The organism is Methylomonas sp. Uni0009 (genome assembly GCF_054188105.3).
The window spans coordinates 4477803-4593145 of sequence record NZ_JBTAFN010000001.1; the positions used below are offsets into that span (position 1 = coordinate 4477803).

A 115343-nucleotide genomic window follows, 5' to 3' on the forward strand; every position below is an offset into this window, starting at 1 on the left:
AAGCCAGCAAAAATTCGGCGCTTATTGCTCGGCAGTTTCGATTAGGCACGAAGTAATGGTAAGCCAGCAGCCATTGCTGCAAGCGGCGGCCGGTCACCTGGCTGTTCACGAACCCTTCCGGCACTTGATTGATCCAGGAACCGACCAACGCCACCCATTTATCGGCATAACCTTCGTCGCCGCTGTAGTCGTAGGCCAAGGCTAGATCGCGAGCGTAGTAAAACTTGTGCAGCAGAATCAACCATTCCAGATCGACGCTGGGGTTATGCAGCCAGTCAAATCCGCTGTCTAAACGGTGGGTTTCGTTGTTCAGAGTAAATTGGTTGTCGAGAATAGGTGCCGCGCTGGCGACATGTTTGGCTTTTCCGAGTTTGAGCGGAAAATAGTTATCCACGGCGCGTTGGCGAAAATGAACCAGCACCTCAGTAGGTGACCACGCAGCGAACGCCGGCAGCAATAACGCAGCTATACCGGCGCCTGGGTTGCCTGACAAGATTGATCTATCCATCCCGCGAAATTCGGGTTTCATCATTTATTCCCTTACCGCCGCAGCCGATTCGGTATGCCATGCCATCACCCGGCCCTGACTATCCTGACGGCGGAATACGAACGCGCTATCGGTGTATAGATCGGCAAGCGCGTAGCTGCCGCCCTCGCGATGCGCCAGGAATAGCGTGTCGAGATAGGCCCCGTGCGTCTGTTGGCTGTGAATCCGCAGGGCACTGGCGATGCTATTGTCGACCGCTTGGCCGAGTTGGCTGACTGGCAGCTGTTCCAGTGTCAGCCGCGGCGGCGTCGATTGATAAGGAAACAGCACGGTCAAAAAGCAATAGTCGGTGGCATGCGCAGTAAACTTGACGACCGGTGCCGGGTGTTTGCTGCCGTAGCTCGGTGAGACAAAGCCGGGCTCCAGCGTTAATTGGGTATCCGGTTGCGCGGCTTGCAGCATGAGCAGGTTCGGCGAATCGACGCGCAAGCCGGCGGCATCGACTTGGTTTGTCGTGCGTTGCTGAGCGAGTGGATCCAGATGAAACCGCAGTTCGTAGTCGTGGTTTTGCTCGGCGCGTAGTACATCGCAAATCAGCCAATATTCGCCAGCGATAAACAAGATTTTGCGCTCGTGAATCACCGGGTATTCATGGCTGGCGGCTATGCCGTGCAGATAGTCAAATCCCGGCCGGTGCAGCGCGCATTTAAATTCGCGCGCCGGTTCCGGGCCTTGAATCTTGTATTTGCGGATATGCGGCGCGTAAAGCGTCTGGTTTTTGCCGTCCACCTGCACGGTGTTGTGGTAGCCGGTCCCGCGAAACAGCACTCGCCAATTGGTGTCGCCGGATTCGTCGTAGGTGTAACGGCCCGGATCGACAATCAACGAGCGGCCGTAAGCCGCCATTTCGATATTCAGTAAATCCAGATGACCGTGGTTGCCGGCCCCGAGCGGCGCGCAATCGAAAAACAAATAGCGTTCGTCCTGATACGCGTCGCCCTGATCGCCCCAGCCGCTGCGCAAGATGCTATAGCCGCTGGCGGTAAAGGTTTTCGAAGGTTCCGCCGGTGCTTGGCCTTGTTGGCCGGCAGTGGCGACATACAGCATCGCCTCATCTTGATACAGCGCATGGCCTTGGCACAGCAAGTCCAGAAAATTGGCGCTGTCACCGTCGCTGATGGCCGGGATAAAACCGTCGGGTTTATGCGCATGCAGGCAAAAGTTCAGGGCTTTTTTGATGGCAGCGTCCATGTCGGCCGGCAGCGCGATGTCGTTCAGCATCGCCAACCTACGAATCCCCAGAAAATTGCGCAGGACGATGTGATGATAATCGGTCGATAACTCGCAATGCACGCCGTCGGCCAGCAAGTCGGTTTGCAGGTTGCGTTGCAATTCGGCAATCGAAAATTTCAACCATTCATCGGCACTGCGCAATTCCGGAAACACCACCGCCGCCAGGAAAATTGCGTAAAGCTCCAGGGTGCGATGATTGCGGGCTGGAGTCAGATTGTTGCATAGATAGGCAACTTGCTGTTGTAGCGAGGCCAGAAAGTCCAGATGAAACTGCGCATCAATAGCCGGTTGGGTGACCGACGAAACGAAATAACGGTAGGCAAAAATCCAGTTTTGCACACGGCGGCCAGTGACATCGCTGGAGAGAAAATCGATGGGTACGCTAGCTATCCAACGGCTGGTCAGCACTCGCCATTTATCGCGGTAGTGCAGGTCGCCGGTCTCTGCAAAGCGCCGGCCCAAGCCGACTGCATAATAAAACTTGTGCAAAAGAATCTGCCATTCGACATCGGCGCTGGGGTTGCTCAGCCAATCGAAATCATCAGCAAGCTGATAAGGCTCGTGGTTGAAATCAAAGCGATTGCGCAATACGCCGTCCAGTTTTTCCGGGGTATTTTGCTCTTCGTCGATTACCGAAAAATAGCTGACATGCTGGCGGCTATGGAAATACGCCAGCAAGTCTGTCGGCGTCATATCGCAATACGGCGCCGCCAGCGCCTGCAGACGCGGGTCGGTATTAAGAATGTTCAGCACAGCAGACATGCGCTTCCACCATTTCACCGGCCAGACAGGCGTCGAACAGTTTTTTTAATGCCACTGTGGTGTGGCGGGAATTAAAATCCTGGCAGACGGTTTGCCGCGCGGCTTGGCCCAGGCGCTGGCGCAATGCCTGATCTTTTAATAAGCGTTCGATGGCATCGGCCATGGCTGCGGCGTTTTTCTCGGGCACCAGCAGGCCGTTGACTTGGTCTTGAATCAGTTCAGGGATGCCGGAAATGTCGGTGGAGATGACCGGCATTTCCATCGCCATCGCTTCGACCAAGACATTCGGAATGCCGTCGCGGTCGCCGTTGTCCACCACTAGACACGGCAGCGCAAACACGCTGCCTTGCTGGTAAATACCGCGCAGTTCTTCCTGGGTTACTGCGCCGGGCAGACTAATCACATCTTGTAAATCCAGTTCGGCGATCAGTTGTTTGATCACCTGCGCGTATTTATCGGCGCCGCCGACGATGCGACAGTTAAATTTGATACCACGGTCGCGCAGCATTGCGCAGGCCCTGACTAAATAATCAAAGCCTTTTTTCTCGACCAGCCGCCCAACTGACAGAATGGTTGGAACAGAGTCAGCGGCGGATTGCTCGCGTGGCTCCGGCACAAACAAATCGGTGTCCAGGCCGTGATAAATCCGGTGCACGGCAATATCGCTGCCTTTGCAGGCGTCCAGATGTTGCTGATTGGCGCCGGTGCAGGTCACGGCAAATTTGGCGCGGCGCATTTTAATTTGCAGCAAATCGCCGGGATTCAATTCCCTTAGGTAAATGTCCTTGGCGTGGGCGGTAAAGCTGAACGGCAGGCCGCTGATCCGGCTGGCGAACATCGCGACCGTCGTGGCGCCATGGCAGAAATGCGCGTGGAGGTGGCGAATGGCCGGATTCTGCAGCACCGCTTCGGCGATATACCCGGCTTGCAGAAATTCCTTAATGAATACCGTGCGCGGAAAGTCCCGCCAGCTTTCGCGGTATTTGATCGACATGCTTAAACACTCCAGCAAAGCGCTGAGATAGGCGATTGGCCGCTTCTGGAACAGCCGGCCGTGGCTGGCCGTAAATTTCGGCAGGTTTTCCTTCAGCCAGACCCAAAAGCTGCGCCCGGTCAAATCGTCGGCTTGCGGCAGATAAGTCACTGGCGCTTTGATCTGGTCAACCACGGCATGGTGCTTTTGGCCCTCGAGTTGCTTGATCGAAAAGATCGACAGTTTGAGGCCTAAGGTTTCCAATAAATGGATTTCATTGGTGATAAAGGTTTCCGAGGTGCGCGGAAAGCCTTTGAGGATGTAGGCGACTTGCGCCTGGTGGTCGTGGTTTGGCATGGTGTTATCCATAAGGGTCCGTTCGGCGTTGCACGCGCCGAGTGATGTATTCGGCAAATAGGGTTAGTCTGCGCTAGCGCTGCGAGTCGAAGCCCTGATCGTTGCCGGCAGGTTTGCCGGGCAGTCGTAAAGCAGGTCGCTGATCGACTGGCTGATGCGCGGCAAGCCGCCCATGTCGATTTGATACATCCGGCTGTGGTGGACGTTGGTGCGGCGCAATTCCTCGCGGACGGTATCCATCAGCAATTTGGGCGTCAGATTGTTGGGGTGAATGGCGCGCACCAAACCTTGCAGGGCCAGGCGTTCCGCGCGTATCCATTGCTCCTGCGAAGGTTTGACGCGCGGCACCAAAATCGCCCGTTTACGCAGGGTCAATAGCTCGCAGGTGGAGTTATAACCGCCCATGCTGACCACCAAATCAGCGGCTTCCATACAGGCCATCATGTCGGTGTTAAATTCCTGAATCACCACGTTACGACAGCCGCGAGCCAAAACTTCGAGCTGGTGGCGGCGGCTTTCCGACATTTCCGGGCCGCAAATCATCAGAGTCATGGTGTTGTCGCCCAGATCTTGCCGATTTAAGCCTTCCAGATAACTGTGCAGCAATTGGTAACCGTCTTCACCGCCACCCGCGGTCACCAGCACCAGACGTTCCTGGGTACAGCCGATTTGCTGCCGAATTTCGCCGGCGCGTTTGTCGCTTCGTTCGCGGGCGATATAGCCACAGAAGTCGACTTTTTCGTGGCTGGCTTCGGGAAATTCGTACTCCTTGCGCATGTCGTAAATCTCCGGCGAACCGACCACCAGCACCTTGTCGTAATGGGACTGAATGGCATCGTGGTAACCGTTTTTCTTCCACACGGGTATCGTGCTTTCCGGACTGTCGAGGATGTCGCGCAACAACAAGACCAGTTTGGCGCGGTGGCCGCGGCGTTGCATTAGATTGAGAGCCGCGCCCAATTCGTCGCTGACGCCGTAGGGCTTTTTATCGACAAGAATCAAATCGGGGTCGAAATCCAGCACTGCGCTGCGGATGATATTGCTGCGCAGTTTGAGCAATTGGGCGTATTCCATATCCAGAAACTTCACCGAATAATCGCCTTTGACGCTACGCGAAAGACAAGGCAACTTGATGTAATCGATGCGGTCCGGAATCCGGAAGGCATGCAGCATCGGCGAGCCGGACAAAATCAAAACCGAGACATTCGGATCGGCATCCACCAAGGATTTAGAAATAGCCAACATCCGCCGGATATTGCCCAGACCGAAGGTATCGTGAGAATACACAATGATTCTTTTGGATTGCTTGCTAAGCGTCATGGCCCGGATTCCTTTTGCTGCATCGTCACTATGCGGGCGCCATTAGTTTCCAGTGAGGATAATCTGACGCCCGGTTCAATTTCGGTAACCAGACAAAACCGTGGTTACGTGCAGCGTTTATTCCCGGGCAAACCAGCAAGGTTCATTCAAATCGGCATTTTCATCAAACTTTAATGTGGCGATGTTACTCAGCCTGCCCACAGGCGCATGAACCGGTTTTTTGGGACAGCCTGCCTTAAACACGGTGCAAATAAATTGAGAAGTACGAAATCCGGGATTTGAAGCGCTTCGGGAATGTGGCGCCAATGGTTTGAGCGATGTGCAAGTCGGCATTCGATCTGCTCTGCTTTCAAACAGCGCAGCGGAATTAAGAGGTTTTTAAGCAAAAAGGCGAACAATCCGCTGCGACTGAAACAATCCCACAAAGGAGGATATATGTTCAGGCTTATAACGATATTGTTAATCGGCGTGTTATGGTCCGGAACCGCTTTGGCGCATGGAGATAATTGGGGACATGGCCACCATAGGCGGCATCATCACCATCACGGGCATGCTTACCGGCCATATTTTAGGATGCATGGCCCGGCAAGATTGGGCTATTACCCTCCCCCGCCGCCGCGCTATTTCGCGCGGCCGCCGCTGGACTATTACGGCTATCCGCCGCGGCCGATGCCCCGATATGATTACCGGGAGCGCTGGTGATTGGGCGCGCCGTGAGTCAAACGGGTGCTTGCTTTGACTTAGCAAAGAGATAACAGTCATGTGCATTTGGGGTTGGTTGGCACTTCCAAGCATCTGGCTTCAATCGGCCAATAGCCGCCATTCGCATAAAGTCAATAAATTTTGGCGACTGCTCCTTAGCAGTCATTCATGACTATGCTATTCAAGCATCTATCTGCTCTGAAATTTCCAGAGCGTCATCCACTTCGATCCCCAGGTATCGAACGGTACTTTCCAGTTTGCTATGTCCTAGCAGTAATTGAACCGCACGCAGGTTCTTGGTTTTTCGGTAAATCAGCGTTGCTTTGGTTCTGCGCATGCTGTGTGTTCCGTATCCGGTTGGATCAAGCCCGATTGATTTGACCCACTTTTCGACAAGGCGTCCGTATTGTCTGGTCGATAGGTGCTGCGAGCCATGTAATCGGCTGGTAAAAAGATAATGGTCTGATTTCAAGTTTGCCGTGTTAATCCAGTCTTCCAAGGCATTACGCGTGTGCTCAGTAATCTCAAACTGGACTGGCCGATGCGTTTTTTGCTGCATGATGATTGCTCTCGACTGTACCCGAAAGCCTTGTGCCACATCGCTAACTTTTATTTTTACCAAATCGCATCCTCGCAATTTGCTATCAATCGCCAAATTGAATAAAGCCAATCCTCTTTTGTCATCGGCCAATTGCAGCCTAATCCTGATTTCCCATATTTCTTTCAATTTCAAAGGATGTTTTTGACCAACTAATTTTCCTTTGTTCCAAGGAGCTGAAATTGATTTCCTAACGGCATCTTGCATAACTTCGATTACTGCTCGATCGTCACAAACGACAACTTACCAATCCCCGATCGCTGCGCACTGGCCATGACCTTGGCTACCGACTCAAACACCGCCGCCTTGTCGGCTTGCAGTTGCACACTGATGTCGGGATCGCGCTCTTGCAGTGCTTTGAGTTCGGCTTCCAGGCTGGTTAAGGGCACGGCTTTGTCGTCCAGCATGGCCTCACCGCTGGCGGTGACAGCTAGGATGGCAACGTGTTTGTCCGGTGTTGGTTCGGTCTGTTCGGTTTTTGGCAATTTGACTTTAACCACTTGGGTCAGTAACGGTGCGGTGACAATGAACACGATCAGCAGTACCAGCATCACGTCCACCAACGGTGTGACGTTGATTTCGCTCAGTTCGCCGCCCTCGTCTTCATTAGGCAGATGCATGGACATGGTCGACTCCCGGTGTGGTTTGGTTGAGGTCATTCTGGATGCAGGCGCGCAGGAAATCGGTGGCAAAGTGTTCCAGATGGGCGAGCAGTTTGCGGTTCTGGCGCAGGAAAAAGTTGTAGGCAATCACCGATGGAATTGCCACCGCCAGACCCACCGCCGTGGCGATCAGGGCTTCACCAATCGGACCTGCCACCACTTCCAGGCTGGCATTGCCTTGGGCGCTGATGTCTTTCAATGCATGCATGATGCCCCACACCGTGCCGAACAGCCCGACAAACGGCGCGGTGGTGCCGATGCTGGCCAGCCAGCCCAGTCCCGAATCAAACACCGCCCGTTCCTTTTGCAGTTGCTGGCGCAAACTGCGTTCGATCAGCTCGTGCCAGGCGGCAGAGTGATGCAGCGACTTTTGGGTTTGCAGTCGCGCTTCATCGTAGGTTTGCTGGCCGATTTGCCATAAACGACCGGCCGGCGTATTCAATTGCTTGTCTTGCAGGTTGTGGCTTTTGAATCCCGTGTGCAGCAGTTCGTTCAGATTGATATGCGGCATCAGTGTTCGCAGGCGATAACGATGCCACAACAGCTCACCGGCTTTGAGCAAAATCACACTCCAGGTGACTAAGGAAAAACAGCCCAACAGGCATAAGGTGCCATCGACGATGGCGGTTTCGGAAAAGTGAAAGATATGTTCCATAGCGTTCTCGTTTATTGTTTTCAATCAAAATCATCGTTCGTGAATCCCTGTCGTCCGCCCGGATCATCCATAATCCAGGCGCTCAACCTCCTTGTCGAACCCTGCCCGGTAGGTGGGCGGGTCTATAACACCTCTTGGGGGAGGTTCATCAATCCAGTTCAAACACAATCGGCACCGTCACCCAGCAGGGCTCAGGCGTATCGCCACGCTTGGCAGGCACGAAGCGCCATTGCTTCACTGCCTCCAGCGCGGATTCATCCAGCGTGTCGTGATTGCTGGAACGCTGAATATTGACTTGCAGGGCCTTGCCATCGGCCCCGACATACACCCGCAGCAACACCGTCCCTTGCCAATGGCGCTGTCGGGCAATCATGGGATATTCCGGTTTGGGATTATTTAAATAGGCGGCATTGCTGTCTGCGGGCACATAGGTATCGTTGCGCGGTGTCGCCAAGGCATTGTGGTTTAATGCCTGTGGCAACGCTGCAGCGGGAACTACCGGCACGGCCGGTTCCGGTTCCACGGATTTGCGCTCCTCAACCTGCTTGACCAGACGTTCCGAGGGTTTCGGCTTAGGTTTCGGTTTGACCTTGGGCTTTTCCTGCTTGGGCGGAACTATGGGTTTCGGCGGCTGCGGCGGCGCAATCGGTTGGTTGACCACCGGTGACGGCGGTGCCGACAGTTCCATCGAGATCATCGGTAACGGTGCGGCGGCCGAAAATGGCAGCGGTGCTGGACGACTGACATACCAGAACAGCAAACCGCCATGCAGTAAGGCGGCGACCAACACGGCAGATGTCACGGCTGCCGAACGCCGAGCGCGATTACCAGGCATCGGCAGCAAGACCCCAAACGGCTGCGGATCGGGCAAGCCCGGCGGCGATTGAATAAACGTTCGCGGATTCCAGGACCAGCTGGCAGTTTTTTCAATCGAATAACCGATACCCCACGTCATAGTCCATCCGTCAAATTGAGACTGGTCGTGTCACTGTCATGCGCAAGATTGTGTGATCTAGTCAAACGTTTAAGAGGACTCATACCCTGGGTATCCAGGTGAATGCCTTGGCCTGATCGCGACAGGCGACTGTCCAGTTGTTGCATTTGTTGCTGGAGCATTTCCTGATTTTTCAAAATCAATTGAATCTGCTCTTGCAGAAATTCAAAATGAATCTGGAAATAACGCACGGCCGGAAACACTTCGGCGGCTTGTTCAGCGGGTACCACCACGGGTGGCTCGAGCCTGGATTTCTTATTGGGTTTACTTAGCATGTGACTTTTCCTCCCTTAGTGCTCGTTATGGTCATAGGCATAGCTGTCCGCTGGCTGAGCATCCGACGGACTTGGATCAATAGGGGTACTGGCACACCGATGTGAACGTGGTCTTGCCAAAATCGCATAACACACCGGCGTTAAAATCAAACTGGCGGACATGCCGATCAATAAACCTGCCGATAGCGACAAGGTCATCGGAATCAGGAATTGCGCTTGCGGGCTGGTTTCCAGAAGCGTGGGCAGGAAACCGGCAAAGTTGGTCAGAAAGGCCAGCAGAATGGCGCGAAACCGGGAACTGCAGGCGTCGACGATCAAACGCTCAACCGGTTGATCGTCCTCGCCGTGCTGGCGGATGTAATCCAGCAAAACCAAACTGTCGTTGACCACCACGCCGCTGGCGGCAATCATGCCGACCAGGGATTCCATTGATAGCGGCAAGCCAGACACCCAATGTGCAATCACTGCGCCGCACCAGGCTACCGGCGCGGCCAGCAAAAAGATCAGGGGTTTCGAGTAAGATTTAAACGGCACGGCAATCAAGGCATAAATCACCAGCAAGGCCATCACCGTATTTTGGGCAAAGGTGTCCAGCATGGCTTCCTGCTCCTGGCGTTGTTGACCGATTTTGACGCTCAGGCCAGGAAAGGCCTGCTGCAAGGCCGGGATTTGAGTTTGCTCCAGTTTCGCATAGAGAGCATTGGCATCAGCCAATGTCGGATTCACCCGCGCCTGGACTTTCAACACCCGTTGTCTATCCTCCCGTACCAAACGTGAATAGCCTGGTGCCAGTTGAATATCCGCTAATTCACCCAGTGGCGCCGTCGCACCATTCGGCAAGCGTATCGGTTGTTGTTTCAGGGTATCCAGCGATTGCCGTTGTTCCAACGGATAACGCACCATGACTTTCACTTCGCTACGGCCACGCAAAAACCGGTGTACCTCATCACCGTAATAACCGTGATGGACTTGTTCGGCCAGTTGCTCCAGTTTCAAACCCAAACGCTCGGCGTTGGGCTTGAGGCTGAGTTTGATTTCGGGTTTACCCGGTTCGCTGGAGTCGATAACGTCGTACACGCCGGGTAGCGCTTGTAATTGCTGTTTCAATTGTTCTGCAGCGGCAGGCAACAGGTTGGTGTCTGTAGCACCCAACAGCAACTCGATGTCATACGGTACGTCGCCTTCTTTATAAATGAAATCGACTTTGCCACGGCCGATATCGCCAATGCGCTCGCGCCATTGGCGGATAAAGTCTTCCACCCTGATATGTTGCCGGCCCAGCGGTGAGAACTCCAGCCAGATACCCGCGCCGTGTTCCCATATTATGGTTTCGACGCCGACGATGACGCTATTTTCGTGAATATCCGTGGCTTCTGTAACGTGATTCGGTAATGGTTCGTTAGGCTTAACGCCATCCAGCTCATCCCGCAAATTGAACAAGGCCTGTTCCACCTTGGCAGCCAAGGCTTGGGTTTCACTATAGGGGGCGCTTTGCGGTAATTTCATCGACACCCAGAAACTGTCTTTAGTGACATCCGGATTGATCGATTGCCGCACCGTGTCGCTGGCGACCAGTGCCGCACAAAACACGATCAGGCCTAGAAACAATGAAGCGGTCAGATAACTCCAGGCAATAGCGGTTTCCAGAAAAGGCCGGTATACCTGCTCGACAAAACGATCCAGGCGGTCATTCATGTCTTGCCTGATGCGTTGCAGGCGATTGGGATGTATTACTGACTCCACATCACTGACCAGATGCGATGGCAATATCAGCAAGGCTTCGACCAAGGAAAACACCAAGGTCAAAATCATCACCAGACAGATCGGTTTCATCATTTGCCCGCCCCAACCGGGCAGAAACAGGCCCGGTAAAAAGGCAACCAACACGATCAATACCGACAGAATCACCGGTAAGGCGACGTCTTGCACGCCTTGGATGGTGGCTTGCAGCGGCGAAAGCCTGTTTTCAAGTTGGCAGCTATGCACACTCTCGCCAATGATGATGGCGTCATCCACCAGAATGCCCATCGCCAGCAGAAAGCCGAATAATGACAACATGTTCAAGGAAACGTCCAACGCCGGCATCAGCCAGAACGCGCCCAGCACCGAGGTAAAAATCCCCACGCCCGCCCACAACGCTACCCGCACCCGCAGAAACAGCGATAACACCAGGCAGACCAGCAAAAAGCCGCTCAAACCGTCTTCCAGCAAGGTGTCGATGCGCTCGTCGTAGGCTTGCGAGTCGTCCCACCAGGTAATCAGCCGCAAACCGGGCGGTAACTGCTGACGGATTTGATCCACCGTGGCTTTGACTTTTCTGGCTACGGCCACGCTATCCTGGGCGGTATGTACTTCCCAGCCTTGAGCGATTTCGCCGTTGTGATGCCATTCCGACAAGCGTTCTTCCAAACCGTCTTTGACGTTGGCGATTTGATCCAGGCGTACCCGGTTGCCGTCGGGCAGCGTTTTGACGATCAGATTTCTCACCGCATCGGCATCTTTGGCCCGTTGATTGACCCGCAGCAGCAACTCGCCATCGGGATTTTTGATTAAGCCGCCCGGCAAATCCACCGAGGCTTTGCGCACGGCTTGCGCGACCTCATCCAGGGTCATCTGGTATTGGCGTAGTTTGTCGGGCGTGACTTCAATCGCCAGCTCGTAAGCCATTTCGCCGTAATTACGCGCCTTGCTGACGCCCGGAATCGATGCCAGTTGTTGCTGAATGTGTTCGCCAAAGCTTTGCAGGGTAAACGCATCGGTATTGCCGTGCAGCGCCACCCAGATCACGCCATCGTCGTCGTTTCGATCGGCAGGCAACACCTGAATTTTTTCCAGTTGCTTGGGCAACTTGGCGATGCCTTGTACTTTGCTTTGCACGCTGGCCATGACTTGTTCGCGTGAAACATCGGGAAATATCTCGACGTCGATTTTACAGTCATCGCCTCGAATCTCGCTGTGCAAATGCTTGACGCCTGGGATGTCGTGAATCGCTTCTTCAATCGGCACGCACACCGTTTCTTCGACCTCCGCCGTGCCAGCGCCGGGATACTGGGTATTTACCACAATCTGATGCGGACTGAAACGCGGAAAGACTTCCTTATCCACATTGGCGATACCCAGCAGGCCTCCACTCATAATCAACAGCATCAGCAGATTGGCAGCCACCGGATTGGCGGCAAACCAGGCCGGTAAATTTCCGGTGCGCAGGCGTAGAGGCTTAGTCATTGACGACCTTCACCGCTGTGTCGGCAATCGCCATAGGCAGTTCAGAGACAATGACGCGATCACCGGTTTGTAGACCCGATTTGACCACCACTGAATCGGCTTCCGTGCGCACCACTTCAACTGGTCGAATCTCCAGTTTTTGCTCTGCGTTCACCAATTTGATGGTCTGCGTCGGACTGACCGAATGACGCGGCAGGCGGTAGACATCCGCGCGTTCGACGCCTTCAATCTCGGCCTGCACGAACAAGCCTTTCACCAAGGGTGGACGGTTGGCAATCGGTTGAAAAGGATCGGTCACTTGCGCGACCAGATACCATTGGCCGCTGTCTTCGGAGACGGCGGCTTCGCTGCGAACAATCTGGCCCAGCCAGCTATGTTGGTGACCGCCCAAATCGGCACTTAATGTGACTTTTGGCCACAGACCGGCATCGGCCTGTGGCAAGGCCAAGGGCAGATTCAAAAACGCCAGTTGTTCACTGCTGACCGGCAAACGCACTTCGGCCTTGTCACTGGCGTAAATCCGCGCCACCGTGGTACCGGCTGGCAAAAATTGGCCAATACCGGCTTGTTTGCTCAACACCCGTCCTGCAAACGGTGCGCGTAACTCGCAGCGACTGCGATTGAGTTGCGCCTTGGCCAAGTCCGCTTGCGCAGCTTGTAACTTAGCCTGGGCTTCGGCCAGTTGCGGTTTACGCAAGGCTAGTTCGCTGGCTTCACCTTCACCCAGCGCCTGCCACTCACTGTGCGCTTGTTCGACTTGGGCCTGTTCGGCAATCAACACCCGTTTGGCTTCGGCGATGCGGGCTTGGGCGGCGGTAATGGCGTAGTCGTAATCACGAGGATCGATGGTCAGCAGTAACTCACCGGCTTTGAAGAAGCCGCCTGCGACCAAAGCCGGATGCATCTGCACCACTTTACCCGCCACTTCGCTGACCAGATCGATTTCTTCGCGCGGCGTGACCACGCCTTGGGAGATAACGTTTAGGCGCAGGGTTTGTGGCTCGACGCGCAGTACGGTGACTTCGGGAATAGCCGCAACATTGGCTTGTAGCTCAGGTTGGGGACGCAACGCAAATACCGCCCAGCTGGCAACGGCGGCGGTCAACAACACCGCGACGGGTAACACGATTTTGAGTGACGCAGATGACCATTTCATACCGCACCGCCCAAAGCCAGATACAGACTAATCCGGTTGGTCAGCAATTGCCGCTGTACCGCCAGATGCGCGCTTTGGGCATTTAATGTGCTGCGGTAGCTGTCGAGCAAGGTCAAAATCTCGATCAAACCTTGCCGATACGAATACACCGCCAGTTTGCGGCTGGCTTCCGTTTGCGAAACGGCTTCCCGTAACGCCCGTTCCTGTTCACGCAAGCGACTTTCGGCGGCCAGGGCTTGCTCGACTTCGCGGAAGGCATTCAAGGCCACGCTTTGGTACTGGTTATAGGCGTCCTCGACATTGGCCTTCTTCAAACGAATATCGGCTTGCAGACGGTCGCCGGTGAACAAGGGCTGCGCCAAACCGGCAGCCAAATTCCATGCGGCGGCACGCGGATCGACGATGTCCGCCAAGGCCGGGCCCACGCTGCCACCAGCGGCGGTCAGGGTGATGCGTGGTAACAAGGCTCTTTCGCTGCTGGTCAGGCGTTGATCGGCGGCTTGCAGGCGTTTGAAGGCTGCAAGCACATCCGGGCGGCGGTTGAGTAGTTCGGACGGCAAACCTGCCGCTAACGTGGCGGGCGGTTGGGGTAAACCGTTATGCAACGATGAGACTGATGAATCCAACCCAGAATGTGAAGCCGATTCGCTGGCGGGATAACGCCCCAACAGCGTAAACAACTGCTTTTGCAAAATCTGCATGTCATTATAAGTTTGCGCCGATTGCGCCTCGGCATTGGCCAGATCGGTCAAAGCCAACCGTAAATCCAGGCCACGGGTTAAACCCTTGTTAAACCGACCGCGTACCAATTCCACGATCACGCCCCGGTCTTTGACCGACTGTGCCGCCACTTCGGCCTGCAAACGTGCCTCAATCCATTGAAAGTAAACCTGAGCCAGCCGTGCCGCCAACGACAAACGCGCGGCCTGATAGTCTTCGCTTACCGCTATGGCGTCTTCAACAGCAGCTTGTTGAGAGGCTTTGATGCGCCCCCAAACATCCAGCTCCCAGCTTAAATTGAACAACGTCAAAAACTGACCAGACTCGCTACTCAACGCATCCTTGCCGCGCTGATAACCCGGCGCGAAAAACAGTTGCGGTAAACGCCCGGCACCGGCAATCGTTGCTTGTTCCTTGGCGGCCTCGACACGGGATGCTGCCGAGCGTAAATCAAAATTATGGCTTAGGCCATTCTCTACCAGTGCGGTTAATCGCTGATCGTTGAACGTGGTCAACCAATCGGTGACCGCTTGCTGATTGAGCGATGCCGGGCTTTGCCAGTGTCTGGGCATATCAAACGCCAATACATCCGCCTGATGAACGGGCGCCGACTCGCAACCCGTCAACACCAGACCGAATAGCACGACACGCTTGCAAAGCTGAGTATTAACAAGACGTATCGGCATCAGTAAAGGTCAAAGTTATAGAGAGTTTCATGTCGTTCATGTTTATAAGACGAATGAATCGGGTAAAACCCGCAACATTCATAAAAATTAACTATGCCGGCTGTTGCGCCGACGCTTTTTCAACCAGATCAACACGCCGGTCACCGACAACATCACAATCGCCAAACCCAACACGCAAACAAAGATTTTGTACGGCAAACCCCAGATGTTGGCGGTGTGCAAGGCAAGCAACCAACTGGTGAGGGTATTGCCGCTGTATTGGCCGGTGGGCAGTAACATTTGTTTGACCACGCCGCTGTTGGTATCGATCACCACGCGGGTTTGGCCGCCGTGGTCTTGAATATCGGCCGTGCTTTTGACGGCATAGACATAAAAGCCTTTGGCGCGGTTAATCCAGAAACCGCTGGGCGCCAAGGTGCGGACGGCTTGGGTTTGCTCCAATCGATTCAGCTCGGCTTGGGCGATGTCCTGCGCTTGCCGCCAATTGATTTGCGGATTTTGAACGGGTTGCGGCAGATCGGGAAACTCCGTCCAGGGTTGGTGATACTCGCTGACCGATTGCATGACTTGGGTGTAGAAGCCACCCAAGTTCATATAGACGCTGGACCAGGCAAATACCAGCAAGGCCAGCCACAACCACAAGCCGCCGGCGCGGTGTAGATCGAAATTGATGCGGGTTTTGGAAGCCGACCATTTGATCAGCCAGGCCGGTTGCCAGCGTTGCCGGAAGGTTTTGGTGGCTAACGGGTTTTGTCCGGTGCGCATGGCTTTACGCGGTGGCAAGGTCAAATAAAAACCGACAAAACAATCCAGCGTCCAAACCAAGGCGGTAATACCCAGAATCCAGCCGCCCAGTTCATCCAATGCCAGGGCATAGTGCAGTTTGTAAACGAACGGCATCAGGTTTTGCCAGCCTTGCGACAGATCGCCCCAATGGCGTTTGCCCAATAATTCGCCGGTGTAGGGATTGAAAATCAGTTGATCGTAAGTAAGGTCGCCCGCCGTTCGCGGCGAGACGGCCACCGTAGCCGCCGTGTCAGTCAGCCATATTGCATCCGCTTTGATGGCGCTATCCAAGCGCTCGGCGTTTTCAATCAAAGTCAGCGGCTCCAACATCGCAACGGTCTGGCTTGGCGCAGAAAATTGCGGATTGATAGCGCCATCCAATTCGGGCAAAAACGCCAGCAAGCTGCCGGTCAAGCCAACGACGATCAAAAATGCCGTCATCGCCAGGCCGGTATAGCGGTGCAACAACACCCAGAACGGGCGAATTTTCATCTTGACTCCCATGCTATATTTCCAAATCACCCTAAATCACAAAATAGCAGCCAGCATGCAATACCGACGCAATTACACAGAAGGCGGCTTTATTTTTTTACCGTCAACCTTGCGGAAAGAAAACGGCGGTTGTTGGTGGAACATATCGATGCGCTCCGCGAAAGCATCCGCATCGTGCGCAGCCGCCACCCGTTTCAAATCGACGCCATGGTGGTCATGCCCGATCATTTGCACGCCATTTTCACGATGCCGCCCGGCGATGCCGATTACCGGACCTGTTGGATGTTAATCAAAGCCGGATTTTCCCGGCAGCTTCCCAAAGTCGAACGCATCAACAGCAGTCGCCAAAGCAAGGGCGAACGCGGCATTTGGCAGCGGCGATTTTGGGAGCACACGCTGCAAGATGAAGACGATTTTCGCCACCACATGGATTACATCCATTACAACCCCGTCAAACACGGTTACGTCAAGCGCCCGGCCGACTTACCCGAGGGCATAAAGGCCACATTCCAGCATCCATAAATACATAAACGCCGGCATATTGCCGCCGATTGGGGCACCGCCTCCCCCGAAAACGACAAAAGGTTTGGGGGGGTAGGTTGGGGTCGACTGCATGGATGCAGGAGGTAGGGCAATGCCGGGAGCGATTGCCGAGACGGCACGAACCCCAACACGGCAACCGCAAAACCCGCCCCACAAGCCATCGACAACGAAACATCAAAGTTACCTGTGGATTTAAAGGCCATCGATGTTGGGGTTCGTTGCCTCACCCCAACCTACGCAACCCCAACGTACGAGTAACCGGTTAATATTCGATACGAACAGAACCCAAAAACGTCCTAGGTGCACCGAAGTACACTTCAGCACCTCCACTACTGCCTGCGTAGTAATATTTGTCCAGCAAATTATCAACGTTTAGCTGAGTGGTAACTTTGGTTGCGCCTACTTTCATTGCATAACTGGACATTAAGTTAAGAGTGGCATAACCAGGAATTTCATACTTGTTAAGTGGATTGCCTTCACGCTTACTAAGCACTGTTACGCCGCCTCCAAACTTGAGTCCTTTTAACACACCGTCCTGAAACTCGTATGTACTGAAAAGATTGCCGGAGTTGTGAGGTGCATTTGGCAATCTGTGTCCTTGGTTGCCAATTCCTCCGTCAAAACCGACATCGCGAGTAATATTGGCAAAAAACAAATGACTATAACCTCCAATAACTCTCCACCCTGGAAGTAGTTCGCCTGAAATATCCAGTTCAACGCCGCGACTTTCGGCTGCTCCTACAGTGGTCATTAGGAAAGTATTATTTGGGTCTGTTACCGCTAAATTTTGTTTTGTCAAATTGAAATATGCCAGGGTCGCGCTAAACCGGCCATTCAGCAACTCGGTTTTTGTCCCTAGTTCCCATTGCTGGGCGGTTTGTGGAGGAAGGGTCTGGCCATTTCCATTAATTCCGTTTTGTGCTCCAAAATTTTCTGTGTAGCTTCCGTAAAGCGACAATTCTGGTATTGGCCGCCATAACAATCCACCGCGCGGGCTGACGCGATTATCATCCCCTGCAACCGAAGAGGTCAGATGATCGTATTGATCGGCTTGATCGTAACGAAAACCACCCAATACGAACACATTATGCGGTAATTCAATTTGATCTTGAGCATATAAGCCATACCATGAGGTAGTATTATCGACACCGAAAGCAATGCGGTTGCTTACATCAACGCCGTCAAACCCAACAGTGTTATAGACTGGATTAAATAGATTGAATGTCCCTGGTATAAATCGCACATCGAATGGATCCTTAGCGTCTGTACGATAATAATCGCCACCGAATAACAAGGTATGTTTAATACCGAGCGTATTTATTTTTCCTGTCAAATTTAACGATGTAAAATAATTATCGGTGCGAGCCGATTGGTGTTCATATCCCCTGCCGACATTACCTTGACTATCTGCAAGTCCAGTTAAAAACGCTTGTCGAATTTCTGCATTAATCCCAGTGTAATAAAATCGATGAGAGATGGACCAGTTATCGTTGAAACCATGTGACCAATTGAACCCTGCCAAAATCCTGTCACCCTTATTAGAATTAAATGACGGTTCACCGGTAAATAAATTACGGGGGAGGCTAGACAAATAAGCGTGACTACCATTACGTAGTGCCGTAATCCTTGCAGATCCCGGAGTTTCATCGAAACGTTGATATTCAAACTCGGTGGTGAATTGTGTGCGCGGACCGATGTTCCATTTCAGCACCGGTGCCACAAAAAAGCGGTCACTATTGGCAAAGTCAGTAAACGATCCAGAACCTTCATACGCAGCATTAAGTCGATACAAAAGGTTGCTATCTTTAGTAACAGGCCCTGTTGCATCAATCGTTGTCCTGTAATAATCGAACGAACCAAATTGCTGTTGTAATGCATAGTATGGGGTATCAAGGGGTTGCTTGGTGACCATATTTACAACCCCACCGGGTTCAGCTCGTCCAAACAAAATTGAACCTGGGCCTTTTAGCACCTCGACACGCTCAAGATTCGCCGGATCGCGTTTGGTCGAATAACCATTTCCACCATTTTGCGGATACGGTGAGCCATCCCGATAAGAAAGAATGTCGTTCCCGGTCGAAAATCCGCGAATAACAAAACTGTCGCGCATCAATCCGCTTGAAGCTTCTTGTACGACGCCTGCTACGTTTTGCAGAGCTTTTTCCAATCTGACCGCTTGTTGATCTTCTAGTACTTGTTTTGGTACTGCCTTGACGGAAAATGGGGTTTCCATGACCGGAGTATCAGTTTTTGTCGCGGTGGAGGCGTTCGGCAAACTGTAATCCGGATTGTATGGATCAGTCGAATCATAAACCGCCTTCCCCACCACCTTCACCGCCGGCAAAGCCGACGCCGCATCACTTCCCGATTCCGCAGCCTTTACTGCAACCGCATCATCCGCCGTAAAGGTATAAGTCAACCCCGTTCCGGCCAACAGTCTTCTAAACCCTTCTTCCACGGTATATTCGCCATCCAAGCCCTTGCTGGTTTTACCATCCGTCAATCGCGCGTCTACGGATAACAAAATGCCTGCGCTGCCGGCAAATTCGCTCAATGCATGACTCAGTGACCCGCCGCTGATGTGGTAATTACGCTTGGCGTCATTGCTGTCTGCCATGGCGGTGGGCGATGCGACCAGGGCGGAAGCCAATACCAAGCCCTGTATGGCCTGGTGCAAGCGGGACGGTTGTTGGCCGAGAATCCGGTTCTTTTTTCGCTTTGACATGCTGTTTCTCCTTTTAAAAATGGCGTTCTCATCCCTATTGCCAATCGAAAACGAAAAAGGGGAACTCGAAATTGAAAAAAATTTTAAATAATTTTTAAGGCTATGTTTTTGCAGGAAAAATATTTTGGTTTTTTGTCGATTGGTGTGGCGTGTTATGTCCGCACATCGTCAGCTTTGCTCTGTGCGATGATATTTGGCATTCAGTCTGTTTTGCAAAAGGGGTTTTGAATGAACACGCAACCGTTAGATCAAGAAGAGCAAGCCTTGTTGGATGCGTTTGAAGCTGATGAGTTTGAGTCGGATTTGACCGAGTCGCGTAGGCTTTATTTGGCAAAAGCGGCCGGAAAACGTTTAGCCAGAATGCTCAAGGATGCAAATCCAAACGATGCAGCCTTATTGCTAACTCAAGAAGATGTAAACCGAATGATTCATGAAATTTGAGCGCTCGCTATAGGAATCTGATTAATGGTAAAAGTTAGGTGCTATCTTTGCATGCGCATTTTTAGCATGAAAGCACTTATTACCCAAAACGGTAGCGGTGTCTAAGGTGCGCAGTACGAAGTTGATTGTGCGAAAAATGCAGGCTATTTTGGTACGCATCCATCTTTGATATATACTTATGATACCTATCTTATAAGAGGGCATTGAGATGCATACGACAGCCAAATTATTCACCACTGGCCGAAGCCAAGCGATACGGCTTCCGAAAGAATTCCGTTTTCCTGGCTCGGAAGTATTTATTCGTCGCGATTCCGTGACTGGCGAAGTTATTCTGTCTGCCAAACCGGCATCCTGGACGGAGTTTTTCGAACTTGCCGATCAAATAAATATCCCTGACGATTTTATGGCGAATCGCGAAGACCTGCCGAACCAAGAAAGGGATTTGTTTTGATGCGCTATATGCTGGATACCAATATGGCCAGTTATATTATCAAGGGCCATCCCCCGGAGATTCGGCAGCGGCTGACGTCGCTGCCGATGGACTGCATTACGATATCCGCAGTCACACAAGGCGAGCTTTTATATGGCTTGGCGCGCAAGGGACATCCGGCTGCGCTGGCAAAACTGATTCGGGAGTTTCTCTTTCGCGTTGAGACATTGCCTTGGGACGAGCAAGTTGCCAGCGTTTATGGCGATTTACGCGCATCTTGCACGTCGGCTGGCATTACACTCGGGGCGCTCGACATGATGATCGCGGCGCACGCAATAGCCGCCAACACCATTCTCGTCAGCCATGATAAAGCCTTCAGCCTGGTTCCCGATGGTGTTTTGACGATAGAAGACTGGATGAGTGGCGTTTAAGCCAGATACTGGCTTTGCCTATCAGTATTCAGTCTTATCGTGGCAGCACTTTTACCCAGAACGGCAGCGGATGGTCGAGGGTGACGGGCAGCGTTTCCGCCAGAGTGGCGAGAATGCGATCGGTGTTGTTGAGCGGAAAAGCGCCTACGATGCGTAAATCGGCAATCCGTGGGTCGCAGGTGACGTAGCCGTGCCGGTAGCGGTTGAGTTGCAGCAGAAATTCGCTTAACGGCAGGTTGTCGGCCAGCAGCATGCCTTGTGTCCAGGCGGGGCGGTCCGCACTCATGGCTGCAACCGTATCAATTTGTTCAGGTGTGAAGTGCGTGGTTTGCCCGGCTTTCAGGGTCAGCTTGCTTGCGCCTGGTTTGGCGGGCTGGATTTCAACGGCGTCTGCGTAGACCGTAACCTGGCTGTTACCGGCTTGCTGCCTGACGCTAAAGCGGGTTCCCAGTGCGCGAACCCGGCCTTCCTGGGTGTCAACGACGAATGGTCGACTGAGTCTTGCCGGGTCGGGGGAGGTTTCGATGTAAATCTCACCGGCAACTAGTTGTAAGCGGCGCAATTCCGAGGTGAATTCGATATTTAAAGCGCTCTCGGTGTCTAGCGTTACTTTGGAGCCATCGGCCAGGGTGATGGTTTTGGTTGCACCTAATGCGGTTCGATAGTCCGCGGTCCAGTCTTGTAGGTAACGACCTCGTGAAACTTGCCAACTGGACAAGCCCAACGCGCCCAATATTGCCAAGGTTTTGAGTGCGCGCCGCCGGTACAGATCGGGTTGGTTGAGTGCTGCCGAGGCAGCGTGCGCTGGCAGGCCTTGGAATTTGCCGGTGAAAAATTCTACTTTTGCCCAAGCCGCTTGGTGGTCCGGATGCGCATGCAGCCAGGCCTGCCATTGTTCGGTTTCGGATTTCGTTACCTGGCCGGAACCCAGTATGGCAAACCATTCGGCGGCTTCGGCGAGCGTGCCGGGATGAACGTTATGGAGATTTTGCTTTAACACGCGTTTTTAAAGTTCTGACGCCAGGGTTAGTAAATGCAGCATCGCGGTGGCCATGTATTTTTTAATCATGCGATCCGTCACGCCCAGTTGCTTGCCAATTTCGACATAGGTTAAACCCTCCAGTTGCGACAGCAAAAATGCCTTGCGTACTTTGCCGGGTAGTTGGTTGAGCAGTTCATCGATTTCCTGCAGGGTCGCCAGGATGATGGCGCTTTCTTCAGGCGACGGCATCAGCGCTTCCGGATAGGCGGCGATGCGCTCCAGATAAGCTTGTTCTATGGCTGACCTCCGCCATTGGTTGATCAGCAAACCTTTGGCAATGGTCGTTAAATAGGCGCGGGGCTCTTGGATGTCGTGGGCGTTGTTTAAGGTGATCACCCGCATGAAGGTATCGTGGGCATGATCTTCCGCTTGCAGGCGACACTGCACGCGTTTGTCCAACCAGCCGAGCAGCCAGTAGTGATGTTCGCGATAGAGTTGGGACAGCGCTTCGTTAGCCAGAATTTCAGCGGTCATTGATAACGCTTATCCGTGATTGGAAGAGATGATTTCAATGCGACTTGCAGATTGTCGATCATGATTTTGGTTGCCTCGCTTCATCCTAAAGATTGCCGATTTTGTTTTCTCTGGCGGGTTAAATTTTTAGCAAATAACCTTTAAATAAAGCAATAAATGCACCAAAATCAATGTGGTGACATTTCTTCAAAACGCTAAATTGAAATAAAGCATTTATTAACAATTGGTTAGGCAATGGTAGAAGTGGTTTTTTTCTTGTAAAACAACAACGTGAATTGGGCCGACGAGGCAAAGTCACAAAAGAAAGTTGCGTTAAATAACCTATTTTTCATGAAAAATTAGGTGAAATACCTTGCTTGTCAAGCACAAAAAAGAGCACCATTATCCGGGTGGATAACGCGCTCTTACGGCTACTCAATGCCGTAATGCTGTTTGGTTTGGATTGTGTACCGCTTCATATGGAAGGCCGTTGCCATCGTTCGGCAGATTAGGGTTGGAAAATAAGCCAACAATTTATTCAAACTCATCAGGAGATAATTATGAAACCTATCGCGTTACTGGCCGGCTTAATTGTCATGCACTTTACCGGAATGACGCACGCCGGCACCCTCAATAACGGAGAGTGGAAACCTAGCCAATGTGGCGAGAAACCGGCAACCCCGACCATCGATGATCAAGATGTCGATGCCTTTAACAAAAGCGTTGCTGCGATCAATGATTGGCAGCAGCAGGCTCGTGTGTATTTTGAATGCCTGATCAAAGAAGCCAATGCCGACAATAATGTGATCGCCGAATCCGCCAATCGCGAACAAGCCGCCTATCGCCAATCCGTTGAGGCCATCGGCGCGGCAGCAGAGGCTGCCAAGAAAAAGTTGGATAAGAAATAGCCTGTGTTTGAGATATGGCGCTACACTACGCGACAATTTGTCATCTGTTTGCCCCCAAAGCCATTCACTAAAATATCGCCCGCCTGTGGAGGCTATTATTGGCCACCCTAGCCAACGAATGATCTGGTGTCGCGTTATTGTGTTAAATGTGGGTTATGCAGCAAATTTATCAACGGAATGAAAACGGCCTATCGCTTTATAAGCGTTCACCGAAAACATCAGGGCAACGCTTGCTGTCAGCGCTGGGCAGATGGCTAGGTGACTGGCGAACGATCAGTGTTCTGGCGCTGATTGTCATTCTGGTCGCGTTACTCCATTGTTGTGCCTGGTTCTGCTTGCGGTGTCTTACAAGTCCTGTTAGACACGAAACACACCCCATGATGGAAGTGGCGTTCATCCCAGTCACACTCACCAAACCTCATCTGGTTCCACCACCGCCACCGCCTAGCGAACAGAAACAAACCAAACCCAAAGTACACCGCAAACCAAAACTGAAAGCAACCGCGCCGCTTGAACCCAAGCCGTCAGAGTTTGCCCCTGACACACAGATTGCTGAATCCTCCCCCGAAACGCCCTTGATGCCAGAGTCCGCTTCGGTCGTCAGTGAAAACGAATTACCGTCAAACAATACGGAACACCTCACGGAGGCTACTTTAGACGCGCATTACGCGGACAATCCCAAGCCTTCCTATCCAGCAATAGCGCTCAGACAAGGGTTGCAGGGGCGAGTAATGTTGCGTGTGCAGGTGACCGAGGAGGGCATGAGCGAAACGGTCATGATCGAACGGAGTAGTGGTTATGAGATATTGGATGAGTCCGCCGTTGAAGCGGTTAAACAATGGCGATTCACTCCCGCGAAGCGCGGTGAAACAGCCATCGCCAGCTCGGTGATTGTGCCGATTGTATTCATACTGGAAGATCACGATCAAGTCTGACAAGCGCGCTGACGGGGTATCAACGCAGTCGACGCTTTTTCAACCAGATCAACACGCCGGTCACCGACAACATCGCAATCGCCAAACCCAGCACGCAGACAAAAATCCTGTACGGCAAGCCCCAGACGTTGGCCATGTGTAAAGCCATTAACCAGCTGGTGATGGTATTGCCGCTGTATTGGCCGGTAGGCAGTAACACTTGTTTAACCGCGCCGCTATTGGCATCGATCACCACGCGGGTTTGACCGCCGTGGTCTTGAATATCGGCGGTACTTTTGACGGCATAGACATAGAAACCTTTGGCACGGTTGATCCAGAAACCGCTGGGTGCCAAGGTGCGAATGCCTTGGGTTTGCTCCAGGCGATTCAGCTCGGCTTGGGCGATGTCCTGCGCTTGCCGCCAACTGATTTGCGGGTTTTGCGCGGGTTGCGGCAGATCGGGGAAGTCGCTCCACGGTTGATGAAATTCGCTGACTGACTTCATGACCGTGCTGTAAAAACCACCCAAGTTCATATAGACGCTGGACCAGGCAAATACCAGCAAGGCCAGCCACAACCACAAGCCGCCGGCACGATGCAGATCGAAATTGATGCGAGTTTTCGAGGCAGACCATTTAATCAACCAGGCCGGTTGCCAGCGTTGCCGGAAGCTTTTGGTGGCTAACGGGTTTTGACCGGGGCGAGTGGATTTGCGTGGCGGCAAGGTCAAATAAAAACCGACAAAACAATCCAGCGTCCAGACCAAAGCGGTAATGCCCAGAATCCAACCGCCCAATTCATCCAGCGCCAGCGCGTAATGGAGTTTGTAAACGAACGGCATCAGGTTTTGCAGGCCTTGCGACAGATCGCCCCAATGACGCTTGCCCAATAGCTCAGCGGTGTAAGGATTAAAAATGATTTGATCGTAATTCATCTCGCTGGTCGTTCTTGGCGAGACGGTTACCGTAGCCGCCGTGTCACTGAGCCACACAGCATCGGCTTTGATGGCAGTATCCAATTGCTCGGCATTTTCCATCAAAGTCAGCGGATCCAGCATGGCAACGGCCTCGATTGGCGCGACGAATTGCGGATTGATGGCACCATCCAGTTCAGAAAAAAACGCCAGCAAGCTGCCGCTAAAACCAACGATGATCAAAAATGCCGTCATCGCCAGCCCAGTATAACGATGCAGCAGAACCCAAAAACGGCGATTTTTCATAAAAATCCACAAACGGTTTGATTGAAAAAGGGAATGAAATTTACACAAAGGCTACATCAAGCTTAAAATACACACATCACCGTACACACACAAGAAGGTCATCAATGACTACGTTAACCACCCGAATTTTTAAAAACGGCAACAGTCAGGCTGTGCGTATTCCACAAGAATTCCGCCTGGACGTCAGCGAGGTTGAAATTAGCCGCAATGCCAACGGCGACTTAATCATTCATCCACTCCCGCTTGATCGGGGAGCCGCGTTAATGGCAGCACTTAACGCCTTTGACGACGAGTTTGCCCAGCAGCTGGAGCGCGACGAACAGGCCGTCATGCAGGACCGCGAGGCGTTATGATTTACATGCTGGATACCAACATCCTCATCTACCTGATTAAACATAAACCGCCCGGCATTGCTGATCGTATCAACGCTCTTGATACGCGGGACGAATTGACCATGTCTTTTTTGACCTATGCCGAGCTGCTGAAAGGTGCCGAGCGAAGTACCCGGAAAGATCAAGTGCTGGCTCAATTGCAACAACTGACGCGCAGCATTCCGGTTGCTTATTCGGTCAATGCCGATCTCTGCCAGCACTACGCCACGCAATTCACCTTGCTTAAAACTGCCGGCACACCCATCGGCGCCAATGACCTTTGGATTGCCAGTCATGCCCTGGCCCAAAACGCAACCCTGGTCACGCACAATCTCAGGGTGTTCGAGCGTATCCAAGGTTTAAGGTTGGAGGATTGGGTTTTGTAATGCGTAGACAAGCGTTCAGTTACCAGCCGACCATGACAGCGAGACATTGCGATCAATAGAACCATCAGCAACCAACATGGAATACCGACGGCGTTACATCGAAGGTGGCAGTTATTTTTTTTCCGTCAACCTTGCGGAAAGAAAACGGTGGCTATTGGTGGAACATATCGATGCGCTCCGCCAAGCCATCCGCACCGTGCGCAGCCGCCATCCGTTTCAAATCGACGCCATGGTGGTGATGCCCGATCATTTGCACGCCATTTTCACCCTGCCGCCCGGCGATGCCGATTACCCGACCCGTTGGATGTTGATCAAGGCCGGATTTTCCCGGAGCATTCCAAAAATCGAACGCATCAACGCCAGCCGTCGCAGTAAAGGTGAACGCGGCGTGTGGCAACGGCGGTTTTGGGAGCACACCCTCCAGGACGAAGACGATTTTCGCCATCATCTCGATTACATCCATTACAACCCGGTCAAACACGGTTACGTCACCCGCCCGGCCGACTGGCCACATTCCAGCATCCATAAATTCATACGTGCCAGTATATTGCCTTCCGATTGGGGCACCGCCTCCCCCGAAAACGACAAACGATTTGGGGAGCGTAGGTTGGGGTCGACTGCATGGATGCAGGAGGTAGGGCAATGCCGGGAGCGATTGATGTGGCTACACTAAACCGGACACACTTTTTAAAATAACCTGAAAAAGCGTGAATCCAAAATGAGCCAAGAAAAACCCAATACCTATACAGCCGAATTCAGAGCCTCAGCCGTCAAGTTGGCGAATGAATCCGATAAACCGATCAGCCAGGTAGCCCAGGATCTTGGCATTAACGTCAATACCTTGCATACCTGGATAGGAAAATACAGTCGCCCCAAAGACAGCAATAAAGCGGTCCGTACCGATGAACATCTGTACGATGAACTCAAGCGCCTTAAGAAGGAAGTGGCCCGATTGACCGAGGAGCGCGATTTACTAAAAAAGGCAGCGGCGTACTTCGCCAAGGAACAAAGATGAAGTACGCCTGGATCAAGCAGCATGCAGAGGACTTTGCGGTAGATACCCTGTGCCGGTTCATGAGGGTATCCCGAAGCGCCTACTACGACTGGCTGAAGCAAGGCCCCTCTGCCGGCGAACAAGACGATGCCGCCCTATCCGAGATGATCCAAAGCACCTTTGGCAAAAGCCGGGCAACCTACGGTACGCGCCGTCTCAAAGCCGCCTTATCCGCTCAGAACCGAACCGTCAGCCGCCGCCGTATCGGTCGTTTGATGCGGGAAGCGGGGTTGGCCTGTAAAACCAAGCGCAAATTCAAAGCCACGACGAATTCGAAGCATCATCAACCGGTTGCGTCCAATCACCTGGATCGGCAATTTGCCGTGGAAAAGCCCAATCAAGTCTATGCCGGCGACATCACCTATATCCATACGCAGGAGGGCTGGCTGTATCTGGCCGTGGTGATTGATCTCTATTCCCGGCAAGTCGTGGGCTGGTCTATGGCCGAACATATGCGGACCAAACTGGTGAACGATGCGCTACTGATGGCGGTTTGGAAGCGCAAGCCCGAGAAAGGCTTGCTATGGCATACCGATCGCGGCAGCCAATATGCATCGGACAGCCATCGAGCCTTATTAACGCAACACGGCATCCGGCAAAGCATGAGTCGTAAGGGAAACTGCTGGGATAATGCCGTCTCGGAAAGTTTCTTTCATACCCTGAAAACCGAGTTGATACATCACCAGACCTATCGAACCCGATCCGAGGCCAGGCAGGCCGTATTCGAATATATCGAAGTGTTTTATAACCGCGAGCGACTTCATTCCGCCAATGGCTACCTGTCGCCCGTTGACTACGAAGTGCAGCTTAAAGCTGCTTAGCTGTGTGTCCGGAAAAGTGTTGACACATCACACCACCAGGGTTAGTCATTCCATACAGTAATGATGCTGGGCCTTTTAGTACTTCAACGCGTTCAGTACTGGCTAAGTCTCGTCCACCAATAATGAAGTCGGCCACGGGAAATGGCACTCCATCTCGATAATCACCTAGATTGCTATTAAAACCACGGCGAGTTGACGCTTCAAACATATCTCCAGAACCACTGGCTCGATATACGCCACTGACGTAATCCAAAGCATCATTGGGGCGAATTCCTTGAATATCTTCAATGACCTGTTTAGGGACAACTTGAATCGAATACGGTGTTTCCATAATCGGAGTATCAGTCTTAGTCGCTGTAGAAGCATTGGGTAAACTGTAATCTGGGTTATAAGGATCAGTCGAATCAAAAGCCGCCTTCCCCAAAACCTTTACCGCCGGCAACGTCGATGCCGCATTGCTCCCCGATTCGGCAGTCTTAACTGCCACCGCATCATCCGAGGTAAATGTGTAATCCAGGCCCGTACCCGTCAGCAGTTTTTGCAGCGCCTGTTTGGCAGTGTATGCGCCGTTTAGCTCAGGGCTGGTTTTTCCAGCAACCAGGTTTTCCGTAAACATGACCGCGATACCGGACTGATCGGCCAGCTTTTGTAGCGCGCTGTTCAATGGTTGCGACGGAATGTTATAGCTGCGGACGTTATCATCCGCCATTGCGTTGGCTATCCCTGCGCATAGCGCTAGTGCCAATGGAAGTCGTAGGTGTTGCTTCATTAATGCTCTCCGTTTTTTAATGGGGTCATTAGTTGAAACGAACAACTCAAAAAAAAGCTGCCACGCATGAGTGGGTTAACACTTATGGCGATGAGGTGGAGGAGCGGGAGAGAGCGGTGTTTAGCGCTTGGCGATGACAATGCGCCCGTCGGCCTGATGCTGCACGGTCAGACCCAAGCCTTGAGTGATAACCGCAAGATTGCTTTCGAACTGATTGATGGGGAAGGTGCCGCTGAGCCTTTTATCACCCAAACGCGCTTCCTCGACACGAATCTGAACATGATGGTAACGGCCGATTTCGTTCAGGACGTCTGCCAAGCGGCGATTATTGAAAATCAGTTTTCCTTGCCGCCAAGCCAGTAACGCGTCGAGGCTGACGTCGTTGGCGGTTTCTGTGAATTCGCCGCTGGGGTTATAGCTGGCGGATTGGGCTGCTTGCAGTTCCCTGGTCTGTTTGCCCTCTATACGAACGCTGCCTTCTTTTACCGCAACCACGACTTCGCCGTCGGCATGGCGGTAAATATCAAACTCGGTGCCGATGTCGACGGTGCGTACTGAGCCGGTAGTGACGATAAATGGTTTGGCTGCGTCGTGAATGACGCTGAAGTACACTTCGCCTTTGACAAGTTCGACCGAGCGTTGCCAACGGTTGATGCGTATGTTGACTTCACTGTCGGTATTTATTTCAAGCCGCGAACCGTCGGCGAGCTCAACGGTTTTCTTGTCACCATGGCCAACCGCGATTTGCTTGTTCCAACCATACCAACCTTCCGACGAAAAAGTCGCGACGCCTATAAGCAACAGAATCGAGGCGGCTGTTGCCAGTTTCCAGCTGTGAGGGCGTGCGGATATTTTTTTTCTGGGTCGGTAACTGAGCGCGTCGTGACGCGTTTTTTCGTTGGTGGCGACGGCGCGTTTCAGCAAATTGCTCCGATGCGCAATCTCTTCATAGGCTTTTTGATGAGCAGGGCTCTGCTGTAGCCAGTGTTCGAATGCTTGTTTGTCGCCCGGCGGACAAGGCTCGGCGTTCAGACGTATCAGCCATTCAATGGCTTCGTCATTCAGCTTGTCGGTTCGGGTTGAAGTTTCTGACATTGGATACAGTGGTTTGAGATTATTTTTGGCCGTTTTTCAATCACTATGACGAAGAGATTGCTTTGAAGCTGCCAACAGGTAGAGGGATGATAACCCAATGGCCGCTCAATACGCTTCGAATTTAGGGTAATTCAGCATGTGACGCATCGCTATTGCGAAATGGCGGTGGCAGCTGCGCAGGGAGATTCCCAGGCGTTTGCCAATTTCGGCGTGGGTTAGTCCTTCGACTTGGTTTAATACATAAACATAACGGGTTATCTCGGGCAGTTCGTCCAGAAATTTGCCAATCGCTTCCAGCTCCTGAACGTCATCAAGATGGCTTTCCATGCTGGGGATTTGCGCGGCAACTCGTGATACCTCGATTTCAAGGCCGGCTTCAGCGAGCGCGTCGTCGAGCTGATAGCGTGCCTCTAATTGCTGTCTGCGATGAAGATCAATACTTAAATTCGAAGTTGTGCGAAACAGAAAGGCTCTTAAGTTGTCGATCGAACTTAAATCTGGATGTTGCAGCAAGCGAACAAACGCTTCTTGGACTAAATCTTCCGCATGGCCTCCTGCGCGTTGAGTAGCAAAACTCAATAGTTCCTTGCTGTGTCTACGGAATAGTTTGTCCAGTAATTTATCCATGGGATTTTGTTTGAAGCGCTTTTAACGCTGCTGGTTTTGCCGTTCAAAAACGTGGCTGCTGTTTAGAAAACAATCCCTTAATTTAGCAAAAAATACGCCATGTACTCAGCGGCGATTTTTGTTCTTGAACATTTGATCAAAATAAGTCAAATGAATACAGGCAGTTAAAGCTGTCAAGAATGATTATTGCAGCGCGCGTTTGAAGGACGCGCAAGCACGAGAAGAAAATCGCCAAGGGCAAAGTGTGTCATATGACCTAATTTTTCCAGGAAAGATATGTGAAAACCCGGAAATGCTTGTCATGAGAAAAAAAAGCGCGAATATCCACTTGGATTACACGCTCGTTTTTCGGAAAATTAGATCCCATGATGGAATCACATTTTCTATACGACAGGCGCCAAAGATCAATGGCGAGCATAATAAAAATGACAAAATCGGAACTCATGGCCAAGATGGCCGATAAACAACCGCATTTGCTGCAAAAAGACGTTGAACTCGCTGTTAACGGCGTTATTGAACTATTGAGCACTACGCTGGCCAACGGCGAACGGATCGAAATCAGAGGCTTTGGTGGCTTCTCAGTGGTTAAACGTCAAGCGCGGGTTGGACGGAATCCCAAAACCGGTGACACCGTGGCAATACCAAGCCGGAATATGCTGCATTTTAAGCCTGGGTTAGATCTACGAGAAAAGGTCAACGCCTCAAGAACGATTTTTAAAACCATTAGGGATGTCTAATGGTTAGCCAGCAGTTATTGCACGGCCAAACGATAAGCAAAAAAAATCCGACCAGCGGTCGGATATGAGAAAGGAAGAAGTGCTTCGCATACAAGCAACAACTGGCACATAGGTTATCAGTTGGCTTCAGCCTTGAGAATGTGGCTAATTGCCGCGCATGGCAAGTTGCCGCAATAACCATTGACTTTCTCGAATCGATCGATATTACTTTCTTATGGGGTCTAACTCGCGCCACATAGCAGCTTAATCTCAAGGCAGCAACTTACAACATCAGACGGATTTGCAGACCGAAAACCTGCGGCATTTTGGCCTTTTGACGGTCAAGTTGCGCCTGACATGTTCAGAAAAGGGCATTCCATGACGAAAAGCCCCTCATAAGAGGGTAATTTAAAAAGGGCTTTCGCCAAAAGTCTTGTGACTAAGATCTCTCTATGCGAAGTTATTCAAAAATGACCGAATTTTGGGGTAATTCGAGGTACCATCCTGTATGGTAAGCAGCTTTACAACCCATGCCCGTTTCGAATGCTTGAATTTGACCAGATTGAACCGGATACTCGATGGCTGAGTCCGTAGCAGTAATTGCGCTTAGGAAATCTGTAATACAGCAATCTGTTCTTCGTCGAAAAATCGCAACCTTGAATGTCCGCTTTTCTCAATTTAACTCTACTATCACTTTTCAATTTGAAATAAACGAGTGTCGCCTAAGGGTCGATAGCGGTAAGTCAACAATCTCAATCCTCCCGCTTTGCCCTGAACACCGGACTTCCCTGTTTATTATTCAGCCGCATTTTGCACAATACAGAAATATTTCAGCTACCGGCCAAAATGATGTTTCGACCTAATAATGCATATAGCGGAAATACAAAGGGGGCAGCAGCCAGTTTGCTAAGCTTTTACAAAAACCTTAGCCACTGCCCCTTAACTTCAGCGCCGACTCAAACCGCCACGCCCTGCGCATCGAACAAGCCTTCGAATAAAGCAGAGCTCAAATACCGCTCGCCGGAGTCCGGCAGTACCACCACTATGGTCTTGCCGACATTTTCAGGCCGTTTTGCCACCCGCACTGCCGCCGCGACCACCGCACCGCAGGAAATTCCGGATAACAAGCCTTCTTCCCGCGCCAAACGCCGCGCATATTCAATCGCTTCATCATTACTGACTTGTTCGATGGCATCGATCATGGATAAATCCAATACATCGGGCACAAATCCGGCCCCTATGCCCTGAATTTTATGCGGCCCAGGCTGTATATCTTGGCCGCTGCGATACTGAGTCAACACCGGGCTAGCTTGCGGCTCCACGGCAATAGAAACGATGGGTTTGCTTTGCGTGAGTTTGATGTAGCGCGATACACCGGTAATGGTGCCGCCGGTGCCGACGCCGGCAACCAAAATATCGACCGCGCCATCGCTGTCATGCCAAATTTCCGGGCCGGTGGTCTGCTCGTGGATTTGCGGGTTAGCGGGGTTTTTGAACTGCTGCAACAGTACATAGCGCTCAGGATCGGAAGCGACAATCTCTTCCGCCTTGGCGATGGCGCCTTTCATGCCTTTGGCGCCCTCGGTCAGCACCAGTTTGGCGCCGTAGGCCACTAGTAATTTGCGGCGCTCGATACTCATGGTATCCGGCATGGTCAAAGTCAACGGAATGCCGCGGGCGGCGGCGACAAACGCCAGTGCAATGCCGGTATTGCCGCTGGTTGGCTCGATTAACTCTTTGCCGGGTCCCAGCAGGCCGCGATGTTGCGCATCGTTGATCATTGCCGCGCCGATGCGGCATTTCACCGAATATCCTGGGTTACGCCCTTCCACTTTAGCCAATAGTGTGACTTGAGCGCCGTCGGTAATGCGGTTAAGCCTGACCAGCGGTGTTTTGCCGATAGACTGCGAATTGTCGGGATACCAATATGCCATAACATTTTCCTTCAAAATGGATAGTCCAAAAAAAGCCAGTGCGCATTGACCTGCACTGGCTGTTTGTGGGGTTGAATTAAGCTCATACCGCTAAATCAGAAAAACGTGTTGCACACGCCCTGAATAGCCGTAGTACCACAGCTCCAAGATTGCGCCTGTTTGAAGATTTTTGCAACCTGCAGCCAGGCGCATCGTACATCCCTGGGATAGCCGGCCATCAATCAAAGACAGTAAATTCAAGCAGCAAGAAATCACCGCCAGCCAAAGCCTAGCGTTACCGGAAAGTAATTGAAGGTTGGAAGAATGATCCTGAAAGCGCATACCGGTGAAGGCATGCGCGGAATCGGCAGAATTTACTTTTTGGATGTTCTGATAATTGAAGTCAGATGACGACCGCATTGTGCGCAAACAAAGTTTCCGGTGGGTACGCCGGAGACATATTCTTTGGCTAAGGACGGGTGGTCGCAGTGCTCGTCATTTCTGCTTTTAGTTGATGTATCTAATTTCTTTGCGTCCATAATCTTCCCCTTGCTTTACGCATACTTACAGGATTATTTAACAAATTTTTTACGTTAAAAGTTAAGCAAAAAACATACGCACAGAACACAAGCTTATGTACTTAAAAGACTTTTATTAGCCGCAGACCAAACCCCGCAAAAGTCGAACCGTCAGGTGTAAATTTTCTCGACTTAGCCATTGACGCTAACCATCCGCTTTACCGATACAACAGCCGCTTAATACGCCAATTTGCAGAATTTGAGCAGCTAATAGAGTGAAATCGAAAAAATCAACTGAACCAATTTGTTTGCTTGCAAAAAAGCTGCTGTAAAAAATTCCGACAGCTGATAAACGCCGGGGATCTGGCCGGCTACCAGGGAATTTACCGGGCCAAATACCATTATTCAAGCCGCCGGACCGCGCAACCATTTCGGAAAATAATCAATGTTCGGCAAACCGACAGGCACAAAAAAGGGGCTTGCAAGCCCCTTTTTTACAATTGCGTGGAACAGTCTATTTAACCGCTTCAGCAATTTTGTTGAACGCTTCAACCCGTTGCTTGCCAGTATTGGCTAAATCGATGCCATTCTCGACGATCATTTGAATCAACCCTGGTGTGCTGTAAACGATTTTGCCCATGTAAGCCACTACCGGCACGGCAACAATCGCACCGAACAAGGTACCGATACCTACCATATGCAGCATTTTGGTAATTAACACCACTATATCCAGCGGCAACAAAATCAAAGTACCGAAGTACAACAATACGATGAATGTGAACAGCGCGAACACCACAAACTGCAGCAGTCTTACCAATGCGACATTAAGGTTTTTCATGTTTATTTGTCTCGAATGAATGAAGAATCTTTTGCAAACACAGGCAACGGACTTGTTTTTGGTTGCCTTTTCAGCCGGTTAGCCAACTGCCGACATTATAAAATAAAAGCCCTACCGTTTCTTGCTTTTTTGCCGGTTAAACGCGGTTTAAAGGCCTATTCATCAGACAGGAATTGATATGCCGCGGGTTTCTTTTCGATAAAAAACGGATGCAGCAAAGCCCCGGCAACGAAACCGCCCAGATGCGCCCACCAAGCCGAATCCACCGCGACATTATCTAAAACCGCTGCGGTGAATACATCGCCGATTTGGATAATCACCCAGAATCCAAGAAAGGCTATCGCCGGCACATGGAAAAACAGCGGATAAAACAGGATGGGCACCAGTATCACTACGGTAGCTTGTGGGAAGCGAAAAAAATACGCCCCCAACACGCCGGCGATGGCGCCGGATGCACCCACCACCGGCACCGCCATCTTGGGATAAAAATACCACTGCGCATAGGTTGCCAATAGTCCGCACAACACATAAAACGCCGCAAAGCGTTTATGTCCCATCAAGTCTTCGATGTTGTCGGCGAATATCCATAAAAACACCATGTTCATCAACAGGTGTAGGAAACCGCCGTGCAGGAACATATTGGTAAAAAACGACAGATAATGATCCGGCGGCAAACCAAAACTATAAGCCCAATCCGGATTGGAATATCGAATCGGCACCATCCCGTACATGTAAACAAAGTGCTGCCCCATTTCATCCGGCATAAACAGCATCGCTACGTACACTGCTATGCAAATAGCCATGATGCCCCAGGTCACATAAGGCTTGATGTTACAAGGTATCGAATCTCGAATGGGTATCATCTTGGGCTTCCTTCTGTAGTGGGCACAAAAATCAGAGGCTGATTAAAACTTTTCGTTCCAAGTCTTTTCCAGACGCTGCACCGAAACCGGATAAGCCGTTTTCAGTTGCTGCGCAAACAAGGACACACGCAATTCCTCCAAACTCCAGCGGAAGGCTTCGCGTTCCGGCATCGGCACCAAAGTCTTCATTTGCTTTTCGACATGCTGCCAAAAGCGTTGCGATAGCCTGTGCAGACCTTGGATGTCCGCCGAATCGGGCTTTTGCTTATCCAGACGACACTCAATGGCTTTTAAATAACGCGGCATCGCTTGTATCTGCGCCAACGGCGTATATCGTAAGAAACCACTAAACAGCAGCAAACTCAGTTGTTTTTCCAAGTCTTCCCGCAAATTTGGGCTGACGCCAGGCTGCTTCAATCGCTGTCTTACCGTTTGATAGTTTGCCATGATTTCCGTGACATGCTTGCCCACCTGATTCCCAACCGTGACCAGCGTAGCCTTTTTGGCCGCCAGCGCTGCTTCGAACTGCTGCTGGCTCCGAATCGCACTATCAGCAACAAACACACTGTTAAAGATCAAGAATAGTAGATCCTCCTTAAAATCGCCGCCCGGCCGTTCTGTCAACAACGGATGCTTGGGCAGTTGGTTATAGGCCAATTGCAAGGTGGCCTGGACCCCACTGTTTTTTAACAAATACTGGGCGTCCTTGCGGCACTGCAACTGAAACAACTTGGTTAAGCCGTCGAAATGCGCCAACTCGGCCTTATATTGCGTGTCGAGTATCTTCACCCCCACCGTGTTGCCTTCATCGACAATGGCCGGAAAGCCGATGAAGGTCTGGCCTTTTTGCATGAACTGCCAAGTCTCGGGCAAGTCGTCGAATGCCCAGGCAATGCAGCCGGTATGATTCATCTCCTCTTGCGCCAACTTGTCGAAACTGTCGCCAGCCTTGGTGGCATGATCAGCTTGCAACTTGGCCAGATTGCGACCATAGCCCAAGGCCCGGCCATGATCGTCAACGATGCGGAAATTCATCTTCAAATGATCCGGCAAGACATCCGGCTGCCATTCATTCAAGGGTATCGACTCGCCGGTCAACTTGCGCAAGCGCCCGCTCAACCACTCGAACAACGAGCCTTTAAAATCCGGCTCGATCTCCAGGCAAGCCTTGGCGGTATTCGGTACAGGTACGAAATGTTTACGCAGATGCTTAGGTAGCGATTTGATCAACGCGGTAACTTTTTCTTCCAGCATGCCCGGCACCAGCCAGTCAAAAGGCGCTTGACGGATTTGATTGAGTTGATGCACCGGTACGATGGCCGTCACCCCATCTTCGTCGTGACCCGGCTCGAAGCGGTAATGTAATTCGATGGTTAAATCGCCAATTTTTTTGCTATCCGGAAAATCCCAATCGTTGATACGGTTGTCGTCGCTGCGGGTCAGATCTTCCTTGGTCAGAAACAAAATCTTCGGATTATCGCGCTCGACTTTCTTCCGCCATTGATCGAGGGTAATGCCGCTGACCACCTCAGCTGGCAGCTTTTTATCGTAAAACTGATACAGCCACTCCTCGTCTTCCACCAAATCGACGCGGCGACCCTTATGCTGGATATAGCCCACCTCTTCCAGCAAGGCTTCGTTGGCCTTAAAAAACTGCGCGTTGCTGTTATAATCGTGATTCACCAGCGCATGGCGGATAAACATCTCCCGTGCGGCTTTAGGATCGACATTTTCGTAGGGCACTTTGCGCTTGGCCTGCAAGGTCAAACCGTACAACAGGGTGCGCTCGTAAACCCCGCTACGACCGGCGTTTTTCTCCCAATGCGGGTCGTAGTAATTTCGTTTAACTAAGTGCTGTGCGGCAGCTTCTATCCATTCCGGCTCGATTCTAGCCACGGTGCGCGCGTAAACCTTGCTGGTTTCGACTTGTTCGGCGGCCATGATCCATTTCGGCCGCAGCTTATGCTGACCGGAGCCGGGGAAGATGAAGAATTTCAAACCGCGCGCGCCCAGATATTCGTATTGCTCGTGTCTGAAACCGATATTCGATAACAAACCCGGCAGCAGCGCCATGTGGACTTGCTCGTAATTAGCCGGATTGCCGCTAGTTTTCAAACCCAAATCGCCGCGGGCCACCTGCATAATTTGAGTATGAATATCGTGCCATTCGCGCATACGAATGTAGGACAAAAAATTGTCCTGGCAGTATTTGCGGAGCTTGCTGTTGGTCAAATGCTTTTTCTGTTCTTCAAAGGCATTCCACAGATTCAGCAAACTCAAAAAGTCCGAATCTTCGGCCTTGAACTGGGCATGTTTGGCTTCTGCCTGCGGTAGCTTATCGGCCGGCTTGTCGCGTGGGTCTTGAATGCTCAAAGCCGATACGATGATCGCGACCTCGTGCAGCGAACCCAATTGCGCGGCCGCCAGCAGCATGCGCGCCAGTTTGGGGTCGGTCGGAATCTTCGCCAACTGCCGGCCGGTTTCCGTGAGATTGCCCTGCTTATCCAGCGCATCGACTTCGAACAACGAAGTCTTGCCGTCGCGCACCATTTTTTCATCAGGCGGCTCGACGAACGGAAACTCCTCGATGTCGCCCAACTTCAAGGCCGCCATCTGCAAAATCACCGACGACAGATTGGTGCGCAAGATTTCCGGTTCGGTAAATTCCGGCCGCGCCAGATAATCCTCTTTCGAATACAGCCTGATGCAAATACCTTCGGCCACCCGGCCGCAACGTCCTGCCCTTTGGTTAGCGCTGGCTTGCGAAATGCGTTCGATCGGCAGGCGTTGAATCTTGCTCTTGGCGCTGTAGCGGCTAATGCGGGCGTGGCCGGAATCGATCACACAGCGTATACCCGGCACCGTTAGCGAAGTCTCTGCGACGTTGGTCGCCAAGACAATGCGCGGCTTGTTGCCGCTGGGCTTGAACACCCGCTCCTGCTCGCTAACGCTGAGTTTGGAATACAGCGGCAACACTTCGTAACGGGTGTTGTTATGCGACTTGCGCAAGGATTCGGTGGTCTCGCGAATTTCATGCTCGCCGCTCAAGAAAATCAGAATGTCGCCGCGCATATCCCGATACAACTCGTCCACCGCATCCAGAATAGCTTGCTGCAAATCGGCGGAGGTTTCGTCGTCTTCCTCGATCAGTTCGATGGGCCGATACCGCACATCCACCGGATAGGTACGACCAGACACGTTGACGATGGGGGCATCATTAAAATGCTTGGCAAAGCGCTCCGGATCGATGGTCGCGGAGGTAATCACCACTTTTAAATCGGGACGTTTTGGCAACAACCAGCGAAGATAACCCAGTAAAAAATCGATATTCAGGCTGCGCTCGTGGGCCTCATCAATAATGATGGTGTCATATTGGTTTAAGTAAGGATCGTTCTGCGACTCGGCCAGCAGGATGCCGTCGGTCATCAGTTTAACCAGAGAATTGGGATGCGTTTGGTCATGGAAGCGCACCTTGTAACCCACCTCCTGACCGATGGGCTGGCCCAGTTCCTCGGCAATGCGGTCGGCGACGGTGCGCGCAGCAATTCGGCGCGGCTGGGTGTGGCCGATCAAACCGGTTAAGCCACGGCCGATTTCCAGACATATCTTCGGCAACTGCGTGGTCTTGCCGGAACCGGTCTCGCCGCAGACGATGGTGACCTGGTGGCTTTTAATCAGCTCGGCAATCTCGTCCTTCTTGCCGCTGACCGGCAAATCCGGGTAATTAATCACCGGCACCGAAGCCCGGCGCTGATTGCACCGCCCGACCGAACGCTCGATCTTATCCGCCACTTGCTGCACTTGTCCGGTCACATCCTTTCCTTTACTCGCCTCGCTGCGTAAGCGGTCGAGCTGGCGCTTCAAGCCGTGGCGGTCGGTGCCCATGCAGTTTTGGAGATTTTTGGCGAGTTGTTTCAGGGTGTCAGCAACAGACATGAGGACGGCGAATATCGTAAAAGCCCTGCATTATAAGGGCAGACGGGGCGGGTTTACATTTGACTTGGGAGAATTAACTTGGCTCCGGGCTGTAAAGTTTTGCCACATATTCCACTGGTTACCAAGCTCCAGCTTGGTAACCGAGGCTCGAAAGCTCCAGCTTTCTTATTAGCCAGGAAGCAATAGCTTCCAATATTTAGGTTCCATACGAGAGCTTGGAAACCAGAATCAACAATTCGCAGGCATTCATAACGGCACACCGTCGCGTTTAACATTTTCCAATAAGCGCGGATGCGCGGAGCTTTCCGGGCAATCCCATTCGGATTGCCAGATAGGCAGGGGCTGGATCAACACCCCGGTTTCCAGCAATACATCGTAGGCAATGTCCGCCAAAGCTAGCTTGGTTTCCAGGAATGGACCGGGCGCACCGGATAACAACACCGCCACGTCGGTGTCGCTTTGCGGCTGATAATCACCACGCGCCCGACTGCCGAACAGCAACGCTCCGACTAAACGGAACTGGCCAGCCGTACGATCAGAGAAAAGCCGCGCAGCCGCTAGGGTGTTAGGGTCGATTGGACGTGGAGGCATAGGTAACGGTAGATCTATAAAACCAAGCCGTATCTTACTATTAGCCGACTCATTGCGAATCGGAATTTTCGCTTAATCTCAGCTACTCCCCTAACATATACTCGCGGCCACGAATCCGAAAAATCAACTAGCTGGATCACGGGCCTAGCGCAGCTCCGCTACGCGCCTATTCTTTGGCCAACATCCGGTATTCAAAGTTTGATTGGATTTTTATCGGAGTGAACGTGGTCTTGATCGGAAGTCGCACTGTGAGGGCTTAGAAAAATCCAATCTTCGCCTTAACCTACCGAGATTAAACCCAATAAATCGCGTATTTCCTTCTACCAGCCACCGATTCCGATAAGATTACGCCATAAGCGAATCACGGCTTTTGGAAGTAGCAAATTGTCGCAATCGACCCGTTGCGGACAGCCCCCGATTTCTGGTGAGCGACTAATTTAGCCTTTACATTAGCCCATGGATCCCGACAGTTTGTTCACAATTTCAAGGTGGCTGTAGGGCGGATAAGCGTAGCGTCATCCGCCAAATGGGTTAAACTCTTTTCATGCCAAACTATCGACGCAATCGCATTCCTGGTGGCACCTATTTTTTCACCGTCAACCTGCTCGAACGGAAATCGATGCTGTTGATCGACCATGTTGTAGCGTTACGGGAAGCGGTACGAGTGGTACGGGAAAAGCAGCCATTTTACTTGTGCCCTATGGGTATATCGATGCTTGGGTGGTTTTGCCTGATCACATGCATGCAATCTGGACATTACCGGCCGGTGATGATCAATATTCCAACCGATGGCGGGCGATAAAAAAAGCCTTTTCGAAAGCGATACCAAAAACCGAATATCGCTCTGCAATCAGAATAAAACGCCACGAGCGTGGCATATGGCAACGTCGTTTTTGGGAGCATACCATTATCGATGATGCCGACTATGCGGCACATATGGATTATATTCATCATAATCCGGTCAAGCATGGTTGGGCGACAGCGGTTAAAGATTGGCCGTATTCAAGTTTTCACCGATTGGTCAAGATGGATATTTATCCATTAAATTGGGCGCGGTTAGATTTGGCATCATTCTAAGTGGGCGAACCGGATAATTGACGCATTATCGGCGGATGACGCTTTGCTTATCCGCCCTACGGCCCTAAATACTAAAAGCCAGCGCAAATTATTGGGTTTAGTTTTTCGATCACTTCAAATCGCTTTCCATCAGGATCAATACCGAACAAATTCCAGTTGAATCGATATAGTTTGCCACGAAAACATAGCGGTTCTTTTGTTATGGCAATGCTATCGATTAACTGCGCGATATTTACCTTACTCGACACAGGAATAATCGTCTCGCCATCTAGCTCGCCTCCTTTGCTTTTCTCGACGGTCAAATGATAGCAGCCTTCACAAGCAAGCATCTCGTATCGCGCACTAACAATTGACTCTTCAAGCTGAAGTTTAGATGCCACGAGTAACCCACTAATGGCCATGGCGGTTAAACCAAATATAATAATATTAACCTTCATTACTTGATAAGCCTTTGTATTTCATCATGTTCAATAATGCCTTTTTTAGTTGTTTTTAAAAGCAATCAGCCATTGTGATAGATAGAACGTTTCCCACTGGTTACCAAGCTCCAGCTTGGTAACTGAGGCTCGAAAGCTCTAGCTTTCTTTATTTGCCGGGAAGCAATAGCTTCCAAGATTGAGTTTCCAAGCCAGAGCTTGGAAACCAGAATCCAACAGAGAATCAACCAAAACCAGCCCAGATTCTAGCAAACAAAATCACGCGCGCCCCCAAGAATGGCCTACGCTTTTCTTCTGCGGACCACACCCCATCCTCCGCAGTATCACAAACGCCAAAAGGAGATAAACATGAGTCAACATCTGATTTCTTTAAGCCTATCCGATAATGATCTGACCGACATAGACGCTGCGTTAAAGATATTGGAAGAACGCTTCGCCGGCTTCCTGGTCTTAACACCGGAAGAGCGCCGCACCATCCTGAAGATGGGTGATAAAACCGAAGCCTTCTGCCGCCAGACGCTGACGGTGGCCACCCAAAACACCCAAGCCATCCCGCCCGGCCTCGATATGGTCGAAGCGCAAGCCGATCTGGTGACGCTCGATAAACTCCGCCCTCGCCTGCACCGCCTGCGCGATTTATTGAGCAGAGGCGAAGATACCGACATGGCCCTGGGCAGTGATATTTATAGTTTTAGCCTGGATGCTTATGCCTCCTTGAAAATCGCCGGCAAAGGCGCAGGCTTGGAAACGCTGCGGCAGGCGATGTCTGTTCGGTTTAATCGCGGCGCCAAGGCCAAAACCCAGGCCACCCAACCTACCGGCTAAGCAAGATAAGCATAATGACTGCCCGGCAAGGCTTTCCGGCTTACCGCCTAAGCTTTATCCCTTGGCGGAATAGCTGAAAGCATAGCGCGCAAGCCTTTCCGCTAAAGCCGCAAGCTTATTAGAGCCACTCGCGACTTTCAAAGCCTTGCCCGCAAGGTAAATTGCTTCGCGGGCAAGGCGATTTGCAATAAACGCAAGCCGAAATGGCTTAAGCGCAAGGCCTTGAGGCCAAATCGCCACCTTATTTGGTTCGTGCGCTAGCTTCAATGGTTTGCGCGCAAGAAAAAAAGCCTTGCCCGCAAGGTAATCAATCTTGCGCGAATCCGGAAAAGCCTTGCTCACCACTCTAATTGGCTTGCGCGCAAAGCTCTGAATCTTGTGGGTATGGCAAAAACCGGGGGTATCCCGAATTTTTGCAAAGTGGACCGACCGACCTGCTTACGAAGACTTGCTTCAATCCAGTCTTACTCGGCCCGCAGTACCATCGACTGTCACTTTGTCGCCATTCATCAAAGCATCCAGCACACCTCTGACGCTCATTACTGCGGGTAACCCCACCTCTCGCGCAGTCACTGCGCCATGCGATAAAGGTCCGCCGCTTTCGGTGATCACGGCCGCCGCCTTATAAAATAAAGGTGTCCAGGCAGGGTTGGTGGTGCGAGCTACCAGTACCGCGTTGGCCGGAAAATCGGCGAAATCGTCCTGCGACAACACCTTAAAAACCGTGCCGCTGGCAACGCCGGGGCTACCGGGCAAACCAACAAAATCCCCGTCTTTAGCGGAATAGGCTTGTGACTTACCCAACTCCCATTCCGGTGAATACTGCCTATGGTTTTGATAAGCCTGTTTTTCCCAGACTATGCTATCCGCCAAACAACGCCACGACGCGGCGTCGTTGAGGCGGATTGCTTCCGAGAGCTGTTCGGCTCTGGCAAAGAACACATCCATCGCTTCCGTAATGATGCCCCTAGCCTGCAAGGCGACACCCAAGGCTCGTAAACCCTTGCGGAACGGCAATGTCAGCCGTGTCGTCTGGTAATGTTCGATGTCGTCCAATGCGGTGTAAACCCGAGTCAAGCGTAACAACTCCTGCACAGGAAACCGCAAATCCTCCGGCAACCCGCCGATCAATTGCCGTTCGGTTTCCAACATCCGGATTTTCAGAGTACGTTCCTTTTCGGCAGGGTCTTCCAGGGCAGAGTCCAACATCATTTTCAGATTTTCAATCACCAGCCACGGCGCTTCCAACCAGGTCGGATGATAGGGGTCAAACTCCACTTCCCGATGCCCATGGTCCTGCAAAAAACGCTGGAAAGCGGCTGCAATATCTGCTTCCTGTATGAACCCGCCGGAAGCCAGAAATTGCTGGCCAGTTTGAGCTCGCAACGCCTGCACGAGTTTGGGGCATTCGGCTATCCGCCGCCCCAACCGGAAAAGCTCCCTATTGACGAAACCCGTTTTGGTTTCGCAGTACGCCAGCAAGCTATCAAAGGTCGCCGGCGCATCCGCTTCGCCAACCGTCGCCCCAACGATGCTGTACACCAATTTGTAAAGGGTCCGCTGAGTAATAGAAATGGCAATATTAGGCAGGAAATATTCCGCACCTAGCTGCTTCACTCGCAGTACAAAATCCCACAACTCGGGAATCGGTCGTCCTGTCAGTGGCTCGGCCATTAATTCGCCGAGGCCGAGTAAATAGCGATCCAAATCGCGCGACCACGCCATCGGTAATTCCTGCACCCAAGCATAGCGTTTGCGCAACGCCGGTAAAGCAGACAGCAGTTCGGCAACCGAACGCACGTTCAATGAATTTGCGGTGCCTTCGGCATAAACTTCGACGGCATTCTGATTGCCGTATACATAATTATCGAACAAGGCGAACCACTTGCCGTGGAACGGCGGCAAGCCCATCAGTTCGAAAGAATGCGACAGCGATTGGTGAAAACCCTCCTCCACCAAGTCCCAAGCCAGCGGCGTAATCACCGAGGGAAATCGCTCGGCGGATTCGTCACGGGTCCAGCGCGGCGGGATACGGGTAATCGGCCGTGCTTGCAACAGCCATAACTGTTCACCCTCAAAACCCCACTCTATGTCCTGCGGATAACCGTAAAACTTTTCGACGCGGCGCATCAAATCGGATAACTCAGCCAATTCAGGTTCGCTGAGACAAGGCAAATTAGCTTGATCATCTGACAAGTTCTCGCTGCGCGTACCGGTGCGGTCGGCGACGATGCATGAGGATTTATGAGCCAGCACCGCTTCCAACACTCGCCCGGACGACTTCTCCAGCAACCAATGATCAACCTGATGCTCACCGCCCACCACCGATTCACCCAAGCCATAATTGGCATCGACCGACTGTTGTGCAGGATCGCCGGTAACCGGATTGATGCAAAACCCCACGCCGGCGACCCGATTGAAGGCCATTTTTTGCACCACCACCGCCATCGCGGTGTTCGATAAGCCGATGCCGGCCTGCAAGCGGTAAGCAATGGCGCGGGCACTCCACAGCGACACCCAGCAATCCCGGATACGCGAAAGAATGTCGTCGATTCCTATGCAATTCAGATACGTTTCGTGCTGCCCGGCGAATGCCGCGCCGCCCAAGTCCTCGGCAGTGGCGGAACTACGCACGGAGAATGCCGTATCGCCCGGAAACTCAGACAACGCCTCCGCAATTGCCTGCTTCAGGCTTTCTGGCATCGGTAGCTGGGTCAACTGCGCGCATAAACTTGTGCACGCTTGTTCCAAAGCCAAGGGTTCGTCTATAGGCAAATTCTGAAGCAAATCCGGCAATGCATCGTATTGCTCAATGAACGAGTAGTAACCCTCCGGCGGCAACACAAAGCCTGGTGGAACGGCAAACCCAGCCTGCGTCAAGCGGGCAAGGTTGGCGCCTTTACCGCCGGATATGGCGGAATCCAGAGCAGACGGATGATGAAAATCAAACAGGGTTGGCATAGGTATCCTTCTTATTGGGGTTGATGGCGGGGTGAGCGGCATGACGGCGAGCTTCGTATAAACCAAAGCCTGCCAACGCCAAGCCGCTGAGGACATCGACAAAATAGTGGTAACGCAAATAAAAAGTAGCGATCCATAAACCCAATATCGGCAACAACAAAACCCAGAACTCAAAGCGATGATGCCGTCCGGCAAATCCCAGTATATAAAGCGTCACAGCCACGTGCAGACTCGGCCAGACATCGACTTTATTACTGCCTTGTTCAACCATCGCTTGATTAAATGCCGTGACCGCGCCGCCGTTCAATTTGACGTTGAACAACTCCGGATAGGCCAGCCAAGGCCCGGCAGCCGGCACCAGCAGATAACCGAGAAACCCCAAGCCGTAAACCGCGAATAGACCGGTGTAAAATTCGCCGAGCAACTCCCGGCGCCGGAAAAAATAACGCAGCAGGCTGACCAGCAATAATGGCATCAATAACAAGTAGCAAGCGCTCATTAGCTCGGTGAGCGGCGGGCTAATCCATCGTTCCAACCATACCGACGGCGTTTCGCCTATCAATAGCCGATCCAATGCCAATAGCTGGGCATCGAAGCGTACGCTCCGGACAGCGGGGATAGCCCCGGCCATGGCTTGATATGACACATTCATATCCACGGCCAGACTGACGCAAATGGCCGCCAATTGCCCCCAACTGCGTTGCCTGGAATACCTGCGCGCCAATCCGGCCATGCCGGCCAACATCGGACAAAACAATAGACTCCAAACCGTCAAATGCGCGATTTCCATGGCTGAAACGGCGCCCAGATAGATACTGAAATAGCGTAAGGGCGGGTCGAGAAGTTTATTCATGCGCTTTGCGCTCCGCCAAATTCCGATAGGCTGTTACCAATACCGCCCTCACCTCAGGATGAAAAACCGCGTTACCGAGTGCTACCGTCAATTTACGGAATCGGTACCAAGCCAATAGGCCAACGGTACTGATCGCGCCGTAAAGAACAAACCAACTTGGTCCGACACATACAAACAAACCCACGCAAACGGTCACGACCCAAAATAATCCTACCGGCAAACCGACTACCATGCGCCAAAAGGCAGTGACATTCGGCTCGTCCGGCAGAAGCTGACTAGCGATATGCCCGGCAGCCAGCACCGGGAAATTCAATACGCAGAAACAAGCGATGACAGGCGCCAGCAGTAACCACTTAACTAAATCCCGCTGCCACAAGCGGTGCGCTATTAAAGGTAGGCCTTGATGAAGAAAAAGCCCCTTATCCCTGGCAACTGCCTCCAACTGCCTTAGCGACTCGGATAAAGCAGGCGCAATCTGCCCCTCGAGTTTTTTTAAGTGTTCAGCGTAAGAAAGATCGGTACTTAAAATACGGGCATAAGCCAATTTTTCTGCCGTTTGCTGAGCTTCGGTATCGACAAAATTAGCCCCAACAGCCTCCAGGCCATCGGTAATCGACTGGTGTATCGCTATCTCGTCGACATTTTGTGGAATGATGGGTGCGCCTATTAACACCTCAACACGGCTTTGCCAGTGAGTAGGGTCTTCGTAGTGAACAGCCAAGGGTTGGATAATTGGCCTGACTCCAGCGGCCATGGCTTGGGCTACGATACGCGCGGCACCACGATTAAACGGTAAATGTCGGCAACCGAGCGAACTAGTGCCCTCCGGCATGATGAACAGTTGTCCACCCACTTTCAGTAAGTCTATGCATTCTGCCAAGGCCTTGCCGTTATTGGCCTTAATTCCGCGAGCCTTATCCTTGGCACGGGCTACCGCGATACCACGAAACAAAAATCTGCCCAACGGTAAACGCTGCAACTGCGCCGATACCATCGGCATGGCCAAAGGAACGGCAAGCGAATACGGTGCGGCATCCAGTGCGCCATTGCGGTGAGTGGCTACAAACACGACAGGGCCGCCCAACGTTAGCCGCTCTTTGCCGATGACTCTTATCCGACTGAATGCCAGATAGCCAATACAGCGCCATATGCCGTAGTGGAGCAAACCCGCAATATTTAGATTCGTCATACTAACGCCCTTCCTTGTCAGGCAATATTCGTAGCACGAAATATAGCTGGAGAATCCAGTTAAGGCATGTTGCTTAGCTGACGCATTGCGGTAAGCGGTATTTGTCAGAACTTTTAAAATTGAAGCTAGCCATCAACCAGCAAACGAAATCCAAAGAACTCGCTGCGTTGGGATTTATCGAAGTGGTATCGGTAGGCGGAACGGGCGAAGGTCGCATCGGCATCCCAAGAGCCGCCGCGGGCGATTCGTTCGGTGGGCGATTCTGAGGTGACCGGTGAATCAACGTCCATCTGTTCTCGCCAAGCATCCTGACACCACTCCCAAACATTGCCGTGCATCTCGTAAAGCCCCCAGGCATTCGCGGGCAAACTCTTTACCGGCACGGGTTTACCGCGGGACTCGCACTTCGGCGCGTTTGCGTAGGGGTAGTTGCCGTTGAAATTCGCTTGCTGCGAATCAATCGTTTCACCAAAATTGAACGGCGTATCGCTACCGCTACGACAGGCGTATTCCCATTCCGCTTCGCTAGGTAGCCGGCCTTGAAAACCGGGGATAGCCTGGTTTAACTGCGCAATAAACGCTTGTGCATCGTCCCAACTCACCCGATGCACGGGAAAGTCGGGATGTTCCTGATGGCGGCTGGGATTATCACCCGGATGAACTTGCAACCACAGCGCTTGAGTCACAGCGGTGTCGGCCAGCCAAAAACCGGATTCGAAGTCCACCCGCTGCCGATATTCGTAGTCGTAGCGTCCTGTTTCAGTCTCCGGGGAACCCATCAAAAATGTCCCCGGCTCGATCCAGCGAAACACTTGCCTGACATTGTTGAATATTAAAGTCTGCCATAAGCCATAACCATCCTCGCCCCATTCGCTGGCCCAAGCCAGAGGGAACATCGGTGGCGACAAGTGATTACGGTGGGGTAAGCTCATAATTTACAGGCAGATAAACATCAGCGTCACAAAACGCACAGTTGGCGCGGTAATAAGCACATTGCCACAGTATCGTGGAAACGAGGATCGGATGGCATTCATTTTCTGGATTTCTTTCTGAGTTGATGCCATCTGTCGCGTATTGCCCCTGCCAACCCGGCCTGCGGATGCTCCGCGACGCCGCTGTCCGGCCCAATCGCGTCCTTAACCGTTGCCGATTTGGCTCCGCCGACCGGATCCGGCCTGAGCTCAGTATGACCTAGGGCAAGCCGAAAACCGATGTAGTGGAAGCGATTAAAGGGCTGAGCGTGGTTGCGGATAGCGGCGCGCACGTCCCTGCCGTCGCTGAGCCACGAACCGCCGCGCAGCACACGATCGCCGCCCGCGGCTTCGTCCGACTGCGTCAGCGGATCACGCGACGCTTCCGTGCCAAGGTTTTCTTGCCAACCATCCTGACACCATTCCCAGACATTGCCATGCATTTCATACAACCCCCACCGATTAGCCGACAACGATTTCACCGGCAAGGTCTTTTCACGATATAGACTTTTTTTAGCGCCGGCATACGGATTATTGCCATCATAATTAGCTTTGTCCGGTGTGATATTGGCACCAAATGAAAACGGCGTAGTCGTGCCCGCCCGACAGGCATATTCCCATTGCGCTTCAGTCGGCAATCTCGCAGGCAAGCTGGGCAACAGTTCATTCAGACGCTCTATAAACCGCTGGACTTCTCCCCAACTTACTTGTTCGACCGGGTTCTGCGGATCCTTTTTGAAATAACTAGGATTGTCGCCGCCCAACACCGCCAGCCAGAAAGCCTGGGTGACGGCGGTGTCGGCCAGCCAGAAGCCTTGAGTTAAGGTGACGGCATGCAGCGTTTCGTCATCGTAGCTTTCCGGCTCATCTGTTGGCGATCCCATCATAAATGTCCCCGGCTCGATCCAGCGGAAGCGCTGGGTGACCTGGTTGACGGTGAGGTCGGCGTAGAGACCGTATTGGTCTACCCCAACAGGCCAGGATCTAGGATTTTCCGGTTCCCATCTCACTTGCGTAAGCAGCGTCCTTCTATCTTCCTGATTTAACAGGATAGTATTGATAAACCGCTCGCCCCATTTTTCCGGCATGGGTTCCGCCTCGGTAAACCGTTTTAACTCGATGTAAGGGTTGAAACCCTCCCCTGCTTGTAACCAAAAGCGATAATCTTTGCCCGCAAAGCGTAAATTAGCCGAGAGTCCTTCTGAATTGCGGACGATACTGTCAGCCCAACTGGGCTTTGTGAATGCTGCAAACGTCAGGCTCGCCAATCCGGTATCAAAATCCAGGGTCTGCCCATCCAACTGACCGACGATGCACGACTCACCACGGACCGGCAAGCGAAGCAATTGTTTATCCACTCGCATCCGGCCATTTTCTACCCAACTTTTGAACAGCATCATGCTGTCGTGGATTGCGTCGAATTCGGCCAATTTCGCGCCACCTATCGCTACAGGCCTGGTGTCGGCATAAGCGATACTCAAGGCTTCACCAACTTGCCAGATGCCATAGCGATTTAATTCGGTGCGTTCACGAGTCAGCTCGTGGACGATGGCGGCATCGTATTCCGCAGGCAACGGAGCTCCAGCCCGCAGTTGCTCGCGATACGCCAAACCGTAAAGTGCACTGGTATAGTGGTCATTATTCAAACGAATCGCCTCACCGCTTAACCGGTTTAAATGCCGCCGGGCAAATTGCGTCATGCCGCTGTCGGAATGCGCACCCTGCAGGGTTTTGGCAAAGCGTTGCATAAAAGCCTCCGCCTGTTGGACATCGGCCAGTTGTTCGAGTGGGAAAGCCACCAAGGGCAAGGCGTTGATGACTTCCTCCGCCCAAATCGCCGGAAACTGGCCGATATGCTGGCGTTTGAGCAAACTCAAGACTTGATACTGCAAGCCGGCGTCCAGCTGTTTAAATTCAGCCTGATACTCGGCCCGTTTTTCCGAGCGCATGCTGATGGCGGTATAACCCCATTGCATATCGGCATGCTGATACACCGCCGCTTCGATGCCGCTGTCGGCTTGTTCAGCGGGTAAACAGCTAAGCAAGGCGCGCAGCAACTCAGGTTCGACGTGTACGGCAATGGATAACAATGCCAAGACCTTATGGACATGCTCAGCGTGGGCCTTGATATCCGGATCGATCTTTTCCGGTTTGAGCTTGCCGTGTTTGTGCCACAACACTTGGCGGATGGTTTTTAGGCGCTCGGGCTGTTGCTGGGCAGCCGATACGGGTGCCAGCACGACCGGCGTAGTGTTTTTACGGCTTAGTTGCCGGAAAAAACTGTCCCACCGCGTGCGTATCGGGCTGTGCTGTTCAGCCAATTGCCCCAAGTCGCTGACGATGAACACCACACTTTGCGCGGTGAGCGCTTGCCACTGCTTAAGCCGTTGCTGTTGATCAAACCAATCCCAATATTCGCCTAGCGGGTCATCGTCAATCACGCGAATTTCCAGGCCGTTCAAGCCGTACTGACGGACGATACTTTCACACAAACGATGAGCGTCCAACCAGAACGGCAGCAAGCGTTTGTTCAAGTCGAGGACGACATAAACCCGCCCGGCCGGCACGACACGTGGCTTGCGCGGTAGATGATACAAGGTTTGCAGGCGGGCGATACGTTTGACCAACTGCGGCATATCCAGTCGCTGCCCCGAGCTATGGCTTATGGATTGCCGCAAAAAATCGCGCATGCGGGCTTCGGGGACAATGGCTTGATGCGCCAGCGGTTCTCCGCTGGCAAAGGGCTGCAAATCGGCGTCGGAGAGCGGCTCAACGCCTTGAAGCACGGGTGGCAGGCTGTCGCCGAGCTGTTGCGGATCAGCATAATGCTCCTGAGATGCGAGGGCGTAGAATAATGCTTGCGGGCGTTTCAGCGCTAATTTGGCCGGCTTAGGAACAGGGTCTGGGTCGATTGGAAGGGGCTCCGGATGGGGAACTTTATAATCAATTTCATGGCTTATCGTGACTGGCGCACACCATTCGTAACCCAATATCGTAGCGCTCAGGCATTTTTCGTCCTGAGTTTGACAGCGCTGCAGCCAGCGCAGTAAGTCGCCGCGGCTGGTCTGAGTATGAATCGGCATTACAACGCTTTGCGCAACACAAAGTGCTGGATCTCAGCCAGCAAACATTGCTGATAGGCATCCCGTTCTTGGCCTTGCAGCGAGGAATCGGTCATTTCATCCAGCGCCGCCAATAAATCCAGATACTCGGCCAAGCCGGCCTTGATAGTGCCGTGGCGCTCAGCCTCCTGCCGGTCAGCGATTAGTTGTTGTAGCGCCAGGCGTTTGATGGCTTCGCTGCATTGGTTATCATTGAAATGCACCTTGGCGCGCTCCAAAAACCAGGTTTCAAGGTTTTTATCATCCACCGCCAAATGCAGCACCAAACAGCGCCGAATAAACGCCGCCGGCAATTCACGCTCGTCGTTGCTGGTGATGATCACTAGCGGCGGCGCAGCTTGTTTGTCTGCCGTTTGCTGTGTCTTGCCGATGGTTTCTCCCAACAGCGGTACGTCAAAACCGCCGTTACCCAGCACTTCTAATAGTGCGTTCGGCAAAGAAGGTTCGGCTTTGTCGATTTCGTCGATGAGCAAAACAATGCCGTTGTCCAGTTCCCCGTCGTCGGAAATTTGCGGACGGTAGACTTTATGACGGCACACATCCTTGTATTGCTTGGCCGCACTATCCCAGCCAAAGCTCCACCACAACACACCGGGATTGAGATAATGCTTGGGGTTAAGTTTGTCATCATCTTTGATACCGGCGTGAGCGTCGTTGAGGCGTGCGACCGGATCGTAACGCCAGAGCAAATCCTGGCCTTCGGTGTTGATGTTGACGACTTCGGCGATGAATTTGCGCTTGAGCTTGGCAGCAGCTGCCCGCGCCAGATAGCTCTTGCCCAACCCTGGATCACCTTTTACCAACAGAGGGCGGCGGGTCGCCAAGGCCATTTCCAGGGCATAAGCGCTGGCTTTATCCAGAAAATAACGGCCTTGCCGCCAGGAACCACAGTCCGCGTAATCGATAACGCTATCGGCTTGAAAATGTTTGAGGGTGGTTGCTGTCATGTGCTTGGTTGGCTGGTTTCGAGTATGTTGAAGAGCTCTGTGATTTTGGCACTTAACTTGGCTTCTTTTTCCGCTGCGGCTTCGCCATAGTGGACGATGGGTAAATCAGGGAGGCAGTCTGCGGCAATTAAAGCCTGGCAATTGGCGGCATCAAGCAAAGGGTTGTTAGTCAAACTGGTATCCCGCCGATTTAATTCCAGGCGATGCAGTTGGTTTAAGGAGCGATTTTGCCGCTGTTTAATCGTGGAATTCAACTCCTCAAGCTCAAAGGCGTCCAGCGGCTCGGGCGGCGGCGCTTTGTGAATAACCTTGTAAATGGTTTCGGTGGCGTCTTTTATGAACTCTGCCTGGCCCCAACCGGTTTCGCGGGTAAACACGTCCGCATTGATCGTATGCCTGCCATGCACTTTGCCGTCATTTCTCACGAACTCGGGATTGGTATCGTAAAGCGCCGCCAGCGACAATTCAGCAGCCATCGCGGTGCGCACCGGCAAGTTAATCAATGCCTGCCTGATTGCTTGGCATTCCGGGGCCATCAAGCCCGCAAACAAACAAAATAGCTGTCTGAGATTCCGGCGTATCGACTCGCCGGAATCTTGTTTGAACGCATCGGCACCGGCGCGCAGCAACAGATCTAAAACCGCCAAGTCATCCTGCTTAAAGGCTTCCAGCAATTTTTCTGTTAATTTTTGATTGTTAGTATTTGCCACATTCAGACTTAAATGACCGGCGATTTGCTTGAACAGAGCGTCCTGCGCGGTCATTTTTGACAAGACATCGCTAATTTGTCGTTTCTGCTCGGCAACGAATTTTTGATGTTTTTGAATTTGGCCTTGTATACCGGTTATTTCTTGGAATTCTTGGTCATTTCGAATTAACCAGGGTATGGAAATAGCAGTGAAACATTCATCACGCTTTTGGGGCGTCGCGGTGATAATCGCAAATAGTTGCGGCCCTTGAAATACCGGTGCCCCCGATAATCCGCACCAACCGGCTTTCTCCAAAGCATCACTTTTGCAGGAAATGGTGAGTTTAGGCGTGGCGACATTCGGTGGAAAGAACTCCCCCATCACCGGTATTTTTTCGCGCAATCCCGATTCAGCTTCCTTGCCGATTGCCGGATAGCCATAACCACTCCACTGTTCATGACTTTTTGGATCGCGTGACGCCAATAGGTCTGAGGAAAGCGACATGTTTGGCGGGGTTTGACACCTGAGAATGGCCATGTCGTATTCATCGCTGACCCAAACAATTTCGGTGACATTCGTATCCGAATGGTTTGAATCCGGCCATTCAATCACAATAGGCACCGCCTTATCACGCTCATCAAAAACAACGACGTGGCGTGCCGTCAATACCAACCCCTCAGCGATGGGATAACCTGTGCCAATAGCGCGTTTGCCATCCTGTTTCGTCGGCAGAATCTTTGCAATCAGCTTGGTATCCATAGTTAATCCCCGCTAAATGCCTCGGTTATTCATCACCTGACAACAATAGCTTACTGGGCTCACCCGTCTGCGGGTCCGGGTTCTTCACATCCACCGGCTGCAAATTCAATTTGATCTTATGCGTAGCTGCATGTTTATAACTAGCAGAGGCCTCTGCATCGATGCCGCCCAACACCCAGAAATTAAATTTACCGCCAGCTTTTCCACCGACTGATTTTTCGACCACCATTTGCAATTCCACTTCTACGCTATTGACGTTAAAGCGGATGGTTTCCGCTTCGCCATGAGCGGAAGCCGTCACCAAACTTTGTCTCAGCTCTTGAATCACTTCCGCTAAATTCAGCTTGTCATTCTCGTTCATAGCCACTCCCTTCGTCATTTATTTAAAGTGTTGGGCGTAACTGACTGTGTTTTACCAATTGTCAGTTATTCGTTGTCGGGCGCCTTTCTGAGCGCTCTGAATTGTCTTTGAACTCAATCTCCCCAACAGTTATCTTTCCCGTGCTCCAGCGATACGCAGCGCCGGAGCACGGAAACGATGACCGATAAAAAAACTAAGCCAATTTCGGCTTTATCGCGGTCATCAACATGTCCACGCCTTCACGATAAGGCGAATGCACATCGCTGAATCCGAGAGATTGCAGGGTGGATATGACGGCTGGCACATGCATGATGTGGTCCGGTGATTCGTCGCTGAGCAAATGTACCACCCAGTCTTCCAAAAGATCGTAACGCTGCAGTTCCCCAAAGGTCTTGAACCAGTGGCGAATGTCGGCTTGCGTGGAAGCCAAATGCCGCGCGGGATCATCAATAGCGAAGCGGTCACCGTTTGCGAACAATCCGCCCGGTTTAAGCACGCGCCAGATTTCGGCAAAGACTTGATCCCGATAGTCATTCAGAAAATTGTGAATGGCATAATTCGAGGCCACAACCTCAACGCTGGCATCCGGTTGCTGCTGTAAAAAAGCTAGCGCATCGCTCTCGATGAATTCGACACGACCGTTGTCCACATACTCCGCCAAATTCGCGCGCGCCTGCGTAAGCATTGCCGCTGAGGCATCGAAAGCGCGCAGATGCAGGTCCTCGCGCTGAGTAAGCAAGGACAGCGTGCTCAGTCCTGTGCCGCAGCCGATCTCAAGCCCCTGTATGCTATTGCCGGGATGCCATGCGGCGACTGTCTCGCCGAGCTTTTGCGTCAGCACCACGACATTGGGACACATCATACCGAGAAAATCGTACTCTTCACCGATGCGGCCGGTAAACGGATTCTGTGCGGTTAAAGAAGGCATCACGGCATTTTCATTCAAATTCATAAATAGCGTCCCGGTTTGTTTAATAAATACGCGCTGGTGCTTGATTACAGCGGGCAGGAAGGAGTGTGTGGATTTCGTATTTTTGCTCGGAAATTATAATCAGATAAACGCGCTACGGATACCGAACCACCCACTTCCCTAAATGCTGGCATCCTTCGCGTTATCTTCTAGCCGTTAACCTCGATAAATCGCAGTCAACACGCCAAGTTTTAGGATACACGCCTTGTTTCGCATAACGATGAAAACGCGAATGGGGCCAATCTTTAAGCGTTCTAATCCAGCCATGCGTGACCGGATTTCGATGAATGTGGCGGACATGCTGCCGCTAATTCGATACAGCGTTATTGTCATATAAACCCGGCAATATTTTGTTATGATCTGACCCATGTAGTCTGCTCTCTGCCTAGAATACTGGCTTGGCCCTTAAATTCCCGGCATTCTTCGTCGCCGCCTGCCGCGGTGCTAATCTACTTGAACCGCTGGACTGCCTGCTGCATGAGAGCGACGATATTGACGGGTTGAATTGGTCATCAAACTAAAGGTTTAGACCTCTTGGGAAAATGATTTTCAAGCGCTTTTAAATTGGAGAAATACGTTATGTCTAAATTACGATTTGTTGTTTCCACGTTGGCGTTGGCTTGGCTACCCAATGCTCAGGGGGCCTACAGCGGTAGTCTGTCGTTTGTTCAACCTACGGGCACTGTCGTTGCAACCGATAACATTCCGGTTTGGTTGAAACTAAGTTTGGACGCCACATCGGATCCCTTGGTTTTTTCCAACACAGGTGGCGGTAACCCGCCGTTTGGCATCAATCCAGCCAACTACCCAAGCAGCTTTACTTATTACGATTCAAACACTAGCCAAAGCAGCTACATAGAAAATGGCGTACTTATCGCCGTGGATAATATTTCTTTGAGTTCTTCTATTGGTTGTGCCGGTACATTTCTGGCCGATAGCTGCTCTCCCGGACCTTACGAATTCAATTTCAACTCCAGCCTAAGCAGCATAGATATCGCCGATATCACCTTGAACCCTGGCGATAGCGTTGAGTATTTGCTCGGCGAATTTACCCCGAAAAATGGCGCAGCCCCAACCGGCGAATACGAGTTTTATACAGCGGGATTGGGTATATTTTTTCGCGGTACGGTTAGGGCTCCGCAATTAGATGAAAACGGTGCGCCGGTTCTGGATGAGAACGGAGATCCGATTTTGCAAGATTTTGTTAACGCCGAGAGCCGCCTGGAAATCGCCAGCACAGCATGTGCAGCGCAACCCGGACCAACTTGCTCAGACAAATTTGCGCGAACAGTCGTCGCTGCTCCCGTACCCGTTCCCGCCGCGTTTTGGTTATTTGGTTCAACCCTGCTCGGTTTTGTCGGCTACCGCCGGCGCGTTATCTTTACGCGGTCTGTCTGAGTCTTAATTAAAGCACGTCTGTCTTCGCAAATACTCTTAGCCGCCAGCCCTTAAATATGCTGGCGGTTTTGAGGTTTGCAGCCAAATAGTTCAGGTTGCGCGCCCGCATTACCTGACACTTCCGCTGGTCGAAATGATCAAACCCCATAACAGTGCATGCGTTTAAACCAGCCGAGGATTGGTATCTGGAGGCTATTCTCTGCTACCATTCAAATGGGTCGAGGCGGGATTGCTTGGCCGTAAATGGATTTCGGTTTTGCAGGGCAGCCTCAATGCATCATCGAGTAAATCACTATCGATGAGGCGTAATATCAGAGGGACAATAATGGACAAACTTACAGCACTTTCTTTAAGCATCGGCGTATTGGCGGGCGTAGCCACATTTTTGGCGGTGGGACCGGCCAACGGCGTGTTCTTTATCTGGGCCGCCACCATTGCCTGGGCAGCCTATTTTTTCTTGGGTGCGACCAAGGAAGCCTTAAAAAATACTATCGTCTGCGGGATTTTCGGCGTATTCATGGCCTGGGTAACGGCGATTATCTTGACCGGGATTTCGCCGGACACTGCCTTAGGTTTTCCAACAATGGCCGCCATTACGGTGACTTTTGCGGTCGTGGTGATGTGCCTGGCCGCCAATTTTCCGCAATTGGCAACCATTCCTGCCAGCGTCTTAGGCTATTCATCCACGTTTGCCTACTTATTGCAAACACCGGACAAGTTGACGCAAGAAGTTTTGTTCGGCGTGTCGCTGAGCAATCCTTTGCTGGTGATTTCAATCTCAATTGTAGTGGGCACTTATTTTGGTCAGCTTTCCGCGCAATTAGCGGCTAAGTGGACTAAAGAGTAACCACATTTTTAGGCTGAACCGTCGGGGTTACCGGCAAACACCCACTCCGATTGTTCGGCAAAAATAGGCGGAATGTAAAAACTCCGCCTAACCACCAAAAATATCTGTCGTTTAATCATCGTTCCACTCAGAACTCTTCGGCTCCCAGCGAGGAACGCGAGTGCCGATTTCCCTCCCCTGAGTTTCGCTGCTCGCAGCCCCGGAATTAGCCGCAAATTGCCAATTCATTCTGTTTTAGGCGAAAATGGCACGTTACGCATAGCTCAGTCTCTTTCGGAATAAGCAATCAGATTGCTCATAAGCCGCGCGACCAGCTTATGCACAAAGGCCATTTGTTAAAGACGCACGGGGTGTCGCTATCGCTCTACCCTGTCTACGAAGTTAGCTTGGTCAGATACAGCTACAGGACGCATCGAGAACAACAAAAATCATGTCTACCCATTCAAGACACATCCAGTTAATGGATACCACGCTGCGTGACGGCGAACAAACCCAGGGCGTGGCGTTTACGCCGACGGAAAAAGTCAGCATCGCCAAAGCTTTGTTGCAGTTTTTGCGCGTTGACCGCATAGAAGTCGCTTCGGCGCGGGTTTCGGAAGGCGAAAAAGAAGCCGTCAGCCTGATCAATCAATGGGCACGACACGAAGGTTTTGCCGAGCGCGTTGAAGTGTTGGGCTTTGTCGATCATACCCGCAGCGTCGATTGGATCAAATCGACCGGCGGTAGCGTCATCAACCTACTAGCCAAGGGCAGCGAAAAACATTGCCGCGAGCAACTCGGCAAAACCCTGGATCAGCATAGTGCCGATGTGCTGCAAACCATAGAATACGCCCACGAGCAAGGCTTAAAGATCAATGTCTATCTGGAAGATTGGTCCAACGGCTACAAAGACAGCCGGGATTATGTTTACGGCTTGATGGAACGCTTGGAACAAGCTCCGATCAGCCATTTCATGCTCCCCGATACCTTGGGCGTGATGGCGCCGGACGAAGTATTCGCCAGCTTTAGCGATATGTGCCAGCGCTACCCAGCCCTGCAATTTGATTTCCATCCGCACAATGATTACGGTTTGGCGACCGCCAACGTCATGGCGGCGGTGCGGGCCGGCGTCAGCGCGGTGCATTGCACTGTCAACTGCTTGGGCGAACGGGCCGGCAACGCCTCCATCGCCGAAGTGGCGGTGGTACTGCGTGATAAAATGGCGATGGAATTGTCCGTGGACGAGAGCCATTTAGTGCGCATCAGCGAAATGGTGGAAAACTTCTCCGGCAAGCGCGTCGCCGCCAATGCGCCCATCGTCGGTGCCGACGTGTTCACCCAAACTGCCGGCATCCATGCCGATGGCGACCAGAAAGGCGGTTTGTATAAAACCAAGCTCGGCCCTGAACGTTTTTCCCGTATCCGCAGCTATGCCTTGGGCAAAATGAGCGGCAAAGCCTCGTTGAAGAAAAATCTCGAACAACTCGAACTGGATTTATCGGAAGAAGACCAGAAGAAGGTGCTGGCGCGTATTGTCAGCATAGGCGACTCCAAACAAACCATCACCACCGACGACTTGCCGTTCATTATCGCCGACGTGCTGGAGAGCAAGAGCTATCAGCACATCAAACTACTGGCTTGCTCGATCAACAGCGGCCTGGATTTGCCGTCTACGGTCAGTATCCGCGTGGATGTCAAAGGCGAGAAACACCAGACCACCGGGGCCGGCAGCGGCGGTTTCGACGCCTTTATCGACGCCATCGGCAAGGTATTGCAACATTACGAATACACCTTGCCGACGCTGGCCGATTTCGAAATCCGCATCCCCAAAGGCGGCCACACCAGCGCTTTGACCGAATGCGTGATTACCTGGGATTGCGGCACCGAACTGCGCAAAACCCGCGGCGTACACGTCAACCAGGTGTTTGCCGGGATTTTAGCGACCATCAAGTTGATCAACATCCAGTTGCATGAAAAGGCCAATAGCCCGCAAGCATAGATGAGCGGCCCGCAGGACAGCCTGCCAAGCCGAAAGCAAACGCCTTCAATCCCTAACCCAGTCATTGTCCGAGGAAAATCTGCTCGTCGAGTTGTACCGAATTTAAGGCATCCACATAGTGAATTTTGATACAGCAAGCCATCATAATTTATATCGAGAAAATACTATGCGGACCACCGTAACCATTGACGACACCTTATACCAAAAGCCCTGAAAATCGCCGACCCGGACATGGATAAAGCCGAAATCTTCCGGGAAGCGATGAAAACCTTTGTATGCGTTCAGGCCGCCAAACGCTTAGCTGCCTTGGGCGGGAGCCTACCGGAGATGACTGATATTCCCCGAGAACGCGGCCAAACCAACTCGTCCGCATGATATTGGTCGATACCTCGGTTTGGGTTAACCCATTTCAAAAATCGTAACGAGGATTTGGTTCGGTTACTGCTTTCCGATTCGGCCTTGATTCACCCTCTGATCATTGCAGAATTGGCCTGTGGCGCGCCACCTGCGCCGAGAGCCCAAACCCTGAACAACCTACGCCAGTTAAGGCTTTGTAACCAAACGAACTGTAAGAGTTTATCGAGCGGGAAGCGCTGTTTGGCTTGGGCTGAGCGCTTCGGCGTGGCTTATCAAACATCGCAGTCCCGAATTGAAATCTCAGATTCGTAGGCTGGGAAAATTTGCCCATAATTAGGTCATTAAATCCTACGGAATTATTTTTAGGGTGAGTAGTTTCCGAAAAATTTAGAGTAATCAAACCAATACGGTGTTGCAGTTGCCCAAACGGTGTCGCCGTATTGGTTTTGTAAAAGCAGAAATGCTTGTTTTGAACTTGGGCCATGACCAACACATCCGTATCTAGTGGTGCGAATAGCATGATGCAGATTGGAAGCCTGCTGTTTACGAACCGCATCCGATGCCGGATTCTTGATTTTTCTGGCAATCACCGCTTCTGATAAATATTGCGGTGCATCCGGTATAGCTTCTAGCGCCGCTATTTCCTGTTTATCCAGCAACTGTTTGTAAGGGTGCTTGGCGAACGCGGCTTTTTGGCGTTCGATATACGGCGCAAACTCGGCGCTGATGTCGCCGCGAAATAGCAAATTACCGTAAGGTGTCACCTTTGCATAATCAAAAAGCCGGTCTTCCAACTTGCGCTGATCAAAACGGCACCACCAGTTATTGTCCTTGTGATTGAAGATATCTATGGCCTTGAAATTGTCTTCCACTTCATTTTCCCTGGCGTTAACCAGTGGAATCCCGGTAAAGGGTTGCGGTCTGAAGCGCGGCATACGCAACATCAAATCAATGTAATCGTTTTTGCTGTGGTTATCGACAGCGCTTAAAACTCGCTCACGAATCGATGGATTCAGTTTTGCAACCAATGCCGAATACTGGTTGATGGTGTGGTCATCCATGTTTAACAGAAATGCTCGTGTTAACGCTGCACGCGCCAGATAACCCCGGTCGCTACTTTCGATATTGCCAGCATCCGCCAATTGATACAAGGCTTTGGCTGGCAACATATTGAGCAAATACTGCCAAAGCCCTTCGTCGTTTTCAAGAAGCAAATCGTCGCGATAATCCCATAGATTGTGCTTGGGTGCCGAGGCGATGACTTCGTTCCACTCGGATGCCAACAAGTTGCGCCAGTGGTTAAAACTAACGGGATATTGTTGACGAATAACTTGCAAAGCCAGTCGCGCGTCGTCGGTGTTGCCGGCATACACCAGCCAACGCAACAAGTTTTTTAAGCTTTTTCCGTGCGACCGATTGGTGTATGGGCGGCGGCCAAGCCTTCCATCGAATAAAGTTTTATAACTGGCGTAGTTTTTTATCAAGTCTAGGGCAGCGCCGTGTTCACCCCGGCCTAAATGGAGACGGATCAGGTTTTCCCAAAGATCAAACAGCCATTCCCGATATTCGGGGGTTTCGCCTTGCCATGAATTCGTCAAAAAAGGAGTTGCGCTTTTTATGATCTCGCCGGCTAGAGGCGTCTGGGGATGAGTCCGCGTAATGGCTATTTGCAGCCATTCTCCACCGTCTCCGTGTTGCCATCTCTTCCAGGCATGGCTGACTATATTTTGGTTTTGAGCCCAGTAAGCATGATCTTTCTGATGTAAAGCCCACAGCCAATCGGCGGTAAAAACGTTGTATGCCCATTGGGCCTGCATCCAGTCGACAAATTCATGCGCTGGCGCAAGGTTTTTTACTGCCTGCATGCGGGGCGACAGTGCTGCCGTATCGGTTATCCACCAATCCACCGCAAGGGAATCCGGCGCAAAGAGCGGAAAATAACCGTCAAGTTGCTCCAGCGCGTCAAAATAATCCTTATAAGCTTGGTTAAAATCGGCTGCATTTGCAGGGGCTATTTTAATTAAACTAATGAGCCATGCTAAATGTTTGCTGGCCAGCTCCGCTGTAATTGCTTTGACAGGCCAAGCAGTGGGATTCATTAGGATGAATCGATAGTTGGCTGCAATATCATGCACGGTTTTGAACGAAGGGTCGGCCAGTATACGGTCGGCTTTATCGTAAGCCTCGTCGGCGCGTTTAAGTTGGGCCAGACATCGCAGCGTCATGTAAGCCGCCGTAGCGCGAAGCGGGGCTTTCGAATCATTTTCGACCTGTTGATAGAGCTCTAAAGCCTTGTCGAACTCTCGCTTATAAAAATGGTAACTGGCCGACTGGTAAAGAAAATCGCTCGGAGCTCGGGAAGGCAAGGGCTTTAAGATCTTAATCGCTTGAGGTGGTTGACTGTTTGCGCGTCGGACATCGCAGGCGGAAAAAACTTTATCCTGATTCTCAGCCCATAGTTTTTGGTAGGCGTTAGCTTCCCCTAGTTCTAGACGAATTTGCTTTAACACTGCCAACGCATTGTCGTAATGACAAGCCGAATGACCATCCGATAACGGGCCTAATTGGTGTACCCCCATCCCCAACAATAATTTATGCCAGAACACTTCAAAATTTTGAATATCGCCGGAACTGTGATGTGGCGGAGCATCGGATCGGTATGCGTAAAGTTCTTCGGTTATTAGTTTTGGTCTATCTACAGCAAATGATGGCGATCCCAATACAAACAGCACGGTTGCAAGAAATGACGGTTTAGCTATTGACATGATATGGGGTATTTGAAGGTTGAAGAGCTAAATTTCACGGCTAACAAAATTTGCTATGGTGACATTAGCCAGCTTAGTTGATTTTGTCGAATGTTGTTGTAAACGGACGGTTGTTATTACGGGTTTTTCATCATTCCCACGCGCCGGCGTGGAAATGATGAAGGCCAGCTCCTTTGCTGCGGCAAATAAGCCGATTGCTGATTATCCATTCGCCACTGCTTTATTTTTTACTCGGCCGTTGAGCGAAACTTTCACCACCATCTAGGCTTTTTTCTCAGTCATTGGACAAATAACTCCAACTATTTCGCTCGGAGCTAAAACGATGGCGTTCGGCGAAAGAATGATCGAGAAAATTACTCGGTTTTCCGGCATCGGTGGGTTATTCAAGTCCTATGAGACGTGTTTTCTTCCCTGTGAATTAACAAAAAACGAATACAAATTCCGTCCCGATCAAGCTTTTCCTGCGTTTGTCAGCAAAGCCGTTTTTCGGCGGAAGCGTGGCGGCCAATCTGCTAAAATCCGCTGTTTATTTTTCGATAGAAATTCCTGATTTAACGCTTTAATCACTCAGCACTCACCATCTCATGAAAAATTACAAAATCGCAGTTCTGGCCGGCGACGGCATCGGCCCTGAAATCACCGCGGAAGCCATCAAGGTTTTGAAAGTCATCGAAGAACGTAACGACGTTAGCTTCGAGCTGATGCCGGCTTTGTTCGGCGCCTGCGCTTACTTCGCAACCGGCGATGCTTTCCCGCAAGCCACCATCGACATTTGCGATCAAGCCGACGCCATCCTGAAAGGCACCATAGGCTTGAATCACGAAGAATCGAAGAAAATCCCGGTCGACAAACAACCGGAGCGTGGCGCTCTGTTGCCGCTACGCCGCCGCTATAACACCTACGCCAACTTTCGCCCGGTTTTCCTACCGAGGTCGTTGGCGCATTTCTCGCCGCTGAAGCCGGAAGTGATCGGCGATGGCATCGATTTGATTATGGTGCGTGAGCTGGTCGGCGGCCTGTATTTCGGCCAAAAAGAAGCGGGAGTCAACGAGCAAGGCCTGCGTTACGTGCGCGAAACCCTGGAATACGACGAAGAACAAATTCGTCGCATCATGCACCAGGCCTTCAAACTGGCGCAAAAACGCCGCAAATTGCTGCACAACATCCATAAAAGCAACGTGCTGAAATCCAGCGTATTGTGGAACGAGGTGATGGAAGAAGTCGCCAAGGAATACCCGGACGTGCAAGTCGTCAATTATCTGGTCGATTCGGCCGCCACTGCACTGTGTCTGAAACCGACCCAATTTGACGTGATGGTGATGGAAAACATGTTCGGCGACATTCTCAGCGACCAAGGCGGCGGCATTTTGGGCTCGCTGGGCCTGATGCCGTCAGCGTGTATCGGCCCGGAAAAAGCCTATTACGAGCCATCCCACGGTTCGGCGCCGGACATCGCCGGCAAAAACATCGCTAATCCCTACTCGATGATCGGTTCGGTGGCGATGATGCTGGAAAACAGCTTTGGTATGGAAGCGGAAGCGAAAAACGTCTGGGCGGCGATGCAGGGCGTGTTTGCCGACGGCTACTCTACCGCCGACTTATCCAAACCCGGCAGTGGCGTCACCATGATCAGCACGGTTGAATTTGGCGACAAAGTGGTGGCAAAGCTACGGGAAATGCCTAAAGTCTAATAAGGGCTTGCCATACGATAACGCGGCGCAGGCTGCGTTATCTTTGCTTCTACAAGCCTCGTATCCCAGTTGCTGGTATTAACGTCAAGGACGGGTGATTAAAACAGTATCCGCCGCGACGCCTACTTTTTCGAAAATGCTTTAGTCCCTTACCCACTCTTCAACCAAACGGCTGGGTGTATGCGGCGATTCGCTGGATTGCGGGTGGTTTTTGCCGGCGATGACGCAATAAATCACCCGCAGGGTGTCTGCCAGTAATAGCCAGGTGATCAGCATAAATAAGCTGGTTAAACCGGCGTTCAAGTAATCGTTGAAAATCAAATGCGGTGCATTTTTGATTTGCTCGGCTGGCAGAGCGCCGTTGGCAAGTCTGGCGGATAAATCTGCGGCATGCGATAAAAATCCCACCCGCAAATCGGCGGCAAACAATTTTTCCCAAGCGGCGGAGCTGGTGACGATAATCAGCCAGACCAAGGGTGTTGCCGTGACCCACACATATTTCAGTTTGTCCGACTTCACCAATATCGTGGTGCCCACGCATAAGGCTATTGCCGCCAGCATCTGGTTGGCAATGCCGAACAAGGGCCACAGGCTGTTGATGCCGCCTAAGGGATCGATAGTGCCCATGTACAGAAAATAACCCCAAGCTCCGACCACCACAGCGCTGGTCAGCAGTATGCTGGGATAGCTGTTGGTTTTAGGCAAACCAACATTGCTCAGAATATCTTGCAGCATGAAGCGGGCGACGCGGGTGCCGGCGTCGAGCGTAGTCAGAATAAACAAGGCCTCGAACATGATCGCAAAGTGATACCAGGCCGCCAGTAGATGCTCGCCGAACACTTGCGCAAACAAACTAGCCATCCCCACCGCCAACGATGGCGCGCCGCCGGTGCGGGCGAACAAGGTGGATTCGCCCATGGTTTTGGCCAGGGTTTGCATTTGTTCGACGCTCACCGGAAAGCCCCAGCTGCTGATTTTGGTGACCGCGTCCACCGCTTCCTTGCCGACGATGCCGGCCGGACTGTTGATGGCGAAATACACGCCGGGCTCTAAAACTGAGGCGGCGATCATCGCCATGATGGCAACGAAGGACTCCATCATCATCGCCCCATAGCCAATGAAGCGGGCGTCCTGCTCGTTAGCCAGCAGTTTGGGTGTGGTGCCGGAGGAAATTAAGGCATGAAAGCCGGAAATGGCGCCGCAGGCGATGGTAATAAACACGAACGGAAACAATTTGCCGCCGAAGATAGGCCCGCTGCCGTCGATGAACTGGGTCAAGGCCGGCATTTTCAATTCCGGGCGCAACACCACAATGGCAATCGCCAGCGCGCTGATGGTGCCCAGCTTCATGAAGGTGGACAAATAGTCTCGCGGTGCCAGCAATAGCCAGACTGGCAACACGGCAGCGGCAAAGCCGTACAAAATCACCATCAACGCCAGTTGCGGTGCGTCGTAATCGAACCAGCCACGGATGGTCGGATTGTCGTCGATCCAGCCGCCGCCCAGTACCGCAAAAATCAACAGGGACACGCCAATCAGCGTGGCTTCGGCGACTCGGCCCGGCCGCAACTGATTTAAATATAGGCCCATCAACATCGCGATCGGAATGGTTGCGGCGACGGTGGAAGTGGCCCATGGGCTGTGTTTCATCGCATTGACCACCACCAAGCCCAATACCGCGATCAGAATCACCATGATCACCATCACGCCCAACATAGCGGCCGTGCCGCCGATATTGCCCAGTTCATCCTTGGCCATTTGCCCCAGTGAGCGGCCGTCGCGGCGCACCGAGAAGAACAGCGTGACAAAATCCTGGACACAACCGCCCAACACCGCGCCGATCAAAATCCACAAAGTACCCGGCAGATAACCGAACTGTGCGGCCAGAGTTGGGCCGATCAACGGGCCTGGTCCGGCAATCGCGGCGAAATGGTGGCCGAACACCACCCATTTGTGAGTCGGCATGAAATCGCGACCATCGTCGAAACGCTCTGCGGGAGTGGCGCGACTGGGATCCAATACCAATACTTTAGTCGCGACAAATGCGCTATAGAAACGATAGCCCAGCGCGTAGATGCAAAGCGCCGCGACGATTAGCCACATACTATTAATGCTTTCACCGCGTTGCAGAGCAATCCCGCCGACGGCGAAGGCGCCGGTCAGGGCGACGCAAGCCCAGAAAAAAATGGACGGTACTTGTTTGTTAGGGCCAGACATGGCGGGTTCCTTTGGATTGTAATCGGTGTACTGCGTGATAGAGTTGGCAAAATGGTAGCATGCCAGCGTCAATTGCTGTTGGCGGATTCGCTTTCAAACAGGCTGTTTTTCCAGGTTTTACCGCTAATTCGCGATTGTCATCGACTGGTTTGATTCAGCTGGATTGAACAGGCGTTAGCCGCTAAGCTGCCGGCGTATAATAATGGCTTGTATCCATTACTGATAAAGGAGGACGAGAATATGAACAGAACTATTTTCAGCGGCTTATGTTTGGCAGCGGTGGCGTTAATGCCGTTTAGCCTGGCTTTCGCGGAAGCCCAACCGGCTGCTAAACCCGAACATGGCGAATACCGAGACTGGCGTTTGTTGGGCGTGTCTTTACGTCACGATAAAAACAGCATACGCGCCATCGTTGGTAACCATGTGGCTATCGCTGCCGCGCGTGCAGGTAAAGTCAAACCTTGGCCGGACGGCAGCATCATCGCCAAAATAAAGTGGGGCGAAAGAAAGCATCCGAATTGGGAACAAGCGACTGTGCCAGGCGAATTCACTGCTGCGGAAGCGATGGTGAAAGACAGCAAGAAATACGCTGAAACCGGCGGTTGGGGCTTCGGTATTTGGGAAGGTAAAACTTTAAAAATGTTGGATCAGGAAAAATCCGCACCTTGTTTTGCTTGCCATATGCCTATGAAAGACAGCGATTACGTTTATACCCTGCCTAATCTGCAATAAACGCGGTATTTTATGACGAGAGGCGGTTCATTCGCCTCTGGTTGGGTTGCCCATCAAGCTGCGGACATGAGCGGCAACACTGTCAGCTAATGCGCTTAGATTGTATCCACCTTCCAATGCCGAAATGATTCGCCCCTGGCAGCAGGCATTGGCGATGCACAGCAATTCATCGGTAATCCAGCGATAGTCGTCTTCCACTAGGTCCAGCGATGCCAAAGGATCGTCTCTATGGGCGTCGAAACCCGCGGAAACCAAAATCAATTCGGGCTTGAAGGTTTTCACTGCCGGCAAAATGGACTGGCGATATTTATCCCGAAACACCTCGCCGCCGCTGCCGGTGGGCAGGGGAATGTTGATAACGTTCCCGACACCGCTTTCCGAGGGATGGCCGCTGCCGGGGTAATGCGGCCATTGATGACTGGAAGCATACAGCACTTGCGGCTGCTCGCAAAAAGCCGCCTGGGTACCGTTGCCGTGGTGCACGTCAAAATCCACGATGGCGATTCGGGTCAGGCCGTAGCGGCTGCGGGCATATTCGGCGGCAATGGCGATATTGTTGAACAGGCAAAATCCCATCGCATAATCCGGCATGGCATGGTGGCCGGGAGGGCGGGTGGCGCAAAAAGCCCTGGCGTTTTGGCCGGTGCAAATTCTATCGACGGCATCGCAGACTGCAGCCACGGCCCGCAGAGCTGCAGGTTTGGAGCCGGGCGATACCACGGTATCCGCGTCAAAATTGGCGTAACCTTGTTCAGGAATGGTTGATAACACTTTCGCTATCATGGCCTTGCTGTGTACCAGGCCAATCTTATCGAGAATGTCGGCGGGAATGTCGACTGTGATTCTTTGCAATGGCGCAAATTCGGGTGCCGACAAGGCTTGTTCGATCACATGCAGCCGGTCAATGCTCTCTGGATGGGCTACGCCGGTGTCGTGGCCCAAAAAATCCGGGTGACTATAGTAAAGTGTGCGCATAAGCTTACTCCTGCGGATGTTGCTTAAAGTCGTATCTTTATCGGATTGGCTTCGGCAGTGTATATCCCTCGCGCAAATATATCTATAAATATTAAGTGTTTAGCCTATTTTTTATTGATCTGAGTTTTTGCGCTGGGAGCTAGCGGCGCGGGGGGTTCGTGGGTAAATAAGGGCTACAAATGATGGTATCGGCCGTGAAAAAGCTGTGCAGGAATCGCTTGGCCGCAAGCGATTCCGCATGATTTGGATTTAAAAGATGGGCTTTGAATCAGCTTTCAAAGCTCTCTGGTCTGACTGAAATGAATGTCCGGCCAGCGCTCTTCGGTCAATTGCAAATTCACCCGGCTGCTGGCCAGATAAACCAAATAGCCGCCGCCATCTTCAGCAAGGTTTTCGAAGGCCTTGTTCTTAAACTCTTCCAGTTTGGCCGGATTTTTCGCGCTGACCCAACGCACGGTATTAATCGGCGAAACGTCGTAAGCACATTCGACGTTGTATTCGTTTTTGAGACGATGGGCGGTGACATCAAACTGCAAAATACCCACCGCACCTAAGATCAAATCGTTGTTTTTCAGAGGGCGAAACAGCTGGGTAGCGCCTTCTTCGGTCAATTGAATCAAACCTTTTTGCAGTGCTTTGGCACGCAGCGGATCTTTTAATACCACGCGGCGAAACAATTCCGGCGCGAAATAAGGAATGCCTCCGAATTTCAAGACTTCGCCTTGGGTAAAGGTGTCGCCGACCTGAATAGTGCCGTGGTTGTGCAAGCCTATGATGTCGCCGGCATAAGCTTCCTCGACGTTTTTACGGCTGTCCGCCTGAAAAGTAATGGCGTTGGCGACCTGAATGTTTTTACCAATGCGCACATGATTGACCTTCATGCCTTTATCGAATTTGCCGGAACAGATTCTTAAAAACGCCACGCGGTCGCGGTGCGCCGGGTCCATATTGGCTTGGATTTTAAACACAAAGCCGGTGAATTTTTCTTCCTCGGGCATCACTTCGCGTTGCTCGGCTTGGCGTGAGCGCGGCCCTGGTGCATATTCGGCAAAAGCGTCCAGCAATTCGATGATGCCGAAGTTATTGATCGCCGAACCAAAAAACACCGGAGTTTGTTGACCCGCCAAATATTTCGCGTGATCGAATTCGTGACTGGCACCTTTTACCAGTTCAATCTCATCGCGCAATTCTTCCGCCTGATAGCCTAGCAGTTCGTCAAGCTTCGGATTGTTCAAGCCTTTGATGATTTCGGCCTTGGCGATACGACCGCCGTGGTGTGGACTGAACAGCAAGATCTCATCTTTATACAGCTGGTAAACCCCTTTGAAGCGCTTGCCCATACCTATCGGCCAAGTCATTGGCGTGCATTGAATTTTTAGCACGCTTTCGACTTCGTCGAGCAGTTCGATCGGTTCGCGGCCTTCGCGGTCCAGTTTGTTGATGAAGGTCAGGATTGGTGTATCCCGTAGCCGGCATACTTCCATCAATTTGATGGTCCTATCCTCTACGCCTTTCGCCACGTCAATCACCATCAACGCCGAGTCTACGGCTGTTAATGTCCGGTAAGTATCTTCGGAAAAGTCTTCATGGCCCGGGGTGTCCAGCAGATTGATGATGCAATCATTGTGCTCAAACTGCATAACCGAAGTGGTGACGGAAATCCCCCGCTCTTTTTCCATTTCCATCCAGTCGGAGGTGGCATGACGCGCCGCTTTACGACCTTTGACCGAGCCGGCTAACTGAATGGCGCCGCCGAACAGCAGCAATTTTTCAGTGATGGTGGTTTTACCGGCGTCGGGGTGGGAGATGATGGCAAAAGTGCGGCGCCGCTTGTATTCAGGGAATTCCATTGATTGTTTTATTTGCATTTGCATAGTTGTGTACATAGCTATGTACACAAAATTAAAAGTACATTTCCGGCAATGCGATATGTGTTGCCGGAAAATTCTGGAATTATATCGTAGATTCTACCCAGGCGATGACGTCGTCCAAATCCCCGAATTTCCTCACATTAAAAGTAAGCCAAGGGGTCATTAAAAATGGGTCGTTGCCTTACATTGTGTGTAACCGAAATCAAGCAGGTTACCACCATGGAAAAATACCTAGGACACGCCTATTTGCAAAGCATCTGGAATCGCTATCGACAAAGCAGACTCCCCGCGAAAGCATACCAAACCCAATCCGTTTGCTCTTAAGGCCGCCACTGAGCAACAATTGCAACTCATTTTTTCACACGTCCGGGTTACCTCTAATGTGGGGCAAGGACTTTGGTCTTGCGGATTCTCTTTTCTACAAGGCAATACGTTATGTCGCGAAGCAAAATAAGATCAATACCCCGCCAACCAATGTGGCTGAGTTAAAGATTATCGCTTGGTTTTTGCGATGCGGGCCTTGCTCTGTCGCAGGATGAAGGCTTAAACAGTCCATGGTTTAGCGGTGCTCAACACGCACGGCTTAACTTTAGGGGATTGCGGCCATCTAAAGAAAATTCGGCAATTCACTACTAATCTCCTCCACCACCTTTTTTAACCATCATACCCTTACTCGGGTTATAGCCCATGATAGCCGCGCCCATAAACAGCAAAAACGACGCGCCGGTAAAGATCAGCGCTTGCGGGTTAAATTGCTCGTACAACGCAAAACGAATCAACTCCACCGCTTGCGAGAACGGGTTATATTGCGCCAGGGTTGACAACAACTCGCTGGACTCCTTGATCTTCCACAACGGATACAAAGCGGTGGACATGAAGAACAGTGGAAAAATCACGAAATTCATCACGCCGGCGAAATTCTCCAGTTGTTTGATGAACGACGACAACAGTAAGCCCAATGCCCCTAGCATCATGCCAGCCAGCACCAGCGCCGGCAAAATCCAGACATAACCCATCAGCGGCGCCTGTATGTCGTACAGCCACGCGATGCCCAGAAAAGCGTAAGATTGCAGCACGCCTACCGCAGTCCCGGCGATCAGCTTGCTGCACAATAGAAACCAGCGCGGCAACGGGCAAACCATCAACATGCGCATACTGCCCATTTCCCGGTCGTAAACCATGGACAGTGAGCTTTGCATGCCATTAAACAGCAAGATCATGCCCAATAAGCCGGGGGTAATGTAAACCTCATAAAGGATGTAAGTCTCGTAGGGCGGCGCGATAGCTATGCCCAACGCGGCGCGAAAGCCCGCGGCGAAGACGAACAGCCAGACCAGCGGCCGCACTAAGGCCGAGACGAAGCGTTCGCGCTGATGTAAAAAACGCAGCAATTCGCGGCCGACGATGCCGACCGTTGCTCGCGAGTAATGTAAAACCCTCATGCTTGCGGCCCCTGAGTCAGTTTTTGGAATACCTGGCCGGGATCGGCCCACCCGGTGCTCTGCAATATCTCAGACAGTTTGCCGCTGGCTTTGACCTGCCCCTTGTGTAAAACAATTAAGCTATCGTCTGCGGCAATTTCGTCGATCAAATGCGTGGCCCACAGCACTGCCAGATTTTGCTGACTAACCAAGTCATGCACATGGCTGACGATAGCCTGCCGGCTCGGCATGTCCAATCCCACGGTCGGCTCGTCCAGCAATAGTAAACTGGGTTTATGCAGTAAGGCGCGGGCGATTTCCACCCGGCGCTTGTGGCCGCCATTCAATTGCCGGACCTTTTCGCTGCGGCGCTCGAACATAGCCAAACGCTCCAGCTCTTCTTGGATGCGTTTGTCGGCGACTTTGCGTCCTATACCGTGCAAGGCGGCGTGGTAACGCAGGTTTTGCGTCACCGACAAGTCAGGGTCCAGCGTTGTCTGTTGAAACACTACACCTAAGCGCGTCAAAGCTTGCAGACTTTGTTTTTTTAGATCAAAACCGCAAAGCTCGATGCGCCCTTCCCTGGCATCGTAAAGCCGGGTGATCAAGGAAAACAGCGTGCTTTTGCCAGCACCATTGGGCCCTAGCAAAATCGTGCATTCGCCGGATTGCACATTAAAACTCACGGCATCCAGTGCTTTTTTCGCACCGTAGGCAAAGCTCAGGTTTTCAACCGCTAAGGCAATCTCGGTCATGGTTTAACCGCCACGCCCCAGGGATAACGGCCCACCGCCACCGATTTGGTCACTTTATGGTTTTCCAAATCGATGATCGACACGTCGTTGCTGACGCCGTTGGTGGTGTACAAACGCTTTTGATCCGGCGAAAACGCCAAATTCCAAACCCGCTGCCCAACCAATAAGAACTTCTCCACTTTATAGGTTTGGGCGTTGATCACCGCGACGCGGTTGGCGGGGCCCATCGCCACATAGCCGTACCGGCGCTCCTTATCAATCGCGATCCCCACCGGCTGAATCTGATCGCTGCTGACGCCTTGGACGTCGAGTTTGATGTTCTGCACGATCTGTTTGGACGCCGCATCGATAATGGTCAGCGTGCCGGCCATTTCTGACGTCGCCCATAATTGTTGGCTATCGTCGGTAAATGTCACCGCGCGTGGCCGCGGATCGACCAGCGTGTTATCCGCAATCTGCCGGCTATTGGTATCAATCCAGTGCAGCATATTGGTGGTTTCCGAGGCGCTGATGGTCCATTTGTTATCCGGACTGACGGTAATGCCTTCCGGCTCCACGCCTACCTTGATCTTACCAACGGCTTTTTTTGCCGCGATGTCGATGACCGTCACTTCCGCGTCATCTTCGTTGGACACGTACATAAATTTGCCGTCCGGGCTTAACGCAAAGGTTTCCGGATCTTCGCCGGACGGCAGTTTGCCTATTTCCTTCAGCGTTTCCGAGTCGATCATGCGGATGGTGTTGTCGTCGCTGGTCGCAACGAACAAGGTCTTGCCGTCCTTACTTATCGCTATGCCGCGTGGCCGCTGGCCGACCGGAACGGTTTTGACCAGCTTGCCTTCGACGGGATCGAGCACGGCAATCGCATTATCTTTTTCCAGTGTGACGAATACGGTTTCGGCTTGCGCGGCCGAAGCCAATAAGACGGCGGCCATTCCGGCCATTTTTATCGGGTGCATAAATTTTTCCTTGGTATGCCTGATGTCATTTTACTGGTCTATTTAGTGTAACGAGAGATAACGCTTCACCAACAAATCGATGTAGTCAGCGGAGAGGGATAGATATAAAACCGCTAACACGGCCTATCACAAGCAATGCCCTCCCCTGCGGTTGGGAAGTTTAACCCGAAGCTCGACGGGATTACATCCTTTCGCCGGGTGGGAAATTATCCCTATTTTATCCAAGCCGTGAATATAGTTGTTCCCGCATGACGGTAATGACGGCAGAAAGGAATTGGCAATGTCCAAAACAATGTCTCGTGCCTGACTAGGGGTCGAGCTTGACCAATCACGTCACGCTCGGCGTTCACCCAAAAAACACGAAGACCTGTACGCTAGAACAATACCGAACTGACTACCATCAAGGCGAAGATATGCGCAACGCTGGCCATTTGTTATTAGCATCGCAAAATCATACAAAGAAAGTTGCCAAAAAAATAATTTGTATCGGCAAGATTGCGCAAATGGACGTGAATATTCACTTCGGACTAACAAGGACATAGAAATGAAATTTTATCTGATAACGGAAGACCAACTGGAAAACCTCGGAAAAAAGCACGATTCACTGCTTAAAACCGGAACCCTGTGCGATCTAATGTTGGACATTGCGGCGCACGCTGACGATTTTCAAACCTTCGATGCAGCGTTGGAAATGGCTAACAGCGAATTGGATAGATTGGAGCTGTTTTTCGATACCTGCGATTTAGTTTGAACCTATAAACGCAGACTTTCTCGTTAGGCAGACATATGCATTTGATTAAAACCCGGATTCGCGTACCAGCACCGTCGCAACTTGTCGGACAAAGCGATGTAACAGGCTAATAGCCGGCGTATTCAGTCTGACATTACCGCGCCTTTCTCCAGGAGGATGTTCGACATTTTGACTATCAATTTGCGGCCTTAAGATCACGCGGTAAACAGCGCTTTCCGGCACAGCTTGTTGCTGGGCATCGAACCGGGCAGCAATTGCACCGCCGTGCATAGAAGCCAACATCGCCGGAATCCAAGCCGCCCCACCTTGATCGATACGCTCCACGCGGCATCTTATCGGCGACATTCCCGGTTGATCGGGATAAAACACCGCACTGTCGGACTGCCCTGCGGCTTGTAAATCTTCTTCGGCCACATAGGCTTCGATCAATTGGCTACGCGGATCGGCCACAATCATTAACGCTTCACCTTCTTTCAACCACTGTCCCTCTTGCGCCTGTTGGTTTAGATCCAAAGCCAGGCCGTCAAACGGCGCCTGTATCTTTAACTGGGTTTGCTGATGCCGAAAACCGGCTTGTTTTGCGCCGGCCGATTCCAGTTCCTTCAGCAACACCTGCCGGCGTTGATTCAAGTTTTGCTCCAAGCCCTGATACGCCAGTTGCCACTCCAATAACTGCCCTTCCAGCGCGGAATTTCGGGCTTGAAAATCCAGTTCGCGCGAACTTAGTTGCGCTAATAACTCGCCGTTTTTCACCGCTTGCCCAGTTTTGACTTGCCAAGCATCCAAACGCGCCGCGGTCGGCAGATAAATTTCGGCGTAGCGCTCGGCCTTGATTAGCGCCGGCGCAAGCACATGGCCTTGCCACGGTACAATCAAAACCGCGAAGCCAACAATTAACAACAACAGAGAAGTTCGGCTCTGCGGCTTAACCCAAACCTCAGGCCCCAAGTTTTTCCACACTGCCAGCTCGGACCAGATCGGCCGCAGAATAAACCAGCCCACTTCCACAGCCATCATCAATAGCCCAAGCAACTTAAAGAAAAAGTGATAGACCAGTAGCGCGATACCCAGAAACAGAAAGAAACGATACAACCAGGTACACCAGGCATAGCCAATAAAAAACCAGTGCCAGCGTTTCGGTAACGATTCCGGCGGCGCCTGATCCAATCCGAAGAGCAGGCGCCGTAAATGCCAGCGGTTATAGGCAAATGCCCGTGGTTGTAGATTCTCGATCCCCAACCAGTCGGCCAACAGATAATAGCCGTCAAAGCGCATGAATGGACTCAGATTGACAACCAACGTCATGATCCAGGTCGAGGTTGCCAATAAAAACACCCCGCTGCGTAACGGGCCGTCGTTCAGAAAACTCCAGGCCAAGGCGGCGAACACTGCCAAACCCAACTCGGCGGCAATCCCGGCACCGGCAATCGCCACTCGTTGTCGACGCGAGCTGAGCTTCCAGGTTTCGCTGGCGTCGGTATACAGCATCGGATACATCACCATGAACGCTACGCCCATGGTTGGCACTCGACAACCATAGCGATGCGCGGTCAAGGCATGGCCGAATTCATGTAGCGTCTTGGCCAGCATCAAGGCCAAAAAATATTGCGTCAGCCCGGACCAGTTGAAAAAATGCGGAAAGGTCGCCAGGAAGCGCTCCCATTGCCGTGACAGTAAAAACCCGGCCAACAGCGCGCAACCTACCAACAATACAGCGAACTGCCCACTGTAAACCCAGGCCAAACGCGGATACAGCCAAGCCAGTAAGGCATCGGGTTTTAGCAAGGGAATTTTAAAAAACAGATAATTATGCAGCAGCCATTGCGCCCAGCTTTGCTTGCGCATCGCCACCTGTTGCCGCAACCGTTGCAGCCCGGCATCGCCGCTCAAGCGCAGCAGGTTGTTGTTCAACAGGAATTGGGCAAATTCGCGGACCTGACTCTCGTCGATATGTAAAGTCGTTTCGCGATTCACGGCTTGCGCAATCGCTTCTGTTTGCCCCAAGGCCCAGTGCGCCAGAATTTCGAACTCTTGCCAACCGATCCGAAAAAACCGATTATTGGCCGGATCATACAAGGTCCAGGTCGGCGCGCCATCAAAACCCTGCGGCCCAGGCAGGCAATGCAATTCTTCGCGCAGCGGCGCCAGGGCCGAGGCGGTCTCTACAATCCCAGCCATTGCCGTAAGCCGGACAGTGGGCGCCTGAATAGGTAATAAAACAGAGTGACCCGTTGGCCATACAGTTTGGCGGTGCCTTTAAGACCGATGCGCGGCAATTGCTCCGTATCCGCCAAACGCGCCTTGACCCGATACGCCAACACCTGGTCGGGCCCGACCTCGGCCTGGTAACTGAGCGAATACACCAGGGCATCCAACGGGTGTTGCGGATCGATATTCAAAAACATCACCGCCTCGGCACCATCGGCCAGCTCAATAAAATCGGCGACCGGCACCCGCATTTCCAGCTCAACCTGCGTCGGATCGGCCAGATTCAATATCCGCTCGCCCAAGGCCACCGGCCGGCCGATCCAGTCGTGCACATCGCTGAAGATAGCCACGCCGGCATGCGGCGCCTTGATTTGCGAACGCGCCAATTGATCCGCCAGATACTCTACTTCGGCGGCATGCTGCTCCATCCGGCCTTTCAATACCGTCATCTCCGCCTTACTGTCGGCATCGAACATCGCCTGCTGAGCAGTCTTGCGGTATTCGGCTTCGGCCACCGCCAATACTTTGCGCGAAACTTCCAGACGATTGGCAATATCGGTGTTTTCCAGCGTCAACAACATCTGATCGGCAACGACGGGTTGATTGGGTTGCACCTGAAAGGTGTCGACCACGCCTTCCAAAGGCGCGCGAATCACCGTGGGTTGGGCGGCAATCACTTCGGCAGGAGCCAACACCGACAATCGTACCGGAATCAATAACAGTAAGACTACCGCCACGGCCCAGCGTTTAAGCGCGGTGGGCGTGTAAAGACGGCGCCACCAAGGCTTACGCGGCTGCAAAGCCTGCCAGGCATGGGCATAAGCATCGCTCAACTCGGCCAGTAACACCGCTTCACCCTCCTGCCAAGCTTGCTCACGCGCCAGCAGCCATCCGCCCAGTGTCCGTCCCTGAACCTTCAACGGCAGCCATAGACCAAACCCCGGCAGCCATTGCTGCCACTCGGTCTGTAAGGTCGGAGGCAAATCCGCGGCTTGCAATAATTGGTAGGCAAGGTTGTTGTCGGTTTGAAACTGCCGGCGACACACACCGTTCAGCCAAACAATATAAGGGGCTTGCGCGTCGAGTTGGGCGATGCCGGATACCGCCGCCACCGGCTGAATTGGCCTATCCAGCCACAATGCGGCTTGGCGGTATTCCACCAAGCTGCGACTCTCGTTGACGATGACAAAACCTAAGGCAGCTAAATCCTCGGCGGCACGGGCCTTGCGCTGCAACTGTAATAGCAGCGCCAGCCCCCGCAACTGGCGTTGCTGAGGGTCTTCCTGTTGCACAGCCAAATCAATGCGCCTTATCCGGGAACAGCGCCCGGCCGCTCATGCCCGCCAACAGTTCGCTATGCTTGCCTGTGACCCGACCCGTTATCGAGACTGTTTGACTCACCGGATCGATACGGGCACCCAGTGTCACGACCTCGGCCGGATAATCGCGGTCCAATTCGTCGATATGCACCTGAAACACCTGTTTTGGTTTTAACCAGCGCAGCCACAAGGAAGGTACGATTAATTTGATTTCCAGCTGGCTATCGTCCAGCACGTCCATGATCGGATCGCCGACCTTCAGATGTTGATGCTCATGCGCCTTCAGCGCCGCGACCCGGCCATCGAATGGCGCATGAATCCGGCATTTTTCCAGGCCGGCCTTGGTCAGGGCGATGTCGGCCCTGGCTTCGCCCAACTTGGCTTTGGCCACGTCAACTTCCAGAGAACTGACCGATTCCAGTTGCGATAGCCTGGAATTGACATCAAAGGTCTTACCGGCGCCGTCCGCAGTGGCTTGCGCCTTTTGCAACTGGGCCTGCTGTATCGAACAATCGAAGCCCACCAGCATTTGACCTTTCTTGAAACGCTCGCCTTCGCGTACTGCCAACTCTTTGATCACCGCCGCCACTTCCGCGGATAAAGTGGTTTCGTTGCGCGGCGTCAGCTGGGCGCGAATTTCGGTTTCGACGGCTTGGTTTTGCGCGGGGGCCGGTTCGGCCGAGGCATTGGCCAACAGCAAGCCCGACAAACCGGTTAACGTCCAAACACACAGGGATTTTTTCAACATCACGATTTGCCTGCCCCTGTCGCCGTTTCAGTGGTATTTTCCGGCTGCGGATCGTCCGTCGCCTGCACCGGATAATGCCCTTGGTTCCATTCCTTATCGATGGCTTCGATAGCATTCGCCAAGGTATCCACCGAGTCGTCGGCCGTTGTCGCCGGCAGCGGATCGAAGCCCAAGGATACATACAATTTGCCCAAGGCATCTTGAGACTCGGCATAGGCCTGGCGGCGCTGTAATTCAGACAATACCGAATCGACCGATACCCGAATCCGCTCCACGGAACTCATCGCTTCGGTCAACTCGCTATTCAGTACATGGTGATGAATTTTTTGGTTAACGTCGTCCAGTTCGGAGCTACGTTGGTATTGCTTGTCCGCCAAGGCCAGCTGTTGTTGCGCCAGATGAACCTGAGTCAGAATCGCCATGTGCGCTGCCAAGCGCCGGGAATGCGCCAATGATTCCTGTGTCTCGGCGGTGGCGATGGCTTGTGGGGCGGATAACAATTCGAACAGATTTTTGGAAATCTGGGTACCGATCTCGCCCCAACTTTGGTTTAACAGATAAGAGTTGGAATCGTAATTACCGCCCAACTGCACTTCCACGCCTGGCAATAGGCGCAGCATGGCTTTTTTAACCTCGGCGGAGCCGATGCGGGTTTGATACATTTCCTGACGCAGTTCCGGCCGCAGTTGTAGGGCCAAATCGCCCATTTTGTCTATATCTAATTGCGGTTTGACCACCTGCGGCCAGGGATTCGCGCTATCATCGGCCAGTTTAAAGTCCTGATTGGGCGGCAAATTGATCAAACCAGCCAGCTCGGATTTGGCCATTTGCTGCTGTTCCAATAGCCCTTCCAAACGGCGAACGATTTCCAGCAAACTTTTGCGATAACGCAGCGCATCCAGCGGCGAGCGTAGTTTTTCCGCCTCGGCCTGTTCGGCCAATGCCAATGCGTGTTGCGCCTCGGCCAACACCGGCTGAATTCTGGCGGTCATCCGTTGCGCGCTCAACGCCCGCCAATAAGCGCTACGCACGTCTTTCATCAGATTATGACTGACTTTACGGCGGCTTTCAGCCGTCACCAACGCCTTGTTGCCTTCCTGCTGAGCGCGGAAATAGCTGACGCCGAAATCCAGAATGTTCCAACGCAGGCTTAAATCGCCCATGAAACGGCTGCGATCTTGGGACGTCGACGTTTCCAGCGATTGCCGGCCCGTGGAAATAGAACGGCTACTGGAAGCATTGAAATTATCCCGACTTCGATACCCGGCGGAAGCCACCACGTCCGGTAACAGATCGAAGCGTGCCAGTGTCGCCTGGCCTTCCGCCACCGCCCGCTCCATCATTTTGACCCTGTGGTCCAGATTATATTTCAGCGCGCGCGACATGGCCTGATACACACTAAGCGGCCCGACCAGCGGCTCCTGCTGCTGAAACAGTTTGACCTGATCACTGCCAATCTGGCTCTGCCGCTCTTGTTGAGTTAATGGCGACGGCGCCAGCGAGCAACCACTGAGAACGATTGCGCCGATAGCAGCGGCTAACAGGCTACCTGGAAACAAACTTGGAGAATGGGGGAGATGATTGTTCATAAAGCGTTCCTGGTTAATGAATTTATGCGACGTCGTGCGATTGGCCATACAATTTGCCGATATGTTGCAGTAATGCATCGGCATCTCGTTGGTTACCCTGTGTGCCAAAGGCTTGGATTTGTTCGCTGAGCGACATACCGCCAAGCGCGGCTCGCGGTGTAACATGAGGATCGGCTGCCGAACCCGACCGCTGCCCGCCAGACTGCGGCCGGCCTCCCGTGGGGCGCCCTTGCCCATCACTCCGGCCCTCGCCCTGCGAGGTTTTGGGCTTCAGAATAACCGTTATCACAGTCTGATTTCCCTTGCCGTCGGTTGCCGTGATTTTAACGATGGTTTTAGTAGTGGCGCCTTCCTTCAAGCTTAGACTGCCGGTGACCGGATCGAAACGAATCCATGCCGGTAAACTGCTGCCATTAGCTTGCGCTGCCTGAAAACTAACACCGGAGCTGGTATCAAGACCTAACAACGCTTCGGCTGGTATAGTGAAATTACCGCTGCCGGAATCGATATTCGCTTCCATTTGTAAGGAAGAGGTCTGACCACTGCTCGAGGACCAACTAGAACCGTTAATATCCGAGGTAAAAATGGCTGGATCGACGCCAAAACCGCCGGTCGAGACGCCTATAAGACCAGCGCCGATACCCGCCCCACCACCAAAAGCTCCACCACTTGCCACGCCACCGCCAAGACTACTGGTAGTGGTAATACCGGCGTCAACCAATCCGCCGGTGGCGCCACTGGTTGGCGGAGTTGCCACACTGACACCCGTCACCCGAAGACCGGTGTTACCGCCATTGAAGTCGACGGTTTGCGTGGCATTGGTCGTTGAGGCTGCGATTACATTAAGCGTTTGGGTATAGCTGGCTACGGAATCGGCTGCACCGTCGTTAACTCTAAATCCGAAACTTACACTAGCGTCGACGTTCTCAGCTGGCGTATATACCAGCAAACCTGCATGCAAATCAGCGACGCTAATCGACTGGCTGATGCTGACTGCCACACCGTTCAGCGTCAGACTACCAGTAGTCGGCAAACTAAGGATGGTAATAGCTTGCAAGCTATCAGTATTGTCGGTATCACTAAAGTGAAAATCAGCGGGGTTAAAAACGTGGCTGCCGGTGCCGTCCACCGAAAAAACAGCGTCACTAGCCAGCGGCGGGTTATTAACGCTTGCAGTGATACCGTTGCCAGTCAGGTCGGCCACGACCACCGCTGCATCGGCGCCAGCCGCCCAGTCTTCGGCCGCGGCCAGATTATAAGCGGTGCCACTGGTCGAGCTGGTACCGTTTTTGTTGATCAGTTGGTCGATTGCTGCTTTGTCGGTGGCACTCAGTATCAGCGTAAACGCCGTGCCCGAGGTAATTTCTACGTTGGCGGTGTCAGTTAAGGTGTAAGTCGCGCCACCTTCGCCGGTGAAGGTGAATTTGTTGGCGACAATGTCATTCGTCGCGCCATTCAGTTTCAGAAAGCCGGTACCGGTGACCACCACACTACCAGTGCTGGCATCGTAGCTCATGCCGGTAATGGTCGGCACAGCGACGTTGCTGGCGGTCACGCCATTGCCGGTCAGGTCCGCCACGACTACTGCCGCATCGGCGCCAGCCGCCCAGTCTTCGGCCGCGGCCAAATTATAGGTGGTCGCGCCGGTCGATGAAGTGCCGTTCTTGCTGACGATCTGGTTAATCGCGGCCTTGTCGGTCGCGCTCAAGGTGAGCGTGAACGCGGTGCCGGAGGTGATCTCGACGTTAGCGGTATCAGTCAGGGTATAGGTCGCACCGCCTTCGCCGGTAAAAGTGAATTTGTTGGCAACGATGTCGTTAGTTGCGCCCGACTTCGACAGGAAACCAGTGCCCGTCACCACCAACGACCCAGTGGTAGCGTCATAGGTGGACGAGATAATGGCCGGCGCCGCGACGTTGCCGGCGGTGATACCGTTGCCAGTCAGGTCGGCCACGACCACCGCTGCATCGGCGCCAGCCGCCCAGTCTTCGGCCGCGGCCAGATTATAAGCGGTGCCACTGGTCGAGCTGGTACCGTTTTTGTTGATCAGTTGGTCGATTGCTGCTTTGTCGGTGGCACTCAGTATCAGCGTAAACGCCGTGCCCGAGGTAATTTCTACGTTGGCGGTGTCAGTTAAGGTGTAAGTCGCGCCACCTTCGCCGGTGAAGGTGAATTTGTTGGCGACAATGTCATTCGTCGCGCCATTCAGTTTCAGAAAGCCGGTACCGGTGACCACCACACTACCAGTGCTGGCATCGTAGCTCATGCCGGTAATGGTCGGCACAGCGACGTTGCTGGCGGTCACGCCATTGCCGGTCAGGTCCGCCACGACTACTGCCGCATCGGCGCCAGCCGCCCAGTCTTCGGCCGCGGCCAAATTATAGGTGGTCGCGCCGGTCGATGAAGTGCCGTTCTTGCTGACGATCTGGTTAATCGCGGCCTTGTCGGTCGCGCTCAAGGTGAGCGTGAACGCGGTGCCGGAGGTGATCTCGACGTTAGCGGTATCAGTCAGGGTATAGGTCGCACCGCCTTCGCCGGTAAAAGTGAATTTGTTGGCAACGATGTCGTTAGTTGCGCCCGACTTCGACAGGAAACCAGTGCCCGTCACCACCAACGACCCAGTGGTAGCGTCATAGGTGGACGAGATAATGGCCGGCGCCGCGACGTTGCCGGCGGTGATACCGTTGCCAGTCAGGTCGGCCACGACCACCGCTGCATCGGCGCCAGCCGCCCAGTCTTCGGCCGCGGCCAGATTATAAGCGGTGCCACTGGTCGAGCTGGTACCGTTTTTGTTGATCAGTTGGTCGATTGCTGCTTTGTCGGTGGCACTCAGTATCAGCGTAAACGCCGTGCCCGAGGTAATTTCTACGTTGGCGGTGTCAGTTAAGGTGTAAGTCGCGCCACCTTCGCCGGTGAAGGTGAATTTGTTGGCGACAATGTCATTCGTCGCGCCATTCAGTTTCAGAAAGCCGGTACCGGTGACCACCACACTACCAGTGCTGGCATCGTAGCTCATGCCGGTAATGGTCGGCACAGCGACGTTGCTGGCGGTCACGCCATTGCCGGTCAGGTCCGCCACGACTACTGCCGCATCGGCGCCAGCCGCCCAGTCTTCGGCCGCGGCCAAATTATAGGTGGTCGCGCCGGTCGATGAAGTGCCGTTCTTGCTGACGATCTGGTTAATCGCGGCCTTGTCGGTCGCGCTCAAGGTGAGCGTGAACGCGGTGCCGGAGGTGATCTCGACGTTAGCGGTATCAGTCAGGGTATAGGTCGCACCGCCTTCGCCGGTAAAAGTGAATTTGTTGGCAACGATGTCGTTAGTTGCGCCCGACTTCGACAGGAAACCAGTGCCCGTCACCACCAACGACCCAGTGGTAGCGTCATAGGTGGACGAGATAATGGCCGGCGCCGCGACGTTGCCGGCGGTGATACCGTTGCCAGTCAGGTCGGCCACGACCACCGCTGCATCGGCGCCAGCCGCCCAGTCTTCGGCCGCGGCCAGATTATAAGCGGTGCCACTGGTCGAGCTGGTACCGTTTTTGTTGATCAGTTGGTCGATTGCTGCTTTGTCGGTGGCACTCAGTATCAGCGTAAACGCCGTGCCCGAGGTAATTTCTACGTTGGCGGTGTCAGTTAAGGTGTAAGTCGCGCCACCTTCGCCGGTGAAAGTGAATTTGTTGGCGACGATGTCATTCGTCGCACCGTTCAGTTTTAGAAAGCCGGTGCCGGTGAAAACCAGGTTACCTGTGCTAGCGTCGTAGGTCATGCCGGTAATGGTCGGCACGGCGACATTGCTGGTGGTGATGCCGTTGCCAGTCAGATCCGCGACCACCACAGCCGCATCAGCACCGGCCGCCCAATCTTCGGAGGCGGCAAGATTATAAGTAGTGCCGCCGGTCGATGTGGTGCCGTTTTTGTTGATCAGCTGATTGATCGCCGCTTTGTCGGTGGCGCTCAGTACCAGCGTAAACGCGGTTCCCGAGGTGATTTCGACGTTGGCGGTATCAGTCAGCGTATAAGTGGTACCGCCTTCGCCGGTGAAAGTGAATTTGTTGGCGACGATGTCGTTAGTCGCACCGTTCAGTTTTAGAAAGCCGCTGCCGGTCACAATCAACGAACCGGTGGAAGCATCGTAGGTAGACGAGGTAATAGCCGGGACCGCCACGTTGCTGACGGTAATGCCGTTGCCGGTCAGATCCGAAGTATCGCCCGCGCTGACTTGAGCATCCCAATCATCGGCCGCCGCTAAATTATAAGTAGTCGAACCGGTCGAGCTGGTGCCGTTCTTGTTGACGATTTGGTTAATCGCGGCCTTATCGGTAGCGCTCAAGACCAGCGTAAACGATGTGGCGCTGGTAAGTTCCACATTCGTTGTATCGGTCAGTGTGTAAGTTGCTCCGCCCTCCCCGGTAAAGGTCAGCTTGTTGGCGGTGATGTCGTTGGCCGCGCCGGCTTTGGCCTGCATATTAGTGCCGGTCACCACTAGGCTGCCGGTGGCCGCATCATATGTGGCCGAAGTAATTTTCGGAGCAATGGACACGGTAACGGCATTGGTGGCGTCGGTTATGGTGGCCGCCGGATCAGCCCCGGCCAGCCAGTTATTGGCCGCAGCCAAATTGTAGGTGGTGGCGTCCGCTGCGCTGGTACCGATTTGGTTAAGCAATGCGTCGACGTTGGTTTTATCGGCTCCGGTCAACGTAACGCTAAACGAAGTGGCGGAGCTTATCTCGACGCCGGTGGCGCTGGTCAGCGTATAAGTCGCGCCGCCTTGTCCGGTAAATGTCAACTTGGTGAGGTCAATATCGTTAGTGGCGCCTACCTTGCCAAACAAATTGGTGCCGGTTACGCTCAGGACGCCAGTGTCCGAATCGTAGGTAGACGAGGTAATAGTCGGCGTTTGGACATTACTGACCGTAATGCCGTTACCGGTAAGATCTGCCACAACCGTCGCGGCGGCGGTACCCGCCAGCCAATCTTCAGCGGCGGCTAAATTGTAGACAGTGGCTCCCGATGACGAAGTACCATTCTTATTCAGCAAGCCGTGCACCACGAGTTGGTCCGCGGCATTCAATGTTACCGAGAACGTGGTGGCGTCGGTAATTTCGACATCGGATGAAGTCAGCGTATAAGTGCCGCCCTCTCCCGTCAGCGTAAGCAGGGACACCGCCACATCGTTGTTCGCGCCGGACTTGGACACCAGATTGGTGCCGGTTACTGTCAGGACATTGGTGCCGGCGTCATAAGTGGCGGAGGTTACCGTCGGCGCAACGTAATTACTCACCGTGATGGCGTTAACGGTATCGCTGCCGTTAGTCGCATCGCCGCGACTCCATCCGGCTGCGGCGGACAGGTTATAGGTTGTGGCGCTGGTAGCGGAGGTACCGTCCTTGTTCAACAGTGCTTCCACATTGGTTAGATCGGCTCCGCTAAGTGTTACCGAAAACGAAGTCGCCGATGTGATCTCCACGCCGGTGGCATTGGTCAGCGTATAAGTCGCACCGCCTTCGCCGGTAAAAGTCAGCTTGGTCAGGTCTATATCGTTGGTAGCGCCGGACTTCGACAGAAAACCGGTGCCGGTGACCACCAGGATATTGGTACTGAAATCGTAGGTGGCGCTGGTGATGGCCGGGACCGAGGCATTGCTAACGGTAACGCCGTTACCGGTCAAGTCGGCCACGACCGCCGCCGAGTTGGCGCCAGCCGCCCAATCTTCGGCCGCGGCCAAGTTGTAGGTGGTGCCGCTGGTTGATGAGGTGCCGTTTTTGTTGAGCATCTGGTTGATTGCTGCCTTGTCGGTTGCACTCAAGGTCATCGTGAACGCGGTGCCGGAGCCAATCTCGACGTTCGCGGTATCTGTCAACGTGTAGGTCGCGCCGCCCTCGCCGGTAAAGGTGAACTTGTTGGCGACGATGTCGTTGGTCGCGCCGCTCAATTTCAGAAAACCCGTGCCCGTCACCACCAAGGTGCCGGCACTGGCGTCGTAGGTGGAAGAGGTAATCGCCGGGGCCGCGACGTTACTGGCGGTGATGCCGTTACCGGTCAGATCCGCCACCACCACGGCGGAGTCGGCGCCGGCCGTCCAGTCTTCGGCGGCCGCCAGATTGTAGGTGGTGCCGCCGGTTGACGAGGTGCCGTTTTTATTGATCAATTGATTGATCGCCGCTTTGTCGGTGGCGCTTAATACCAAGGTAAACGCCGTCCCGGAAGTAATTTCCACGTTGGCGGTGTCGGTCAGCGTGTAAGTAGTACCACCCTCGCCGGTGAAGGTAAATTTGTTGGCGACAATGTCATTCGTGCCACCGTTTAGTTTGAGAAAACCGGTACCCGTGACCACCAGCGAGCCAGCGCTGGCATCGTAGGTCGAACTGGTAATCGTCGGCACCGCTACGTTGCTGACGGTGATGCCGTTAGCGGTAGCATCGGAAATATCGGCATTGCCGATAACGGTGTTCCAGTCGTCCGCCGCCGCCAAATTATACGTAGTCCCGCTGGTGGAACCGGTGCCGTTTTTATTGAGGATTTGATTGATTGCCGCTTTATCGGTGGCGCTCAAAGTAATCGTAAAAGCAGTGGCTGACGTCACTTCTACATTCGAAGTGTCAGTTAATGTGTAAGTCGTACCACCCTCGCCGGTAAAGGTAAATTTGTTGGCGGTAATGTCATTGGTCGCGCCGCTGGCTTTAACCAGATTGCTACCGGTGACCGCTAAAGTGGCGGCACTGGCGTCGTAAGTTGATGAGGTTATAGTCGGGGTTTGAACGTTGCTGACGGTGATGCCATTTCCAGTAAGGTCACTTGCCGCGCTTTGTGTTGCATCCCAATTGGCCGCACCCGCTATATTGAAAGTCGTGCCGCCCACCGATGAGGTACCGTTTTTGTTCAGCAAGCCTTCGACGTTAATTTGGTCGGTGGCGTTCAAAGTCACCGCAAAACTGGTGGCGCTAGCGGCGGTCACATTGGCGCTGGTCAAAACATAAGTATTGCCGCCTTCTCCAGTCAGTGTCAGTTTCGACACATCGATCGTATCGCCGGTGGTCATATTGGTGCCGGTGACGGTCAGTACGTTGGTGCCGGCATCGTAGGTAGCCGAAGTAATCGACGGCGTCGGCGCGGGCGGCGTCCAGGCAGCTGTGCTACCGGGCCCGGCCAACCATTCGGTTCCGGCATTGCCACCCGAGCCGGCCGCACCGGCGGAACCGCCGGAGGAAGTTCCGGCATTACCACCGTCACCGTAATTCGAAGAACGGGTAATGGTGGAGTTTTCGTATTTGAAGGTACCATTGTTGTATATTCCACCGACACCAGCTCCACCGTCCCCGCCATTGACGCCGTAACCACCCGCGCCACCACCACCGGCACCGAGATTATTGGTGATCGAGGTCGACGCCATATACACGGTTGCGCCGGAACCAATCGCTAAAGCGCCGGCGCCAATCCCTCCCCGACCAACAACCGCGCTGCCGCTGCCGGAACCGTATCCGCCACCACCGCCGCCGATAAAACCCAGTCCGCCCGAGCCGGCGGTTCCACCGGTTCCGCCCGCGTTGTTACTACCACTGGTTCCGCCGGCGCCGCCGGCGCCACTGACGCCACTGCTACCACCCCTGCCTTTTGCGCTGGAGACCGAGGCGAAGCCACCGTCGCCACCCGTGCCCGCCGAACCTGAAGCCCCGGACGTAGAGGCATTGAATGCGCCTCCTGCCCCGCCGACTGTCGTCCCCCAACCTGCGCCGCCGCCACCGCCGTAACCGTAAGACCCGTTGTCGCTACCGCCGTTGCCGCCGCCGCCGGCCGCAACGTTGCCGGTGATTGTCGAATGCAAAAATGTGGCCTTAGTGCCCGCTCCGGTCACAGAAATCCCAGCGCCCAACGCATCGCCGCCGTTGACGCTGTTATACGCGCCGCCGTTGCCGGAGACCAAGCCATGGGTCATCGTCAAACCGTCCACGGTCACGGTACCGCTGGTAATCGACAGCACCCGGCTGTGGTAATTGGCATCGACGGTAACGTCCGCGCTACCGTTGTCGTCCAGATCGCCGTCTATGGTCAGACTCTTAGCAATCGCTAGTTGGCCGGAGGTCAACGTAATCGTCATCCCGGCGTTGAATGTAATCGTGTCGCCGGACGACGCCGACACAATCGCCGCGCGCAACGACCCCGCACCGCTGTCGTTATTGTTGGTGACGGTAACCGTCGCCAGCGTGTAATCGTAGTCGGCCATGGCCGAAGCGGAAAACGCCGCGGGCGCCGAGATGTCGCCGGTGCGCACTTCCAAGTCCCAATCGGCGCCAGCACCGGTGCGGTCGTCGGACACCGCCACGTCGGCCCCGGTCAGATCGGCCAGGGTCTGGGTAAACGCGCTACCCTCGACACCACGGCCCAGGTTGCAAGAATAGATTTGCAGATCGCCGTCCGCCGCCAGCGCTTGGCCTATCGTATTGAGTTGAGCGGCGTAACCGCCGATTGAATCATTGTTCAGCCAGGCATTGCCCAACCAAACGTTGGCCTCGCCGCCCTCGGCGACAATCGAAATCGCCGAAATATCGTGGCGATCCGCCAAATAATCGGCCATCTGTTGCACGCCGTCACGGCCGGCCTCCAACATCACGACTTCGGCGCGCGGATCGGCGCCGGCCAGCAAGGTTTCGGCGTCTCTGACCCGGCTATCGACGAAGATGACGGCGGTAGGCTGAGCGGCCGGCGCTTCCGGAAACTGGCAGCCGGCCGCCGCATCCAGCAAATGTTGAGCGTCCAGCGCCGATGGCGGCTGATCGGCGGTTGGCGCCGCATCCGAATGAGCGGCGTCGGCACTGACCGCCCCCGCGCCGTCGAACAGAATTCGCGGCTCCAAGGCCCAAGCACGTAACGGTGGCGCCTTGGGACAATGTCCAGTCCCGGCAGGGCGAATGCGCTCGAATAGTTTCATGGTCTTGCTCCCTATAATCGACAATACATCAAACGGATTTCAGCAGCGGCTCGGCGGCCGGCTGCGCGGAGACCACGTGGGCGCGACTGCCGCGACCGTCGCGCCAGAATGCCATGTCGGCATATTGCGCGAATAGGTCAGGCGGTAGAACAGTTGCCCTGCTCTCAAAGGCTACTTGCGGCCGAATGCTGTGCAGGCCGGATAGCCCCAAATTATTATCGAAGGCCGGCGCATCGTAATGCAGATTCGCGAAATCGTGCGAATATGCGGGCTCGCCGAGAAAATCGTAAATCAACGACACTACTTTCTCGGGCGCCCGTGCCAGCAACTCGTAATCGACGACCAACAACGAAGCGGCCTGTTCGCTATAAAATGCTTCCTTCAGAGCAGCCCAGGCGAAACCGACCAGCCGATTGCGTTGCGCTAAGGTGTCTACTCGGCTGTAAACCGTATTGCGCTCCACATCATCGTTGAATAACAAGGTGTTTTCGTAAGGATTACTGCGATATAAACGCTCGATACTATCCATAATCCAGGCCACGTTGCGTACGCATGCAATCACCTTGGCATCAGGAAACAGATCCAAAATTGCGGGTAATTTCGCGCACCACATACGATTGGTGTCAAAGACCACTGCCTTGCCAGTCTGATCGGCATAGTAATTTTCGAATAAACCGGTTAACAACCGACGCCGTTGTTCAACAGTAACGACCGGCCCCCATTCACTACCAGCACTGACCTGGTTCAACAAACCTGAAAATAAGGCACCAACGGGGCTGCTCATACCGGCTTGAAACCTAGGGTTCTGACGCAAAATAGCCGCCAACAATGTAGATCCGGAGCGGGGTAAACCCGATATGAAATGGAAGCGGTAGGTCACAGTTTTATAGACAGTGTTAAATCGGGCCTGATTAAAAATAGAATCGATGAACTAACTTAGACAGCATTTCGAGAGCTGTCAAACCAGGGCGTCATAAATCCCGAGCAATATATTTCTAGGAGTCTGTCAGACTTTAGCGCAGTAGATCTAACCGCGACATCGGTTTGGTAAAATAAGGACGGTCAAAAGATCAGATATACGGAGCCTGTGATGAGTCGATTCATTCCCGTCAACCGCCATCAACTTTACGTGCTACCGCCTTCGGTGGACGAATGGCTGCCGGAGGCTCATCTGGCCCGTTTTGTTGTCGAAGTCATCGAGCAACTGGATCTGAGCCAATTAACCAGCCGTTACCAGGGACGCGGCAGTGCGGCCTATCATCCCTCGGTGTTGCTGGCGCTCCTGGTGTACGGTTACGCCACCGGCGTGTTTTCCAGCCGTAAGATCGAACGAGCGACCTACGATTCGGTGGCGTTCCGTTTCCTGTCCGCGGATACGCATCCCGACCACGATACGCTGGCCCATTTCCGCAAAACCTTCCTGATCGAGCTGGAAGATCTGTTCGTCCAGGTCCTCAGCCTGTCCCAAGCGATGAAGTTGGTGACACTGGGGCAAATTGCGCTGGACGGTACGAAAGTGAAGGCGAACGCCTCCAGGCATAAAGCCTTGTCCCACGGTCACATCGAAAAGCTGGAAGCGCAGCTGCGGGACGAGGTCCAGGTCTTATTACAAAAGGCCGCCGAAACCGATGCGGCGGACGACCGCGACGATCTGGACTTGCCGGCCGAACTGGCGCGGCGTGAAGACCGATTGAAAGCCCTGCGCGATGCCAAAACCCAGATCGCCGAGCGGGTCAAGCCGCACGATGAGCAGGCACAAAAGGAGTATGAGGCGAAGATTGCCCGCCGGGAAACCGGGCGGCAGGCCGGCAAAAAGCCTAGAGGGCCGGAGCCCAAGGCCCCGGAAATAGGCCCCAAGCCTGACGACCAAATCAACCTGACCGACGAAGAATCTCGCATCATGCCCAGTCATGAAGGCTTCGTGCAAGGCTATAACAGCCAAGCCGCCGTCGACGCCGACACGATGCTGATCGTCGCCACCCGCGTCACGCAACAGACCAACGATAAGCAACAAGTCGAACCGATGTTGGCCGAGCTGAAAAAACTCCCCGAGACGTTGGGCCAAGTCGATGCCCTGCTGGCCGACACGGGCTACTTCAGCGCCGCCAACGTTCAGGCTTGCGAACGAAGCGGCATCAAACCTTTGATCGCCATGGGCCGCGACAGCCACCCTGTGCCCCTGGCTGAATATCTGGCGGCCGACGCGCCGAAACCCAACACCGGCGACCCGGTGGAAAACATGGCCTGGTACCTGAAAACCCGCGAAGGCAAGGCCCGCTATGCCAAGCGCAAATGCACGGTGGAACCCGTATTCGGGATCATCAAGCAGGTACTGGGCTTTCGCCAGTTCTCGCTACGCGGACTGGACGCGGTAACCGGGGAATGGAAGCTGGTGGCGATGGCGTTTAACCTGAAACGGATGTATGCGCTGGCCGGGGCATAAGCCCCGCCGAACTCAATGATAGGGTTGCATGCCGTCGAATAACCCAAGGGGAGCACGTCTACATCAATTCTCAAGACCGGCTGAGTAACTTTACGACAGCTTGAGGGCTTCGATCATTTGGCTGACGCCAAATTTTCGGCTTAAAAAAACTTAAGTCCGACGGGCTCCTAGTATCCGGAATTGTTCCGCTTCGTTCATGAAAAGCGTTCCCGCATAAGTGTAGTTATTTTGTTCAATGCCGATTCTGCGTCCGCCAGTTCGCGACGATACCTTCCACATCCAGGTCATCCGGGCCTTCGCGCCAGCTAGTGTAGTAATCGACATCGTTACTTTTCGGTTCCGGATTGGGCCGGTAGATTTGGACCCGGGTCGGCAGCGGCGCCGCTTCGCCCAGCACTAGCGCTTCCCCCCGGCCGAGCGAACTAAGAATATCCGCCAAATCGCCCTCGGCCTCCGGCACTAGGCCGCGAATATACTGCTGGTCGTCCGGATTGGTGGTGCGCAAACAAATAAACGAGCTGCATTGCGCCAGCATGGTTTCCGACAGTTCGGTGGGCCGTTGGCTAACCACGCCGATAGAGACCCCGTATTTCCGGCCTTCCTTGGCGATCCGCTCCATCATCCGCTTGGTGCCGTCGAATTGGCCGCCTTTTTCGCGCGGGATATAGGCATGCGCTTCTTCGCAGATTAGCGTGATCGGAAATTCGCGGCGGCGCGGGTTCCAGTAGTTGAACTCATACGCCAACCGCCCGACTTGCGCGGACACCGCCGGCCGCACGTCGGTCGGTACGGAACTGAGATCGACCACCGTGATGTTGGCCTTTTTTTGCCCCAGACCGACGAATTGCCTGAGCAAATCCGCCATGCTGGCCGAGTTGTTGCGTTTTTTGGGTTTTAACAAAAAGTCGTAACGCACGTCGTTGAAACGGCTCTGCATCGTCACCAAAAACTCATCGAACTGGCCGAATAAGGCGCCCTTGGTTTTGCCAAAGTCTTTACGCTCCTCGTTGGCGGCCTTGAATTGCATATACATTTCCGCCAGCGAAAAATAAATCGGCGTGTCTATCGATACCACGCCTAGACCAATGGCTTTGGCTTCCTTACGCTTCAATTGTTGCAGCACTTCGCGCATGAAAGACATCTGCATCGAGGCCCCTCTGTCATCGCGATCAATGAACAAGTCCACCAACTCAGCATAGGACATCATCCAGTACGGCATCTCCAAATCCATGGCATCAACGTAATTGACTTGCTCTTCGGGAAATGCCGATTCGATACTGCCATCTGGTCGTTTCCAACAGTATTCGCCGTGCAGATCCAGCATGATCATATGGGTCTTAGGCATGGCTTTCATGGTGTGCTGGATCAAGCTGGTGACGGTCCAGGATTTACCGGAACCGGATTGACCGATAATCGCAAAATGCCGGCCAAACAACGCACGTGGGTCCAGGCTCAGGTGATAATCCTTGTGACTGGCCAGCTGCCCAATAAAAAATTCGTAATCGCGGAATTTGGAAAAAATCGCGTTGATCTCGCTGAGCCCAACCGCATAAACCGCCGCGCCCGGCGTCGGATAATGCCGCACGCCGCGAATGAAGATATTGTTTTCGTTCAACTCGCCGACCGGGATTAAGGCAATAAAACGGTCGGTTGCACGATTGCCGGCAGCGTCGAAACGATCGCGTTCCCACATTTTGAACACCAGCGCCAACACGCCTATATGCGACTGCCTGATCACCACGTACGAACCGATATGGCCGGCCAGGATTTCTTCATCGCCGAGTTTGATGATGGGCGCCGCTGTTGAATGTTCTTCAGTGATACGGGCATCCATACCGTCGCCTCTGACTTCGGTTAAATGGCCGATCAGGATGTTTTGCGTTTGTTGGGTCATGATGTTCTCTCTGGTAAAGCCGCTGGGCTAAGCTTAGACGATTTTTACGGCCCGTCCCGTCCAGAGCAATCTATGCAACCACCTGGGACAGCACAGCGGTTTTGCGCCAAAATGGCAAACAAATCGCTACAAACGCGACAACATGGCGCTAGGCTCGTAAGAGTAAGTCGTTGAACATTTGGCACTTTTGGCTGACAAAGCCATACGGTCTGATTATTGCTGTCATCAAACCGGCATCATTTAATATTGCACAAGAGGTGAATATGAAAATCGGTATACCCAAGGAAATCAAACCCAACGAAAACCGGGTATCGGTGGTACCGTCCGGCGTTGCCGCGTTGGTGAGCGCCGGCCATAGCGTGACGATGGAAAGCGGCGCCGGCGTTGGCGCCGGTTTCGAAGACGCGCTATACCAGGCTGCCGGCGCGCAGTTGATGGACGGTCCGGAGCCGGTTTGGGACTCCGCTGAGATGATTATCAAGGTCAAGGAACCGATAGAACCCGAATGGTCGCGGATTCATCCCGGACAAACCCTGTTTACCTATTTTCACTTTGCCGCCAACCGCCCGTTAACCGAAGCACATCTGGCATCCGGCGCTACCTGTATCGCCTACGAGACCGTGCAGTTGCCGACCGGCGAGTTACCCTTGCTGACGCCAATGTCGGAGGTAGCCGGCCGACTGGCGGTGCAAGAAGGCGCGCATTATCTGGAAAAACTGTACGGCGGCCGCGGCATGTTGCTCGGCGGCGTACCGGGGGTATTACCGGCCAAAGTGTTGATTTTGGGCGGCGGAGTGGTCGGCACGCAGGCGGCAAAAATGGCGGCAGGTTTAGGCGCGCAAGTCACAGTCATGGATTTGTCGCTGGAGCGTCTGCGCCAACTTAGCGACATTTTGCCGGCCAACGTGCAGCTGTTGTTTTCCAGCCGTCATGCCATCCTGGAACAAATTCGCACGGCGGACCTGGTCATCGGCGGCGTATTGGTCACCGGGGCCGCAGCACCCAAGCTGATCCGGGCCGACGATTTAAAATCGATGCAACCGGGGGCGGTCATCGTCGATGTCGCGGTGGACCAAGGCGGCTGCGTGGAAACCACCCACCCCACTACCCACGCCGATCCGATTTATGTCATCGACAATGTCGTGCATTATGCCGTTGCCAACATGCCCGGCGCTGTACCGCGCACTTCGACCCTGGCGTTAACCAACGCCACCCTGCCCTATGCTCTACAACTCGCCAATAAAGGCTGGCAACAAGCATTGCGGGACAATTCGGCGTTACTGAAAGGCTTGAATATCGTGGGCGGTAATGTTACTTGCCAAGGGATTGCCGATGCGTTTGGTTTTAATTATTTGCCGCCGGAGCAGTTCCTGAGCTGAACCCATCGCCCAGACCGAACTGTGGTAGGGGTGCGAAGGACACCCGGGATTATGTGGTTTGTAACCAACTTTGGCACCTTACCCAATCTGCGGCTCAACCATTCATCTCGACAAGGGTGAACCGGATTATCCCCGCCGACTTGATCGAATGTAATGACAGCCGCATCGCGCACGTGTCTAGTTTTAACCGGGTGACCCAGCGCGGAGTAACGTTGCGCGGTGTGGATTTAAAACAGTCATTTCGATTACCATCGAAGTGAGCGGAAAACCTTATTCCTCATCCTGCAACGCCACTGTCCAAATCCGCTTCAATGGCAGCTCGGCTTTCAGGTCGTCGTCGAGGCGGTCGTAATAGGCGAAAAGTTGTTCCAACAATTCCTTTTGGGTCCATAGCCGCACCCGGAAAAAACTGGCGGCTAATTCCTTCTGAACGTTGTTTTTAAAACCACTCCAGGACACGAATAAACCTTCGTCGGCACCGAATTTGGCGACCGCACCCAGCAGTTTATCCACAGTCGGGCGATCAATCGGATTGCTTTCGGATTTGACTTCCACGCATAAGCGCGGCGAACCGAAACCCAAGGGCCCGGCACCGGCCAGAATATCCGCGCCGCCTTCCGGGCTACGGTAGGTGGTGTAGCCTTGGGCTTTGAGTATCGCTTCTACCAATCGAGTTAGATCGTGACCCTTGAAACGAGCGTCGATCAGGCGAGCGATTTGGTCTTGCGCCAGCTCAGCCAAGTTGGCGCTGCCAGCGGCATCGTCGGCGATAGGCGTACCGGGCTGAATGGTGGACAACAGGCTTTCCGCCTTCCAACCGTTGGCTTGCATCGCCGCCAAACGTGGCTCTGCATTGTTGCGTTGAATACGGCAGATGGTCAGGAACGCGCCGAAGGAATACAGCAAATCCTGGCCAAAATGGGCGCGCGGAATTGCCTCGCCTATCCATTTGACCGACCGCCAGTGATAAAACGGATTGGCCGCCTTGGCATCGAATTGGTAATCGCCGGTGACTTCGCCGATATAAATTGCGGGCTGGCTTTTCAGCGGCAACACCAGCCAATCGCGCTGCTTGATGTCGTGGGCAAACGGCCAGACTTGGCTGACCCAGTTGGCAATCGCCTTGGGTTTACAATCGGCGTATCGGTTGTTCATCGCCGCCGTCAAATCGCTCCGTTGCGCCAGCTTGGCGAGATTCACGTCCAGCTTATCCCAAGTCACGTAAACCCGGTTTTCCTGTATGAATTTTTGTTCGTATTCGCCGTGCGCGCCGGCGCGGATTAGCCAGATTGCCATAATTAGCGTCCTTGGGTAGTAAATTGATTTTTCAAATGGGCCAAAGCCATAACGGGCGCCCTACCCTTAGTGTTGTTGCCAAACCTTGTTTGCCCGTTCGTCATCGCGGATGCGTTCCAGGATTTGGTAGATTCGACCGCAATCTCCGGTTTGCATGGCGATGCCGTAGCGTTGGTTGATGGCATCGACCAACCTTTGATAGTCGTCTTTGGTGACGTCAGGCAAAAAGTCGCTCAGGTCGGAGCGATTGGTAAAAAACGCCGCCGTATCGAGGCCGAAATTCAGAAACGGCCAGAGTATGTGTTGCAAAAAATCTTCCAACAATTCCGCGTCGTCTTACACCCGTTTAGGGCCGTCCAATTCGTCGTCGTTCATAGGGTTGTTTAGCTTTTTCGATTATGGAAACTTTTTGTAAAAGTTTTCTCGATGGCCTACTCTCAAAAACTGTAAGCACTCATTATCAAAATACACACCCATTCGATAGCGGTAATCAAATTTGATTCGGTAATAGCCGCAAAAACCGCTCATCGATTCCAGCTCGGCAATATCGGCGAAACTCTGCGCCTGCTTTGCTTGCTCCAGAACATATCTGATTTTCTGCAAAATACGCTGGTCGGTAATCGCTTGCACGTCTTTGCTAAAGCGTTTACTGATTTGGATTTTCATTGCGGCAGGCTATTAATAAAATCTTCCGCTTCCTCGTCGCTCAAAAAATTGTTTTCGTCTTTGGCCTGCTGGCAAGCCAAATAGAGCGCCAAGGTTTCTAATTGCTCGTGCTGATTTTCGAGCAATTCCTTCAAAAACGCTTGTTGCGTATCCAACGGCAATGTTTCGTAAAGGGCATAAAAATGATGCGCGGTTTCGGCGGGCGAGCTTTGCATGGTTTTCTCCTTATAGATACCTTCTCATGATGGCCTGTATTCGAGCCGGAGCTTTAGCGATGTTTTATTCGATTTTTTGTATTTCGGCGGCGAAGTTCCGTTAGTCGGGTCGTGGTCGTACTGGTACCTTGACACTGCATGTGTCGCAAAAAATTCTCCAGCAATTCCGGGTCGGAATACACCCAGTTAGGGCCATCCAAAGTTCAGCGCGAAGGTAGTTTTCCTGCGCTGTTCGGGGCCGCGATGATCCCGCATGCAGGCATTAATGCGAACCCCCGCAAAAAAACGAGGCCGTGAGAGCAATTGCTTGTCATCGTTAAGCCAGCTCTTTTTTCAACAACGCCAGAGCCGCTTGCTCAAGATTCCAAGCATCGTCGCGTAACTGGTTAGCCTTCAGAACCAAATTGCCTATGCTTTTGATTTGCTGTGGATCAATCCATGGAACAGGTATTTTCGAAGCCATGAATCGATCAAGTTCTAGTATCACGGATCCGTAACTATTTCGATTGATCAATAGGTAGCCGTACTCGCTAGATAACCACGCGTAAATATACCCCGCAAGTTCTCTATCTTTTCCGATAACACGAATCGCATGTTGGTTGGCAGCCCAGCCATCCATGTAACAAGGAATTATCTGAATCCTGCCAATCGTACCGGAACAAGTGATAGTCACCATTTCAGGTTTTAAAGCAATTTCATCCATGTCGCCTTCATGCGCGCCTTTCGCCAACCCTTTCACGTCAATCGGATCGATTTGAAAAAGCTGTTTGCTCGACAGCAGCGGAATTCCGCCCTTGGGGACGTAAACCCGTTTACGAAACTTGGTCACGGCGCGAATGGCCTTGCTTAAACGTTCGTCGCCCAACGGTAAGGTTTCAATGCCGGCTTGGCGCAATTGTTCATAGACCCAATCCACCGCCGGGTTATGGAACGAGGCATCCAGGCGTTTACCCCACCGCGAAGCACGTACCGTATTGACCGAAGGGCCCTTGGTTTGTTTGGGTAGCGGCGGTAGTTTCAGGGTTTGCCGCAGTCGGCTATCGGCGGCATCGAGCATATCGTTGGCTTGGTCGCGTTGGTTGGCGGCTTCGACAAAAGCACGGCCAATTTCAATGCGCCGGATCGCTGGCAAGTCCGGAATCAAGACTTGGGTCAAATGGTGCGGTTCGATATGTTGAATTACCGAACCGTAGGTAACGCCTCTTAATTGTTCTCGCCCCCAATGCGAACGCAAAAAGGCGGCGACATAGCCGGCGGTGTCCGGGTCGGGCGCGCCAATTCGAATGGCGTCTTCAGACAAAACCCAATCACTCATGCGAGGCGAAGCCAAACCAACGTTGCCGATGGTACCTGAGCGAGAAACCAACACGTCCCAGGAGTTGATTTTCAATTCCTCCAAACGCTTGGTGTGCTTTTTACTCAGATAACGCCCCCGCTCAGGCCGCAAGCCGATAATGTCAGAGCTGGACAGAAACGGCACACCATGTTCTGCGCCGACGTAAATTCTGGCGAAGCGAAATGCGTTATGGGCGTTTTGGCACAAGCCGCTCTCGCCTAGCAGCGGCTTTAAGGGATGACGGCAGGCATGCAATTCGGCGACGGCTTGCCGGGCTTCCACCCCATAGGCCGAGGCTTCCAGACGTAAGCCGGCTCTCGCCACGTCCGCCAAGCGGACGCCAACGCTTCGTTCGCCGAGATGTTCTCTATCTCCGGCTAGCGGCTGGTTAATGACGTTTACCATCCCAATACCGCCCTGTTTTTCCAGCTAAGAAATTCCTTGGCAACCAACGGCGAATCGTCGTCGACCATTTTACTGGGGCGCAAAATGCGTTTGCTGATATCGTCGTGGGCGTCGAACTCGAACAATACGGCAGGTTCGCCTTCAATGGGGAACAGGATTTCCTCGCCGTCTTCGTTACGCCGGTAGAGCACGTTGCCGCGCTTGTCGTGGCCGATAGCTAGAGTTTGCGCCATGAAGATTTCGTAATCGTCGAGTTGACCTTGTTTTTCTTCCTTGTGAATTTCTGTAGGTGTTTTGCGTTGTAATAGCAACACCGAAGTTTGCGTGCCATTACGCGGTTGGAAGGTATCAGGATGCAAATCCACCGAGGCGACGATGCGACAATGGGTCATCATCCAGTAACGCACGTACTCCAGCGCCGGATTGCCCAGAATGCCGTCCGGCAACACGATAGCCATGCGCCCGCCCGGTTTCAGAAATTGCCAGCAACGTTCGATGAACAGGATTTCCGGTGGTTGCGAGGTTTGCAGGTTGTCGGTTTTTTCCCAGCCTCCGTTGGCCGTTGGCCTCCAAAAGTAGCCGAGTTCGAATTGCGATAAGGTTTCGCGGTCGGAAATCGGCAAGCTGCCGCCGAATGGCGGGTTAGTGGCAATCACGTCGAAATGGGATAAATCGTCCGGGCCGCGTAGCGAAAACGGATCGACCTCCAGTGCTTTGGCGAGTTGCTCGCGAAACCCGCTATCCCACTGATGAGGGTGCAACAAGCTGTCGGTTCGCAGGATATTGCCGGCGCCGTCGTTATTCATCACCATGTTCATTTTGGTGGCCTTGACCAAATCCGGGTTGATGTCGAAGCCGAAAAAGCTCCTGCCGGCGATGTCGCGAACTTGTTCGTTGAGCGCTTGGCGGTAGGCCTCGGAACGCGCCATGCCGCTTTTCTCGGCTTCCTGCTTCAACCGATTGATCACTTCGTTCATCGCGATGACCAGGAAACCGCCAGTTCCGCATGAGGGATCGAGTATTTTTTTCACCCGGTTGAATGTCCAGCATGTGAATTCCCATGCGCTGTACGTTACGCGGCGTAAAGAATTCGCCCCGGTCACCCCGGAGATTGGCGCCTACCAGCTCCTCGTATGCCTTGCCCTTGACGTCGATATGGGTATCCAAAAAACTGTAGCGCTGCAATTCGCCCACCACATAAGCCAGGGAACGCGGCTCGAGTTTGAGGGTGTCGTTGGCGTCGAATATCGCCGGATAACGTTTCTTGACGTCGTCGAAAATCTTGCCGAGCCGGCGTTTGACGGTCAATCTGCCGTCATTGCTGGCTTTTTCCTTGGCGGTGGCATAGAAATCCAACGGCTTCGGTATATTGCGCTCATCGTGGATTTTGCAAAATATCACTTTCAATAATTCGAAGAACGCCGGTTGTTTTTGCAAACCGTCCGTCACGTAAATGTGGTCGTGACAAATTCGAAAAGAAAACAGAAGATTGTCATCGGTGGCATTCTTCAGATTTTGCCGTTGCGGGCGATCCACTTCGTCTATGTTTCCGTCGTGCGCGGGAATGTCGTTCGGTTCTTCCCATTCGATGCGGCCATCGATCTCGGCGCGGAGAAATACCGATTTGTGGCGGCCATTTGTCCACATGCCCCACTTGGCATTCGGGCAGGAAGACATGTAGGTTTTCAGTTGATCTTCACCGTCTTTCTTGTCGGAAGGCTTTACCTTGTCATGCTTGCATTCGATGATGATGTCGATGTTTTCCTGCACATGGGCCTTGCCTTCCGGGAAAATCGCCAAATCCACGCGTTTCTTGGACGAACCGACCTTGATGGTAAATTCCACGGCAATTCTTTCAGGCTTGTAACCCAACTCCTTGACCAAGCGTCGCTCGATGTTTTGTCGGACGTATTCTTCCGGAGTATCGTTTCGAATTGTTCCATCAATGAAGTCACAGATTTTGCCGTCCGGCAATGTCGTGATGAGTCCTGGGTTAGTCATGTGCTGCGTTTGAAATTAATAGTTACGTTAGAGAGCGTTTTTTGGCAATTCATGATTGAAATGATACCGGTTAGAGCAACGATAGGATAGGGAAACAATACTTCATTATCGGCTTAGCCTCTCTTCCGGTCACTACATAGGAAGGTGAATCCAACTTACATCGACCTGCATCTGCAACATCATAACGAGCAGAACCGCAGGATGCGGTAAACAACGTGCATCGCTCCGATGGGTGCGGTTCGTATACTCATCACTCTACGCCTGCTTTTGGCTCGACATTTGCCATTGGCACTTTTGTTTCGTCTGGCGAGTTTTGGCCGCTTTATACCTTCCACCTCTCAAGCCTCTGCCGGCTACGAGTGACTTGAGATGCCTGGTACTTCAAGCAAAAAGCTATCACCGGCAAGCTATTTGCCCCTCCCGAATGCCTTTTATCTTTAACCGCCAAGCATTTCGGCTTGCCAAAACTCCAAAAAGCCATTCGCGCAAGGCAAATTGCTGCTATCGCCAACCGGCATAAGCCAACGCGCAAGCAAAAATGCTTCTCGCGAATGGCAAATCGCTTTAATCGCCAGCCTGGATAGGCTTGAGTGCAAGCTAAAAAGCTATTCGAGAAAACCAAAACAGTGCAAGCCCAAACCGCAATAAGCTTGCGCGCCACCCAAAATGCCTTGCAAAACAGGTAATTTGCTTTAATGGCCGGCCTCGCCAGCTTGCCCGCAAGCAAAAATGCTTGGCGGACGAAGCGATTTGCTTTAAGTGCAAACCTGGATAGCCCTACCCGACAGGGAGCCGGTGGTTCAGCCTTAACGCGATGCTAAAACAGTCAACTACGCCTGCGCTTAGGCTCAGATCACCTTAGAGAATTGCTGCTGTTTCCGCGCCAGGTATTTGTCAAACACCATGCAGATATTGCGGATCAACAAGCGGCCGGCCGTGGATACTTGAATGCCGTTGGCGTCTAAATCCAGTAAACCGTCGGCTTTCATTAGACGCAGGTTTTCCAGCTCGGGCGCAAAATACTCGGCAAAATGGATAGCAAACTCGGCTTCGATTTTGCCGAAACTCAGTTCGAAGTGGCAAATCAACTGGGTAATTACGGCCCGACGTAGTTTGTCGTCCTCGTCCAGATCCACACCGCGAAACACCGGCAATTTGCCCTGCGAGATGGCGGCGTCGTATTCGTCCAGTTCCTTGTAATTTTGCATGTAGGCATCGCCGACCCGGCCGATGGAGGTCACGCCCAAGCCCACCAAGTCGCAGTCGGAATGGGTCGAGTAACCCTGGAAGTTGCGGTACAACTTGCCTTCGCGTTGCGCCACGGCCAGCTCGTCGTCGGGTTTGGCAAAGTGGTCCATGCCGATGTAGACATAGCCGGCATCGGTGAGTTTCTGCCCGACCATTTGCAGGATTTCCAGCTTTACGGCCGGCGTTGGTAAATCGGCATCGTTGATTTGCCGCTGGGTTTTGAAGCGGCTAGGCATGTGGGCGTAGTTGAAGATCGAAAATCGATCCGGCGCGTAGGCCAGAACTTGATCCAGCGTGTGGGCAAAGGTTTGTTCGGTTTGCAAGGGCAGGCCGTAGATCAAATCGATATTAGTCGAACGAAAACCTTCCTTGCGTGCCGCTTCCAACACCGCAAAGGTTTGTTCCTTGCTTTGCAGGCGGTTGACGGCTTTTTGCACGTCCGGATCGAAATCCTGCAAACCCAAACTGATACGGTTAAAACCCAACTCGCGTAATTGGGCAATGGTCAGGTCGTTGGTTTCGCGCGGATCGACTTCGATGGAATATTCGCCACTGTCGTCGTCATGCAGATTGAAATGCTCGCGGGTGGTATCCATCAAGCGTTTCATTTGCTCGTAATTCAAAAACGTCGGTGTACCGCCGCCCCAATGTAGCTGATTGACCGGCCGGCTGTTGTCGAACAGCTTGCCCTGCATCTCAATTTCCTTGCAAAGATTGTCCAGATATGGCACGGCGTGGGCGCGATTTTTGGTGACGATTTTGTTGCAGGCGCAGTAGAAACAGACCGTGTCGCAAAACGGGATGTGAAAGTACAGCGACAGAGGCCCGCCGGCGGCGTTGGATTTTTGAATATGCTGCAGATACTCAGCTTCGCCGAAGCCCTCGTGCAATTCCAGCGCTGTGGGATACGAGGTGTAACGCGGCCCGGACTTGTCGTAGCGTTTGATCAAGTCCAGGTCGAATTGAATTGATTGGTCCATTACTGCATTTCTTGGTTGATGGTGATGCCGACGCTGGGATTAGCCGAGCTTAAATCCACTTCAGCGGCGCCGAGCAAATCGCCGGATTGTGGCATGGCATTACCGGTTTTGGAGATTCGCGCGACGATGCGCAACTGTTTGAAATCCGCCAGATGGGTTTGCGGTTGCATCGCCATGCTGTCGTTCAATACCACGCTGGTTGGCAAATCAGAAACCTGTTTACGGACGATGGCCAGCGGCATTTTTGGACCGTTGACGGCCTGAGCATAGATAAACACGGTGTATTGCGGTTCAGCTTTGGCTTTGACTGCCTCATCCAATTCGACTTTCACAGTAATATCGATAGCCGCCGCCGATGATGCCGGGGCTTGCGGTTTTTGCTGCTCCACTTCGGCCATCTGTATCATTTTTTGCAATTGCGCCTGGGATTCATCGTCAGTAGGCAGCAGAGCGGATAATTTCTTCCAATGCGTGATTGCCTGGGCAAAATCCCCGGCTTCAGCTTTGGCCATGCCCGCCAACCATAAGGCAGTGTGGTCTTCCGGTACCAGCTTTAAAGCTTGTTCGACTAGTTCGCTTGGTTCGCCGTCCATTTGGCCGTTACGCGCCATCGACAAGGCATCGGCGTAATGCAGCATGACGGCCGGATCGTTAGGTTTGCGGCGATTCAGCTCAGCAAATACGTTGGCGGCGTCCTGATATTGTTGTGCGTAAACATAAGCACGGCCCAACATCATCCAGCCTTCCAAATCTTCCGGATGCTGTTTTAGACGCTCTATCAGTTTGTTGACCATGCTTTTGACATTGTCGGCCACTTTTTGATTGTTGGCCGCCAATTCGGCTTTGACCAAGGCTTGCGGTTCGCCGAGCAAGCCATATAAAAACAGGCTTAGCAGCGGTACCGTAATCGCCACGACCGGCACCATCCAACGGCCGGTTTTGGCGCTGGACACGGCCGGCACATCGTCTTCCAGATCGTCCAGCAGCGTCAGTTGCAATTCGCGATATTGAGCATCGTAATGCTCCTGTGACAACACGCCGTTTTGCAATTGCAGTTTAAGTTCGGCCAGTTGTTGACGAGCGATTGCGGTATTGCGTTGTTCGCCATCGGCGTAACGTAGCGGCGTTTTTTTAAATAATGGCGGCAGCAACACCAACAACGCCAGCACGATTAAACCAGCTATCACTAGCCAAAACTCAAGATTCACGAGTCGTCACCTTTTTCCAAAATGCTGTTTAGCTTGGCTTGTTGCTCTTTCGTTAGCGATTGGTCCTCGCTGGTACTGGTTTTGCTGCGCAACACCCAGACCGTGGCCAAACCAATGACCAGGAACAGCACCGGCCCCAACCAGAGCAGCATGGTTTTTAGTTTCAAGGCCGGCTTGTACATCACAAAATCGCCGTAGCGGTCGGTCATGAAATCGACGATGTCTTGGCGGGATTTACCTTGTTGCAGCATTTCATAGACTTGCCGGCGCAAGTCCTTGGCCAGATCGGCGTTGGAATCGGCGATGGTTTGATTCTGGCAAACCAGGCAACGCAGCTCAGAAATCAAGGTTTGATAAGCCTGTTCCTGCTCGGGTTGTTTGAAGTCACGGTATTCGATCTCAGCTTGGGCTTGAAACACAAACAACGACAAGATCAAGGCGAAGAGAGTTTTCATGCGCTTTCCGCCTCCAGTTTTTCAATCAACGGCAGGAAAATGCTTTCCAGTTCGCCGGGCTGGACCGGACCGGTATGTTTGTAGCGCACCACGCCGCGTTTATCGATCACGAAGGTTTCCGGTACGCCGTACACACCATAATCGATGCCGGTGCGGCCATCAGCATCCATCACGCTGACGTTATAAGGGTTACCGTGTTTGCTAAGCCAGGTGTTGGCAGCCTGAGCCTCGTCCTTATAGTTCAACCCGACCAGCAACACCTTGTTTTGCTTGGCCAGCTCGATCAATAAGGGATGTTCTTCGCGGCAGGATACGCACCAGGACGCCCAGACATTCAGCAGCCAGACTTTGCCTTTCAGTTCGGCCTGACTCAGATGCTGCTCCGGTGTCGCCAAAATCGGTAGATTAAAGGCCGGCGCGGGTTTGTCGATCAGTGGCGAGGGGATTTCGCGGGGATTGAGTTTTAAACCAATCGCCAAAAAAACCGACAGGGCGATGAACAACAGCAACGGTAACAAATATTTCATTGATTTTACGCGAGAGGCTTGTTAAGCAAACGATAGCGGCGGTCGCTGGCGGCAATCAGGCCACCCAGGGCCATGAACACCCCGCCCATCCAGATCCAGCGGATAAAGGCTTTGTAGTAAACCCGCAAGCTCCAGGCGCCTTGTTTATCCAAAGGCTCACCCAAGGCCACGAATAGATCGCGGAACACACCGGCGTCGATAGCGGCTTCGGTCATCGGCATGGTTTGCACCCGGTACACCCGCTTTTGCGGCGATAACTCAGCAACAGTGGCACCGTTATGACTGACAGTCAGATAGCCTTGCTCGGCGCGGTAATTCGGCCCTTCGGTGCTTTTCACACCATGGAATTGGAATACGTAACCGAACAAATCCAGGGTTTCCTCCGGCGCCAAACGTACATCGCGTTCGATGCTGTACACCGAGGTAAAGGTAATCCCGATCACGAACACCGCGATGCCAAGATGCGCCAAGGTCATGCCGTAAAAACCGGCTGGAATTTGTTTCAGGCGCTCGATTGACCAGCTTTGCAGGCGTTGTTTGAACGCGAGGCCGGTGATCGCCAAAGTCCATAAAGCCAGGCCGGTACCCAAAGCCGCGCCCCAGGAATAAAACGGCATGGACAGTGGCGTCAGCAACGCCAAGCCGATAGAAGCAGCAATCAGCCAGCGTACCCGTGAGCCTAAGGCTTTCAAATCGTCGCTTTTCCAGCGCATCAACACACCCAAGCCAACTACCAAGGCCAAAGGCGCCATCAGCGGAATAAACACCGCATTGAAATACGGCGGACCCACCGACAATTTTCCCAGTCCCAGGGCATCGACCACCAAGGGATACAAAGTACCCAGCAAAATGCTGGCGGCGGTGACCACCAGCAGCACATTGTTCACCAGCAATACCGATTCCCTGGACACCAATTCGAAACGGGCATGGCTTTTAACTTGCGGCGCGCGAATCGCGTACAACAATAGCGAACCGCCGACTACCACGGCCAGGAATATCAGGATAAATAAACCACGGGCCGGATCGCTGGCAAAGGCGTGTACCGAGGTCAACACCCCGGAACGAACCAGAAAAGTGCCGAGCAAACTCAAGGAAAATGCGAAAATCGCCAGCAATACGGTCCAGGTCTTGAATACGCCGCGTTTTTCGGTGGCTGCCAAGGAGTGAATCAACGCGGTGCCGACTAGCCAGGGCATGAAGGAAGCGTTTTCCACTGGATCCCAGAACCACCAGCCGCCCCAGCCCAGTTCGTAATACGCCCACCAACTACCCAGCGTGATACCCAGCGTCAGAAACATCCAGGCGATATTGGTCCACGGCCGCGACCAGCGCGCCCAAGCCGCGTCCAATCGGCCTTCCAGCAAAGCGGCGATGGAAAACGCGAAGGCTACCGAGAAGCCGACATAGCCCATGTATAGCATCGGCGGATGGATCGCCAAACCGGGATCTTGCAGCAAGGGATTTAAATCGCGGCCTTCGGCCGGAAACGGAAACAAGCGCGCGAAAGGATTGGAAGTCAGCAATAAAAACAGAATAAAGCCGATGCTGACCAAGCCCATCACTCCGAGGACCCGAGCTCGGGTGGCATCGGGGATATGCGCACTGAATGCCGCGACCAGCGCGGTCCAGATCGACAAGGTCAGGGCCCAAAGTAACAAGGAACCTTCGTGCGCACCCCATACCCCGGAAATCAAGTAGATCAACGGCAAGGCGGTATTGGAGTTTTGTGCGACGTAAGCCACCGAGAAATCGTGGCTGATGAAGCTGGCGGTCAAACAGCCGTAAGCCACGCCCATGAACAGCAATTGCCCGAACGCAGCAGGTCGAGCGACATGTACCCAGCCGGTGATCGATTTGGCTGCGCCGAAGATCGGCAAGATGCCTTGTACTACTGCCATGCACAAGGCCAGGATCAATGCGAAATGACCGATTTCCGGGATCATGGTTGCGCCGCCGGTTTTTTCAGGCTGCCGGCCACTTCCGGCGGCATATAGTTTTCATCGTGTTTGGCCAATACTTCCTCGGCGACGAACACGCCTCGGCTGTCCAATTGGCCTTTGGCGACGATGCCCTGCCCTTCCCTGAACAAATCCGGCAAGATGCCTGAATATTCCACGGTCACTTCCTTTTCGAAATCGCTGAGTTTAAAACGCACCAATAAATCGGCATTCGGCCGCTCGACGCTGCCTTTGACGACCATGCCGCCCAAACGAAACACCGCGTTATTAGGCGCCTTACCGGCCGCCACATCGCTAGTGGAGAAAAAATACATCAGATTTTCGTTAAAGGCTTTTAACGCAAAGGTTGCGGCCAATCCCAGCACCGCCAACATTAAAACGATCAATATCAAACGCTGTTTTCGTATCGGTTTCATCGTGCTTGCGTGCGTTTTTGTTTAATGGTGAGTTGCCGCAGTAACTGCTTGCGTTGCAGCACCGGCCAAACGATGTTGACGATCAATACCAGCGCGGTCACGCCGTAAGCCGGCCAGACGTAAACGGCGTACCCGCCCATGTATAAAAAGCTTTCCCAGCTCATGCTTGTTTCTCCAACAACGCTTTAACCCATTGCGAGCTGGTTTCGCGCTTCAATAATTCCAGCTTCGCCGCCTGCAATACCGCGATCAGATAATAAAATTTGAAAGCTACCGCCATCAGTAACAGCGGCACCAGCATGCTGAGGTGAATGGAGGGCTTATCCATCTTGCTGACGGTAGGGCCTTGATGCAGTGTGTTCCACCATTCCACCGAATAATGGATGATGGGTACGTTGACGACACCCACCAACGCCAATATCGACACCGCCCGTGCCGCCGAGCGTTTATCCTCGATCGCGCCGTACAAACTGATCACCCCCAGATACTGAAACAACAGGATCAACTCAAAGGTCAAGCGCGCATCCCAAACCCACCAGGTACCCCACATCGGTTTGCCCCACAAGGAGCCGGTCACCAAGGCCACGAAGGTAAAGCCGGCGCCGATCGGCGCGCTGCCGATCAGCATCACCTCAGCCAGTTTCATGCGCCAAACCAGAGCTATGCCGCCCATCACCGCCATCAGCACGTAAATGAACAAGGACATCCAGGCCGCCGGCACATGGATATAAATGATCCGGTAACTGTCGCCTTGCTGGTAATCGGTCGGTGCCCGATACAAGCCCAGATAAAGGCCGGCAACCAACAAAATCAAAAAAATAATCGTCAACCAGGGAATAAAGCGATCCGCCAACGCATAAAAATGCGGCGGCGACGAGGTGCGGTGAAAAAACCGGCTAACCGGCGCAGGTATCCAAGACATCAATTAACACTCATTTTTAACGCGGCCGCTGTCGGCAGCGGCACCAATACCAGTGCCGACAACAACATGGCCAATAAAATATATAGTTGGGCGCCTACCGGCAAACCGCTGGCGGCCCTATCCACCGCGCCACTGGCAAAAATCAGTACCGGCACATACAAAGGCAATACCAACAGTGACAACAACATGCCGCCCCGGCGCAAACCGACCGTCAACGCCACGCCGATGGCGCCGATCAGGCTCAGCAGCGGAGTAGCTAAGATCAATGTCAGCCATAAAGTTCCCATCGCTTGCTGCGGTAAGCCCAAAAACACCGCCAGCAGAGGCGCCACCAATAACAAAGGCAAACCGGTCACCAGCCAGTGGGCGATGATCTTACCGAGCACCAATACCGATAAGGCATGCGGACTGAGCAGCATTTGCTCCAGCGAACCGTCCTCGAAATCGCTACGAAACAAACCATCCAGCGACAACAAGGCCGCCAACAAAGCGGACACCCATATCACGCCCGGCGCCATCGCCCGCAGCAGATTGGGTTGCGCGCCAACCGCCAGCGGGAACAAGGTTACTACCAGCACGAAAAAAAACAGCGGATTGGCCATTTCGGCACGGCGCCGAAACGCCAGCAACAAATCGCGGCGAATGATCGCCCAAAAAGCCTGGATTATTGGCATGCTTGCAGATGGATGCGTTGCAGATTGAGATCGGCCATGCTCAGGTCGTGATGGGAGGTCAAAACCGCCATGCCACCGTGCTCGATGTGCTCGGCCATCAGCGATTCTATCAATTTGATGCCTTGTCTATCCAGCGAGGTGAAAGGTTCGTCGAGTATCCATAGCAAGTTATGCGTGATCAATAACCGAGCCAGCGATAGTCGGCGCTTTTGGCCGGCCGACAAGGTATGTACCGGATTATCGTCAAAACCGGCCAATTGCACCTTGTCCAAAGCCTGCTCGATGTCATATTTGCCCGCACTACCTAGTGCCAGCGCAAACTTCAAATTTTCCAGCACCGTCAATTCCTTTTTTGTACCATCGGCATGACCGACATAAGCCATGTCATCGTAATAACTGCTGTCGGCGATTTTGCTGCCGCACCAATAAATCTCGCCGGCATCGGCTTCCCTAAATCCGCACAGAATGCGCAACAACGAGGTCTTGCCGCTGCCGTTGGCGCCTTCCAACAGCAAGGTCTCGCCGGCGTGCAACGTGAAATTCAAATTGGAAAACAACAAGCGCTCATCGCGGAAACACGATAATTCACTGGCTTGCAGCGAAGCGTGTTGCGAGCTTTCCATTCATCCGTCCTGGGGTTGATCTGTTATGAGGGGCGCTATCTTATCATCAAGGCAGCCGGAGTTAGTAATTTGCCGACAGAGAAAATCTCCCCATTTATGCGATAATCGGGCTTGTTTCGACTGATCGCAAATACCGGAGATTTTGCATGACCGCATTGATAGGCATCATCATGGGTTCCACGTCCGATTGGGAAACCATGCAACATGCAGCGCAAACCTTAGAGCATCTTGATATTCCGCATGAAGTGGAAGTGGTTTCGGCCCATCGTACCCCCGACAAGTTGTTTCAGTATGCGGAAACCGCGGAAGGCAAAGGCTTGGAAGTCATCATCGCCGGTGCCGGCGGCGCTGCGCATTTGCCGGGCATGACCGCCGCCAAAACCCCGCTGCCGGTACTGGGTGTGCCTGTGCAATCCAAAGCCTTGAACGGTATGGATTCTCTATTATCAATCGTGCAAATGCCGGCTGGCATTCCGGTCGGCACCTTGGCCATCGGCAAGGCTGGCGCTATCAATGCCGCCTTACTGGCCGCCGCGATCATCAGCAACAAACATCCGCAATACCGCCCAGCTCTAGATGCTTATCGGCAACAACAAACCGACAGCGTGATCGCCACCCCCGATCCAAGACAGGTGGCGGGATGAAAATTGGCATATTAGGTGGCGGCCAGCTCGCCAGAATGATTGCGTTGGCCGGTTATCCACTGGGCTTGAAATTCATCGTGCTCGATCCTGACGTCAATGCAGGCGCCGCCGGTTTAAGCGAACATTTGCTGGGCGCTTACGACGATCCTGACCTACTGGCGGAACTGGCCGAGAAAGCTGACATCGTGACTTACGAATTCGAAAACGTGCCGGCGCATGTCGCCGAATTCCTGTCCAGCCATACTACTGTATACCCACCCGCCGGTGCATTGGCCGTCGCCCAAGACAGATTACTGGAAAAGAATTTCTTCAAGGATTTAGGCATCCGCACCGCACCGTTCGCTCCTATCGATAGCCTGGCAGACTTGCAACAAGCCATGCCTGAAATCGGCTACCCGGCTATTTTGAAAAGCCGGCGCATGGGTTATGACGGCAAAGGCCAAGTAGTCATAAAATCGACCGACGAACTGGAGTCCGCCTGGCAAAGCATGCAAGGCGCTGCCTCTATCGTCGAAGGTTTCGTGCCGTTTCAGCGCGAAGTATCCATCATCGCCGCTCGCAGTCCATCCGGCGAAATCGCTTACTATCCATTGTCTGAAAATCAGCATCGCGGAGGCATTCTGCGTATTGCCGAATGCTGTACTAACGACCCCGAACAAGCGATTGCCGAAAATTACGTCAGTCTGTTGCTGGAAAAACTGGATTACGTCGGCGTCATTGCCCTGGAGTTGTTCGACTTGAACGGCGAATTGCTGGCCAACGAATTCGCACCGCGCGTGCATAACTCCGGACATTGGACCATAGAAGGCGCGGAAACCAGCCAATTCGAAAACCACTTGCGGGCCATTCTGGATTTACCGCTGGGCTCGACGGAACCGCGCGGTTATGCGGGCATGGTGAACTTCATCGGTGGTCTGGCCGACGACGCGACACTGTTAAACATTCCCAACGCGCATTTGCATCTGTACGATAAAACACCGCGCAAGGGCCGAAAAGTCGCGCATGCAACGGTCAGAGCCGACGCGGAATCCGCCTATCGCGAGGCCTTACAGCATTTGGCTAATTTAGCGCTGGCTGTAGACGAATCATGATCTCTTAGCTTGAATCCGGGCGGTTTTGGCATAGAAGCCAAAATCGCTCCGCAGAACATAGAGGCCACAACGATGAAAAAATTTTTATTCTTGTTGCTCACAATGGTCGGCATCGCCATAGCGGCGTTTGTCATTTTTAATCCTGCCCCTGCCACCTACAAATCACAAGGCGATATTCCTTATTCCGACTTTATCCAGGATGTGCGCGACAAAATGGTAGCCGAAGTGGTGATCGACGGCAGAGCCATTGATGGCCTGAGGCATAACGGCACACGTTTTACCGCTTATAGCCCCGGCGATGTGACGGTGATAGACGATCTATTGCAGAACGGTGTGAAGATCATCGTGCAAAGACCGTTAACCCAATCGACATTCATGCAGGTGTTTTACTCCTGGGCGCCGACTTTTCTACTAATTGGCGTATTGATTTATTTCATGCGCAAACAACTGCTAGGCGCCGGCGCGCAAAACAATTTCGGTAAAAGCCGGGCCAAGTTGATGACGGAGAATCAGGTAAAGATCCGTTTCAGCGACGTTGCCGGCGTCGAAGAAGCCAAACAAGACGTCGCGGAAATGGTCGATTTCCTAAAAGCACCGGGTAAATACGAGGCCCTTGGCGGTAAAATTCCTAGAGGCGTGCTAATGGTCGGCCCTCCCGGCACGGGTAAAACCTTGCTGGCCCGCGCGATTGCCGGGGAAGCCGGTGTGCCGTTCTTCTCAATTTCCGGCTCTGATTTCGTGGAAATGTTTGTCGGTGTCGGGGCATCCAGGGTGCGCGACCTATTCGTACAAGCCAAAAAGCAGGCCCCGTGCATCATTTTTATCGACGAAATCGACGCCGTCGGTCGGCAACGCAGCCCCGGCAATATGGGCGGTACAGAAGAACGCGAACAAACGCTGAATCAATTATTAGTAGAAATGGACGGCTTTAGCGGCAACGAAGGCATCATCGTCATCGCCGCCACCAACCGTATCGATGTATTGGATAAAGCCTTACTACGTCCCGGACGGTTCGACCGGCAAGTGCAAGTCAGCCTGCCGGACATCAAAGGCCGCGAGCAAATCCTTAGAGTACATTCCAGCCGAGTACCCTTGGCCGATGACGTCAATTTGAATGATTTGGCGCGCGGCACACCGGGCTTTTCCGGCGCCGAATTGGCTAATCTGATCAACGAAGGTGCATTGTTCGCCGCCCGTAACAATCAGCGGGAAATTACGATGAACGACCTGGATAAGGCTCGCGACAAAACCATCATGGGCGCGGAAAAGCGGACGATGATCATGAGCCGCGAAGACCTGCTGATGACCGCCTACCACGAAGCCGGACACGCCATCGTCGGCCGTTTGGTACCCGAGCACGATCCGGTTTACAAAGTCAGCATAATGCCGCGCGGCGGCGCGCTCGGCATTACCATGTTTTTGCCGGAGCGCGATGCATACAGCGCCAGCAAGGACAAATTGGAAGGCCAAATCTCCAGCCTGTTCGGCGGCCGAGCCGCGGAAGCGCTAGTTTACGGTAAGAATAAAGTCACCACCGGCGCGAGCAACGACATCCAACGCGCCACCCAATTGGCCCGTAATATGGTCACCAAATGGGGGCTATCCGACAACCTGGGGCCGCTGGACTACGGCGATAACGAAGGCAGCTACTTGGGACCGCAAGCCAAACCCATGTCGGAACACATGGCGCGCTTGATTGATCGGGAGATCAGGTTAATTGTCGACAATAATTATCTTAGAGCCGAAACCCTGCTGAAGGAAAATATCGATATTCTGCATAATATGGCGCAAGCCCTATTAGACTGGGAAACATTGGATAAATATCAGATAGATGAATTGATGCAAGGTCGAACCATCGCACCGCCGGCGCTTGATGCAAAACAATAATTCGACGCTGGGAACACACTAGAGCAGTAGTGCGCTTTATTTCACCAAGCAGAAATAGAGTCTGTCAGATATACAGCGGGGCCATTCTGCGCCAGTAGTGGCCTTGATGCGCGCGCCCTTCCCATTCGTATAAGGCATGGGGAATACCCTTGGCCGCTAATATGTGACTTAACTCGTGATTGTTCTGCAAGAACGGATCTTCCTTACCGATCACCAAAGTAATTTCCATTTGCTGCAAATGCTTTAATTGCGCTTGGCAATTCAGGTTGGGTAAAAAATGCGTTGGCGTGTGGAAATAGACATGATCGTCATAGTAGCCGTCGAATAGGTTTTTGAAACACTCTACTTCCAGCGTCAAATCGAAACGACCGGAGAACGCTACTAATTTTCTGAACAAATGCGGGTGACGGAAAGCAATATTGGCCGCATGATAACCGCCTAAACTACAGCCGTGCGCGATGACGCAGGGGTGTGGATTTTTCAAGGCCATGAACGGCATGATTTCGTTCAGTATGTAGTCTTCGAAAAACATGTGCCGCTGAATACGGTCTTTCGGCTTGCGCCAAAAGCAGTAAAAAGTTTCATGATCAATGCTGTCAACACAGTACAGTTGTATGTGTCCCGCTTCAATTTTATTGCGTAACCGTTCGACAATGCCGAGGTTCTCGTACTCGTAAAACCGGCCGTCTCGAGTAGGAAATATCAGCACTTTGGCCCCGGCATGCCCGAAAACCAGGAACTCCATGTCGCGACCCAAGCGCGGGCTGTACCAGTGATGATATTCGCGATTCATAATCTAAAGCGACGATTCCCCGAAAAAACTTTGCAGCTCCGCAATCAGCTGCCGCTCCTGATCATGTTGGCGCGGATAATCAAAATGCCCCGCATCCAATATAAATAACTGTTTATCGCCGGCCCAAGCATTGTAGATTGCAAATTGTCCGGGAGGGGCTACGACCGGATCGAATCGCGCGACGGCACCATGCAAGGGTTGCGATGCATAACGCGCCGAAACAGCCGCATCATAATAGGCTAATGTGTCAAACACATTATGATGAGTTTGACTGTAGGCTTTCAAAGCCGCGGCACTGCCGCTGGTAGGCAAGCTTAAACGCAAAGGTTGGTTGCCGAAGGTGGGCACATTTAAGTGCACTCGCTTGATCCTGGCATCCCAGGGCGCGGCCAGTGCTCCGATTCCGCCACCAAAGCTAATGCCCATGTAGCCGATCTTATCCACGCTTACTGGATAATGCTCAGCCAGAACGGTTACAGCCAACCATAGATCTTCTACGCATCCGCCGATTACATAATGATTAAGATCATCAATGCCTTGCACGACATGTTGATTGGGTTGTTCCGGCAAACGCTCGCAGCGGCTGCGAGATATGCCGCGAAAACAAGGAAAAAGCAAGGCGGCACCCGGTATGTTCAGATGAAAATCGGGTTGCTCTCTGCCGCCGTAACCATGGCCGACCACTATGCTCTGAGTAATGGGGTGCGCATCCGGCTCAAGCAACCAGCCGGCTATCTGAAAATCATCGGTAGACCGATAGCTAATGTCATAAACCCGATAGCCTGCGCGCTGGCATTGGTAATTCAGAGAAAATTGCGGAGAGACCGTTAAGGCTTTTTGATATTTATCCTGCCAAAACCGACAGAAATCGGCAGGCTCTTGCGGTGCGGGAACACTTAACAGATCGTCGAGACTGTAGCCATAGCCAGGATCATAGCTGTAATAATGATCAAATAAGCTCACGGGCTACCGGCCTGATTAAATTCTAGCTAGATCCTGTATTAAGGGTCTATTTAGCAATGGGGCAAAAATTTTAAGCGGCGGACACTGCCGCCACTAGAAAATCATCTAAAGTACAACACCATCCCTAACATGGGAGGGCGTCGCTATTGTTGGTTTACAAGCTATCGTCAATCGACGATTTTGTATTTTTCCCTGGAAGCATCAACCATATCCCGTAACTCCTTTCCCGGTTTAAAATGCGGCACATGCTTTTCTGTTAAGGACACTGAATCGCCGGTCTTGGGGTTACGTCCCAGTCGTGCAGAACGATGGTGTAACGAAAAACTGCCAAAACCTCTAATTTCTATCCTATCGCCACTTGCCAACGTATCGCTCAAGTGATCAACAACGCATCTAACTGCCAATTCAACATCTTTAAGCGCGAGATGAGGCTGTTTTCGTGCCAGCATCTCTATCAATTCTGATTTCGTCACATCCAACCCTGAATAATCAAAAAAGGGTGGCATGAGCTAGTCATGCCACCCTTGGAGATGGTTTTACTACTTGTCCATTTGTTTAAAGATATCGCCTAATGTGGCTGTGCCAGCATTTTGTGACGAGTAATCTTTAATAGCATTAGACTCTTCTTCGACATCTTTCGCTTTGATAGACAAAGAAATAGATTTAGTCTTTTTGTCGACACCGACAAATTTAGCTTCGATTTCTTCGCCTTCTTTCAACAAAGTACGGGCATCTTCGACGCGGTCACGTTGGATTTCGGAAGCGCGCAAGTAACCTTCGACGTTATCGGCCAAGGTTACAACCGCACCTTTAGCATCGATTTCCTTGATGACGCCTTTAACTAAGCTGCCTTTTTCATGCACAGCAATGTAGTTTTGGAAAGGATCTTGTTCGAGTTGTTTGA

Annotated in this window: 94 protein-coding genes and 4 pseudogenes (2 of these 98 cut by a window edge); 26 read left to right on the forward strand and 72 right to left on the reverse strand. The window is 52.8% G+C overall.

What is annotated here, in order from left to right; genetic code table 11:
- From ACWAU0_RS20690 to ACWAU0_RS20750, 13 genes are all read right to left on the reverse strand, one after another.
- Positions 1-532 carry the beginning of an alginate lyase family protein gene (locus tag ACWAU0_RS20690; RefSeq protein WP_415878459.1) on the reverse strand. The gene continues 1601 nt to the left of window position 1, outside the view, so the window shows 532 of its 2133 coding nt (coding positions 1-532); the start codon lies at positions 530-532; its stop codon lies beyond the left edge, outside the window.
- Complete coding sequence (locus tag ACWAU0_RS20695) at positions 533-2542, reverse strand: heparinase II/III family protein (RefSeq protein ID WP_415878460.1); 2010 nt, start codon at positions 2540-2542, stop codon at positions 533-535.
- Positions 2517-3872 (reverse strand): glycosyltransferase family 4 protein, encoded by a 1356-nt coding sequence (locus tag ACWAU0_RS20700; protein WP_415878461.1) that lies wholly within the window; start codon positions 3870-3872, stop codon positions 2517-2519. The genes ACWAU0_RS20695 and ACWAU0_RS20700 overlap by 26 nt, the downstream gene beginning before the upstream one ends.
- A 63-nt stretch (positions 3873-3935) precedes the next feature.
- Positions 3936-5192, reverse strand: a complete 1257-nt coding sequence (locus tag ACWAU0_RS20705) for a glycosyltransferase family protein (RefSeq protein WP_415878462.1) — start codon at positions 5190-5192, stop codon at positions 3936-3938.
- Between the two features lie 883 nt (positions 5193-6075).
- Positions 6076-6699, reverse strand: coding sequence for a tyrosine-type recombinase/integrase (locus tag ACWAU0_RS20710; RefSeq protein WP_458137777.1), 624 nt, complete (start codon positions 6697-6699; stop codon positions 6076-6078).
- 8 nt (positions 6700-6707) lie between these two features.
- A complete protein-coding gene (locus ACWAU0_RS20715) occupies positions 6708-7118 on the reverse strand; it encodes an ExbD/TolR family protein (RefSeq protein ID WP_458137778.1) in 411 nt (136 codons plus the stop codon).
- Positions 7099-7809 carry a MotA/TolQ/ExbB proton channel family protein gene (locus ACWAU0_RS20720; RefSeq protein WP_458137779.1) on the reverse strand — a complete coding sequence of 237 codons (711 nt, stop codon included), beginning with the start codon at positions 7807-7809 and terminating at the stop codon, positions 7099-7101. The genes ACWAU0_RS20715 and ACWAU0_RS20720 overlap by 20 nt, the downstream gene beginning before the upstream one ends.
- 148 nt (positions 7810-7957) lie before the next feature.
- Complete coding sequence (locus ACWAU0_RS20725) at positions 7958-8764, reverse strand: energy transducer TonB (RefSeq protein WP_458137780.1); 807 nt, start codon at positions 8762-8764, stop codon at positions 7958-7960.
- A complete protein-coding gene (locus ACWAU0_RS20730) occupies positions 8761-9078 on the reverse strand; it encodes a hypothetical protein (RefSeq protein ID WP_458137781.1) in 318 nt (105 codons plus the stop codon). Before ACWAU0_RS20730 ends, ACWAU0_RS20725 begins: the two co-directional genes overlap by 4 nt.
- Before the next feature lie 15 nt (positions 9079-9093).
- Complete coding sequence (locus tag ACWAU0_RS20735) at positions 9094-12303, reverse strand: efflux RND transporter permease subunit (RefSeq protein WP_458137782.1); 3210 nt, start codon at positions 12301-12303, stop codon at positions 9094-9096.
- The gene (locus ACWAU0_RS20740; RefSeq protein ID WP_458137783.1) at positions 12296-13459 is read right to left on the reverse strand and encodes an efflux RND transporter periplasmic adaptor subunit; all 1164 of its coding nucleotides are present in this window, start codon (positions 13457-13459) and stop codon (positions 12296-12298) included. Before ACWAU0_RS20740 ends, ACWAU0_RS20735 begins: the two co-directional genes overlap by 8 nt.
- A complete protein-coding gene (locus ACWAU0_RS20745; RefSeq protein WP_458137784.1) occupies positions 13456-14865 on the reverse strand; it encodes an efflux transporter outer membrane subunit in 1410 nt (469 codons plus the stop codon). The genes ACWAU0_RS20740 and ACWAU0_RS20745 overlap by 4 nt, the downstream gene beginning before the upstream one ends.
- Before the next feature lie 87 nt (positions 14866-14952).
- Positions 14953-16143, reverse strand: coding sequence for a PepSY-associated TM helix domain-containing protein (locus ACWAU0_RS20750; protein ID WP_458137785.1), 1191 nt, complete (start codon positions 16141-16143; stop codon positions 14953-14955).
- Positions 16144-16198: 55 nt separating this feature from the next.
- Between ACWAU0_RS20750 and ACWAU0_RS20755 the strand changes: the two are divergent.
- Positions 16199-16773: pseudogene (locus ACWAU0_RS20755) on the forward strand (REP-associated tyrosine transposase).
- A 175-nt stretch (positions 16774-16948) separates the two neighbouring features.
- On the opposite strand, the gene ACWAU0_RS20760 reads toward ACWAU0_RS20755, so the two are convergent.
- Entirely contained in the window at positions 16949-19411 is a 2463-nt protein-coding gene (locus tag ACWAU0_RS20760) for a TonB-dependent siderophore receptor (RefSeq protein WP_458137786.1), read from the reverse strand.
- Between the two features lie 228 nt (positions 19412-19639).
- Here ACWAU0_RS20760 and ACWAU0_RS20765 point away from each other — a divergent pair, with 228 nt between their 5' ends.
- From ACWAU0_RS20765 to ACWAU0_RS20775, 3 genes are all read left to right on the forward strand, one after another.
- Positions 19640-19852 carry a hypothetical protein gene (locus tag ACWAU0_RS20765; protein ID WP_458137787.1) on the forward strand — a complete coding sequence of 71 codons (213 nt, stop codon included), beginning with the start codon at positions 19640-19642 and terminating at the stop codon, positions 19850-19852.
- Between the two features lie 208 nt (positions 19853-20060).
- Positions 20061-20303, forward strand: a complete 243-nt coding sequence (locus ACWAU0_RS20770) for an antitoxin (RefSeq protein WP_458137788.1) — start codon at positions 20061-20063, stop codon at positions 20301-20303.
- On the forward strand, positions 20303-20713 hold the full coding sequence (locus tag ACWAU0_RS20775) for a type II toxin-antitoxin system VapC family toxin (RefSeq protein ID WP_458137789.1): 411 nt from the start codon (positions 20303-20305) through the stop codon (positions 20711-20713). Before ACWAU0_RS20770 ends, ACWAU0_RS20775 begins: the two co-directional genes overlap by 1 nt.
- Before the next feature lie 34 nt (positions 20714-20747).
- Here the strand turns inward: ACWAU0_RS20775 and ACWAU0_RS20780 are convergent, their stop codons facing one another.
- A complete protein-coding gene (locus ACWAU0_RS20780; protein ID WP_458137790.1) occupies positions 20748-21713 on the reverse strand; it encodes a FecR domain-containing protein in 966 nt (321 codons plus the stop codon).
- A gap of 6 nt (positions 21714-21719) precedes the next feature.
- Complete coding sequence (locus ACWAU0_RS20785) at positions 21720-22229, reverse strand: sigma-70 family RNA polymerase sigma factor (protein WP_458137791.1); 510 nt, start codon at positions 22227-22229, stop codon at positions 21720-21722.
- 539 nt (positions 22230-22768) lie between these two features.
- On the opposite strand from ACWAU0_RS20785, the gene ACWAU0_RS20790 reads away from it, so the two are divergent.
- Entirely contained in the window at positions 22769-23116 is a 348-nt protein-coding gene (locus tag ACWAU0_RS20790; RefSeq protein WP_458137792.1) for a hypothetical protein, read from the forward strand.
- Between the two features lie 377 nt (positions 23117-23493).
- Positions 23494-24051, forward strand: coding sequence for an energy transducer TonB (locus ACWAU0_RS20795; RefSeq protein WP_458137793.1), 558 nt, complete (start codon positions 23494-23496; stop codon positions 24049-24051).
- A 19-nt stretch (positions 24052-24070) separates the two neighbouring features.
- Here ACWAU0_RS20795 and ACWAU0_RS20800 read toward each other — a convergent pair whose 3' ends face one another.
- Entirely contained in the window at positions 24071-25249 is a 1179-nt protein-coding gene (locus tag ACWAU0_RS20800; RefSeq protein WP_458137794.1) for a PepSY-associated TM helix domain-containing protein, read from the reverse strand.
- 104 nt (positions 25250-25353) lie between these two features.
- Here ACWAU0_RS20800 and ACWAU0_RS20805 point away from each other — a divergent pair, with 104 nt between their 5' ends.
- The 4 genes and pseudogenes from ACWAU0_RS20805 to ACWAU0_RS20820 all read left to right on the forward strand — a co-directional run bounded on the left by ACWAU0_RS20805 (position 25354) and on the right by ACWAU0_RS20820 (position 27881).
- Positions 25354-25602: an antitoxin gene (locus ACWAU0_RS20805; RefSeq protein WP_458137795.1), complete on the forward strand. Its 249-nt coding sequence runs from the start codon at positions 25354-25356 to the stop codon at positions 25600-25602.
- Entirely contained in the window at positions 25599-26006 is a 408-nt protein-coding gene (locus ACWAU0_RS20810) for a type II toxin-antitoxin system VapC family toxin (RefSeq protein WP_523070831.1), read from the forward strand. Before ACWAU0_RS20805 ends, ACWAU0_RS20810 begins: the two co-directional genes overlap by 4 nt.
- A 76-nt stretch (positions 26007-26082) precedes the next feature.
- Complete coding sequence (locus ACWAU0_RS20815; RefSeq protein WP_458137797.1) at positions 26083-26679, forward strand: REP-associated tyrosine transposase; 597 nt, start codon at positions 26083-26085, stop codon at positions 26677-26679.
- A gap of 45 nt (positions 26680-26724) precedes the next feature.
- Positions 26725-27881 (forward strand): annotated as a pseudogene (locus tag ACWAU0_RS20820) (IS3 family transposase).
- Here ACWAU0_RS20820 and ACWAU0_RS20825 read toward each other — a convergent pair.
- From ACWAU0_RS20825 to ACWAU0_RS20835, 3 genes are all read right to left on the reverse strand, one after another.
- Positions 27868-28650 (reverse strand): STN domain-containing protein, encoded by a 783-nt coding sequence (locus ACWAU0_RS20825; protein WP_458137798.1) that lies wholly within the window; start codon positions 28648-28650, stop codon positions 27868-27870. The pseudogene ACWAU0_RS20820 and the gene ACWAU0_RS20825 sit on opposite strands and share 14 nt — an antisense overlap.
- Positions 28651-28770: 120 nt before the next feature.
- On the reverse strand, positions 28771-29745 hold the full coding sequence (locus tag ACWAU0_RS20830; protein WP_458137799.1) for a FecR family protein: 975 nt from the start codon (positions 29743-29745) through the stop codon (positions 28771-28773).
- A 105-nt stretch (positions 29746-29850) separates the two neighbouring features.
- Complete coding sequence (locus ACWAU0_RS20835; protein ID WP_458137800.1) at positions 29851-30372, reverse strand: RNA polymerase sigma factor; 522 nt, start codon at positions 30370-30372, stop codon at positions 29851-29853.
- A gap of 425 nt (positions 30373-30797) precedes the next feature.
- Between ACWAU0_RS20835 and ACWAU0_RS20840 the strand changes: the two genes are divergently transcribed.
- Entirely contained in the window at positions 30798-31109 is a 312-nt protein-coding gene (locus tag ACWAU0_RS20840; RefSeq protein WP_458139243.1) for an integration host factor subunit beta, read from the forward strand.
- A gap of 935 nt (positions 31110-32044) precedes the next feature.
- On the opposite strand, the gene cysK is transcribed toward ACWAU0_RS20840, so the two are convergent.
- From cysK to ACWAU0_RS20870, 6 genes are all read right to left on the reverse strand, one after another.
- Positions 32045-33022 carry a cysteine synthase A gene (gene cysK / locus ACWAU0_RS20845; protein WP_415878463.1) on the reverse strand — a complete coding sequence of 326 codons (978 nt, stop codon included), beginning with the start codon at positions 33020-33022 and terminating at the stop codon, positions 32045-32047.
- A 702-nt stretch (positions 33023-33724) separates the two neighbouring features.
- Positions 33725-33949 carry a hypothetical protein gene (locus tag ACWAU0_RS20850; RefSeq protein WP_415878464.1) on the reverse strand — a complete coding sequence of 75 codons (225 nt, stop codon included), beginning with the start codon at positions 33947-33949 and terminating at the stop codon, positions 33725-33727.
- Positions 33950-34033: 84 nt separating this feature from the next.
- The gene (locus tag ACWAU0_RS20855; protein ID WP_033158040.1) at positions 34034-34357 is read right to left on the reverse strand and encodes a hypothetical protein; all 324 of its coding nucleotides are present in this window, start codon (positions 34355-34357) and stop codon (positions 34034-34036) included.
- Positions 34358-34512: 155 nt separating this feature from the next.
- On the reverse strand, positions 34513-35220 hold the full coding sequence (locus ACWAU0_RS20860) for a rhomboid family intramembrane serine protease (protein ID WP_415878466.1): 708 nt from the start codon (positions 35218-35220) through the stop codon (positions 34513-34515).
- Between the two features lie 42 nt (positions 35221-35262).
- Positions 35263-39156: an ATP-dependent RNA helicase HrpA gene (gene hrpA / locus ACWAU0_RS20865; RefSeq protein WP_458137802.1), complete on the reverse strand. Its 3894-nt coding sequence runs from the start codon at positions 39154-39156 to the stop codon at positions 35263-35265.
- A 246-nt stretch (positions 39157-39402) separates the two neighbouring features.
- Positions 39403-39747 carry a nucleotidyltransferase family protein gene (locus ACWAU0_RS20870; protein WP_033158043.1) on the reverse strand — a complete coding sequence of 115 codons (345 nt, stop codon included), beginning with the start codon at positions 39745-39747 and terminating at the stop codon, positions 39403-39405.
- A 544-nt stretch (positions 39748-40291) separates the two neighbouring features.
- Between ACWAU0_RS20870 and ACWAU0_RS20875 the strand changes: the two are divergent.
- Positions 40292-40824: pseudogene (locus ACWAU0_RS20875) on the forward strand (REP-associated tyrosine transposase).
- 71 nt (positions 40825-40895) lie between these two features.
- On the opposite strand, the gene ACWAU0_RS20880 reads toward ACWAU0_RS20875, so the two are convergent.
- The gene (locus tag ACWAU0_RS20880) at positions 40896-41261 is read right to left on the reverse strand and encodes a hypothetical protein (protein ID WP_458137803.1); all 366 of its coding nucleotides are present in this window, start codon (positions 41259-41261) and stop codon (positions 40896-40898) included.
- A gap of 348 nt (positions 41262-41609) precedes the next feature.
- Between ACWAU0_RS20880 and ACWAU0_RS20885 the strand changes: the two genes are divergently transcribed.
- Positions 41610-42086 carry a hypothetical protein gene (locus ACWAU0_RS20885; protein ID WP_101055566.1) on the forward strand — a complete coding sequence of 159 codons (477 nt, stop codon included), beginning with the start codon at positions 41610-41612 and terminating at the stop codon, positions 42084-42086.
- A gap of 54 nt (positions 42087-42140) precedes the next feature.
- Here the strand turns inward: ACWAU0_RS20885 and ACWAU0_RS20890 are convergent, their stop codons facing one another.
- The 10 genes from ACWAU0_RS20890 to ACWAU0_RS20935 all read right to left on the reverse strand — a co-directional run bounded on the left by ACWAU0_RS20890 (position 42141) and on the right by ACWAU0_RS20935 (position 54890).
- Complete coding sequence (locus ACWAU0_RS20890; protein ID WP_133120725.1) at positions 42141-42428, reverse strand: hypothetical protein; 288 nt, start codon at positions 42426-42428, stop codon at positions 42141-42143.
- 111 nt (positions 42429-42539) lie between these two features.
- Positions 42540-45047, reverse strand: coding sequence for a PEP/pyruvate-binding domain-containing protein (locus tag ACWAU0_RS20895; RefSeq protein ID WP_458137804.1), 2508 nt, complete (start codon positions 45045-45047; stop codon positions 42540-42542).
- Positions 45031-45900, reverse strand: a complete 870-nt coding sequence (locus ACWAU0_RS20900; protein ID WP_458137805.1) for a phosphatase PAP2 family protein — start codon at positions 45898-45900, stop codon at positions 45031-45033. The genes ACWAU0_RS20895 and ACWAU0_RS20900 overlap by 17 nt, the downstream gene beginning before the upstream one ends.
- Complete coding sequence (locus ACWAU0_RS20905; protein ID WP_458137806.1) at positions 45893-47089, reverse strand: 1-acyl-sn-glycerol-3-phosphate acyltransferase; 1197 nt, start codon at positions 47087-47089, stop codon at positions 45893-45895. The genes ACWAU0_RS20900 and ACWAU0_RS20905 overlap by 8 nt, the downstream gene beginning before the upstream one ends.
- A 125-nt stretch (positions 47090-47214) precedes the next feature.
- On the reverse strand, positions 47215-48021 hold the full coding sequence (locus ACWAU0_RS20910; protein WP_205454078.1) for a formylglycine-generating enzyme family protein: 807 nt from the start codon (positions 48019-48021) through the stop codon (positions 47215-47217).
- A gap of 98 nt (positions 48022-48119) precedes the next feature.
- A complete protein-coding gene (locus ACWAU0_RS20915; RefSeq protein ID WP_458137807.1) occupies positions 48120-51143 on the reverse strand; it encodes a formylglycine-generating enzyme family protein in 3024 nt (1007 codons plus the stop codon).
- Complete coding sequence (locus tag ACWAU0_RS20920; protein WP_458137808.1) at positions 51143-52129, reverse strand: AAA family ATPase; 987 nt, start codon at positions 52127-52129, stop codon at positions 51143-51145. The genes ACWAU0_RS20915 and ACWAU0_RS20920 overlap by 1 nt, the downstream gene beginning before the upstream one ends.
- A complete protein-coding gene (locus ACWAU0_RS20925) occupies positions 52126-53577 on the reverse strand; it encodes a trypsin-like serine peptidase (protein WP_458137809.1) in 1452 nt (483 codons plus the stop codon). Before ACWAU0_RS20925 ends, ACWAU0_RS20920 begins: the two co-directional genes overlap by 4 nt.
- A gap of 25 nt (positions 53578-53602) precedes the next feature.
- Positions 53603-53938, reverse strand: coding sequence for a trypco2 family protein (locus tag ACWAU0_RS20930; RefSeq protein WP_458137810.1), 336 nt, complete (start codon positions 53936-53938; stop codon positions 53603-53605).
- Between the two features lie 193 nt (positions 53939-54131).
- Positions 54132-54890, reverse strand: a complete 759-nt coding sequence (locus tag ACWAU0_RS20935) for a class I SAM-dependent methyltransferase (protein ID WP_033158048.1) — start codon at positions 54888-54890, stop codon at positions 54132-54134.
- Between the two features lie 597 nt (positions 54891-55487).
- Here ACWAU0_RS20935 and ACWAU0_RS20940 point away from each other — a divergent pair.
- The 4 genes from ACWAU0_RS20940 to ACWAU0_RS20955 all read left to right on the forward strand — a co-directional run bounded on the left by ACWAU0_RS20940 (position 55488) and on the right by ACWAU0_RS20955 (position 59506).
- Positions 55488-56306: a hypothetical protein gene (locus tag ACWAU0_RS20940; protein ID WP_458137811.1), complete on the forward strand. Its 819-nt coding sequence runs from the start codon at positions 55488-55490 to the stop codon at positions 56304-56306.
- Between the two features lie 325 nt (positions 56307-56631).
- Complete coding sequence (locus tag ACWAU0_RS20945) at positions 56632-57153, forward strand: DUF1097 domain-containing protein (protein ID WP_458137812.1); 522 nt, start codon at positions 56632-56634, stop codon at positions 57151-57153.
- 430 nt (positions 57154-57583) lie between these two features.
- Positions 57584-59131, forward strand: a complete 1548-nt coding sequence (locus tag ACWAU0_RS20950; RefSeq protein ID WP_458137813.1) for a hydroxymethylglutaryl-CoA lyase-like TIM-barrel protein — start codon at positions 57584-57586, stop codon at positions 59129-59131.
- A gap of 231 nt (positions 59132-59362) precedes the next feature.
- The gene (locus ACWAU0_RS20955; RefSeq protein WP_458137814.1) at positions 59363-59506 is read left to right on the forward strand and encodes a hypothetical protein; all 144 of its coding nucleotides are present in this window, start codon (positions 59363-59365) and stop codon (positions 59504-59506) included.
- A 344-nt stretch (positions 59507-59850) separates the two neighbouring features.
- Here ACWAU0_RS20955 and ACWAU0_RS20960 read toward each other — a convergent pair whose 3' ends face one another.
- Positions 59851-61713 carry a hypothetical protein gene (locus ACWAU0_RS20960; protein WP_523070832.1) on the reverse strand — a complete coding sequence of 621 codons (1863 nt, stop codon included), beginning with the start codon at positions 61711-61713 and terminating at the stop codon, positions 59851-59853.
- 595 nt (positions 61714-62308) lie between these two features.
- On the opposite strand from ACWAU0_RS20960, the gene ACWAU0_RS20965 reads away from it, so the two are divergent.
- Both ACWAU0_RS20965 and leuB read left to right on the forward strand, forming a co-directional pair.
- Positions 62309-62518 (forward strand): hypothetical protein, encoded by a 210-nt coding sequence (locus tag ACWAU0_RS20965; protein ID WP_415878482.1) that lies wholly within the window; start codon positions 62309-62311, stop codon positions 62516-62518.
- Positions 62519-62837: 319 nt separating this feature from the next.
- Complete coding sequence (leuB, locus tag ACWAU0_RS20970) at positions 62838-63944, forward strand: 3-isopropylmalate dehydrogenase (RefSeq protein ID WP_445369684.1); 1107 nt, start codon at positions 62838-62840, stop codon at positions 63942-63944.
- A gap of 141 nt (positions 63945-64085) precedes the next feature.
- Here leuB and ACWAU0_RS20975 read toward each other — a convergent pair whose 3' ends face one another.
- Positions 64086-66161, reverse strand: a complete 2076-nt coding sequence (locus ACWAU0_RS20975; protein ID WP_458137816.1) for a carbon starvation CstA family protein — start codon at positions 66159-66161, stop codon at positions 64086-64088.
- A gap of 240 nt (positions 66162-66401) precedes the next feature.
- On the opposite strand from ACWAU0_RS20975, the gene ACWAU0_RS20980 reads away from it, so the two are divergent.
- A complete protein-coding gene (locus ACWAU0_RS20980) occupies positions 66402-66893 on the forward strand; it encodes a cytochrome P460 family protein (RefSeq protein WP_051670240.1) in 492 nt (163 codons plus the stop codon).
- 27 nt (positions 66894-66920) lie between these two features.
- Here the strand turns inward: ACWAU0_RS20980 and ACWAU0_RS20985 are convergent, their stop codons facing one another.
- From ACWAU0_RS20985 to ACWAU0_RS21005, 5 genes are all read right to left on the reverse strand, one after another.
- The gene (locus tag ACWAU0_RS20985; protein ID WP_458137817.1) at positions 66921-67868 is read right to left on the reverse strand and encodes a histone deacetylase family protein; all 948 of its coding nucleotides are present in this window, start codon (positions 67866-67868) and stop codon (positions 66921-66923) included.
- 275 nt (positions 67869-68143) lie between these two features.
- Positions 68144-69736, reverse strand: coding sequence for a peptide chain release factor 3 (locus ACWAU0_RS20990; RefSeq protein ID WP_458137818.1), 1593 nt, complete (start codon positions 69734-69736; stop codon positions 68144-68146).
- A gap of 635 nt (positions 69737-70371) precedes the next feature.
- On the reverse strand, positions 70372-71181 hold the full coding sequence (gene pedC, locus ACWAU0_RS20995; protein WP_033158057.1) for a lanthanide ABC transporter permease protein PedC: 810 nt from the start codon (positions 71179-71181) through the stop codon (positions 70372-70374).
- The gene (pedB, locus tag ACWAU0_RS21000; protein ID WP_033158058.1) at positions 71178-71915 is read right to left on the reverse strand and encodes a lanthanide ABC transporter ATP-binding protein PedB/LutE; all 738 of its coding nucleotides are present in this window, start codon (positions 71913-71915) and stop codon (positions 71178-71180) included. Before pedB ends, pedC begins: the two co-directional genes overlap by 4 nt.
- Positions 71912-72874 (reverse strand): PQQ-dependent catabolism-associated beta-propeller protein, encoded by a 963-nt coding sequence (locus ACWAU0_RS21005; protein ID WP_033158059.1) that lies wholly within the window; start codon positions 72872-72874, stop codon positions 71912-71914. Before ACWAU0_RS21005 ends, pedB begins: the two co-directional genes overlap by 4 nt.
- A 544-nt stretch (positions 72875-73418) precedes the next feature.
- On the opposite strand from ACWAU0_RS21005, the gene ACWAU0_RS21010 reads away from it, so the two are divergent.
- Positions 73419-73625 carry a hypothetical protein gene (locus ACWAU0_RS21010; RefSeq protein WP_155931079.1) on the forward strand — a complete coding sequence of 69 codons (207 nt, stop codon included), beginning with the start codon at positions 73419-73421 and terminating at the stop codon, positions 73623-73625.
- Positions 73626-73670: 45 nt separating this feature from the next.
- Here ACWAU0_RS21010 and ACWAU0_RS21015 read toward each other — a convergent pair whose 3' ends face one another.
- Genes ACWAU0_RS21015 through ACWAU0_RS21040 form a run of 6 tightly spaced genes read right to left on the reverse strand, consistent with a single transcriptional unit; the run spans position 73671 to position 89295 of the window.
- Positions 73671-75803 (reverse strand): site-2 protease family protein, encoded by a 2133-nt coding sequence (locus tag ACWAU0_RS21015; protein WP_458137819.1) that lies wholly within the window; start codon positions 75801-75803, stop codon positions 73671-73673.
- Entirely contained in the window at positions 75788-77125 is a 1338-nt protein-coding gene (locus ACWAU0_RS21020) for an efflux RND transporter periplasmic adaptor subunit (RefSeq protein ID WP_458139244.1), read from the reverse strand. The genes ACWAU0_RS21015 and ACWAU0_RS21020 overlap by 16 nt, the downstream gene beginning before the upstream one ends.
- Positions 77126-77132: 7 nt before the next feature.
- Entirely contained in the window at positions 77133-77900 is a 768-nt protein-coding gene (locus ACWAU0_RS21025) for an efflux RND transporter periplasmic adaptor subunit (protein ID WP_458137820.1), read from the reverse strand.
- Positions 77900-79489, reverse strand: a complete 1590-nt coding sequence (locus ACWAU0_RS21030; protein WP_458137821.1) for a TolC family protein — start codon at positions 79487-79489, stop codon at positions 77900-77902. Before ACWAU0_RS21030 ends, ACWAU0_RS21025 begins: the two co-directional genes overlap by 1 nt.
- A 22-nt stretch (positions 79490-79511) precedes the next feature.
- The gene (locus ACWAU0_RS21035; RefSeq protein ID WP_458137822.1) at positions 79512-88415 is read right to left on the reverse strand and encodes a DUF4347 domain-containing protein; all 8904 of its coding nucleotides are present in this window, start codon (positions 88413-88415) and stop codon (positions 79512-79514) included.
- 28 nt (positions 88416-88443) lie between these two features.
- Positions 88444-89295, reverse strand: coding sequence for a sulfotransferase family protein (locus ACWAU0_RS21040; protein ID WP_458137823.1), 852 nt, complete (start codon positions 89293-89295; stop codon positions 88444-88446).
- A gap of 210 nt (positions 89296-89505) precedes the next feature.
- Here ACWAU0_RS21040 and ACWAU0_RS21045 point away from each other — a divergent pair, with 210 nt between their 5' ends.
- Positions 89506-90858 carry an IS1182 family transposase gene (locus tag ACWAU0_RS21045; RefSeq protein WP_458137589.1) on the forward strand — a complete coding sequence of 451 codons (1353 nt, stop codon included), beginning with the start codon at positions 89506-89508 and terminating at the stop codon, positions 90856-90858.
- A 232-nt stretch (positions 90859-91090) separates the two neighbouring features.
- Here the strand turns inward: ACWAU0_RS21045 and ACWAU0_RS21050 are convergent, their stop codons facing one another.
- Positions 91091-92752 (reverse strand): ATP-binding protein, encoded by a 1662-nt coding sequence (locus ACWAU0_RS21050; protein ID WP_033158061.1) that lies wholly within the window; start codon positions 92750-92752, stop codon positions 91091-91093.
- 263 nt (positions 92753-93015) lie between these two features.
- On the opposite strand from ACWAU0_RS21050, the gene ald reads away from it, so the two are divergent.
- On the forward strand, positions 93016-94131 hold the full coding sequence (gene ald / locus ACWAU0_RS21055; RefSeq protein ID WP_171694958.1) for an alanine dehydrogenase: 1116 nt from the start codon (positions 93016-93018) through the stop codon (positions 94129-94131).
- A gap of 270 nt (positions 94132-94401) precedes the next feature.
- On the opposite strand, the gene ACWAU0_RS21060 is transcribed toward ald, so the two are convergent.
- The 17 genes and pseudogenes from ACWAU0_RS21060 to ccmA all read right to left on the reverse strand — a co-directional run bounded on the left by ACWAU0_RS21060 (position 94402) and on the right by ccmA (position 109061).
- A complete protein-coding gene (locus ACWAU0_RS21060; protein ID WP_458137824.1) occupies positions 94402-95427 on the reverse strand; it encodes a restriction endonuclease in 1026 nt (341 codons plus the stop codon).
- A 66-nt stretch (positions 95428-95493) separates the two neighbouring features.
- Positions 95494-95736 (reverse strand): hypothetical protein, encoded by a 243-nt coding sequence (locus tag ACWAU0_RS21065; protein WP_458137825.1) that lies wholly within the window; start codon positions 95734-95736, stop codon positions 95494-95496.
- Between the two features lie 87 nt (positions 95737-95823).
- The gene (locus ACWAU0_RS21070; protein ID WP_458137826.1) at positions 95824-96093 is read right to left on the reverse strand and encodes a type II toxin-antitoxin system RelE family toxin; all 270 of its coding nucleotides are present in this window, start codon (positions 96091-96093) and stop codon (positions 95824-95826) included.
- On the reverse strand, positions 96090-96308 hold the full coding sequence (locus ACWAU0_RS21075; protein WP_458137827.1) for a hypothetical protein: 219 nt from the start codon (positions 96306-96308) through the stop codon (positions 96090-96092). The genes ACWAU0_RS21070 and ACWAU0_RS21075 overlap by 4 nt, the downstream gene beginning before the upstream one ends.
- 316 nt (positions 96309-96624) lie before the next feature.
- Positions 96625-98049, reverse strand: a complete 1425-nt coding sequence (locus ACWAU0_RS21080) for a restriction endonuclease subunit S (RefSeq protein ID WP_458137828.1) — start codon at positions 98047-98049, stop codon at positions 96625-96627.
- Positions 98043-99026: an HsdM family class I SAM-dependent methyltransferase gene (locus ACWAU0_RS21085; RefSeq protein WP_458137829.1), complete on the reverse strand. Its 984-nt coding sequence runs from the start codon at positions 99024-99026 to the stop codon at positions 98043-98045. Before ACWAU0_RS21085 ends, ACWAU0_RS21080 begins: the two co-directional genes overlap by 7 nt.
- 634 nt (positions 99027-99660) lie before the next feature.
- Positions 99661-100050, reverse strand: a pseudogene (locus ACWAU0_RS21090) (type I restriction enzyme HsdR N-terminal domain-containing protein); the annotation flags it as partial.
- A gap of 848 nt (positions 100051-100898) precedes the next feature.
- Positions 100899-102278 (reverse strand): oxygen-independent coproporphyrinogen III oxidase, encoded by a 1380-nt coding sequence (hemN, locus tag ACWAU0_RS21095; protein WP_458137830.1) that lies wholly within the window; start codon positions 102276-102278, stop codon positions 100899-100901.
- Entirely contained in the window at positions 102278-103486 is a 1209-nt protein-coding gene (gene ccmI, locus ACWAU0_RS21100) for a c-type cytochrome biogenesis protein CcmI (protein ID WP_458137831.1), read from the reverse strand. Before ccmI ends, hemN begins: the two co-directional genes overlap by 1 nt.
- A complete protein-coding gene (locus ACWAU0_RS21105) occupies positions 103483-103941 on the reverse strand; it encodes a cytochrome c-type biogenesis protein (protein WP_458137832.1) in 459 nt (152 codons plus the stop codon). Before ACWAU0_RS21105 ends, ccmI begins: the two co-directional genes overlap by 4 nt.
- Positions 103938-104468, reverse strand: coding sequence for a DsbE family thiol:disulfide interchange protein (locus ACWAU0_RS21110; protein WP_458137833.1), 531 nt, complete (start codon positions 104466-104468; stop codon positions 103938-103940). The genes ACWAU0_RS21105 and ACWAU0_RS21110 overlap by 4 nt, the downstream gene beginning before the upstream one ends.
- Before the next feature lie 5 nt (positions 104469-104473).
- Positions 104474-106411, reverse strand: a complete 1938-nt coding sequence (locus ACWAU0_RS21115; RefSeq protein ID WP_458137834.1) for a heme lyase CcmF/NrfE family subunit — start codon at positions 106409-106411, stop codon at positions 104474-104476.
- Positions 106408-106842, reverse strand: coding sequence for a cytochrome c maturation protein CcmE (gene ccmE / locus ACWAU0_RS21120; RefSeq protein WP_458137835.1), 435 nt, complete (start codon positions 106840-106842; stop codon positions 106408-106410). Before ccmE ends, ACWAU0_RS21115 begins: the two co-directional genes overlap by 4 nt.
- Entirely contained in the window at positions 106839-107006 is a 168-nt protein-coding gene (gene ccmD / locus ACWAU0_RS21125) for a heme exporter protein CcmD (RefSeq protein ID WP_033158069.1), read from the reverse strand. The genes ccmE and ccmD overlap by 4 nt, the downstream gene beginning before the upstream one ends.
- Positions 107003-107764, reverse strand: a complete 762-nt coding sequence (locus ACWAU0_RS21130) for a heme ABC transporter permease (RefSeq protein ID WP_458137836.1) — start codon at positions 107762-107764, stop codon at positions 107003-107005. The genes ccmD and ACWAU0_RS21130 overlap by 4 nt, the downstream gene beginning before the upstream one ends.
- Positions 107764-108438, reverse strand: a complete 675-nt coding sequence (ccmB, locus tag ACWAU0_RS21135; protein ID WP_033158071.1) for a heme exporter protein CcmB — start codon at positions 108436-108438, stop codon at positions 107764-107766. Before ccmB ends, ACWAU0_RS21130 begins: the two co-directional genes overlap by 1 nt.
- Positions 108429-109061 (reverse strand): cytochrome c biogenesis heme-transporting ATPase CcmA, encoded by a 633-nt coding sequence (gene ccmA / locus ACWAU0_RS21140; protein ID WP_458137837.1) that lies wholly within the window; start codon positions 109059-109061, stop codon positions 108429-108431. The genes ccmB and ccmA overlap by 10 nt, the downstream gene beginning before the upstream one ends.
- 146 nt (positions 109062-109207) lie before the next feature.
- On the opposite strand from ccmA, the gene purE reads away from it, so the two are divergent.
- From purE to ftsH, 3 genes are all read left to right on the forward strand, one after another.
- Complete coding sequence (gene purE / locus ACWAU0_RS21145; RefSeq protein ID WP_445369701.1) at positions 109208-109705, forward strand: 5-(carboxyamino)imidazole ribonucleotide mutase; 498 nt, start codon at positions 109208-109210, stop codon at positions 109703-109705.
- Entirely contained in the window at positions 109702-110796 is a 1095-nt protein-coding gene (locus ACWAU0_RS21150) for a 5-(carboxyamino)imidazole ribonucleotide synthase (RefSeq protein ID WP_458137838.1), read from the forward strand. The genes purE and ACWAU0_RS21150 overlap by 4 nt, the downstream gene beginning before the upstream one ends.
- A 72-nt stretch (positions 110797-110868) precedes the next feature.
- Entirely contained in the window at positions 110869-112683 is a 1815-nt protein-coding gene (gene ftsH / locus ACWAU0_RS21155) for an ATP-dependent zinc metalloprotease FtsH (protein WP_458137839.1), read from the forward strand.
- A 64-nt stretch (positions 112684-112747) separates the two neighbouring features.
- Here ftsH and ACWAU0_RS21160 read toward each other — a convergent pair whose 3' ends face one another.
- From ACWAU0_RS21160 to rpsA, 4 genes are all read right to left on the reverse strand, one after another.
- Entirely contained in the window at positions 112748-113476 is a 729-nt protein-coding gene (locus tag ACWAU0_RS21160; RefSeq protein ID WP_033158075.1) for an esterase family protein, read from the reverse strand.
- A gap of 3 nt (positions 113477-113479) precedes the next feature.
- On the reverse strand, positions 113480-114439 hold the full coding sequence (locus tag ACWAU0_RS21165) for an acetylxylan esterase (RefSeq protein ID WP_458137840.1): 960 nt from the start codon (positions 114437-114439) through the stop codon (positions 113480-113482).
- Positions 114440-114606: 167 nt separating this feature from the next.
- Positions 114607-114912, reverse strand: coding sequence for an integration host factor subunit beta (locus ACWAU0_RS21170; protein ID WP_084153381.1), 306 nt, complete (start codon positions 114910-114912; stop codon positions 114607-114609).
- 66 nt (positions 114913-114978) lie between these two features.
- Positions 114979-115343, reverse strand: the end of a protein-coding gene (gene rpsA, locus ACWAU0_RS21175; protein ID WP_033158077.1) for a 30S ribosomal protein S1. 1297 nt of this gene lie beyond the right edge of the window; only the last 365 of its 1662 coding nucleotides appear in the window; its start codon lies beyond the right edge, outside the window — the gene reads right to left on this strand; the stop codon is at positions 114979-114981.

Excerpts from the sequence above, each read along its gene's own strand:
- ACWAU0_RS20695 (WP_415878460.1), bottom strand. The coding sequence starts at position 2,542 with ATGTCTGCTGTGCTGAACATTCTTAATACCGACCCGCGTCTGCAGGCG.
- ACWAU0_RS20700 (WP_415878461.1), bottom strand. The coding sequence starts at position 3,872 with ATGCCAAACCACGACCACCAGGCGCAAGTCGCCTACATCCTCAAAGGC.
- ACWAU0_RS20705 (WP_415878462.1), bottom strand. The coding sequence starts at position 5,192 with ATGACGCTTAGCAAGCAATCCAAAAGAATCATTGTGTATTCTCACGAT.
- ACWAU0_RS20710 (WP_458137777.1), bottom strand. The coding sequence starts at position 6,699 with ATGCAAGATGCCGTTAGGAAATCAATTTCAGCTCCTTGGAACAAAGGA.
- ACWAU0_RS20715 (WP_458137778.1), bottom strand. The coding sequence starts at position 7,118 with ATGTCCATGCATCTGCCTAATGAAGACGAGGGCGGCGAACTGAGCGAA.
- ACWAU0_RS20720 (WP_458137779.1), bottom strand. The coding sequence starts at position 7,809 with ATGGAACATATCTTTCACTTTTCCGAAACCGCCATCGTCGATGGCACC.
- ACWAU0_RS20725 (WP_458137780.1), bottom strand. The coding sequence starts at position 8,764 with ATGACGTGGGGTATCGGTTATTCGATTGAAAAAACTGCCAGCTGGTCC.
- ACWAU0_RS20730 (WP_458137781.1), bottom strand. The coding sequence starts at position 9,078 with ATGCTAAGTAAACCCAATAAGAAATCCAGGCTCGAGCCACCCGTGGTG.
- ACWAU0_RS20735 (WP_458137782.1), bottom strand. The coding sequence starts at position 12,303 with ATGACTAAGCCTCTACGCCTGCGCACCGGAAATTTACCGGCCTGGTTT.
- ACWAU0_RS20740 (WP_458137783.1), bottom strand. The coding sequence starts at position 13,459 with ATGAAATGGTCATCTGCGTCACTCAAAATCGTGTTACCCGTCGCGGTG.
- ACWAU0_RS20745 (WP_458137784.1), bottom strand. The coding sequence starts at position 14,865 with ATGCCGATACGTCTTGTTAATACTCAGCTTTGCAAGCGTGTCGTGCTA.
- ACWAU0_RS20750 (WP_458137785.1), bottom strand. The coding sequence starts at position 16,143 with ATGAAAATTCGCCCGTTCTGGGTGTTGTTGCACCGCTATACCGGCCTG.
- ACWAU0_RS20760 (WP_458137786.1), bottom strand. The coding sequence starts at position 19,411 with ATGTCAAAGCGAAAAAAGAACCGGATTCTCGGCCAACAACCGTCCCGC.
- ACWAU0_RS20765 (WP_458137787.1), top strand. The coding sequence starts at position 19,640 with ATGAACACGCAACCGTTAGATCAAGAAGAGCAAGCCTTGTTGGATGCG.
- ACWAU0_RS20770 (WP_458137788.1), top strand. The coding sequence starts at position 20,061 with ATGCATACGACAGCCAAATTATTCACCACTGGCCGAAGCCAAGCGATA.
- ACWAU0_RS20775 (WP_458137789.1), top strand. The coding sequence starts at position 20,303 with ATGCGCTATATGCTGGATACCAATATGGCCAGTTATATTATCAAGGGC.
- ACWAU0_RS20785 (WP_458137791.1), bottom strand. The coding sequence starts at position 22,229 with ATGACCGCTGAAATTCTGGCTAACGAAGCGCTGTCCCAACTCTATCGC.
- ACWAU0_RS20790 (WP_458137792.1), top strand. The coding sequence starts at position 22,769 with ATGAAACCTATCGCGTTACTGGCCGGCTTAATTGTCATGCACTTTACC.
- ACWAU0_RS20795 (WP_458137793.1), top strand. The coding sequence starts at position 23,494 with ATGATGGAAGTGGCGTTCATCCCAGTCACACTCACCAAACCTCATCTG.
- ACWAU0_RS20800 (WP_458137794.1), bottom strand. The coding sequence starts at position 25,249 with ATGAAAAATCGCCGTTTTTGGGTTCTGCTGCATCGTTATACTGGGCTG.
- ACWAU0_RS20805 (WP_458137795.1), top strand. The coding sequence starts at position 25,354 with ATGACTACGTTAACCACCCGAATTTTTAAAAACGGCAACAGTCAGGCT.
- ACWAU0_RS20810 (WP_523070831.1), top strand. The coding sequence starts at position 25,599 with ATGATTTACATGCTGGATACCAACATCCTCATCTACCTGATTAAACAT.
- ACWAU0_RS20815 (WP_458137797.1), top strand. The coding sequence starts at position 26,083 with ATGGAATACCGACGGCGTTACATCGAAGGTGGCAGTTATTTTTTTTCC.
- ACWAU0_RS20825 (WP_458137798.1), bottom strand. The coding sequence starts at position 28,650 with ATGAAGCAACACCTACGACTTCCATTGGCACTAGCGCTATGCGCAGGG.
- ACWAU0_RS20830 (WP_458137799.1), bottom strand. The coding sequence starts at position 29,745 with ATGTCAGAAACTTCAACCCGAACCGACAAGCTGAATGACGAAGCCATT.
- ACWAU0_RS20835 (WP_458137800.1), bottom strand. The coding sequence starts at position 30,372 with ATGGATAAATTACTGGACAAACTATTCCGTAGACACAGCAAGGAACTA.
- ACWAU0_RS20840 (WP_458139243.1), top strand. The coding sequence starts at position 30,798 with ATGACAAAATCGGAACTCATGGCCAAGATGGCCGATAAACAACCGCAT.
- cysK (WP_415878463.1), bottom strand. The coding sequence starts at position 33,022 with ATGGCATATTGGTATCCCGACAATTCGCAGTCTATCGGCAAAACACCG.
- ACWAU0_RS20850 (WP_415878464.1), bottom strand. The coding sequence starts at position 33,949 with ATGGTTGCGCGGTCCGGCGGCTTGAATAATGGTATTTGGCCCGGTAAA.
- ACWAU0_RS20855 (WP_033158040.1), bottom strand. The coding sequence starts at position 34,357 with ATGAAAAACCTTAATGTCGCATTGGTAAGACTGCTGCAGTTTGTGGTG.
- ACWAU0_RS20860 (WP_415878466.1), bottom strand. The coding sequence starts at position 35,220 with ATGATACCCATTCGAGATTCGATACCTTGTAACATCAAGCCTTATGTG.
- hrpA (WP_458137802.1), bottom strand. The coding sequence starts at position 39,156 with ATGTCTGTTGCTGACACCCTGAAACAACTCGCCAAAAATCTCCAAAAC.
- ACWAU0_RS20870 (WP_033158043.1), bottom strand. The coding sequence starts at position 39,747 with ATGCCTCCACGTCCAATCGACCCTAACACCCTAGCGGCTGCGCGGCTT.
- ACWAU0_RS20880 (WP_458137803.1), bottom strand. The coding sequence starts at position 41,261 with ATGAAGGTTAATATTATTATATTTGGTTTAACCGCCATGGCCATTAGT.
- ACWAU0_RS20885 (WP_101055566.1), top strand. The coding sequence starts at position 41,610 with ATGAGTCAACATCTGATTTCTTTAAGCCTATCCGATAATGATCTGACC.
- ACWAU0_RS20895 (WP_458137804.1), bottom strand. The coding sequence starts at position 45,047 with ATGCCAACCCTGTTTGATTTTCATCATCCGTCTGCTCTGGATTCCGCC.
- ACWAU0_RS20900 (WP_458137805.1), bottom strand. The coding sequence starts at position 45,900 with ATGAATAAACTTCTCGACCCGCCCTTACGCTATTTCAGTATCTATCTG.
- ACWAU0_RS20905 (WP_458137806.1), bottom strand. The coding sequence starts at position 47,089 with ATGACGAATCTAAATATTGCGGGTTTGCTCCACTACGGCATATGGCGC.
- ACWAU0_RS20910 (WP_205454078.1), bottom strand. The coding sequence starts at position 48,021 with ATGAGCTTACCCCACCGTAATCACTTGTCGCCACCGATGTTCCCTCTG.
- ACWAU0_RS20915 (WP_458137807.1), bottom strand. The coding sequence starts at position 51,143 with ATGCCGATTCATACTCAGACCAGCCGCGGCGACTTACTGCGCTGGCTG.
- ACWAU0_RS20920 (WP_458137808.1), bottom strand. The coding sequence starts at position 52,129 with ATGACAGCAACCACCCTCAAACATTTTCAAGCCGATAGCGTTATCGAT.
- ACWAU0_RS20925 (WP_458137809.1), bottom strand. The coding sequence starts at position 53,577 with ATGGATACCAAGCTGATTGCAAAGATTCTGCCGACGAAACAGGATGGC.
- ACWAU0_RS20930 (WP_458137810.1), bottom strand. The coding sequence starts at position 53,938 with ATGAACGAGAATGACAAGCTGAATTTAGCGGAAGTGATTCAAGAGCTG.
- ACWAU0_RS20935 (WP_033158048.1), bottom strand. The coding sequence starts at position 54,890 with ATGAATTTGAATGAAAATGCCGTGATGCCTTCTTTAACCGCACAGAAT.
- ACWAU0_RS20940 (WP_458137811.1), top strand. The coding sequence starts at position 55,488 with ATGTCTAAATTACGATTTGTTGTTTCCACGTTGGCGTTGGCTTGGCTA.
- ACWAU0_RS20945 (WP_458137812.1), top strand. The coding sequence starts at position 56,632 with ATGGACAAACTTACAGCACTTTCTTTAAGCATCGGCGTATTGGCGGGC.
- ACWAU0_RS20950 (WP_458137813.1), top strand. The coding sequence starts at position 57,584 with ATGTCTACCCATTCAAGACACATCCAGTTAATGGATACCACGCTGCGT.
- ACWAU0_RS20955 (WP_458137814.1), top strand. The coding sequence starts at position 59,363 with ATGGATAAAGCCGAAATCTTCCGGGAAGCGATGAAAACCTTTGTATGC.
- ACWAU0_RS20960 (WP_523070832.1), bottom strand. The coding sequence starts at position 61,713 with ATGACGCTGCGATGTCTGGCCCAACTTAAACGCGCCGACGAGGCTTAC.
- ACWAU0_RS20965 (WP_415878482.1), top strand. The coding sequence starts at position 62,309 with ATGGTGACATTAGCCAGCTTAGTTGATTTTGTCGAATGTTGTTGTAAA.
- leuB (WP_445369684.1), top strand. The coding sequence starts at position 62,838 with ATGAAAAATTACAAAATCGCAGTTCTGGCCGGCGACGGCATCGGCCCT.
- ACWAU0_RS20975 (WP_458137816.1), bottom strand. The coding sequence starts at position 66,161 with ATGTCTGGCCCTAACAAACAAGTACCGTCCATTTTTTTCTGGGCTTGC.
- ACWAU0_RS20980 (WP_051670240.1), top strand. The coding sequence starts at position 66,402 with ATGAACAGAACTATTTTCAGCGGCTTATGTTTGGCAGCGGTGGCGTTA.
- ACWAU0_RS20985 (WP_458137817.1), bottom strand. The coding sequence starts at position 67,868 with ATGCGCACACTTTACTATAGTCACCCGGATTTTTTGGGCCACGACACC.
- ACWAU0_RS20990 (WP_458137818.1), bottom strand. The coding sequence starts at position 69,736 with ATGCAAATAAAACAATCAATGGAATTCCCTGAATACAAGCGGCGCCGC.
- pedC (WP_033158057.1), bottom strand. The coding sequence starts at position 71,181 with ATGAGGGTTTTACATTACTCGCGAGCAACGGTCGGCATCGTCGGCCGC.
- pedB (WP_033158058.1), bottom strand. The coding sequence starts at position 71,915 with ATGACCGAGATTGCCTTAGCGGTTGAAAACCTGAGCTTTGCCTACGGT.
- ACWAU0_RS21005 (WP_033158059.1), bottom strand. The coding sequence starts at position 72,874 with ATGCACCCGATAAAAATGGCCGGAATGGCCGCCGTCTTATTGGCTTCG.
- ACWAU0_RS21010 (WP_155931079.1), top strand. The coding sequence starts at position 73,419 with ATGAAATTTTATCTGATAACGGAAGACCAACTGGAAAACCTCGGAAAA.
- ACWAU0_RS21015 (WP_458137819.1), bottom strand. The coding sequence starts at position 75,803 with ATGGCTGGGATTGTAGAGACCGCCTCGGCCCTGGCGCCGCTGCGCGAA.
- ACWAU0_RS21025 (WP_458137820.1), bottom strand. The coding sequence starts at position 77,900 with ATGTTGAAAAAATCCCTGTGTGTTTGGACGTTAACCGGTTTGTCGGGC.
- ACWAU0_RS21030 (WP_458137821.1), bottom strand. The coding sequence starts at position 79,489 with ATGAACAATCATCTCCCCCATTCTCCAAGTTTGTTTCCAGGTAGCCTG.
- ACWAU0_RS21035 (WP_458137822.1), bottom strand. The coding sequence starts at position 88,415 with ATGAAACTATTCGAGCGCATTCGCCCTGCCGGGACTGGACATTGTCCC.
- ACWAU0_RS21045 (WP_458137589.1), top strand. The coding sequence starts at position 89,506 with ATGAGTCGATTCATTCCCGTCAACCGCCATCAACTTTACGTGCTACCG.
- ACWAU0_RS21050 (WP_033158061.1), bottom strand. The coding sequence starts at position 92,752 with ATGACCCAACAAACGCAAAACATCCTGATCGGCCATTTAACCGAAGTC.
- ald (WP_171694958.1), top strand. The coding sequence starts at position 93,016 with ATGAAAATCGGTATACCCAAGGAAATCAAACCCAACGAAAACCGGGTA.
- ACWAU0_RS21060 (WP_458137824.1), bottom strand. The coding sequence starts at position 95,427 with ATGGCAATCTGGCTAATCCGCGCCGGCGCGCACGGCGAATACGAACAA.
- ACWAU0_RS21070 (WP_458137826.1), bottom strand. The coding sequence starts at position 96,093 with ATGAAAATCCAAATCAGTAAACGCTTTAGCAAAGACGTGCAAGCGATT.
- ACWAU0_RS21075 (WP_458137827.1), bottom strand. The coding sequence starts at position 96,308 with ATGCAAAGCTCGCCCGCCGAAACCGCGCATCATTTTTATGCCCTTTAC.
- ACWAU0_RS21080 (WP_458137828.1), bottom strand. The coding sequence starts at position 98,049 with ATGGTAAACGTCATTAACCAGCCGCTAGCCGGAGATAGAGAACATCTC.
- ACWAU0_RS21085 (WP_458137829.1), bottom strand. The coding sequence starts at position 99,026 with ATGAACGAAGTGATCAATCGGTTGAAGCAGGAAGCCGAGAAAAGCGGC.
- hemN (WP_458137830.1), bottom strand. The coding sequence starts at position 102,278 with ATGGACCAATCAATTCAATTCGACCTGGACTTGATCAAACGCTACGAC.
- ACWAU0_RS21105 (WP_458137832.1), bottom strand. The coding sequence starts at position 103,941 with ATGAAAACTCTCTTCGCCTTGATCTTGTCGTTGTTTGTGTTTCAAGCC.
- ACWAU0_RS21110 (WP_458137833.1), bottom strand. The coding sequence starts at position 104,468 with ATGAAATATTTGTTACCGTTGCTGTTGTTCATCGCCCTGTCGGTTTTT.
- ACWAU0_RS21115 (WP_458137834.1), bottom strand. The coding sequence starts at position 106,411 with ATGATCCCGGAAATCGGTCATTTCGCATTGATCCTGGCCTTGTGCATG.
- ccmE (WP_458137835.1), bottom strand. The coding sequence starts at position 106,842 with ATGAAACCGATACGAAAACAGCGTTTGATATTGATCGTTTTAATGTTG.
- ccmD (WP_033158069.1), bottom strand. The coding sequence starts at position 107,006 with ATGAGCTGGGAAAGCTTTTTATACATGGGCGGGTACGCCGTTTACGTC.
- ACWAU0_RS21130 (WP_458137836.1), bottom strand. The coding sequence starts at position 107,764 with ATGTCTTGGATACCTGCGCCGGTTAGCCGGTTTTTTCACCGCACCTCG.
- ccmB (WP_033158071.1), bottom strand. The coding sequence starts at position 108,438 with ATGCCAATAATCCAGGCTTTTTGGGCGATCATTCGCCGCGATTTGTTG.
- ccmA (WP_458137837.1), bottom strand. The coding sequence starts at position 109,061 with ATGGAAAGCTCGCAACACGCTTCGCTGCAAGCCAGTGAATTATCGTGT.
- purE (WP_445369701.1), top strand. The coding sequence starts at position 109,208 with ATGACCGCATTGATAGGCATCATCATGGGTTCCACGTCCGATTGGGAA.
- ACWAU0_RS21150 (WP_458137838.1), top strand. The coding sequence starts at position 109,702 with ATGAAAATTGGCATATTAGGTGGCGGCCAGCTCGCCAGAATGATTGCG.
- ftsH (WP_458137839.1), top strand. The coding sequence starts at position 110,869 with ATGAAAAAATTTTTATTCTTGTTGCTCACAATGGTCGGCATCGCCATA.
- ACWAU0_RS21160 (WP_033158075.1), bottom strand. The coding sequence starts at position 113,476 with ATGAATCGCGAATATCATCACTGGTACAGCCCGCGCTTGGGTCGCGAC.